Origin of the sequence: Pseudoroseomonas sp. WGS1072 (assembly GCF_049340465.1) — a bacterium.
Lineage (GTDB): Bacteria > Pseudomonadota > Alphaproteobacteria > Acetobacterales > Acetobacteraceae > Pseudoroseomonas.
In genome coordinates this window covers 282,664-394,752 of the sequence record NZ_JBMPSU010000002.1, presented here as the reverse complement: position 1 = coordinate 394,752, position 112,089 = coordinate 282,664, and the positions used below count along the sequence as shown (strand labels likewise).

Genomic DNA, 112,089 nt, shown 5'->3' with positions numbered 1-112,089 from the left:
CGAAGGCCTGGCCACGATAGCGCAGATCGGCGGCGACGGCGAGGCGCCGGTCCGCCGGTGCCACGCCATCGGCGTCGAGCAGCGCCGCGCCCTGCTGCCGCAGGGCATCGAGAAAATCGCCGATGCGGGGCAGGCTTTCGGGCGCCGCCGGCATCACGCGGCTGCGCGCCACATCGTGCACGATGTCGGAATGCAGGATGCCGAAGGCCGAGAAGGTCGAGGCATCGGCGGGGAAGATCACCTCCGGAATGCCCAGCTCCTCGGCCACGGGGATGGCGTGCAGGCCGCCGGCGCCGCCGAAGGAGAGCAGGCTGAAGTCGCGCGGGTCGAGCCCCTTCTCGAACAGGCTGAGCCGGGCGGCGGCGGCGAGGTTGGTGTCGGTCACGGCCAGGATGCCGGCGGCGGCGGCCGGCGTCTCCAGCCCGAGCGGCGCGCCGACATGCTCGGCCACGGCGCGCGCGGAGGCCGCGGCGTCGAGCGGCATGGCCCCGCCCAGGAAGAAGCGTGGATCGAGCCGGCCGAGGGCGAGATTGGCATCGGTCACGGCGGGCTCGGTGCCGCCGCGCCCGTAGCAGGCGGGGCCGGGGCGCGAGCCGGCGCTGCGCGGGCCGACCTTCAGCCGCCCGGCCTCGTCCACCGAGGCGAGCGAGCCGCCGCCGGAGCCGATGGTGCGGATCTCGATCATCGGCAGGCGGACGGGCAGGTGGTCGATCTCGCCCTGGGTCATGCGCGTCACCGCGCCGTCGCGCACCACGCAGACATCGTAGCTGGTGCCGCCCATGTCGACGCCGAGCAGGTTCGGCCGCGCCAGCGCCTCGGCCATGCGCAGCGTCGCCAGGGCGCCGCCCGACGGGCCCGAGAGCAGCAGGCGGGCCGGCTGCAGCGCCGCCGTCTCGGCGCTGCAGACGCCGCTGTTGGACTGCACCAGCAGCAGCCGCGCGCCGATCCCGGCCTCGGCCAGGCGGCCGGTGAGCCTTTGCAGGTAGGCGCCGACCACCGGCATCAGCAGCGTGTTCAGCACCGTGGTGGAGCTGCGCTCGTACTCACGGATCTCCGGGCTGATCTCGCTCGACAGACAGACCGGAAGGTCCGGCCGCGCCTGCCGCAGCGCCCGGGCCAGAAGCTGCTCATGCGCCGGGTTGACATGCGCGTTGAGCAGGCAGACCGCCACGGCCTCCGCCTCCAGCGCCGCCAGGCGGTCGATCAGCGCGGCGATGGCGGCGGGCTCCGGGGCGCGCTCCACACCGCCATCGGCGCGGATGCGTTCCGGCACGCCGAGGCGCCGGTCGCGCGGGATCAGCGGCGCCTCATGCGCCGGCTTCAGGCCGTAGATGTCGCGCCGGCTGTGGCGGCCGATCTCCAGGACATCCTCGAAGCCGGCCGTCGTCAGCAGCACGCCACGCGCCAGCCGGCGTTCCAGCACGGCATTGGTGGCGATGGTGGTGCCGTGCAGCAGCAGGCGGATATCGGAGAGGGCGAAGCCATGGCGCTCAGCCGCCTCGCGCAGCCCGGCCAGCAGGCCGATCGAGGGATCTTCCGGGGTGGTCGGCGTCTTTAGGCTGCGCAGGGCGCCGTCGCGCTCGTCCAGGATCTGCAGGTCGGTGAAGGTGCCACCGATGTCGATGCCGATCCGGATGAAGGGAGTGATGCTCACGGAGGCTCCGTGTGAAGGGGAGGACATGGCGGCTCAGCCCATCACGGCCGGCAGCCAGGTGGCGAGGCCGGGCCAGACCATCATGGCGGCCACGGCGATGAGGTAGGCGATCAGGAACGGCATCACGCCGACGAAGACATCGGTGATCGGCCCGCCCTTCGGGCGCATGCCCTGCAGCACGTACATCACCGTGCCGTCCGGCGGGCTGATCTGCGCGATCTCCACCAGCATGGTGACGACGACGCCGAACCAGATCGGGTCGTAGCCGAGGCCGACGACGATCGGGAAGACCACGGGCACCGTCGTGATGATCATGGAGAAGCCCTCCATGAAGGTGCCGAGCGCGAAGTACATGCCGATGATCGCCAGCATGATGGCCCAGGGCGGCACCGGCAGGTGGCTGATCGTGTCGGCCACGGTCTGCGGCACGTCGATCGCCGTCAGGATGTAGTTCAGCAGGTAGGCGCCGAGGATGATCAGCCCCAGCAGCGCGGTGTTGCGCGCCGTGGCTTCCGCCGCCGCGTTCAGCATCCTGAGCGAGAGCCGCCCTTCGATGACGGCGAAGACCGCGGCGCCGACGACGCCGAGCGCCGCCGCCTCGGTCGGCGTGGCGTAGCCGCCATAGATCGAGCCGAGCACCAGGATGATCAGCAGCAATGTCGGCACCAGGCCGCCAAGGGCGCGCAGCTTGATCGACCATGGCAGCGGCGGCGGCCGGTCGAGCGGGTTGCGCAGCCCGTGCACGGTGATGACGCCGATGAAGAGCAGCGTCACCAGGATGCTCGGCAGGATGGCGGCGATGTACAGCGCGCCGACCGAGGTCTCGGTGATCAGCCCGTAGACGATGAAGGTGATGCCGGGCGGGATCAGGTTGCCCATCGCGCCGCCGGCGGCGAGCGAGCCCAGCACCATGCGCGGATTGTACCGGGTGTCGTTGAAGTAGGGCAGGGCGACCGAGCCCATGGTCGCCGCCGTGGCGACCGAGGAGCCCGAGATCGCCGAGAACAGCGCGCAGGAGGCGATGTTGGTGTGCAGCAGCCCTCCCGGCAGGCGGTTCAGCCAGATGTTGAGCGCGCGGTAGAGCCGGTCCGACAGGCCGGCGCGCAGCAGGATCTCGCCCATCAGCAGGAAGAGGGGCACGGCGATCAGCACGAAATTGCTGGACGGGCCCCAGAAGGTCTGGCCGGCGAAGAGCCAGAAGGGGCGGTCCGAGAAGAGCACGCCGGTGATCAGCGCCAGGATACCGAGCACCGCCGCGATATGCACGCCGGCGCCGAAGAAGACCACGAAGACGGCGATCAGGCCGAGGATCTCGGGTAGCGGCAGCGCCGTCCCTCCCGAGGCGGCGGCGAAGACCAGCACGCCGAGCAGGCCGAGGAGGAAGACGATGGCGATCATGCCGGATGCCCCTCGCGTGCCATGGCGACGGCCTCCAGCGCCTCCTCCGCCTCGTCGTCGATGCTGCGGCTGCCGAGCATCTGGTCCACCTCCTGGAAGCGGCCGAGGAGCAGGCCCAGGATGGCCTCCACCAGCAGCGCCACGATCATCACGACGAAGCTCGCCATCCCGAAGGCCCAGATTCCCTGCGGGATCGCCATGGGCAGATGCAGGGCGCTGTTGTCATGCGCGTCGAACATCAGCGATTCGTCGAGCAGCGACCAGGCGGCCCAGGCGACGAAGACGGCGAAGCCGCCGAGCAGGACCAGCGCGAAGACATGCAGGATGGTGCGCAGCCGCAGCGGCATGCGGTTCACCAGCACGTCCACGCGGATATGCGCCCGCGAGGCCAGGGTATGCGCCAGGGACCAGGAGATGCCGCAGGCGAGCATGTAGCTGGTGATTTCCACCGTCGCCGCGCTCGAGACCTGCAGGAAGGTGCGGCCGAGCACGTCGCCGGTGATGAAAAGGGCGCACAGGATGTAGTTCCAGCCGGCCAGGTAGGCCATGAACGCGACGGCCCGGGAGATGCCGTGGCGGACCGCCCGCGCGGCGCGGAGCGGCGCCGGGGTCCTTTCCCCGGCCCGGGTCATCACGGCCGGTACTCCACCCCGGCGATCGGCGCGACCACCTGGTTGAAGATCTCGCCGCAGCGCGCGCCGCAGCGCTTGACGAAGCCCGGCAGGACCGTGCTCTGCACCGCCTCCCGCACCAGGGCGCGGTCTGCCTCGGTGGCCTTCACCTCGGTCATCGGCTTGGCGGCGAGGGGATGGATCTTGCACGCCTCGGCCTTGCCGATGCTGCAATCGATGCCGTCCCGCGTCGCCGCGTCGCCGAGCGCCCAGAGCTTGTCGTTCATCTCGGCGAAGGTGCCCTCGAGGAAGCCGCGCACCTGCGGGTCGAGCCGGTTCCACCAGGAGAGGTTGACCATGTAGCCGGCGACGGCCCAGGAGAGCGGCAGGTCGGAGATATGCGTCGTCACCTCCGGCCACTTGGCCGAGGCGCCGCTGCCGGTGCCGGTCACGGCGCAGTCGGCGACGCCGCGCTCCAGCGCGCTGTAGACCTCGGGGAAGCCGATGCTGATCGGCTGGCCGCCGATGGTGTTCACCAGATCGACCAGCGAATTGCCGAAGGTGCGGATCTTGCGGCCCTTCATGTCGGCCAGCGACTGGAAGGGCTGGCGGCAGAACAGCACCTGCGCCGGGAAGGGGTAGAGCAGCACCAGCTTGGTGTTGAAGCGCTCCAGCTCCTTGTTGGCCACCGGCAGCAGCGCCTCGGCGATCCGCCGCGCCTTGCCGATATCGGGCGTCAGGCCCGAGAGATCGATGCCGTCCAGGATCGGGACATCGCCCGAGAGGGTGGAGAGGGTGCCGGCGCCGATATCGACCTGGCCCGAACGCACCAGCCGGACGATCTCATTGCCCGAGAGATTGCGTTCGGCATGGGTGCCGAGCTGCACGGTCAGCCGGCCGTTCGAGCGCTGGGTCAGCGCCTCGCGGAGATAGGGCACGTCGACGCGGGTGTACTGCGGCTGTGTCGGAAGCGGCTGGGTCACCGCGACGATGCGCAGCTTCGGCCCGTCCGGCAGGCTCGCCGGCATCTGCGCCTGGGCGCCGGGAGGGGCGCCGAGAGGGGCGGCGAGGCCCAACAGGGCCACGAGGCCGAGAGACCTGCCCCTGGCCATCCAGCGTGAAAATTCCATGGTTCCGTAGCCCCCATAGCCGCAGTGGTTCCATCCGCTGCTGGCGGTCTCTCCCTGGCCGCGTCTTTTCGGCGGTCCTGTCGCGCTTATCGAAACCAGAGCCCGATGGGCTGTCGAATCGTTAGTTTTGATCGGGGTGATAGATTTCCTTTATCGACCCCGCGCCGTCTCGCAAGCGCTGCCAGGCGATGCTAGCAGGGAGCATGGAGAAGGACAGCGGTATCCGCCCCGGGAAGGAGGCGGTGCCCGCCGGCTATGCGGCGTGGCTGGCGGCGTTGAAGGCGCAGATCCGCGCGGCGCGGCTGCGCGCGTCCCTCTCCGTCAATGCCGAGCTGATCGGCCTCTACTGGCGCATCGGCCGCGAGATCCTGGAACGGCAGGAGCGCCTGGGCTGGGGCGCCGGGGTGGTCGGGCGCCTGGCCGCCGACCTGCGCGCCGCCTTCCCCGGCACCGGCGGCTTCTCCCGTGCCAACCTGCTCTACATGCGCGCCTTCGCGGAGGCGTGGCCGGAGGCGGAGGTCGTCCAACGCGTCGTTGGACGATTGCCCTGGGGGCAGAACATCGAGCTGCTGAGCAAGCTGAAGGACCCCGCCGAGCGGCTCTGGTACGCCGAGGCGGCGCTGGAGCAGGGCTGGAGCCGCCCCGTGCTGGTCCATCAGATCGAGAGCCGGCTGCATGCCCGCCAGGGCCAGGCGGTGACCAATTTCGACCGGGCCCTGCCGCCCGCGCAGTCCGACCTGGCGCGGCAGATCCTGAAGGACCCCTATCATTTCAAGTTCCTCGGCCTCGGCCCGGCGGCGCAGGAGCGGGCGCTGGAGCAGGGGCTGATCGCGCGGGTGCGGGACGTGCTGCTGGAGCTGGGCAAGGGCTTCGCCTTCTGCGGCAGCCAGCATCACCTCGAGGTCGGCGGCCAGGACTGGTACGTGGACCTGCTCTTCTACCACCGCCGCCTGCGCTGCCTGATCGCGGTGGACCTCAAGACCGGTCCCTTCCAGCCGGAGCATGCCGGCAAGATGAACTTCTACCTCGCCGCTCTGGACGAGATGGAGCGGCAGCCGGGCGACAATCCCAGCATCGGCCTGATCCTCTGCCGCGAGCGCAACCGCGTGGTGGTGGAATACGCCCTGCGCGGCCTGGGCAGCCCGATCGGCGTCTCGCAGTACCGGGTGATGCTGCCCGAGGCCCTGCCCGGCGCGCTGGCCGAGGCGCTGCCCTCCGGCGAGGACATCGCCAGCCGCATGGATCTGCCGGATGGGGATCTGCCGGAGCCGGGCGGGGAGGGCTGAGCCGGCGCCGCCGCTGACGTCCGGGGGCCTCAGCCCGGCGCGCCGGCCTCCGCCAGGAGCCAGTCCCGGAAGCGGGCGAGGCCCGGTTCCGCCGCCCGCTCCGCCTCCTGCTGCAGCACGAAGCAGCGCCGGCTGCGGCGGATGAAGGGCGCGGGGACGACCAGACGCCCGCTTTCCAGGTCCGGCGCGACCAGGGCGCGGATCGCCAGCGCCACGCCCAGCCCGCCCGCGGCCGCATCGAGCGCCAGCGCGACGCTCTCGAAATGGCTGCCGCCCTCGGGATCCACTCCGGCGATGCCAGCCGCCGCCAGCCACCGGGCCCAGTCGCGCGGCCGCTGGCGGGAATGCAGCAGATGCTGCCGGGACCAGTCGAAGGGTGGGCCGGCAAGGGCCGGCGCGCAGACCGGCACGGTCTCGATCGGCACCAGCGGCCAGCAGAGCAGGCCCGGACGCGGACGGGGATCGGCCACGGCGATGACGGCGTCGAAGCGGGAGGGCCGCAGCGCCTGCGGGTCGGCGCTGGTGGTCAGCGCGATGTCGAGATCCGGATGCGCCGCGCGCAGCCGCCCCCAGCGGGGGATCAGCCAGCGGCTGGCGAAATGGGCGTAGGCGCCGATGGTCAGCGGCCGCCGCGCCGGCGGCAGGGCCAGGGCGTCGTCTAGTCCCGTGGCGATGCGGCCCAGCGCCTCGTGCAGGGCGGCGGCCAGGACCGCGCCGGCGGGCGTGGCCTCGAGCCCGCGGGCGCCGCGGATGAAGAGCGGCCGGCCCAGCTCCTCCTCCAGCAGCCGGACCTGGCGGCTGACCGCGCCGGGCGTCACATGCAGTTCCGCGGCGGCCCGGCGCATGCCGCCATGACGGGCGGTGGCCTCGAAGGCACGCAGGGCGGTGAGCGAGGGCAGCCGGCGGGAGACCATGGGGGTGTTGAGCCTAGCGCAACGGCTCCCGTCCTGAAAATCGGTTGCGGCGCCGGCCCGCCGCGCGCAGCGTCCGCCCAGCAGGGACGACACCTGTCGGGAACACCGGGAACGAGGCCGCTCACATGCACATCCGCCCCCTCCACACGCCTGCCCCTCAGCCCACCGGTGCCGAGGCGGTGCCGGACAGCCGCGGCCTCAACCTCTGGCGGGCCGATCCGGAGCTGGCGCGGCTGGCCGCGCTCTACCTGCCGGCGCCGCTGCTGGCGCATCTGGCGCCGCATCTCGAGCGGCTGGGCGGCCTGGCGGGCGGCCGGCTGGACGAGCTGGCCGGCATCGCCGACCGCAACCCGCCGGTGCTGCATCCGCGCAACCGGCGCGGCCAGGACGACCAGCATATCGACTACCACCCCGCCTATCGCGAGATGGAACGCCTGGCCTTCGGCGAGTTCGGCCTCGCCGCGCTCTCGCACCGTGGCGGCGTGCTGGGCTGGCCGGAGCCGATGCCGCCGGCGGCCAAGTATCTCATCACCTATCTCTTCGTGCAGGCCGAGTTCGGCCTCTGCTGCCCGGTCAGCATGACGGACAGCCTGACGCGCACGCTGCGCAAGTTCGGCGCGCCGGAGCTGGTCGCGCGCTATCTGCCGGCCCTGACCAGCCAGGACCTCGACGCGCTGCACCAGGGCGCCATGTTCATGACCGAGCAGGGCGCCGGTTCCGACATCGCCGCCACCAGCGTCCTGGCGGCCGAGCGGCCGGACGGAAGCTGGTCGCTCACCGGTGACAAGTGGTTCTGCTCCAACGCCGATGCCGGGCTGGCCATGGTGCTGGCGCGGCGCGAGGGCGGCCCGGAGGGTCTGAAGGGCGTCTCGCTCTTCCTGCTGCCCCGGATGCTGCCGGACGGCACGCCGAACCGCTACCGCATCGTCCGGCTGAAGGACAAGCTCGGCACCCGTTCCATGGCCAGCGGCGAGGTGCGGCTGGAGGGCGCGACGGCCTGGCTGGTGGGCGATCCCGGCGCCGGCTTCAAGCAGATGGCCGACATGGTCAACAATTCCCGCCTCTCGAACGGCGTGCGCGCCGCCGGGCTGATGCGCCGCGCCATGACCGAGGCGCTGTTCGTCGCGCACCGGCGGCGGGCCTTCGGCAAGCGCCTCGTCGAAATGCCGCTGATGCAGAGGCAGCTCGCCAAGATGCTGCTGCCGATGGAGCAGGCACGCAGCATGGTCTTCCAGACCGCCGAGGCGCTGCGCCGCGCCGATGCGGGGGAGGAGGGCGCCTATGCCCTGCTGCGCATCCTGACGCCACTGATCAAGTTCCGCGCCTGCCGCGATGCCCGCAAGGTCACGGGCGACGCGATGGAGGTGCGCGGCGGCTGCGGCTATATCGAGGAATGGCCCGATGCCCGGCTGCTGCGCGATGCGCATCTTGGCAGCATCTGGGAAGGCACCAGCAACATCGTCGCGCTCGACGTGCTGCGCGCCGCCGCGCGGGAGGGCTCGTTGCCGGTGCTGGAGCGGCATCTCCGCGGCCTTCTCGGCAATGGCGCCGCCCTGCCGGAGGCGCTGCCGCTGCTCGGCCGCACCCTGGCCCTGGCGGAGCGGGCGCAGGAGGAGCCGGCGCTGGCGCGGCAGGCCGCCTCGGCGCTCTACCACCTGACATCGGCCGTGGCCCTGGCCTGGGAGGGCGGCCATGCCGGGCTGGAACGGCGGGGCGAGCTGGCGCGGCTGGTGCTGCGGCACCGGCTGCTGCCGCGCGACCCCCTGGAGGCAGGGATGGGGGAGGCCGGGACGGGGGAGGCCGGGACGGGGGAGGAGCTATTGGTGCTGCTGCCCGATCCGGGCGCGGGCTGATCAACCGCCGGCTTCGGCCAGCAGGGCCCCGGCATGGCGCAGGAAGGCCTGCGCCGCCAGGGAGAGCGGGCGCTCGGCGGAATGGATCGCTTCCAGCGCCAGCTCGGCCGGCGCCAGCAGCGGGATCTCGCGCAGGCCGGGGAAGAGCGGGCCGATGCCGGAGAAGGGATCGACGATGGCGAGCCCGGCGCCGGCCTGCACCATGGTCCAGGCCTGGATGATGTGCTCGACCTCGGCCACCGGGCGATAGGCCAGTTCCGCCTCCGCGAAGATCCGGCGCAGCAGGGTGTGCAGGGTCTGCAACCGCGAGAAGCCGATCAGCGGGGCGGCCGCCAGCTCCCGCAGCGTCAGGCCCGCGCGGCCGGCCAGCGCGTGCCCCTCGGGCACCAGGCAGCGCAGCGGGCGGCGCGCCAGCTCCTGTCGCCGCAGCCGGGGATCCTGGCCGCTCAGGAAGACCAGCCCGAGGTCGAACTCGCCGCTCAGCAGGGCCTCGCTCAGCTCGTGCCGGCGCAGGATGGCGAGCCGGCCCTCGATCCCGGGGGCGGCGGCGGCGAAGCGCCCGAGCAGGCGTGGGGCCAGGGCCAGGCCCAGCGCATTGATGCTGGCGATGCGCAACAGGCCGGTCTCGGCGTCGCGCAGCATGGCGGCGGCGCGATGCACCCGCCGGACCGCCTCGAAGACCTTCTCGACCTCCGCGAAGAGGCTGCGCGCCTCGGCCGTCGGATGCAGCCGCCCGTGCCGGCGCTCGAACAGGGTGAGGCCGATGCGGGCCTCGGCCAGCCGCAGCATCTCGCTCACCGAGGGCTGCGACACGCCCAGCGCCTGCGCCGCGCCGGTGACGCTACCCTCGTGCATGATGGCGTGGAAGACCTCCATCTGGCGCAGGTTCATGCGCGGCCCTCTCCGAACGGCATAGGATTTTCCTATGACCTTCACAAAGCTGCCGATTTGTCGAGCCGTGGCGGGCGGGACTAGCCTCCTTCCGGCCGCGCCGGAGAAGCGCGCCGGGATGGGGATGCCGGGGGCGGCCCAGGAAGGGAGAGTTCTGTCTTGATCGGACGTCGTGACGTATTCCGGGCCGCGATGGCGGCCGGGCTGCCGCTGGCCGCGCCCCGCCTGGGCCGGGCGGCCAGCGGGCGCGTGCTGCGCTTCGTGCCCCAGGCCAACCTCTCCACGCTCGATCCGGTCTTCACCACCGCCGCCGTCACCATCACGCATGGCTACTGCGTCTTCGACACGCTCTACGGCGTCGATGGGCAGATGCGGCCGCAACCGCAGATGGCGGAAGGCGCCGAGGCGGCGCCGGACGGGCTGAGCTGGCGCATCCGCCTGCGCGAGGGGCTGCGCTTCCACGACGGCGAGCCGGTGCTGGCGCGGGACTGCGCCGCCAGCCTGGCGCGCTGGAGCCAGCGCGACACCTTCGGCCAGACCCTCGGCGACGCCGTGGAGGCCTTCGAGGCCGCGGATGACCGGACCCTCGTGGTGCGGCTGAAGCGGCCCTTCCCCCGCCTGCTGGAGGCGATCGGCAAGCCGCATTCCTCGCCCGCCTTCATCATGCCCGAGCGGCTGGCCCGGACCGACCCGACGAAGCCGGTGACCGAGATGGTGGGCTCGGGGCCCTTCCGCTTCCTGGCCGACGAATATGTCTCCGGCAGCCGCAGCGTCTACGCGCGCTTCGAGGGCTATGTCCCGCGCGAGGGCGCGCCGGACTGGACCGCGGGCGGCAAGCGCGCGGAACTCGACCGGCTGGAATGGATGGTCATGCCCGACCCGGCGACCGCCGCCGCGGCGCTGCAGTCGGGCGAGGTGGACTGGTGGGAGCAGGTGCTGCCCGACCTGGTGCCCCTGCTGGCGCGCAACCGCGCCATCACGCTGCAGCGGCAGGACCCCTACGGCTTCATCTCGGTGGCCCGCTTCAACCACCTGCAACCGCCCTTCGACAAACCGGCGATGCGCCGCGCCGTGCTCTCCGCCATCCGGCAGGAGGACTACATGCGCGCCATCATGGGCGATGACCGCGAGAGCTGGCGCGAATGCCGCGCCATGTTCCCCTGCGGCCTGCCCGAGGTGAAGCAGCCCTGGACCGAGGCCATGCCGGGCCGCCTCGACGCCGCCCGCGCCGCGGTGAAGGCCGCCGGCTACCAGGGCGAGACCGTCGTCATCATCAACCCGACCGACTACCCCTCGATCGGCCCGCATGGCCAGGTCACCGCGGCGCTGCTGCGCGAGCTGGGGATGAAGGTGGACCTGCAGGAGATGGACTGGGGCAGCGTGCTGCAGCGCCGCTTCTCCCGCGCGCCGGCCGGGCAGGGCGGCTGGAGCCTCTACCACACCAACTGGCCCAGCGTGTCGATCGCCAATCCGGCGATGAACGCCACCATCCGCGGCCAGGGCGAGAAGGGCTGGGCCGGCTGGTACGCCAGCCCGGAGATGGAGCGGCTGACCGCCGAGTGGCTCGCCGCGCCCGACGCCGCCGCCAGCCAGGGGCTGATGGACCGCATCCAGGCGCTCGCGTTTGAGGACGTGCCGAGCCTGCCGCTTGGGCAGTACTTCTCCAGCATGGCCTATCGCAAGGGCATCCAGGGCGTGCGGCCCGGCTCCGCCGCCTTCTTCTGGAATGTCCGCAAGGACGCGGCATGAGCCAGGCTCCCGACCTCGCCGGCCGCTTCGACGTCGTGATCCTCGGCGGCGGCTCGGCGGGCTGCGTCCTGGCCGCGCGGCTCAGCGAGGACGCGCAGCGCCGCGTCCTGCTGGTGGAGGCCGGGCGCGACCTGCGCCCCGGCGCCATGCCGCGCGACATCGCCTCGCCCTATCCTGGCCGCGCCTATTTCAACGCCGCCAACACCTGGCCCGGGCTGCGCGTCGGCATGGGGCGGGACCCCGGCAACCAGGGCGGCGTCACCGAGCGGCCCTACGAGCAGGCGCGCATCCTGGGCGGCGGCTCCTCGATCAATGGCATCGGCGCCAATCGCGGCTCGCCGCACGACTATGCCGAGTGGGAGGCCGCGGGCGCCGCCGGCTGGGGCTGGTCCTCGGTGCTGCCATACTTCCGCAAGCTGGAGACCGATCTCGACCTGGCCGGGGACACGGCGCTGCATGGCGCCGAGGGGCCGCTGCCCATCCAGCGCATCCCGCGCGCCCTGCACACCGGCTTCGCCCGTCAGGTCGAAGCCGAGCTGAACCGCCAGGGCCACGCCTCGCGGGAGGACCAGAACGGTGCCTGGGAGGACGGGGTCTATCCGATCACCGTCAACCTCGACCGTGACGGCCTCCGCACCTCGACGGCGACGGTCTACCTGACCGAGGCGGTGCGGCGGCGCCCCAACCTGACGATCTGGACCGGGACCCGCGCCGAGGCCGTCCTCTTCGAGGGCCGCCGCGCCAGGGGTGCCCGGCTGCGGCGCGGCGCCGAGCTGCTGGAGGTGGCGGCCAGGCTGGTCATCGTCAGCAGCGGCGCGCTGCATGCCCCGGCGCTGCTGATGCGCAGCGGCATCGGCCCCGGCCGCGCCCTGGCCGGCCTCGGCATCGCCGTGGTCGCGGCCCGGGAGGGGGTGGGGCGCAACCTGCTGGAACACCCCTCGATCGGCATGTCGGCCTTCATCCGCCCCGAGGCGCGGCTGCCCGGCGGCGAGCGCTACCACATCCAGTCGATCCTGCGCTGGTCCTCCCGGATGGAGGGAACGCCGCCGGGCGACATGCACACGGCGGTCAACACCCGCTCCGGCTGGCATGCCGTCGGCCACCGCATCGCCACCCTCTTCTCCTGGGTCAACAAGTCCTATTCCCAGGGCCAGGTCACGCTCGCCACGCCAGACCCCGACCGGCCGCCGCTGGTGGATTTCCGCATGCTCTCCGATGCGCGCGACCTGGAGCGGCTGGCCGACGCCTTCCGCCTGGCCGCCGGGGTGCTGCGGGCGCCGGGCCTGGCTGGCACGGTGCTGGAGACCTTTCCCTCGACCTATTCCGAGGAGGTGAAGAGGCTGCTCCGCCCCTCGCGCCGCAACGGCCTGCTGACCGCCCTGGCCGGGCCGGCGATGGACCGCAGCCCGGCGATCCGCCGCCGTATCCTCGCCATGGCGCAGGAGGGGGTGGCGCCCCTCGACCTGCTGCTGGCCGAGGAGGACGCGCTGCGGCTGCATCTGCGCCGGCATGTCGGCGGCGTCTGGCATCCCTGCGGCACCTGCCGCCTCGGCGACGAGGCCGACCCGCGGGCGGTGTGCGACCCGGCCGGGCGGGTGATCGGCGTGGAGGGGCTGATGGTCTGCGATGCCTCGCTCATGCCGACCATTCCCTGCGCCAATCTGAACGTGCCGGTGATCATGATGGCGGAGAAGGTCGCCGACATGCTGCGCGGCCAGGAAAAGGCCATCCCCCTCATGGCCCTGGCCGGCCGCGGCTGAGGCCAGGGACAGCCGCCGGGGAGGGGAGAGGGAGCGAAACGCGCCGGAAGCACGGCGAGGATGACGTACCACGCCTCAAGGAGGTTGCGATGTCTCTGCCTGTCCGTTGCAAGCCCGGGCTCCGGCTCCGCCGGCTCGCCCCCATCCTGCTTGCCCCCCTCCTGCTCGCCGGTCTCGCGGCGCCGCTGGTCCCGGCGCGCGCCGAGACGGTGCTGCGCTACGCCGCCTCGGCCGAGCCGCGCACGCTCGACTCCATCGTCAACGTGCTCTCCATCACCCATCAGCACAGCTATCTCGTCTACGACACGCTCTTCGCGCTGGACGAGACGCTGACGCCGCGGCCGCAGATGGTGGAGAGCGTCGAGGCGAGCGAGGACGGCCGGCGCCGCACCCTGACGCTGCGCCCCGGCCTGCTGTTCCACGACGGCCGGCCGGTCACCGCCGCCGATGCCGTGGCCTCGATCCGCCGCTGGGCGCGGCGCGACACCAGCGGCCGCAAGCTGGCCGAGATGGGCATGGCGCTGGAGGTGATCGACGAGCGCCGCTTCGCCGTCATCCTCGACAGCGACACGCCCCTGCTGCTGGAGGCCTTCGCCAAGCCGACCTCCACCGCGCTTTTCGTGATGCGCGCCGAGGAGGCGGAGAGCGACATCACCACGCCGGTGAAGCGGATCATCGGCTCCGGCCCGTTCCGCTTCGACAGCGCCGCGCACCGCCCGGGCGACCGGCTGGTCTATCGCCGCAACCCCGACTACCGGCCGCGCCCGGAGCCGGCCAGCGGCTTCGCCGGCGGCAAGGTGGCGCGGGTCGACCGGGTGGACTGGCTGATCCTGCCGGATTCCGCCTCCGCGGTGGCCGCGTTGCAGACCGGCGAGATCGACATCTACGAGACCCCGCCGCTGGATCTGCTGCCGGTGCTGGAGCGCAACCGGGAGATCGTCGTCGCCGTGCATGGCCGGCAGGGGCAGTACGGCTTCCTCCGCCCCAACCATCGCCAGCCCCCCTTCGACAAGGCGGAGGCGCGGCGGGCGCTGGCCATGCTGATGCGGCAGCCGGACTTCATGGCCGTCACCGCGGGCAGCGACGGGAAGTACTGGCGGGAATGCTACAGCTTCCTGTCCTGCGGCGGGCTGAACGAGAACCAGAAGCACGCCGAGTGGCTGCGCCAGGGCGATGCGGCGGCGGCGGGCCGGCTGTTCCGCGAGGCCGGCTATGACGGCCGGCCGGTGGTGCTGATCGCGCCGGGCGACAACGAGATCATCCGCGGCTTCGGCATGCTGGCGGCCGAGCGGATGCGCGCCGCCGGGCTGACGGTCGATCTGCAGACCATGGACTTCGCCACCATGATGTCCCGCCGCAACCGCCAGGACGCACCGGCGCAGGGTGGCTGGAACATCTTTCCCATGTGGTCCTACGGCTTCGAGCTGGACAATCCGGTGGCCAATGTGGCGCTCAGCACCAACTGCACCGATGCCTCCTACGCCGGCTGGGCCTGCTCGAAGCGCATCGAGGCGCTGAAGGATGCCTGGGCGCGGGAGAGCGCGCCGGAGAGGCGCGCGGCGCTCCTGGACCAGATCCAGCAGGAGGCCTCGGCCCTGGTGCCGATCGTCCCGCTCGGTCAGTTCTTCGCGCCCATCGCCTATCGCCGCACGGTCACCGGATTGTTGCAGACGCCGGTGCCGGTGTTCTGGAATCTGGAGAAGACGGCGCCCTGAGGCGGTTGACGGCACCGCCGCCGCGCCCTTCCCTGGCCGGGGAGAAGGGCCGGGGGAAGGAGGGTCGCGATGACGGAACGGCGCGCCGCGGTGCTGGAGGCCTTCAGGAAGCAGATCGCCTGGTGCGAGCGCCTGGGCTCGCCCTTCACCGCCCGCCTGCTCGGCCTGCTGGCGGAGGATCTCGCGGCGGGCGGACCCGCGGCGGACCTGGCCGGGCACTGGCCCGGCGATCCGGTCGCCGATGCCCTGGCGCTGCGCCTGGCCGGCGCCCTGCATGCCCTGGTCCTGTCCGGCGAGGCGCCGGCGCTGGCCGCCTGCTATCCGCCCCGGGCCAATGCGCGGGCCGATGCGCCGGATGCCGCGGCCCTGCGCGCCGTGCTCCTGGCGCGGCGGGCGGAGATCGCCGCCTTCCTGGCCTCGCCGCCGCAGACCAACGAGGTCGGCCGCTCCGGCGTGCTGCTGGGCGGCTTCCTGGAGATCGCCCATCGGGCCGGCCTGCCCCTGCGCCTGCTGGAGATCGGCGCGAGCGCGGGGCTGAACCTGCTCTGGGACCGCTTTCACTACACCCTGGGCGATGCCGTCTGGGGCGATCCGGCGAGCCCGGTCCGTCTCGCGCCGCGATGGACCGGGCCCCTGCCGCCCCTGGCGGCGCCGGTCCGCGTCGCCAGCCGTGGCGCCTGCGACCGCAGCCCGGTCGATCTCCGCGACCCGGCCCAGAGGCTGCGCCTGCGCGCCTATGTCTGGCCGGACCAGCAGGACCGGCTGGCGCGGCTCGACGGCGCGATCGCCCTGGCGCTCGGCGCCGGGTCGCGGGTCGAGCCCGCCGATGCGGGCGACTGGGTGGCGGCGCGCCTGGCCGAGCCGGCGGAGGGCCAGGCCACCGTGCTCTACCACTCGATCATGTGGCAATACATGCCAGCCGCCACCCGGGCGCGCATCGCCGGCGCCCTGTCCGAGGCCGGTGCCCGCGCCACGGCCGCCGCCCCGCTGGCCTGGCTGCGCTTCGAGCCGCCACAGGCCGAGGCCCGCCCCGAATTGCGGCTGACCCTGTGGCCCGGCGGCGGCGAGAGCCTGCTGGCCACGGCGCAGGCGCACGGCCAGACCGTCGACTGGACGGGCGGCTAGCGGGCGGAAGGTCCCTCTTTGTTCTCGCGGGCAGGCGGTGCTAGGCTGGCTGTCCGATGTCCGCCCCCGCAGCCCTGGCGGCGTATCGCCGCATCCTCCATATCGACATGGATGCCTTCTACGCATCCGTGGAACAGCGCGACAATCCGGCCCTGCGTGGCATTCCCCTCGCCGTCGGCGGGGCGCGGGAGCGGGGCGTGGTGGCGGCGGCCAGCTACGAGGCGCGCCGGTTCGGCGTCCGCTCGGCCATGCCCTCGGTCACGGCGCGGCGGAAATGCCCGGAGCTGGTTTTCGTCAAGCCGCGCTTCGACGTCTACCGGGCGGTCTCCCGGCAGATCCACGACATCTTCGCCCGCTACACGCCGCTGATCCAGCCGCTCTCGCTGGACGAGGCCTATCTCGACGTCACCCACCCGCTGCGCGACCTCGGCTCGGCCACCGCCATCGCCGAGGAGATCCGCGCCGCGATCCGCGCCGAGACCGGGCTGACCGCCTCGGCCGGCGTCTCCTACAACAAGTTCCTGGCCAAGCTGGCCTCGGACCACCGCAAGCCGGACGGCCTCTTCGTCATCACCCCGCGCCTGGGTCCCGGCTTCGTTGAAGATCTGGCGGTGGAGCGGTTCCACGGTATCGGCCCGGCCACGGCGGCGCGCATGCACCGCCTCGGTATCCATACGGGCCGGGATCTGCGCGACCGCGACCTGGCCTTCCTGACGCAGCATTTCGGCAAGGCCGGCCGCTTCTACTACGGCGTGGCGCGGGGCGAGGACGAGCGGCCGGTGAACCCCGACCGCCTGCGCAAGTCGATCGGCGCCGAGACGACCTTCGAGCGCGATCTGACGCAGTGGGAGCCGGCGTGGCAGGCTCTGCAACCCCTGCTGGACAAGGTCTGGCAGGCGGCCGGCGGGAAGGGGCATGCCGGCCGGACCGTCACGGTGAAGGTCAAGTTCGCCGATTTCCGCCAGATCACCCGCAGCCGCTCCGGTGCGGTGCCGATCGCCTCGCGCGAGGCCATGGCCCGCATCGGCGAGGAATTGCTGCGCCCGGTCTTCCCCGCGCCGGGCGGCGTGCGGCTGCTCGGCATCACCCTCTCCAATCTCGGCGCCGAGGCCGTGGAAGGACAGCCGCGGCAACTGGCGCTGGGGTTGTGAGGAGGCGGGTCCCGGAGGGTGCCTCAGCGGACCTGCCGCTTCTCCAGCTTGCGCGCCAGGGTGCGCCGGTGCATGCCAAGCCGCCGGGCCGTCTCGGAGATGTTGAAGCCGGTCTCCGCCAGGGTCTGGTGGATGCGCTCCCATTCCAGCGTCTTGATCGAGGTCGGCGTGCCATCCAGCTCGGCCTCGGCATCGCCCTCCGCCTTGCCGAAGGCGGCCTCGATGTCATCCGTGTTGGAGGGCTTGGCGAGATAGTGGCAGGCGCCGAGCTTGATCGCCTCCACCGCCGTGGCGATGCTGGCGAAGCCGGTGAGCACGACGATCAGCATCTCCGGATCATGCGCGTGCAGCGCCTGGACGCAGGCGAGGCCGGAGGCGCCCTCCAGCTTCAGGTCGACCACCGCGTAATGCGGCGAGCGGTGCTGCAGCAGGGCAAGGGTCTCGTCCAGGCCGCTCGCCAGCAGCACCTCGTAGCCGCGGCGCTCGAAGGAGCGCCGCAGGGTGCGGGAGAAGCTGGCATCGTCCTCGACGATCAGCAGCAGCCGCTCATCCGCCATGCTGGGCCCCGGCCGGCAGGGCCAGCGCCGCCAGCGGCAGCGTCAGGGTCACGGTCGCGCCGCCGCCCGGCCGGTTGACCGCGGCGACGCTGCCGCCGAGCTTGCGCATCACGTTCACCACCAGGAAGAGGCCGAGGCCGCGCCCCTCGCGCCCCTTGCTGCTGTGGTAGGGACGGCCGAGCCGCGCCAGCATTTCCGGCAGAAAGCCCGGTCCGTCGTCGCTGACGGTGAGGACGAGATCGCCATCCCGGCGCCGGGCGGCCATGCGGATGCCGGCGGGAGAGGCTTCATGGGCATTGTCGAGCACATTGGCGATGACCTGCTTCAGCACCGGATCGGCGATGATCGGGACGTCTTCGCCGATCCTGTCGGCATAGGCGAGGGCGGTTCCCGGCCGGCTTCCCTGCCACTCCGCCACGGTGGCCGCCAGGAAGCTCCTGAGGCGGATAAGGGCCGGCGCCTCGCCCCGCGCCTCCCCGGCGGAGCGCAGGATGCCGCCGACGATGGACTTGCAGCGCTGCACCGCCGCCTGCATCTCCTCCATCTCCTGTACCAGATCGGGCATCGCCCGCAAGGCCGGCATCCGGCGCCAGTCGCCCAGGATGACGGAGACCGTGGCCAGCGGCGTGCCCAGCTCATGCGCCGCGCCCGAGGCCAGCAGGCCCATGCGGACGATATGGTCCTCCTCGAAGGCCTGCTGCCGCATGCGGGCGAGATTGGCGTCGCGCTCCCGCAGGTTGCCGCTGATGCGGGTGACGAAGATGACCAGCAGGACGGCGTCCAGCAGGAAGCAGACCAGCGCGCCGCGGAGGTACAGGGCCAGGAAGTCCTCCCGCATCCCGGGCGGCAGCGCCAGCGGATGGTGCACCAGGGCGAGGCTCAGCCCGCAGAGGCTGGCCAGGGCCAGCAGGGCCCAGGTCCAGCGCATCTCCAGCAGCACCGCGGCCAGGGTGATCTGCAGCAGGTAGAGCGAGAGGAAGGGATTGGTGGCGCCGCCGCTCAGATAGAGCTGCACGGTCAGGGCGATCACATCCGCGGCGAGGGTCAGGAAGAGTTCCGGCGAGCCCGGCGGGGGCCGCAACAGGAGGCGGAGCTGGCTGGCCAGGTTGAGCAGCACCAGCCCGCCCAGCACCATGGACATGGCTGGAAGCGGCAGGGCGATGCCGAGGCCCCAATGCACCACGCCGATGGTCAGCACCTGGCCGATGACGGCGAGCCAGCGGAGCTGGATCAGCAGCGACAGGTTCTTGCCGCCCGTGGTGTCCCGCGAGCCCGAGGCCGGCGCGCCATCCGGCGGTGCCGTGTTCCCGCCTTCCCTCATGCCGCCGATGCCCTCCCTACCTTCAGGCGGCGCTCCGCCGCACCCGCCACTCCTCGCGGATCGCATAGGCGGTGCCGCCGGCCACCATCAGTGCCAGGGCATACCACGTCAGGGCATAGACCAGATGGGTGTTGCGGAAGCTGGTCACGGTCAGGCCGCCAACCGGCAACGTCCCCGGCGGCCCGGCCTCGGCATCGACGAAATAGGGCGCGACGCCCGCCAGGCCGCGGGCGGCGGCGATGGCCGCCACGTCGCGCGAATGCCAGCGGTCCGCCGCCGGGTCGTTGCTGCGCAGGAAGCCGCCGCCCGGCTCGCTCAGCCGCAGCAGGCCGAGGATCTCCTGCGGCCCTACCGGCGTGACGATCTCCGACCGCTGCCCGGAGGCGACGAAGCCACGATTGACCAGCACGGTGAAGCCGGCCTCGTCCCGCAGCGGGCTGAGCACCCAGAAGCCGGCGCCGAGGGCGGTGGTCGCCTGGGTCAGGGCCGGGGGCACGGGCAGGAAGTGGCCGCGCAGCGAGACCCGGCGATACTCGTCCCGCGCGGCGGAGAGGGCGGGCCATTCGGCCGGGCCGGGCGCGGGGGCCGGGGCGGCGTGGAGACGCGCCTCCACCCGGGCGATCAGGTCCAGCTTCCAGGCCCGGCGCTGCAACTGCCAGCTGCCCAGCCCGATCAGGCCGAGGAAGACGAGAAGCGCCGCCAGGCCAAGCAGCAGGCGGGTGGCGAGGCCGCGCCGCGGGGTCTCCTCCCCGGCGGGCCCCGCCTCCGCTCGTCTCAGGGAACGCTCCGCATGTCGTGGAGCATCTGCGGCATCATGTTGGCATTCAGGTGATACATGACCCAGAGCGAGCCGGCGATGGTGATCCCCACGACAACCAGCGTGAAGATCAGCGCCAGCATGTTCCAGCCCTCCTCCGACTGGCTGTTCATGTGGAGGAAGAAGAACATGTGCACCACGATCTGCACCACGGCGAAGCCCATGATCAGCAGGGCGGTGGCCACGCTGCTCTCCAGCACCTCGCCCATCACCAGCCAGAAGGGGATGGCGGTGAGGACGACGGAGAGGCCGAAGCCGATCAGGTAGCCCTTGAGGGAGCCATGGGCACCCTCGTCGTGATGGTCGTCATGGTGGGCGGCATGGGCATGCTGGCCGGCCGCCTCAGGATGAGCGCTCATGGCAGGACCCCGATCAGGTAGACGTAGGAGAAGACGCCGATCCAGATGACGTCGAGGAAGTGCCAGAACAGGCTGAGGCACATCAGCCGCCGGCGGTTCTCGGCGATCAACCCGTGCTTCGCCACCTGGAGCATCAGCGTGACCAGCCAGACGCAGCCGAAGAAGACGTGCAGCCCGTGGGTGCCGACGAGGGTGAAGAAGGCGGACAGGAAGGCGCTGCGCTGCGGCGTGGCGCCGACATGGATCAGGTGGTGGAACTCATAGAGCTCCAGCCCGAGGAAGGCGGCGCCGAACAGGCCGGTGATGCCGAGCCAGGTCAGGGTGGCGCCCTTCCGCCCCTTCACCATGGCCAGCATGGCGAAGCCGTAGGTGATCGAGGAGAAGAGCAGCATCGAGGTGTTGATCGCCACCAGGCCCAGGTCGAAGAGATCGGCCGGCGAGGGTCCGGCGGCGTAGTTGCGGCCGAGCACCCCGTAGGTGGCGAAGAGCACCGCGAAGATGAGGCAATCGCTCATCAGGTAGATCCAGAAGCCCAGCATGGTGCCGGACCCGGGATGCGCGTGCTCCTCCTCCAGGACGTAGAAGGAGGCCGGACCTTCCGCCGGCTGCGGCGTGTGCATCGACATCAGGCTTACTCCCCGGCCAGCGCGCGGGTGCGGCTGTCCTCGCTCCGCGCCACCTCCTCGGCCGGGATGTGGTAGTCCCGGTCGTAGTTGAAGGTGTGCTCGATGGAAACGTACAGCACGGCGGCGAAGGCCAGCACCGCGAGCCACCAGATATGCCAGATCAGCGCGAAGCCCAGCACCAGCGAGAGGGCCGAGAGGATGACGCCCGTGCCGGTGTTCTTCGGCATGTGGATCGGGCGGAAGCCGGCCAGCGGCCGCGCGTGGCCGCGCTGCTTCATGTCCCACCAGGCGTCATGGTCCTGGATCACCGGCGTGAAGGCGAAGTTGTAGGCCGGCGGCGGCGAGGCGGTGGCCCATTCCAGGGTGCGGCCGTCCCAGGGGTCGCCGGTCACGTCGCGCAGCTGGTCGCGCCGCAGGAAGCTGACCACGAGCTGGACCAGGAAGCAGCCGATGCCGCAGGCGATCAGCACCGCGCCGAAGGCGGCGACGACGAACCAGATCTGCAGCGACGGGTCCTCGAAGTGGTTGACGCGGCGGGTGACGCCCATCAGCCCGAGGACATAGAGCGGCATGAAGGCGAAGTAGAAGCCGACCAGCCAGAACCAGAAGGAAAGCTTGCCCCAGAAGGGATCGAGGCGATAGCCGAAGGCCTTCGGGAACCAGTAGGTGATGCCGGCCAGCATGCCGAAGACCACGCCGCCGATGATGACGTTGTGGAAGTGCGCGATCAGGAACAGCGTGTTGTGGAACTGGAAGTCGGCGGGCGGAATGGCGAGCATGACGCCGGTCATGCCGCCGATGACGAAGGTGACCATGAAGCCCACGGTCCACATCATCGGCACCTCGAAGCGGATGCGTCCGCGGTACATGGTGAACAGCCAGTTGAACAGCTTGGCGCCCGTCGGGATCGAGATGATCATCGTCGTGATGCCGAAGAAGGAGTTCACGCTGGCGCCGGAGCCCATGGTGAAGAAGTGGTGCAGCCAGACGATGTAGGACAGGATGGTGATGACCACGGTCGCGTAGACCATGGAGGTGTAGCCGAAGAGGCGCTTGCGGCAGAAGGTCGAGACCACCTCCGAATAGACGCCGAAGGCCGGCAGGATCAGGATGTAGACCTCCGGATGGCCCCAGATCCAGATGAGGTTCACGTACATCATCGGATTGCCGCCGAGATCGTTGGTGAAGAAGTTGGTCCCCACGTAGCGGTCCAGCGTCAGCAGCACGAGCGTCGCCGTCAGCACCGGGAAGGTGGCGACGATCAGCACGTTGGTGCAGAGCGAGGTCCAGGTGAAGACCGGCATCTTCATCAGGCTCATGCCCGGCGCGCGCATCTTCACGATGGTCACGATCAGGTTGATACCGGAGAGCGTCGTCCCCACGCCCGCGATCTGCAGGGCCCAGATGTAGTAGTCGACGCCCACCCATGGGCTGTGCACCGGCCCCGAGAGCGGCGGGTAGGCCAGCCAGCCCGTGGCCGCGAACTCGCCGACGAAGAGCGACATCATGACCAGGATGGCGCCGGCCGTGGTCATCCAGAAGCTGAAATTGTTCAGGAAGGGGAAGGAGACGTCGCGGGCACCGATCTGCAGCGGCACCACGAAGTTCATCAGGCCCGTGACCAGCGGCATGGCCACGAAGAAGATCATGATCACGCCATGGGCGGTGAAGATCTGGTCGTAGTGGTGCGGCGGCAGGTAGCCTTCCGAGGCGCCGAAGGCGATGGCCTGCTGGGCGCGCATCATCAGCGCGTCCGCGAAGCCACGCAGCAGCATGATCAGCGCCAGGATGATGTACATGATGCCGATGCGCTTGTGGTCGACCGTGGTCAGCCACTCGCGCCAGAGATAGCCCCAGAGCCCGAAGCGCGTGATCGCCGCCAGGAGGGCCACCCCGCCCAGCGCCACGGCCGCGAAGGTCGCGACCAGGATGGGCTCGTGCAGCGGCAGGGCGGCTAAGGTCAGGCGGCCGAAGAGGAAGGAGGTGGAGTCCGGAGCTGGGGACATGTCTCTACTCTGTCATGCCATCCCTTGTCCGCCACGGCGGCCAAGGGGGGAGGGGAAGGCCCGCGCCATGGCGGCACGGGCGAGGGTCCGGGCGGTCAGTTCACCGCGGGCTTCGGCGGCTCCGCCCGGATCGAGGCCAGCTGCAGCGTCCCGAAGGGGTCGTCCGGATTGCACAGCGCCGGCACGTAGGGACGGCTCTGCCCCCGGCCCGGCGCCGCCGGCGCCTTGCCACGGGCGATGTTCAACGCCCCTCCGGCGATGCCGAGGCCGCCACGCGCGTCGATGGCCATCATGTCGCTCATGCACATCTTGTCCGGGTCGACGCAGCGGTTGACGACCAGCGAGAAGATCTCGGGATCGACCTCGCCGTAGCGGCGGACGGGCTCGCGCTCGCTCGGCTTCTCAAGCTCGAGGTAGGCCGAGCGGTCAAGTCGGGTGCCCTGTTCCGCCCGCGCCTGCTCGACCCAGCGGTCGAAGCCGTCCTGGCTCAGGCCGTGGAACTTGAAGCGCATCTGCGAGAAGCCGCCGCCGCTGTAGTTGGCGGAGAAGCCGTCATAGACGCCCTCGCGGTTGATCACGGCGTGCAGCTTGGTTTCCATGCCCGGCATCGAATAGATCATGCCGGCCATGGCGGGGATGGCGAAGGCGTTCATCACCGAGGCGGAAGTGATGCGGAAGGCGATCGGCGTATCGACCGGCGCGGCCAGCTCATTGACCGTGGCGATGCCCTGCTGCGGGTAGATGAACAGCCACTTCCAGTCCAGCGACACCACCTCGACCTCGAGGGTCCGGGTACCCTGCGGAATGGGCCGCTCGGCATCGAGGCGGTCCAGCGGCCGGTAGGGGTCGAGCAGATGGGTGCCGACCCAGGTCAGCGCGCCGAGGGCGACGATGATGACGAGCGGCGCCGCCCAGATCACCACTTCCAGCGTCGTGGAATGCGACCAGTTGGGCGCGTAGGTGGCCTTGGTGTTCGACTCCCGGTACCGCCAGGCGAAGAACAGCGTCAGCAGGATGACCGGGACGATGATCAGCAGCATCAGCACCGTCGAGGCGACGATCAGGTCGCGCTGCTGAACGGCGATGTCGCCCGATGGATTCATGACGACCAGGTTGCAGCCGGCGAGCAGAGCCGCCAGCGGCACCAGGACAAGGAGGCGCGAGATCTTGTGGCGCATGCACACCGCTCAGGAAACCATATTGATGTGCGCCCTCTTAGTGGCGAAGGATGGGGATGGGGATAGGACGTTTTGTCCTATCGGCAGGGCGGGAGGGGCTATGCTCTTTCTCATGGCAGCCTGTAACCGTTGCGCCTCAGTTGGCCGGGACACCGTCCGGACCGGCCGGCTGGGCAGGACCGGAAAACTGCGTCATCCTCGCCGCCGGCCGATGAAGGGCCAGGACGAGCCGGGCCGTATTGGGAGACTACATTGATTACCGACGTCAAATCGCATGACGCGCCCAACTCACGCGGCCTTGAACGGGACGCGCGGCGGATGCATGACGACGGCCACGCCGTCTCATCCGGGGAGATCGCCCTCGGTGTCGTCATCGGGCGCATGTCCGAGTTCTTCGACTTCTTCGTCTATGCGATCGGCTCGGCGCTGGTCTTCCCCTCGCTCTTCTTCCCGGACACCGACCCCTATACCGGCACGCTCTATTCCTTCGCCATCTTCTCCCTGGCCTTCATCGCGCGCCCGGTCGGCTCCTTCGTCTTCGCCATCGTGGACCAACGCTATGGCCGTGGCGTCAAGCTGACGATCGCCCTCTTCCTGCTCGGCGGCTCCACCGCCTCGATCGCCTTCCTGCCCTCCTATGCCTCGATCGGCGGCTGGTCGATCGCCCTGCTGGCGCTGTTCCGGCTCGGCCAGGGCTTCGCGCTGGGGGGGGCCTGGGACGGGCTGGCCTCGCTGCTGGCGCTGAACGCGCCGCCGCACCGGCGCGGCTGGTACGCCATGGTGCCGCAGCTCGGCGCGCCGCTCGGCTTCCTTCTGGCCGCCGCCCTCTTCGCCTTCCTCTTCTCCACCCTCTCCATGCATGACCTGCTGGAATGGGGCTGGCGCTATCCCTTCTTCGTCGCCTTCGCGGTGAACGTCGTCGCCCTCTTCGCCCGGCTGCGCCTGGTGGCCACCCGCGAGTTCTCGAACCTGATCGAGGAGCGCGAGCTGGAACCGATGCCGGTGCCGGAGCTGCTGCGGGAGCAGGGCCGCAACGTGCTGATCGGCGCCTTCGTGCCGCTGGTCTGCTTCGCCCTCTTCCATCTGGTCACGGTCTTCCCGATCGCCTGGATCAACCTGAACTCCGATCATTCCCCGGCCGAGTTCCTCTCGGTCCAGATGATCGGCGCGGCCTGCTCCCTGCTGACCATCCCCCTCTCGGGCCTGATCGCCGACCGGATCGGCCGCCGCCGCCTGCTCGGCATCGGCGCGGTGCTGATCGCGCTGTTCAGCTTCAGCGTGCCCTTCCTGCTCGGCGCCGGGCTCAGCGGCAGCACCGCCTTCGTCATCATCGGCTTCTCGCTGCTCGGCCTGTCCTTCGGGCAGACCAGCGGCGCGCTGGCCTCGAACTTCTTCGCCCGCACCCGCTATACCGGCGCCGCCGTCACCTCCGACATCGCTTGGCTGATCGGCGCGGGCTTCGCGCCGCTGGTGGCGCTGGCCCTCTCCAACACCTTCGGCCTGGGCGCGGTGACGGTCTACCTGCTCTCCGGCGCGGCCTGCACCCTGCTGGCGCTGACCGCCAACCGCCAGCTCGACTACAGCCGCCAGCGGGACGGCCAACGGAACTGAAGGCGGCCGGGCGGCAGCCGGGTTCAGCCGGCGCCGCCAAGGGCTTCCGGTGCCAGCAGGGCGCGGAGGGCGTGGCTGATCCCGATCGGCAGCATGGAGGCGTGGTTCTCTCCCGGCAGGACCTCGAAGCCGGTCCGGGAGGCCGGAAGCGCCCGGCGGATGGCCGCGGCCATCTCCCGCGCGCCCTCCACCATGCCACGTCTCGTCCGGCGGGCGGCGATGCCGGCGCTGTCGGGACCGTGCTCCTCCCAGGGGGCCAGGCGCTGTTCCCATTCGCCGACGCCGATATAGACCGGCGGCGACTGCGCCGGGGCGGCCGCCGCCAGGCCGCGCAGCAGCCGCTCCCGGTCCCACCAGACCGAGGGGCTGATGGCGCCATAGCCCTGGAAGAGGGCGCTGTCCCAGGCCAGCAGATCGAGCGCCAGATAGCCCGCCAGGGAGTGGCCGATCACGGCCTGGCGCCCTGGATCGGCGGGCGCGTGGGCGGCGAGAAGAGGTTTCGCCACGTCCCGCAGGAAGTCCCGGAAGGCGTCCCGGCCGCCATGCGGCCCGGGATGCGGCTCGCCGGCCGGCGCGGCGGCGGTATAGTCCAGGCTGCGCCGCCGGCGGTCGAACAGCCCCTCGCCGGGATAGGCGATGCCGACCAGGATGGCGGGGGCGATCCGCGTGGTCTTCTGGCGCAGCATGCCATGGCGCAGGATTTCCAGCGCCATGCCGAAGCAGGCATTGGCATCCAGCAGCCAGACCACGGGAAAGCCGCCCGGCGGAGGCGGGCCCTCGGGGATGGCGGTCAGCAGGCGATACGCGCCGGAGGCGCCCTGCGCCGGCAGAATGGCGGTGCCGGGCAGGGTGACCAGGCCGTCAGCCACGGAGCGTCGCGCCGCCATCGACATACAGGTCGGCCATGGTGATATGGCCGGCGCGGTCGGACAGCAGGAAGACGGCGGCCTCCGCCACATCCTCGGGCGTGGCCAGCTTGCCCAGCGGAATGCCGGTCTTGTGGATCTCGGGCGCCCCGGCGATCACCCGGCTGGCCCCCTCGCCATCGGCCCACATCCCGGTCTGCATCGGCGTCAGGGTGGAGCCGGGGGCCAGGATGTTGCAGCGGATGCCATGCGGAGCCAGTTCCAGCCCGAGGCAGCGGGTGAACATGGTCGCCGCCGCCTTGGAGGCGGCATAGGCCGCCATGCCGTGGCGCGGCACCCCCGCCGCGTTCGAGCTGACCGTGACGATACTGCCATGCCGACGCGGCGTCATGCGCCGCGCCAGCGCCCGGCCGACATGGAACACGCCCTGGGCGTTGACGGCGAAGACACGGGCCCATTCGGCATCGCTGGTCTCCGCCACCAGGCCGGTGGCCAGCACGCCGGCGACATTGGCGCCGAGGCTGATCGGCCCGAGCCCGGCCTCGATCCGCGCCACCAGCGCCTCGACATCCGCGGCCCGGGTGACATCGAGCGCCTCGCGGTGGACGCCGTCCAGCACCGGGATGCCGTCGGTGCCGAGATCGGTCGCGACGACCGTGACCCCCTCGGACCGCAGCATCCGCACCAGGGCGGCGCCGATACCGCCCGCCGCGCCGGTCACAAGGGCGATCCGCCCGGAAAGTCCGCTGGGCCGCATCGCCTCAATCCCTCCTGTCCCTCGCCCCGCTTTCCGCCGGTGCTTCGCGCCGGGTCATGGCGGCGGCGAGCAGGGGGGCGATGCGCGAGGTTGCCGCCGCGCCGGGCAACTCGGCATGCAGGGCGGGAATGTCGATCACCTCCAAGTGCCCGACATAGGGCGCCCAGAACTCGGGCCGGATGTCGCGTCCGGCATGGTCGAGCGCGGCGCGGACATGCAGGACCGGCCCGTCGTAGCGGGCGTGGTGATGCGCCCGCACCAGCCGGTTGTTGCCTTCCACCACGCGCACCACGCCGTCGAGGACCGAGCCGGGAAGCTGGCCGAGCGGGCTGCCGCCCCGGCGAAGGAAGGCCACCACGGCGGCGCGGTCGCGCAGCTCGGGATGCGCCTCCGGGTCGTGCCCGGCGATGGCCAGCAGGGCCCGCAGCGCGGCGGCCTCGTCCGGCTCCGGCTCGGCGCGCCAGCAGTCGCTCGGATAGGCGTCGAGCAGGGCCAGCAGGCCGACCCTGTGCCCCAGGGCCTGCAGCCGCGCCGCCATGGCCTGGGCGATGATGCCGCCGACCGACCAGCCCAGCAGGTGGACCGGCCCCTCTCCGGCCGCCGGCAGGATGGTCTCGACATAGCGGGCGGCCAGGGCCTCCAGGCTGTCGGGCGGCGCGGCGCCTTCCAGCTGGGGCGCCTGCAGCCCGTAGACGTCGCGTCCGGGGCTGAGCGCGCGGGCCAGGGTGGCGTAGCACCAGGCGATGCCGCCGGCCGGATGGATGGTGAAGAGCGGCGGCCGGGTCTCGTCCTGGCCGTGCTGCCGCCGCAGCCGGATCAGGGCGCCGAGGCCGTGATCGGCCTCGCCGGTGCCCTCCATCAGCGGCGCCAGCCGGGCGACGGTCGGGTTCTCGAAGATGGCGCCGAGGCCCGGGTCGCGGCCGAAGCTCTCGCGCAGGCGCCGTGCCAGCGTCACCGCCAGCAGCGAATGCCCGCCCAGCTCGAAGAAATCCTCCTCCGCGCCGACCCGCGGCAGTCCCAGCACCTCGGCGAAGAGGCCGGCGAGCCGCATTTCCGTCGCGGTCTGCGGCGCGCGGCCGGCGGTGCCGCCGAACTCCGGCTGCGGCAGGGCCGCGCGGTCCAGCTTGCCGCTGGAATTCACCGGCAGGGCGTCGAGCGCCACGAAGGCGGCCGGCACCATGTAGTCCGGCACGCGGGCCGCGACATGGGCGCGCAGTGCCGCCGGGTCGTAGGCCGGCCCCGGTACCAGATAGGCCACGAGCCGCTTCTCGCCGCTGCCGTCCTGGCGCGCGATGACGCGGACCTGCGCGACCATGGGGGAGGCGGACAGGGCGGCCTCGATCTCCCCCGGCTCGATCCGCAGGCCGCGCAGCTTCAGCTGCTGGTCGGAGCGGCCGAGGAAGACGATGGCGCCATCCCGCCGCAGCCGCGCCAGATCCCCGGTGCGGTACATGCGCTGGCCGGGATGGAAGGGGTCGGGGATGAAGGCCTGCGCGGTCAGCGCCGGCTGGCCGAGATACCCCTCCGCCAGTTGCACGCCGGCGATGAAGAGATGACCCGTGACGCCCGGCGGCACCGGCCGCAGCCGCTCGTCCAGCACGTAGAGGCGGGTGTTCCAGACGGGAAAGCCGATCGGCACCGGACTGGAGCGGTCCTCCGGCCCCGCGTTCCAGTGGCTGACATCGACGGCCGCCTCGGTCGGGCCATAGAGGTTGTGGAGGTCGGCGCGCAGGGTGGCGTGGAAGCGGTCGCGCAGGGCCGCCGTCAGCTCCTCGCCGCTGCAGAAGACGCGCGCCAGGGACAGCCCGCGCGAGGCGGGCTCGGCCAGGAAGGCCGCCAGCATGGACGGCACGAAATGCGCCGTGGTGATGCCCTCGGACCGGATCAGCGCCGCCATCGCCGCCGGGTCGCGATGCGCCCCGGGGGGCGCCATCACCAGGGTGGCGCCGCTGAGCAGCGGCAGGAAGAACTCCCAGACCGAGACGTCGAAGGTGGCCGGCGTCTTCTGCAGGATGCGGTCGGCGGCGCCGATGCCGTACTGCGCCCGCATCCATTCCAGGCGGTTGACGATGGCGCGGTGGCCGATCACCGCGCCCTTCGGCTCGCCGGTGGAGCCGGAGGTGAAGATGGCATAGGCCGCGTCCTGCGGCGCCGGGCCGGGCGGCAGGGGGCGGGTGGGGAAACGCGGCCAGTCCTCCGGCGGCACCAGCGGCATGTGGCCGGCGAGATGCGGCGCGGCGGCCGGCGCCAGCGCCAGGGCCGGCCGGGCCGAGGCCAGCACCCGCGCCACCCGCTCCGGCGGGTGCCCGGCGTCGAGCGGCAGATAGGCGGCACCGGCGCGCAGGACCGCCACCAGCGCGATCATCAGCTCCAGGGAGCGGTCCAGCATCACCGCCACCAGGTCGCCTCGCCCGATGCCCCGGCGGCGCAGCGCCTCGGCGAGGCCGGCCGAGCGTTCCTGGAGCGCGGCATAGCTCAGCCGCCGGCCGCCCGGCTCGAGGACCGCCACGGCTTCCGGACTGTCCGCCATGCGGCGCTCGATGAGGGCCGCGAGCGTGGTTTCCGGCAGCGGGTGCGCCGTGGCGTTCAGGCCGTGCACCAGCCATTCCGCCTCCCCGGGCGTGACGGTCGGCACCTCGGCCAGGAAGGGGGCGGCCAGGGAGGGGGCGGCCAGGGCGGCGCCGAGGAAGTGCCGCAGCCGCGCGGCATGACCGGCGAGATCGGCCGCCTCGTAGAGCGTCGGGTTGGCCTCGATCTCCAGCCGCAGCCCCGCCGCCCCGCCGCGGATGTTGAAGGTGATGTCCTCCACCGGCCCGGTGCCGAGGATGTGCAACTCGGCGGCGAGGCCGGGCAGCACCAGTCTTTCCTCGAAGGGAAGCAGGTTGATGATGGGGCCGTGCAGCCGCCGGCCGCCGCCCAGCCGGCCGAGATCGCGCCGGATCTGCTCGCCGCGGTAGCGGCCGTGGCGCCGCAGCCGCGTGAGCTGGCGCGCCACTTCCGCCAGGACGGTGCCGAACGGCGCCGTCTCGTCCAGCCGCAGGCGCAGGGGCAGGACGTTCATCAGCATGGCCGGGACGCGCGCCGCGCGGCTGCCCAGCCGGGCCATGAAGGCGATGCCGACGACGCTCTCCTCCGCCCCGGCATGGCGCTGGCAATAGGCGCCGATCAGCGCCGCCAGCACGTCCGGCCAGGGGACATCGGCCTCCGCCGCCACCTGCTGCAGGCGGGCTTCGACCTCCTGCCCGATCGGCATCGCATGGCGATGGACGAAGTGGGCCGAGGCGCCGGCCTGCGCGGCGGGCGGCAGGGGCGAGAGGCTGACCACCTCGCCGAGCCCCCGCAGGGCGTCACGCCAATAGGCCGCGTCCTGCGCCCGACGGGGCGAGGCGCGATAGGCGGCGTCCTCCTCCAGCGCCAGGGCGAAGCCGGGCAGCGGAGGATCGGCGCCCGCCTCCACGCCCGCCGGTCCCTGACGCGACGCCTCGGCGTAGAGCCGGGCCACGCGGCGGGCCAGCAGCGCCGCGCCGAAGGCGTCCACCGCCAGGTGATGCACGCGCTGGTACCAGAAGAAGCGCTGCGGTCCCAGGCGGTAGAGCCGCATCGCCGCCAGGCGCTCGCCGCCGGCGGCCGCCATGTCACGCGCCATGGCGGCACGGGCGGCCGCCTCGGGGTCGGGCAGGGTGGTGAGGTCGATGACCTCGAGCCAGGGCCGCAGGCTCTCGTCCAGGCTCTGCACCGGGCCCTCGGCCTCCTCGCCGATGCGCAGCGCCAGGGCGTCGGCCTCGGCCACGGTGGTATCCACCGCCCGCCGGAAGGCGGCGACATCCAGCGGCCCGCGGATGTCATGGTAGTGGCCGGTGTTGAAGATCGGGTTGGCGGGGTCCAGCCGCTGCGCGTACCAGAGGCCGGCCTGGGCCTCGGTCAGCGGCGCCGCGACGGGTCCGGCGGCCGGTGCGATCCCGCGCTGGTCAGCCGCATCCATGCTGCACGTTCCGCTGAACGTCCCGCTGGGCGACGCGGCGCTGCACGATGGCCCACCAGGCGTCGAGCGTCAGCGTCTCGGCGAACTCGCTGAAGTCGAGGTCGAGGCCGCCCTCGTTCCAGCGCGTCAGCAGGTTCATCGCCCGCATGGAATCCAGGCCGAGGTCGAGCAGGTTGTCGTCGCCGGCGATGGCCTCCGGCTCCTCGTGCAGCAGACGGGCGATATCGGCGCGCATCGCCTCGCGCGTCAGGGGCGGCGCGCTCACAGCGCGGCCACCAGCTGGTCGGTGCTGCGCGGCACGCCGCAGACTCCGGCGATGTAGGACAGGGCCATGTCGTGCTTGTCTCGCGAGAAATCAGCCACCGCGTCGGCGGCGAAGAAAGGTTCGATGTCGCGCATGAAGGCCTCGGCAGCGGTCAGCAGGCAGCCGATATGGGCGTAGATCCCGCAGATGACCAGCTGGTCGCGGCCCCGCGCGCGCATCAGCGTCTCGAGGTTGCTGCGCTGGAAGGCGCTGTAGCGGTGCTTCACCAGAACGAAGTCGCCCGGCTGCGGCGCCAGGGCGGGCAGGATCGGCTGATGCTCCGGCGCGCCGCTCATGCCCGGCCCCCAGAGATCGGCCTGCAGGCCGCGGTCGCGCCGGTCCTGGTCGCCCTGCTGCGCGGTGTAGAAGATCGGGATGCCCGCGGCGCGGCAGGCCCCGGCGAGGCGCGCGATGTTGCGGATCACCGTCGCGATCGGATCGGCCTCCCGGGCGTAGGGGCGCAGGAAGTAGTGCTGCATGTCGTGCACCAGCAGCGCCGCGCGGTCGCGTTGCAGCGACCAGGAGGCGCGGGCGGCGGGAATCTCCGCGGCATCAGGCAGGGGATAGGGCGCGATCTGCGGCAGCCCGGGCTGGCTCATGCCGCGCCGCCCGCCTGCAGGAACTCGGCGCGCAGCCGGGCGCGCAGCTCCTTGCGGCTGATCTTCAGCGCCGCCGTGGTGGCGAAGCGCTCGACGAAGACGATCTGGTCCGGCACCTTGAAGTCGGCGATGCCGCGCTGCCGCATCCAGGCCTTCAGCGCCGCCGGCCGCGGCGGCGCCGCGCCCTGCGCGATCACGAAGGCGCAGCTCCGTTCGCCCAGGAAGTCGTCCGGGATGGAGACGATGGCGACATCGAAGACATCCGGATGCGCCAGCAGGTGATCCTCGATCTCCTCGGCGGAGATCTTCTCGCCGGCGCGGTTGATGTGATCGCCCGCGCGGCCCTGCACGACGAGATAGCCGCCCGGCAGCCGCTTCACGATGTCACCCGTGCGGTAGTAGCCATCCGCCGTGAAGGAGCGGGCATTGGCCGCGTCGTCATTGTGGTAGGCGCGAATGGTATAGGGTCCGCGCGCCAGCAGATGCCCGGCCTCGCCCTCCGCGACGGGGTTGCCGAGGTCATCGACGACCAGCACCTCGTCATCCGGGCTGATCGGCCGGCCCTGGGTGTTGACGATGATCTCCTCGGGGTCGTCCAGCCGGGTGTAGTTCACCAGCCCCTCCGCCATGCCGAAGACCTGCTGCAGGGTGCAGCCCAGCACCGGGCGAACGCGCTTCGCGCCCTCGGGCGTGAACTTGGCGCCGCCGACCAGCAATACCTGCAGGCTGGAGAGGTCGTGCCGCCGCGCCGGCGCCGCCTGCAGCCAGAGCAGGGCGAGCGGCGGCACCAGCCCGGTGATGGTGACGCGCTCGCGCTCGATCAGCGGGAAGGCGGTGCCAGGGTCGGGGGAGGGGCTGAGCACCACGCGCGCGCCCGCATGGAGCGCGCCCATGTGGCCGGGCGAGCTCATCGGGAAGTTGTGCGCCGCCGGCAGGGCCACGAGGAAGACGCTGTCGGCCGTGACGCCGCAGATCTCGTTGCTGGCGCGGAAGCTGTAGATATAGTCGTCATGCGTGCGCGGGATCAGTTTCGACAGGCCGGTGCTGCCGCCGGAGATCTGCAGGAAGGCGACGGATTGCGGGTCGGGGTCGGGCGGCAGGCCCTCGGGCGCGGCGACGCAATCCTCCAGCGCGGTGAATTCCCCCGGCTCGCCGACCACGACGACGTGCCGGACCGCCGGCACATCCGCCTGGAGGGCGCGGGCGAGGTCGCGGTAGTCGAAGCCGTCCTGACGGTCGGCGACGACATAGGCGCTGGCCTCGGCGCGGCGGGCGAAATGAGCGATCTCGGTGATGCGGTGCGCCGGCAGGGCATAGACCGGCACGAGGCCGGCGCGGAACAGGCCGAAGACCACCGAGAAGAACTCGGCGATATTGCCCAGCTGCACCACCACCCGCTCTCCGGGCCGCAGGCCGCGGGCCAGAAAGCCCGCCGCATGCGCCTCGGCGCGCCGCCACAGCTCGGCATAGCTCCAGCGCCGCTCGCGGTCGACGATGGCGATGGCCTCCGGCCGCTCCGCGGCGCGCTGCCGCAGGAAGCCCGGGAAGGTCTCGCCGCGCCAGTAGCCGGCGGCGCGGTAGCGTTCGGCGAATTCAGCGGGCCAGTCCTGGCGCAGAGGGCGCAGTCCGGTGGGGGGCGGGCCGGGCGGATTCACGGTGGGCACTCCCTGGCGGCATCGCCAGCGCCCAGCGCATCGAGCAGGGCGCCGAACTTGGCGGCGGTCTCGTCAGCCTCGCCCTCCGGGCTGGAGCCGGGGACGATGCCGGCCCCGGCATAGAGCCGCGCGGTGTCGCCGGCAATCTCGGCGCAGCGGATGGTGACGAACCAGTCGCCATCGCCCGAGGCGTCGCACCAGCCGACCGCGCCGGCATAGAAGCCGCGATCCTCCGGCTCGATCTCGCGGATCAGCGCCGCGGCGCGGGCGCGCGGCTGGCCGCAGACGGCGGGTGTCGGGTGCAGCGCCGCCGCCAGGGTGGCCGAGAGCACGGCCTGGTCCCTGAGCTCCCCCTCGATCCGGGTCCCGAGGTGCCACAGGGTGCGGGTGCGGCTCAGCGTGATGCCGTCCGGCGCGGCGAGGCGGCGGCACCAGGGGGACAGGGTGTCCAGGATGTAGTCGGACACGATGCGATGCTCGCGGCGGTCCTTCTCGGAGCGCAGCAGGGCTTCCCCGGCGGCGCGGTCGGCCGCCGCATCCGCGTGGCGCCGCGCGGAGCCGGCCAGGGGATGCGAGAGGATGGCGCCGCCCCGCTTGCGCAGCAGCAGTTCCGGGGTGGCGCCCATCAGCCAGCGCGGCGCGCCGCCGGGCCCCGCGGGCAGGGGCAGGCGGAAGCCGGTCACGGCGGGGTCGGCGGCCAGCCGGTCCAGCAGCGCCACGGTATCGATCGGGCCCTCGGAGCGGGCCAGCAGCCCGCGGGAGAGCACGATCTTGGTCAGCGCCCCCTCGGCCAGCATCCCGGGCCGCTCCATCTCGGCCGCCATCCGGGCCAGCGCCTGGCGCACCGCATCCGCATAGGCGGCGGCCGAGGGCCGCGGCACCAGGCGCCAGGCTCCGCCGGATGCGGCGGGAGCGGGGGTGGCGAGACCGGCCACGCGCCCGCCACGCTCCAGCCGGTCGGGTTGCAGCAGGTGGTCCGGTGCCGCGCGGTCGAAGGGCAGGGCGCCGGCCACCACCGCCGGGCCGTCCGGCGCGGCGGCGAAGAACCGCGCCACCCGCTCGCCCAGGCTGTCGGCGCCCCCGGGCGGCAGACGGCGCCGGCAACCCCAGCCGAGCAGGCTGCTCTCGCCCGAGAGGAAGGCCAGGGGAGGCGGCTCGGGCGCCGGGACAGGGCCGGCGGTCCGCCCGTCCGCCTCCGGCATGGAGAAGCCTCCCATCATCATCACCTCAGAGGCGGATCAGGCTGACGGTGTCGCCCTGCGGGTCCTCGACCGGCGGCTGGCCGCGCGGCGCCGAGCGCGCCTTGTTGGTCACCCAGGCCCGGCCGCCCGCCGGATCGACGGCGATGGTCTGCGGATGCGTCCCCGTCACCAGGCTGTCGCGCACCGTCAGCGAGGCGGCATCGACCAGGCTCACCGTGCCGGCCTGGCGGTTGGCGACCAGGACCAGGCCCCGGGGCGGGTTCAGCGCCAGGCTGAGGGCGCCCGCGCCGGTCTCGATGCTCTTCACCAGCGCGCCGCTGCCGGCGTCCAGCACCGTCAGCGTGCCGCTCTTCTGATTGGTGACGAAGAGACGCCGGCCGGCGGGGTCGTAGGCGACGTTGACCGCGCCCTCGCCGCCGGAGGCGAAGCGGCGCTTCACCGCGCGGCTGCCCAGATCGATCTCGACGATCTCGTTGCTCTGCAGCGCCGTCGCGAAGAGGCGGTTGCCGGCGCGGTCCAGCGCCAGGCCGGTGATGCCGCCGTCCAGGCCATCCTGCAGCACATGCGCGATCTTCTGCGTGGCGCCGTCGATCACCCAGACCTGGCTCGGCGCCCCGCGCGCCCCGAAGACCGAGACATAGACGACATCCTTCTCGTCATCCACGACCACCTGGCGGACATGCGCCTTCTCGCCCTCGGCCAGCTTGCCGAGCAGCTTGCTGCTTTGCGTGTCGATCACCGAGACGCTGCCGCTGCGCGTGTTGGTGGTGTAGAGCCGGTGCCGGCGGTCGTTCAGCCCGAGGCCGAAAGCCGGCTCGTCGCCCAGCTCGAGGAAGCTCTTCGCCTCCAGCGTGCCCGGATCGACGGCGAAGAGACGCGCGTCATCGGCGCCGCGCACGCCGGCGGCGGCGACATAGAGGCGGTTCTGTGACGCGCTGAAGACGATCTCGTAGAGGCCGGCGGCGAACCTGGCGTTCTGCTCGACAGCCGCCTGGCCCTGTGCCTGGGCCCGCGCGGCCGTCAGGCGCGTGGCGCAGAAGGCACCGGCGAAGAGGGCGAGGGCGTGTCGGCGCGAGAGGCGCGGCGAATGGGTCACGAAAGCGAAGCTCCTGGTTGTGGGGCCTGAGGCACAGGCCCGCTTCACGCGGGAAGGAGTGCTCAAGCGTGTCCGCGAAGGCCGCACCGCTTCCCCGAGAGATCGGATGAGGGGCAGCGCGCCGCGGGAACGCGCTTCAGAGCATGCAAATGACAATCGTTCTTAATAATGCCCAGGCTAGTCCTTTCGCCCCGCAAGTCAAGGCGCCGGCCGGCGCGGAACGCCTGTGGCGGGAAAGCAGAAATCGATGGCGCGGTTGGCCGCGGCCGCGCGCACGCTGCCATGCCCCTCACCCGGGAAAGCCTGAACCGACAACGTCTCCAGATGCGCGGGATGATCCCGCAACAGGGCAGCGAGCCCTTCCACGCCCTCGCCCATGCCGAGCCGCGTGGTGTCGCCGCGCCGCCGCTCCTCGCTGCCATAGGTCAGCAGCAGGCGGGGCGGCACGGGCGGCGGAGGTGCGCGCAGATAGGCCTCCGCCTCGTGCTCGATGGCGCGGTCCTTCCACCAGACCGAAGGGCTGGCGGCCAGGACGGTGCGGAACAGCGCGGGCCGCGTGAACAGCGCGTGCAGGGCGAAGAGGCCGCCATAGGAATGGCCGAACAGGCCGCGCCGCGCGGCATCGAGCGGCAGCCGCACGGCGAGGGCGGCCTCCAGCTCCGTGGCGATGAAGTCCAGCAGGGCCGCCGCGTTCTGCGGGCCTCCGGGCAGGAACTCCCGGTCCCGACGGCGCCGGTCGGCCTCGTCCTCGGGAAAATCGATGGCGGCGACGATGCCCTGGGCCGCCGCCGGCCGCCAGCGCATGCTCGCTGTCAGCACGTCGAAGAAGGCCGCGCCGTCCAGGGCGTAGAGGACGGGGAAGCCGGCGGCGGGCGGCGGCCCCTCGGGCCAGGAGAGCAGGATGCGGTAGTCGCGCCCGGCCCGGCTGGACACGGCCCATTCCTCGGCGCGCGGAGGCGCATAGGGGCGCGGCGGCGAGGCCGGCCCGGCGAGCGCCGCGCGCTGTGCCAGGGCAAGCCCTGCCGCACCGGACAGCAGGGCGCGGCGGGACGGCAGGAGAGGGGAGCGGCGGATCGGGATCATGCGCGCGCCTATCGCCCGATCCGGCCTAGGTGGCATCTCACCTTCACGGGAGGCCGGTTCATTCGCCCGCCGCCGGTTGCGGCGCCATCACCGGGCGGCGGCGCCAGCGGTCGAGCGCCAGGAAGATCACCGGGGTGGTGTAGAGCGTCAGCAGCTGCGAGACGATCAGGCCGCCGATGATGGTCACGCCGAGCGGCTGGCGCATCTCGGCGCCGGTGCCGATGCCGATGGCCAGCGGCACGGCGCCCAGCAGCGCCGCCAGGGTGGTCATCAGGATCGGCCGGAAGCGATCCTGGCAGGCGGCGAGGATCGCGGCCTCGCTGCCGCGGCCTTCCTCCCGTTCGTGCTCCAGGGCGAAATCGACCAGCATGATGGCGTTCTTCTTGACGATGCCCATCAGCAGGATGACGCCGATCAGCGCCATGACCGAGAAGGGCAGGCCGGTCAGCAACAGGGCCAGCAGCGCGCCAAGCCCGGCCGTGGGCAGGGTGGAGATGATGGTCAGCGGATGGATGTAGCTCTCGTAGAGCACGCCGAGCACGATGTAGATGGCCAGGATGGCGCCCAGGATCAGCAGCGGCTGGGAGCGCGTGAAGTCCTGGAAGGCCGCGGCATTGCCGCCGTACTGCGAGCGGATCGAGCCGGGCAGCAGCGCCTCCCGTTCGGCCTGCTGCACCAGCGCCGTCGCGTCGCTGAGCGCCAGGCCGGGGCCGAGGTTGAAGCTGATCGTGGTCGCCGGGAACTGGCCGCGATGCGTGACCCGGAGCGGCGCCACATCGCGCTCCACGCGGGCCACGGCGCCGAGCGGCACCTGCGCGCCGTCCGTGCCGGGGAGGAAGATGCGCTGCAGCTGGGTGGCGTCCCGCTGCAGCCCCGGATCGATCTCCAGCACGACCTTGTACTGGTTGCGCGCACCGTAGATGGTGGAGACCTGCCGCTGCGAGAAGGCGTTGTTGAGCGCCGCGCTGATATCGGTGATGGAGACGCCGAGCCGCGCCGCCGCATCGCGGTCGATCACCAGGCGGTTCACCAGGCCGGACCGCTCCTGATCGCTGGAGACATCGTTGATCCCGGGGACGGTGCGCAGCTTCTCGACCATGACATTGGTCCAGCGCCGCAGCTCCTCGAGGTCAGCCCCGAGCAGGACATAGGAATAGGCGGCATTGCCCGGCCGGCCGCCGACGAAGAGATCCTGCTGCGAGCGCAGGAAGACGTTCACCCCCGGGATCCGGGAGAGCGGCGCGCGCAGCCGGTCGATGACCTGGGTGGCCGAGGCGTCGCGGTCCTCGCGCGGCTTCAGGGAGATGTAGAGCTGGCCGGAGTTGGTGCCGGCGTTGAAGCTGCTGCCGCCGACGGAGGCGCCGACCGTCGCCACGGCCGGATCGCGCAGGATGATCCGCGTCACCTCCTGCTGCAGCGCCGTCATGGCGGCATAGGAGGTGTCCGGCGCCGCCTGGGCGGTGCCCGCCAGCAATCCCGTGTCCTGCTCGGGGAAGAAGCCCTTGGGTACCACCACGTAGAGCCAGACCGTCAGGACCACCAGGCCCAGGCTCAGGAGCAACATGCTGCGCCGCCAGCGCAGTGCCACGGCGAGCGAGCGCAGGTAGCCGCGCACCACGCCCGCCAGCAGCCGCTCGAAGCCGCGTGAGAGCCGGCCGGGCGGCCGCTGGTGACCGGGCCGCTCCAGGAAGGCCGCGATCACCGGCGTCAGGGTCAGGGCGAGGACGGCGGAGATGCCGACGGCGATCGCCAGCGTGGCCGAGAACTCGCGGAACAGCCGCCCGACGATGCCGTCCATGGCCAGCAGGGGGATGAAGACGGCGACCAGCGAGAGGGTGATCGAGACGATGGTGAAGCCGATCTGCCGCGCCCCCTCGAGCGCCGCCTGCATCGGCGGCAGGCCGCGCTCGCGCAGCCGGGCCATGTTCTCGATCATGACGATGGCGTCGTCCACCACGAAGCCCACCGACACGATCAGCGCCATCAGCGAGAAGTTGTTGAGCGAGTAGCCCATCAGCCAGATGATGAAGAGCGTGCCGAGCAAGGAGAGCGGCACCGTGGCGCTGGCCGCCAGAACGGGTCCCGTCCGGCGCAGGAAAAGGGCGACGACGGCGATCACCAGCGCCACGGTGAGCAGCAGCGTCAGCTCGACCTCCTCCACGCTGGCACGGATGGTGCCGGAACGGTCGCTCATGATCTCGACGTCGATGCCGCCGGGCACCCAGCTCCGCAGCCGCGGCAGCTGGTCGAGGATGCCGTCCACCACCTCCAGCACATTGGCATCCGCCTGCTTGAAGACCATCATCAGGATGGCCGGCCGCTCGTTGAACCAGGCGGCCTGGCGGCGCGAGCGCGTGGCGTCCGTCACCGAGGCGATCTGCGACAGGCGCAGGATGCCGCCGTCCGCGGTCTTGACCACCACCGTCGCGTATTCCGCGGCACGGCTCATGCGGTCGTTGGCGGCGAGGCTCATCGACTGCGCCGGCCCCTCGATATGGCCGAGCGGCTGGGTGACATTGGCCTCGTTGATGGCGGTGCGGATCTCCTCGAAGGAGACGCCGGCGGCGGCGGCGGCGGCTGGATCGACCGCGACGCGCACCGCCGGCTGGTCGGCGCCCCCCACCTGCACCTGCGCCACGCCCTTCACCTGCGACAGCCGCGTGGCGACGATGCTGTCGGCCACGTCGTAGAGCGCGGTGGGCCGCAGCGTGTCGGAGGTCATGGCCAGGATCAGCACCGGCGCGTCGGCCGGGTTCACCTTGCGCACCTGCGGCGGATTGGGCAGGCCGGAGGGCAGGTCCTGGCGCGCGGCGTTGACCGCCGCCTGCACGTCCCGCGCCGCATCGGCCTGCCGGCGCGAGAGATCGAACTGGATGATGATGTTGCCGCTGCCGCTGCTGGCGTTGGAGGTCATCTCGGTGATGCCGGCGATCTCGCCGATGCGCCGCTCCAGCGGCGCGATCACCGTGGCCGCCAGCGTCTCCGGATTGGCGCCGGGCTGGCTGACGCTGACGAAGATGGTCGGGATATCGACGCGCGGCATGGCCGAGACCGGCAGCTCCCGCAGCGCCACCAGCCCGGCCAGCGCCAGGCCGAGCGCCAGCAGCAGGGTGGCGATCGGCCGGCGCAGGAAGGGCCCCGAGATGGAGAACACCGCCCCGTCCTATTCCGCCGCCGCCGGCGCGCCGCGCCAGCGCCGCATCACCGAAGCATGCACCGCCTCCATGGCGAGATAGACCGCCGGAGTGGTGAAAAGCGTGACCAGCTGCGACAGCAGCAGCCCGCCGACGATGGAGACGCCGAGCGGCAGGCGCAGCTCGGAGCCCGTGCCGGATTGCAGCACCAGCGGCAGGGCGCCGAGCAGCGCGGCGGCGGTGGTCATCATGATCGGGCGGAAGCGCAGCAGCGCCGCCTCGCGGATCGCCTCGCGCGGCGCCATGCCATGATCCCGCTGCACCTCGAGCGCGAAGTCGATCATCATGATGGCGTTCTTCTTGACGATGCCCATCAGCAGGATGATGCCGATCAGCCCGACCACCGAGAGATCCAGCCCCGCGAACTCCAGCGCCAGCAGCGCGCCGATTCCGGCCGAGGGAAGGGTCGAGAGGATGGTGACCGGATGGATCAGGCTCTCGTAGAGCACGCCGAGCACGATGTAGATCACCACCACCGCGGCCAGGATCAGCCAGGGCTGGCCGGCCAGGCTGGTGTTGAACTCGGCGGCATCCCCGGCGAAGCGTCCGGTGACGCTGTCGGGCAGGCCGATCTCGCGCTCGGCGGCGGCGATGGCGCTCACCGCCTGCCCGAGCGACACGCCCTCAGCCAGGTTGAAGCTGATGGTCACGGCGGGGAACTGGTTCTCCCGCGTGACCACCAGCGGCCCGCTGGCGCGGTCGAAGCGGGCGATCTCGGCCAGCGGCACCTGGGCGTTGTCGGTGCCCGGCACGCGCAGCTGGCCGATCGCGGTCGGATCCCCGCGCAGCCGGTCGGCAATCTCCAGCACCACGCGGTACTGGTTGCTCTGACCATAAATGGTCGAGATCTGCCGCTGGCCATAGGCGTTGTAGAGGACGTTGTCGACGTCCTGCATGCTGATGCCGAGCCGCGCCGCGCGGTCGCGATCGACCTCGACGACGAGGCGCAGCCCGTTCTGGCGCTGGTCGGTCGCGACGTCGCGCAGGCCCGGAATGTCGCGCAGCCGCTCCAGGACCCGCGGCGCCCAGAGCGAGAGGGTGGCGGCATCGGAATCCGTCAGGGTGTACTGGTACTGGGTGGTGCTGACGCGCGGGCTGATCTGGATGTCCTGCGCGGCCTGCGGCCAGGCGGTGCCGCCGGGGATGGCGTCGAGCTGCGGCTGCAGGCGGGCGATGATGCCCTGGGCATCGAGGTCGCGCTCGGCGCGCGGCCTGAGCACGGCGGTGATGCGCCCGCTGTTCTGCGCCGGGTTGACGGTGCTGGCCCCGGCCACGGCGGTGACGGCGGCGACCGCGGGGTCGGCCCGCACCACCTCCGCCATGCGCGACTGGATCTCGGCGGCGCGGGCGAAGGAGGCATCCTGCGGCGCTTCCGTCGTGATGGTGATCAGCCCGGTGTCCTGCAGCGGCAGGAAGCCCTTGGGCATGACGACGTAGAGCCAGGCGGTCAGCGCGACCGTCAGCGCCGCCACCAGCAGGGTCAGCCCCTGGTGCCGCAGGGTCAGGTCCAGCGCCTTCCCGTAGGCCAGACGCAGCCGCTCGAAGCCGGCCTCGAAGCGGCGCGACAGCCAGCCCGGATGGTGGCCGGGACGCAGCAGCAGGGCGCACATCATCGGCGTCAGCGTCAGCGAGACCACCATGGAGACCAGCACGGCGGCGGTCAGCGTCTCGGCGAACTCGCGGAACAGCCGGCCGACGACGCCTTCCATGAACAGCAGCGGGATGAAGACGGCGATCAGCGACAGCGTCAGCGAGACGATGGTGAAGGCGATCTGCTTCGAGCCGGCATAGGCGGCGGCCAGCGGATGCTCGCCCTTCTCGATCAGCCGGACGATGTTCTCGATCATGACGATGGCGTCATCGACGACGAAGCCGGTCGCGATGGTCAGCGCCATCAGCGACAGGTTGTCGAGCGAGTAGCCCATCATGGCCATGACGCCGAAGGTGCCGATGATGGAGAGCGGCAGCGAGACCGCCGGCACCAGCGTGGCGCGCCCGCTGCCGAGGAACAGCCAGACCACGCCGACGACGAGCGCGACCGAGAGCACCAGGGTGAACTGCACCTCGTGCACCGAGGCGCGGATGGTCTCGGTCCGGTCCGAGACGACGGCCAGCCGCGCGCCGGCCGGCATGGCGGCGGTGAGCTCCGGCAGCACCGCCTGGATGCGCTCCACGGTCTGCACGATATTGGCGCCGGGCTGGCGCTGCACGTCGATCAGCACGGCGGGGCGGCCGTTGAACCAGGCGCCGTTGCGCTCGTTCTCCAGCGATTCCACCGCCTCGCCCACGTCGCGCAGCCGCACGGGGGCGCCGTTCTGCCAGGCGATGATGACCTCGGCGAACTCGGCCGCGCTGGCGATCTGGTCGTTGGCCAGGATCTGCGAGGCCTGGCGCGGCCCGTCCAGCGAGCCTTTCGGCGAATTTTGGTTGGCGGCCGCGATGGCGGCGCGGACCGTCTCCAGGCTGATGCCATAGGCGGCGAGCCGCAGCGGATCGACCTGCAATCGCACCGCCGGGCGCATATTGCCCTGCACCGTCACCCGGCCGACGCCGCTCGCCTGGGAGAGCTTCTGCGCCAGCAGCGTGTCCGCGAGGTCCGACAGGCGCATGATCGGCAGGCTCTCGGAGGTCAGGGCCAGGGTGATGACCGGCGGGTCCGCCGGGTTCACCTTGGAGTAGACCGGCGGGTAGGGCAGGGTGGAGGGCAGCGTGCCACGCGCCGCGTCCAGCGCCGCCTGCACGTCCTGCGCGGCCTCGTCCAGATCCTTGTCGAGGCGGAACTGGAGGGTGATGCGGCTGACCCCCGGCCCGCTGACGGAGGACATCACCTGCAGCCCGGCGATCTGCGCGAACTGCCGTTCGAGCGGCGCGGTGATCAGCACGGCGGCGGTGTCCGGCGAGGCGCCGGGCAGCTGGGTGGTCACCTCGATGGTCGGGAAATCCACCTCCGGCAGCGAGGACACGGGCAGCCGGAGATAGCCGAACAGGCCGGCCAGCAGCACCGCGACGGCCAGCAGCGTGGTGGCCACGGGGCGGGCGATGAAGGGGGCGGAGATGTTCACGGCGCGGCTTCGGCGCGGCGTTGGCGGCGGGGCTGGCCGCCGCCGGCGGTGGGCGCGGCCGGCGCGGCCGGGTCAGCCAGGACGACGCTGCTGCCATCGTTCAGCCGGAGCCCGCCCGAGATCACCACCCGCTCGCCGGACTGCAACCCGTCGCGGATCGCCGCCTCCGTCTGCGTCACGGCGCCGAGCACCAGCGGGCGTTGCCCCACCCTGTCGCCCTCGGGCGAGACGACGAAGGCATAGGGGCCGCTCGGCCCTTGCTGCACGGCCACCAGCGGCACCACCACGGCGTCCGGCACGGTCTCGACGGCGAGGCGGAGGCTGACGAAGGCGCCGGGCCAGAGGCTCGTCTCCTCGTTGGGGAAGACCGCCTTGACCTTCACCGTGCCGGTCGCCGCGTCGACCTGGTTGTCCACAGTCTGCACCGTGCCGCGCAGCGGCGCGGCGCTCCGGCCTGGCCCCGCCTCCGGGATGGTCTCCACCGTCACCGGCCCCGCCGCCATGGCGCGGCGCAGGCGCGGCAGCTCGCCCTGCGGGATGGTGAAGTTCACGCCGATCGGACGCATCTGCGTCACCGAGACGATGCCGGTGCTGTCGCCGGCGCCGACAAGGTTGCCCGGATCGACCTGCCGCAGCCCGACGCGCCCGGCGATGGGGGCGCGGATGACCGTGTAGTCGAGCTGGGTGCGGGCGGTGTCGATGGCGGCCTGGTCCTGCGCCACCTGCGCCTCGTACATCGCCACCTGGGCGCGCTGCGTGTCCACCTGCTGGCGGGTCACGCCATTGGCGGCGAGCAGTCCCTGGTAGCGCCGCAGGTCGGTGCGCGCATTCTCGAGCTGCGCCTGGTCGTAGGCCTTCTTGGCGACGGCCTGGGCCAGGGCAGCGGCGTAGGTGCGGTCGTCGATGCGGGCCAGCACCGCCCCGGCCTCGACCTCCTGCCCCTCGTGGAACGGCACCTCCGTCAGGATGCCGCTGACCTGGGAGCGCACGGTGATGGCGTTCAGCGCCTGGACCGTGCCCAGCACATCGAGGGTCAGCCGCAGGTCGCGCCGTTCGGCGGCCGCGACGGCGACGGGGATCGGGATGCCCCCCATGGCGGCGCCGCGGCCGCTGCCGGCCTGGCCGGGCCGTCCCGGCGCCGTCTCCGCCGCCGTGCGGCTCGCCGGCGAGGCCGCCTGCCGCTGCTGCCAGAAGTACCAGCCGCCCGCCGCAAGGCCGAGCACCAGCAGGAGGAGGATGAGGATACGGGAGCGTGTCATCGGGACATCCGCGGCGCTGTCCTCACCGCCAGCCGCCGCCGAGCGCGCGGAACAGCGCGACGGCGGCCTGCAGCCGGGCGAGCCGCGCCTGCACCAGGCTGACGCGGGTGGAGAACAGGGTCTGCTGGGTGTTGAGCAGGGTGATCAGGTCGATGGTGCCGGCGCGCAGCTGCGCCTCGGCGATGTCGTAGGCGCGCTGCGCCCGCGCATTGGCCTCGCCGCGCAGCCGTTCCTGCTCGGCGGTGTCGCGCAGCGCCACCAGCGCGTCCTCCGTGTCCGACAGGGCGGTGACGATGGCGCGCCGGTACTCCACCAGCAGCGCCTCGGCCTGGGCGCGGCTGAGCGCGACCTGGCCGCGCAGCGCCCCGCCGTCGAAGACGGTCTGCGCCAGCCCGGCCACCAGGGAGAAGAACTGCGCCTCGGGCCGCAGCAGCGTTCCGAGAGCGGCCGACTGCACGCCGCCGGAGGCGCTGAGCGTCAGGTTCGGCAGCAGCGCGGCGCGGGCGGCGGCGACATTGGCATTGGCGGCGGCCAGGGCGGCCTCGGCGGCGAGCACATCCGGCCGCCGCGCCAGCAGCTCCGCCGGCTGTCCGGGCGCCGCCGCCGGCACCGCGAGGCGGTCGAAGGCATCCGGCGTCACCCGCAGCGCGGCGGGCGGCTGCCCGGTCAGCAGCGCCAGGGCATTGATCCCCTGGTCGGCGGTCTGCCGCAGTCCCGGTATGCTGGCCTCCAGCTGCGCCACCACGGTCTCCTGCTGCGCCAGGTCGAGGCCGGTCGCGGTGCCGAAGTTCACCTGCTGGCGGATGATGCCCAGGATGCGCCGGGCCGCCGCCAGGTTCTCCTGCTGCGTGCGCAATTCCTCGCGCGCCGCCAGGACCTGGAAGTAGGTGTTGGCGACGGAAGCCTCCGTGGTCAGCAGCACGGTGCCGACGTCGAAGCGGCTGGCCCGCGCATCCGCCGCCGCCGCCTCGGCGAGGGAGCGGTTGCGGCCCCAGAAATCGACCTCGTAGCTGGCCGAGAGCGTGGCGTCGTAGCGCGTCGAGTTGCGGTCGCGCGCGGCGCCGCTGGCCACAGAGCGGGCCTGCGTCACGCCGGCATCGACGCCCACGGTGGGCAGCAGGGCGGCGCCGGTGATGCGGAGCTGGGCATCGGCCTGCCGCACCCGCGCCGCGGCGGCGGCGAGATCGAAATTGCCCTGCATGGCGAGCGCCATCAGCCGGTCCAGCTCCGGCGCGCGGAAACCGCGCCACCATTCGGGATCGGGCCAATGCACCGGCGCGGCGGGATCGGCCGCCCGGAAGGCCGGCGCGGGGCCGAGGCCGGAGAGCACCGGCTCGGGGCGTGGGCCGCAGGCGGCGAGCAGGCCGAGCAGCAGCGGGATGGCCGGAAAACGGCCCGGTACCGGCAACAGGGGCATGCCTTACTTCTGCCCACTCCGCTGGCCGCCGCGCCCGCGCATATCCTTCGCGACCCGCCTGCGTCCCTCGGGCGACATGGCGGCAAAGCCTTGTATCATGCTGTTCTCGAACGATGTGCTGAAGGATTGCCAGCGTGCCCGGGATTGCGCCATGGCAGCGCGCATCGCCTCGGGGTCGAAAGGTTCCGCCGCCAGCGCCTCGGCCACGGCGGGCCGGCCCTGGCGGTGCTCGCGCAGCGCGGCCTGGAATTCCGGCCGGCCGGCCTCCATGGCGCGGTGGAAGACGAGACGGTCGGGCTCGGACAGGACGCGCTCGATGCGGGCCTGCGCCCGATCGACATCCGGCCCGCGCTGCGGCCCGGCCTGCAGCAGGTAGCCGAGCACCAGGTTCAGCGCCAGGGAGGCGCCCAGGGAAGCACCCAGGGCGCCCCGCAGCAGCCAGGAACGGGACGGCCTCATTCCCCGCTCTCCATCATCATCGCCAGCAGGCGCGGCGCGCCCAGCACCTCCTCCGGCGCCGGGCCGCGCGGCCAGGAGGAGAGGCCCATGAGCAGCAGGCAGGTGGCCAGCGCCGCCAGCGCGCCGCAGCCCGCCGGCACCAGCGGTCGCAGCCAGCGCAGCACCGGCGGGCCGCGGCGCGGCGCCTCCGGCAGCGGCGCACGCGCGATCGCCCGGGCCAGCCGGTCCCGCATGCGCGCCAGCGTCTCGGCATCCGGCTCGGGCAGGCTCTCGCGCAGCAGGGCATCGACCGCCGCCGCCGCCGCGCGCCGCCGCCGTGCCTCGGCGGAGGTCTCCAGCAGGGCCAGGGCGGCGGCGCGCCGCGCGGGCGGCCAGCGCGCCGGATCGGCGCCATGGGTCTCGAGCAGGCGGGACAGATCCTCGATCCGCATGCAGGTCTACTCCGGCGTCCCGCGCAGCCGGGCGGCGAGCAGCCCGCGGGCGCGGCGCAGCAGCCCTTCCAGGCCGCGCAGGGAAACGGAAAGGGCGGCGGCAGCCTCCGCGCCGCTCAGGCCCTGGTCGTAGGCCAGCGCCAGGGCGGCGCGCTGCCGCGGCGGCAGGTCGGCCATGGCCGCCTGGAGCTGTTCCTGCCGCTGCCGCTCGGCGAGGCGGGTCTCGGGGTCGGCGGCAGGGTCGGCGGGGTCACCGGCCGCCTCCAGCGGCATCGGCGCCGGCCGCCGCGCGCGGTCGATTGCCGCATGGGCGGTGATGCTGTAGAGCCAGGTGCCGGCCCGGGCGCGCGCCGGATCGAAGCGGGTCGCGTTGCGCCAGGCTGACAGCATGGCGTCCTGCACCGCCTCCTCCGCCTCGGCCGGCCGGCCGGTGATGCGCAGCGCCACCTGGTGAAGCCGCCCCAGGTGCCGCAGCGCCAGTTGGTCGAAGGCCGTCCGGTCGCCTTCACCGGCCCAGGCCAGCAGCGCCTCGTCGGACGCCGCGGCGAGATCGCGCGAGAGGCGGGGCTGAAGGGCCGGGCCGGGGAGGACGCGATCGGAGATGGCGGCCTCCCAGCCGGCGAAAGAAAGCATGGCGTTCAGCATGGTATCCGTCGGGGTGCCATGCTGATACGGCAAGGCAAGCCACAACCCACGCGCGGGGCCAAGCATTTTTTCGGGCACCGGGTTTCAACACCGGCGGCCCATTGTTCCCGGCATCCCGCGCCGCTCCGGGCTTCCCGCCGAGTCGCCCCTTGTGATAAAAGGATTTCATGCCGATCCGGCACGATCTTCGCTGGCTCTATCCGATCGACTGGCCACAGCTCAGCCGCATGATCCGCTTCGTCCGGGCGGGTGGGCGGTGCGAGGCCTGCGGCCGGCCGCATGGCGACCGCATCGCCTGCCTGCCGGACGGCCGCTGGTACGATGCGGGGAAGGGGCAGTGGCGCGACGGGCGGGGCCGACGCTGCGCGGCCCCCGATGACAGCGCCCTCAACGCCCTGCGCGTCACCCATGTTGTGCTGGCCGCCGCGCATCTGGACCACGACCCGACCCACAACAGCCCGCGCAACCTGCGCAGCCTTTGCCAGCGCTGTCACATGCGGCACGACCGCCCCTATCACCGCCAACAGCGATGGCTGACCTATCGGCGCCGCTGGGCGCTGGGCGATCTCTTCACCGGACCCTATCCGCGCGCCTGACCGCGCGCCCCTGAATTTTGCGACGAAGCGATACGATTGCGGCGCGATGAGGTCTGGATAAAGGCCGGCAAAGCCCATAGTATCCCGTGGAAACTATCCATCGCCGCGCCAGCCCGACCTTCGCGCAATCTGGCGCCGCGGAGTTCCACAACCGGCGGGGACAGGTCGGTCGTCCAGCCGCCATCCGTCCTGCTTTTCCCGGCCTGCCGAATGCGGGGAAGGCATCCGACCCGCCGGCAGTCCTGCCTGTGCCGATCCGGCCCGGGCGCAGCCTTCATCGTCCGGCGACCCGCCGGACCACCGTCTCTTTCGACTAGACTGGACTCTCTCTGAGATGAATCTCGTCGTCCCGCCTGCCACGGAAGCTCCCTTGCACGATCCTGTCACGAGCACCGGCGGCCTGTCCCTGCACCGGGCGTTCTGCAAGCTCGCCCTGCCGCTGGCGGCCGTGCCGGGCCACTGGCGGCGCGAGGCGGAGGGCCTGGCCCTGGCGCTGGAGACCGCCGAGCCCGAACAGGTGCCGCCCCATGGCTGGTGCCTGCGGCTCCTGCTGATCCATATCTGCGATCAGGCGGTTCGGCAGGCCAGCCCGCTGGTGGAGCTTGGCGCGGATGTCGCGGCCCTGGCCGAGGCCATGCGCGTGCCGGCGACGGCGCCGGTCGCGGAGGAGATCACCCGCCAGCTGGACCTGCTCCTGGCGTGCAAGCTCACCCTGGGCTTCGACGGGCAGGCGCCGCTCAGCGTCTTCGACGCGCGGGGCCGCAGCCGGAAGACGAAGCCGGAGTGGCCGCCGCAACTGCGCCTCAATGCGCGCTTCCACGCCAGCCTGATGGAACAGCAGATCCGCCTCGACAGCCGCATCCTGCATGTCCTGGCGACCGAGCCGCTGGCGATCGACGCGCATGCCTGGACGCGGCAGGCGCTGGCGGATGCGCCGGCCGGGCAGGTGGTGCAGGTGCCCTGGCCCGAGTTGCAGGCGCGCTACGGCACGCCGGGACAGTCGGCTGACGCCTTCCGCGCCGCCTTCGAGGAGGCGTTGCAGATGGTCTTCGCCGCCGACACCTCGATCGTCCTCGGCTCCGACGATGCGGGCATGCGGCTGCGCGCCGCCACGGCCGAGGATCTGGCGCCCCCGCCCGAACCGCCTCCGCCGCCTCCGCGCGCCGTTGCGTCGCCCCGCCCCGCCGAGCCCGCGGCGCCCCCGCCCGCGCGGCCCGCGGATCGGACCCCCGCGGAGGAGCCCGCGTCTTCCGGCGCCGGTGATATGGTCAGCCTGCGCTCGCACCTGACCGGCCTCTCGGTGGTGGTCTGGCTGCGGCGCGGCCATGGCGCCGAGCAGGTGGTGATCGGCCTGACCCCCGGCACGCGCTACGATCCGGCCCGCCTGACCCTGGTGATCCTGGAGCCTCTCGCCATGCAGGTCACCGGCGGCGTTCCGCAGGCCGAGTTCGAGCGCGTGGCCGCCTGGGCCATGGCCAATCGCGACCTGATCGACCAGTTCTGGGAGGGCGAGATCGACAGCTTCCAGGAGCTGACCGCGCGCGTGAAGAAGGTTCCCGCCGCCAACTGGCGCTGAGCCGTCCCTATTCTCCCGCCCGCCGGCCCGGCGTGCGGGAGAAGCGGGGCGCCGGGGCGGGGCAGGGATGGCCGAGCCTGTCCTGGAACAGGCCGCGCGCGCGGTTGTGCGGGTGGTGCGGCGCCTCGTCCATGTCCAGCACGCCGGTGACGCAGGCATCGCTGCCCTCCAGCAGCGCCACCCATTCGGCGCGGCTGCGGCGGAGGAAGATCCGCGTCATCTCGGCGCGCATCTCCGGCCAGACCGCCCGGTCGCGCTGTCGCTCGACGAAGCGCGCGTCGAGCCCGATGCGCCGCGCCATCTCGGCAAAGAAGGGCGCTTCCAGACAGGCGACGGCGAGATGGCGGCCATCGGCGGTCTCGTAGGTGTCGTAGAAGGGCGCGCCGCCGTCGAGCAGGTTGTCGCCGCGCGCGAGCGACCAGCGCCCGGCGGCCCGCAGGCCGTAGAAGGCGGTGGCCAGGGCGGCGGCGCCGTCGGTCATCGCCGCGTCCACCACCTGCCCCTGCCCGGATCGCTCCCGCTCCAGCAGGGCGGCGAGCAGCCCCATGACCAGGAACATCGCCCCGCCGCCATAATCCGCGACCAGGTTCAGCGGTGGCACCGGCCGCTCGCCGGGCCGGCCGATGGCGGCGAGCAGGCCGGTGAGCGAGAGATAGTTGAGATCGTGCCCGGCGGCCCGGGCCAGCGGTCCATCCTGGCCCCAGCCGGTCATGCGGCCATAGACGAGGCGCGGATTGCGGGCGAGGCAGGGTTCCGGGCCGAGGCCGAGGCGCTCCATGACGCCGGGCCGGAAGCCCTCGATCAGCGCATCCGCGCCGCCGATGAGATCGAGCGCCGCCGCCACGCCCGTGGGGCTCTTCAGGTCGAGCGCCACCTCCCGCCGACCCCGGCCGACCATGTCCTCCGCCGGGCCCAGCGGCATCAGCCGGCCGGGCGGGGCCGGGCGGTCGATCCGCGTCACCTCGGCGCCCAGATCGGCCAGCAGCATGGCGGCCAGCGGCCCGGGCCCGATGCCGGCCATCTCGACCACCCGCAGCCCGGCCAGCGGGCCGGCGGCTTCCTTCCGCGTCATGCCTCAGCCCTGGATCAGGTTCAGGCGGAGCAGCAGGTCGCGTTCCCGCGCCACGCTCCGGCGCAGGAAGGCGGCATAGTCGTCCGGCCCCCTGTAGTCCGCCACCATGTCGGCGCGTTCGAGGGCGGCGACATGGGCGGGGTCCTGCATGGCGTCGCGAAAGGCCAGATGCAGCCGCTCCACCACCGCCGGCTCCAGGCCCGCCGGGCCGCAGAGCCCATAGGGCGAGGTGATGACCAGCCCCTCATAGCCCAGCTCCTGCAGGGTCGGCGCCTCCGGCCAGCGGCGCGAGCGCTGGGCCGTCCAGATGTTCAGCCAGCGCGCGCGGCCATCATCCACGAGCTGGCCCAGCACGGCGCTGTTGGCCACCGCATCGACATGACCGCCCAGCAGGGCCGAGATGGTCTCGGCCTCGCCCCGGAAGGGGACATGGTTGAACTGGACGCTCTCGCGCAGGCCGAGCTCCAGCATGCCGAGATGCAGCGAGCCGATGGCGCCGCTGTTGGCGACGCTGACCTGACCCGGCCGGCGCCGCGCATCGGCGACGAAGTCCTGCCAGGTCTTCCAGGGGCTGTCGGCCCGCACGGCGAGGCCGAAGAAGTATCCGGTGAGATGAATGACCGGCGTGAAGTCGCGCAGCACGTCGTAGGACATGGGCTGCAGGAAGGGCAGCCGCATGGCGGGGGTGATCATCTGGGTCAGGGTGTAGCCATCGGGCTTCGCCTTGGCGACCGCCGCCGCGCCCAGCGTGCCGCCGCCGCCCGGCCGGTTCTCGACCAGCACCGTCTGGCCCAGCCGGCGCGTGGCGGCCTCGGCCAGGGCACGCATCTGCTGGTCCGTGCTGCCGCCCGGCGTGAAGGGAACGATGATCGAGACGGGGCGGCGCGGGAAGCCCGCCTCGGCGCGGCCGATGCGCGGCATGGCCAGCGCCGCCAGGCCGCCGGCGAGGCCGCCGCCCAGCAGGCGGCGCCGGCCTGGTCCTGACCGGAAGTCCCGGCACGGTTGATCCGCCATGGGCACGTCTCCTCCCCCTCCGGCACGTTGGCCTGCTGTCCCGGCGCGTTGCCCGCGCCGACTGAGGGGTAGCCTAGGGACGGGGATTTGTCTTGCCAAGCGGAACATCGGCATCACACTGCGGAGAACAGGATGGCATGGCGTGAGGCCGGGCCCATGCTAGACAGGGCCGCCTGATCCCTTGGCCAGCGCAGAGCCAATGCAGAGAGAGGTGGAGCACGCGATGTCGAGCAAGTCCCAGGCAGGTTCGGCCGCCTCCCGTTCCGCGGTCCGCCTGGTCTATGACGAGGAGGATGTCGGCTCCGACTATGCCAGCGACCGGCGCTTCGTCTGGGCCCTGGCGCGGGGGCTCGAGGTGCTGCGCGCCTTCGCCCCCGGACGGGGCCCGCTCGGCGTGGGCGAGATCGCCGCGCTGACCGGCCTGCCCAAGCCCACCGTCTCCCGCCTGACCTACACCCTGGCCGAACTGGGCTACCTGCGCGTGCTGCACAAGCAGGGGCGCTACGAGCCGGCGCCGGCGCTGCTGGCGCTCGGCTATCCGGTGCTGGCCAATCTGCGCGTGCGGCAGGCGGCGCACGACCATATGCGCCAGCTGGCGCAGGAGACGGGCACGGCGGTCGGCCTGGCCAGCCGCGACCGGCTGTCGATGATCTATGTCGAGAACACGCCCTCCAGCGCCCTCGCCACGCTGCGGCTCGGCATCGGCAGCCGTGTCGAGATGGCGCGCAGCGCGCTGGGACGGGCCTTTCTCGCCGCCCTCGGCGAGACCGAGCGCGATTTCCTGCTGGACCGGATGGCCAGACGCTACGGCGAGGCGTGGGTGGAGCTGCGGCCGCGCGTGCTGGACGGCATCGCCGAGGTGAAGGCCCGCGGCTTCTGCATCGTCGATGGCGAGTGGCAGCCGGATGTCCGCTCCGCCGGGGCGCCGCTGGTCTCGCTGGACGGAACCACCGTCATGGCGATGAACATCGGCGCCCCCGGCTACCTGCTGGATCGCCGGCGGCTGGAGGAGGAGCTCGGCCCGCGCATCGCCCATCTGTCGCGCATGGTGGCGCCGCTGCTGAGCTTCTGACCCATCACGCGACGGGGTCGAGACAGCGGCGCACGAAGCCGAGGCTGTCGCCGGTCTCGCGCAGGGCCGCCCGGCCCAGGCGCTCGCTCCAGAACGCCTCGCCGCCGAAGGCCGCCCGCCCCCGCTGCAGGCGCAGGGTGAAGAGGTGCAGGTCGTGCTCCTCGGTGATGCCCATGGCGCCGTGCACGGCATGGGCGATCGCCATGGCCCGGGCCGCCGCCTGGCCGAGGCGGATCTTGGCCGCCGCGGTCCGCAGGGGGTCCGGCCAGGGACCGGTTGCCGCCAGCTGGGCGGCGATCAGGCCGGCGGCGGATTCCTCGGCCAGGACCGAGAGCTGCTGCTGGATGGCCTGGAAGGCCCCGATCGCCCGGCCGAACTGGCGGCGCTCACCCGCATAGCGCAGCGTGTCCTCGAGCACCCGGCGCAGCGCCCCGGCCATCTCCACCGCTTCGAGGAAGGCACCCGCCACCCGCCAGTCGGCGCCATCCTCGAGCCGCCGCCCGGCGACGGCGCCGTCCCAGTCCAGCCGGGACAGCCCGCCGCCCAGGGGCGTGACCCGCGCCGCCGCGGCGGGCAGCAGCAGCGCGCCCCCTTCCGTGCCGCACAGCAGGACCTGCGCCGCCAGGTGCGGGGCGGGAAGCAGCGCCGCCGGTGACGGCGCCGCTAGGGGCTGGGCCAGGGGAGAGACCAGGGGAGAGGCCAGGGGAGAGGCCAGGGGAGAGGCCAGAGCGATGGCGCCCTCGGGCGGCGTCAGCCCCTGGCGGGCGAAGGCGGCGCGGGCCAGGATGGTCGCCCCGACCGGCAGCGGCATGGCATGGCCCCCGCAGGCCAGCAGCAAGGGCAGGATGCCGGCCAGATCCAGCCCCGCGCCGCCCTCGGCCTCCGGCAGCAGGGCATCGAGGAAGCCGGAATCGACGATCCGCTGCCAGGGTTCCGGCGGCGCCGCGGCGGGGTCGAGCAGCGCGCGCAGCAGGGCGGGGGGGCAGGCGTGGTCGAGCAGGTCGGCGGCGGCGTCGGTGAGCAGGCTGTCCATGATCCTCGTCCTTTCTCGGCGCGGGCCTCAGCGCAGGCCCAGGCCGCGCGCCACCATGCCGCGCAGGATCTCGCGCGTGCCGCCGCGCAACGAGAAGGACGGCGCCATGCCGGCGACATAGGCCAGGGCGCGGAGCAGCTCGTCGGGCGGGGCGGCGGCCGGATCGGCGGCGATGGCCTCGGTCAGCAGGGTCGGGATGGATTGCTCGAAGCCGGTGCCGAGATCCTTCACCAGCGCCGCCTCCGTCACCGGGCTCGCCCCCGCCGCCAGCCGCGCCGTGACGGCGATCGACATGGCGCGCAGCACGGCGAGCTCGGCCATCAGCCGGCCCAGCAGCGCCGCGTGGCGGCTCTCGCCGGTCTCGCGCAGCCAGGCGATCCAGCGGTCCAGCAGCACGATGGAGGAGAGGATGCGCTCCGGCCCGCTGCGCTCGAAGGCCAGCTCGGCATTGACCTGCGCCCACCCCTCGCCCTCGGTGCCGATCAGCGCCTCGGGGCCGAGGGCGACGTCGTCGAACACCACCTCGCTGAAATGCGCGTCGCCGGCCAGGTCACGGATCGGGCTGATGCGGACGCCCGGCAGGGAGAGATCGACGATGAACTGCGACAGGCCCTTGTGCCGGTCGGCCGGCGTGCCGGCGGTGCGCACCAGGGCGATCATGAAGTGCGCGTGGTGGGCATAGGTCGTCCAGACCTTGCTGCCGTTCAGGCGCCAGCCCTCTCCCTCCCGCTCGGCGCGGCTGCGCACGCTGGCGAGGTCGGAGCCGGTGTCGGGCTCGCTCATGCCGATGCAGAAGAAGGATTCCGCCCGGCAGATGCGCGGCAGGTGGAAGTCCTTCTGCGCCGCGCTGCCGTAGCGCAGGATCAGCGGGCCGCTCTGGCGGTCGGCGATCCAGTGCGCGGCGACGGGGGCGCCGGCGGCCAGCATCTCCTCGACCAGGACGAAACGCGCGAAGGCGCCGCGCTCGGCCCCGCCGTAATGGCGCGGCAGGGTCAGCCCGACCCAGCCCTGGCGAGCGAGGGCGCGGCTGAACCCGGCGTCGAAGCCCATCCAGGAGCGGGCACGGCGATCCGCCGGCAGGGGCGGGAGATGAGTGGCCAGGAAGTCGCGCACCTCCCGGCGGAAGGCCTCGGCCTCCGGCGGCAGGGTGGCGAGGTCGGGGAAGTTCAGCATCGGTTCAATCCAGCTTCACGCCGCTCTCGGCGATGACCTGCCCCCAGCGCGCGGATTCCTCGCGGATCCAGGCGCCGTAGGCCTCGGGCGTGCCGCCGAGGATCTCGGCGCCCTGGATGGCCAGGCGCTCGCGCACCGTGGCATCGGCGAGGGCGAGGTTGGCGGCCTCGTTCAGCCGCGCGACCACCGGGGCGGGCGTGCGCGCCGGCACCAGCAGGCCCTGCCAGGCGCCCGATTCCAGGCCGGGCATGCCGGCCTCGGCCAGCGTCGGCACCTCGGGCAGCAGCGGCACGCGGCGCGGGCTGGTCACCGCCAGGGCGCGCAGCCTGCCGTCGCGGATCAGCGGCAGGGCGGAGTTCAGCGTGTCGGTGACGAACTGCACCTGGCCGCCCGCCGCGTCGGTCAGGGCCGGGGCGCTGCCGCGATAGGGCACATGCGTCGCCTGCAGGCCGGCGGCGCGCAGGATGCGGAAGTTCGCCAGATGCGTGACATTGCCGTTGCCCGAGGAGCCATAGGCGAAGCGCCCCGGACTGGCGCGCAGCAGGGCGACAAAGCCGGCCAGATCCTCCGCCGGCAGGGCCGGATTGACCGCCAGCACCAGGGGCACCGAGGCGGTCAGCACCACCGGCGCGAAGTCCGACAGGGCGAAGCCGGGCTTGTCGTAAAGCGCCGTGCTGAGCACGATGGAGGAGGTGTTGTAGAGCACCGAGTGGCCGTCCGGCTCGGCCCGCGCCACCTGCTCGGCGCCGATATTGCCGTTGGCCCCCGGACGGTTCTCCACCACCAGCGGCTGGCCGAGCGTGCGCGCCATGTGCTCGCCGAGCACGCGGGCGACGAGATCGGTCGGCCCGCCGGGCGGAAAGGCGATGGTCACGCGGATCGGCCGCTGGGGCCAGGGGGCGTGCCCGGAGGATTGCGCCCGGGCGGGGCGAGCGGCCGGCGGCCCCACCAGGGCGAGGGCCACGGGGGCCAGGAGGGACCGGCGCCGCATCATGCTCATCGCCCCGCCGGCTCGGGCCGGCCGGCCAGCAGACGCTTGACCGTGTAGGTCATCACCGCCTGGTCGCGCTGGTTCAGCACGGTGATGGCCGAGCCCAGCACGGCGCGGTTGCCCTTGGAGGTCGGGCGCAGCTCCGTCACCTCGACCACCGCGTGGATGGTGTCGCCGACGATGACGGGCGCCAGGGCGCGTTGCTGCACCTCCAGCATGGCGAGGCCGGTGCCCTGCACCATGGTCTGGAACAGCATGCCCTCGACCAGCGAATAGGTCAGCGCCCCCGGCACGGGCCGGCCGGCCATGGCGCCATCGAAATGCGCGTCGATGAAGATCGCCTCCAGCATTCCGGTGACGCCGATGAAGGAGACCAGGTCGGCCTCGGTGACGGTGCGGCGGAAGGTGCGGAAGCGCTGCCCGACGGAGAGATCCTGCCAGTAGAATCCCTGGCCGAGGACCGGCAGGCTGGAATCGGCGGCGTGCGGCTCGGGGCTCGGCGGGGCGGGGCTCGGCATGGGGCGGTTTCCTTCTCCGGTCCTGGATGCGCGGCGGGGTGACGCCCTCGGGATGGCGCCCCGGCACGCGATGTTTCCTTCCCTGCCGAGCAGGCTGGCCCAGCCCGCCGCGCAGGTCCAATATCCTTTTCGTCCGGGGCGATACGAATTGGATATCGGATGGAATTGCGGCAGCTGCGCCAGTTCGTCACCCTGGCCGAGACCCTGAACTTCCACCGCGCCGCCGAGCGGCTGAACATGTCGCAGCCGCCCCTGTCCGTCTCCATCCGCCGCCTGGAGGAGGAGCTGGGCGCCGCTCTGTTCACCCGCGGTGCCGGCGGCGTGCGGCTGACCGGAGCCGGCCTGGCGGCGCTGGAGGAGGCGCGGCTGGCGCTGCGCCATGCCGAGCAGGTCGCCCTGGTGGCGCAGGGCGTTCAGGCGGGGGAGCGCGGCCTGCTGCGGATCGGCTTCATCGGCTCGGCCACGCCGCGCCTGCTGCCCCGCCTCGTGCCGCCCTTCCGCGGTCTCCTGCCGGCGGTCGAACTCACCCTGCGCGAATCCACCACGGCCGCCATCCTGGACGGCGTGGCGGCAGGGGAGATGGACCTTGGCCTGCTGCGCTACCCGCTGCTGCGCCCGGTGCCGGAGCTCGCGGTGGAGCTGCTGGAGCCCGACGCGCTGGTCGCGGCGCTGCCGCCGGGCCACGCCCTGGGAGCGGCGCGGGGCCCCCTGCCGCTCGCCGCCCTGCGCGACGAGCCCTTCGTCACCTTCGACGCCGTGGCGGTGCCGGGCCTCTCCGCCGTGGTCGCCCTGGCCTGCCAGCAGGCCGGCTTCCAGCCCCGGCTGCGGCAGGAGGCGGTGCAGGCGCAGACGGTGATCAGCCTGGTCGAGAGCGGGCTGGGCGTGGCGCTGGTCCCCGGCGTCAGCGCGCGCACCCATGCCGGGCGCGCGCGCTTCCGGCCGCTGGCGGAGGCGGCGGCGCCGGTCATCGGCATCGCCATGGCGGTTCGCCGCTCGGGGATGCCGCCGCTGGCGCAGCGCTTCCAGGTGCTGGCGCGGCAGACGATGCGGCAGCACCGGCAGGTGGGCAGTAAGTCAACCAGCGGACCATTATTCCGCTAGGCAAGACATCTTCCCGTGCCTAGTCTCCCCTGAACATTCAGGGAGGCCCGAGATGGACATGCCAGCAGGGGCCGCCGCGGGCGGCCGCACGGTGCTGAGCGCCGAGCACGAGCTGTTCCGCGACCAGGTGCGCCGTTTCTTCGAGAAGGAGATCGTACCCCACCACCGGCAATGGGAGCGCGACGGCCAGGTGCCGCGCGAGGTCTGGCGCCAGGCCGGCGCCCAGGGCCTGCTCTGTCCGGGCATGCCGGAGGAGTTCGGCGGGGCGGGCGCCGATTTCGGCTACTCCGCCGTGCTGATCGAGGAGATCGCCCGCACCAATGCCAGCGGCGTCGGCTTCCCGCTGCATTCCGATATCGTCGCGCCCTATCTGCTGGCCTACGCGACCGAGGCGCGCAGGCGCGACTGGCTGCCGCGCATGGCGCGCGGCGAGCTGATCGGCGCCATCGCCATGACCGAGCCGGGCATGGGCAGCGACCTCAAGGCCGTGCGCACCACGGCGCGGCGCGAGGGCGAGCATTACGTCATCAGCGGCCAGAAGACCTTCATCACCAACGGGCAGAATGGCGGCCTCGTCATCGTCGTCGCCAAGACCGATCCCGCCGCGGGCCGCAAGGGCATCAGCCTGATCTGCGTCGAGGAGGGCACGCCGGGCTTCTCCAAGGGCCGCAATCTCGAGAAGATCGGCCTGCACGCGCAGGACACCTCGGAGCTGTTCTTCGACGAGGTGCGCGTGCCGGTGGAGAACCGGCTCGGCGAGGAAGGGCAGGGCTTCCGCTACCTGATCCACAACCTGCCGCAGGAACGGCTGATCATCGCCGTCCGCTCCGCCGCCTCGATCGAGGCGATGCTGGCCGAGACGGTGGATTACGCGAAGCAGCGCGAGGCCTTCGGCGGCACCGTGTTCGATTTCCAGAACACCCGCTTCCGCCTGGCCGACGCCAAGGCCCAGGCCACCATGCTGCGCGTCTTCGTCGATCACTGCCTGGGGCTGCATCTCCAGGGCGGGCTCTCGGTCGAGCTGGCGGCGAACGCCAAGCTGATGGCCTCCGAGATGCAGAACCGCCTGCTCGACGAATTCCTGCAGGTGCATGGCGGCTACGGCTTCACCAGCGACTACGCCATCGGCCGCGCCTGGGCCGATGCCCGCGTGGCGCGGATCTACGGCGGCAGTTCCGAGATCATGAAGGAAATCATCGCGCGCACGCTGTGAGGCGCGCGACAAAGGGAAAGGGAGACGGCATGGCCGCACAGGGTAAGCTCGACGGCAAGGTGGCGCTGGTGACCGGATCGGGCCGGGGCATCGGACGGGAGATCGCGCTGAAGCTCGCTTCCGAAGGCGCGCGGCTGGTGATCAACGACCTCGATGCCGAGCCGGCGGAGGAGACACTGGCCGCGATCCGCGCGCTGGGCGGCGAGGCGGTGGCCTGCAACGGCAGCGTGACGGAGGCCGATTTCGGAGAGCGCATCGTCCGCACCGCGCTGGACAGCTTCGGCGGCATCGACATCATCGTCAACAATGCCGGCTACACCTGGGACAACGTCATCCAGAAGATGACGGACGAGCAGTGGTACGCCATCATCGACGTGCACATGACGGCGCCCTTCCGCATCCTGCGCGCCGCCTCCGGCTTCATCCGCGAGGCGGCGAAGGCCGAGGCGGCCGAGGGGCGCGAGGTGTTCCGCAAGGTAGTGAACATCTCCTCCACCTCCGGCGTCTTCGGCAATGCGGGGCAGGCCAACTACTCCGCCGCCAAGGCCGGCATCGCCGGCATGACGCGGGCGATGGCCAAGGAATGGGGGCGCTACAAGGTCAACGTCAACGCCGTCGCCTTCGGCCTGATCATGACACGGCTGACCGAGGCGGTGGCCAATTCCGGCGCGACGATCGACATCGAGGGGCGCGAGATCAAGGTGGGCGTGCGGCCCGAGGCGCTGAAGAGCGCCGAGGCCACCATCCCGCTCGGCCGCGGCGGCCGGCCGGAGGAGGCGGCCGGCTCGGTCTATCTCTTCTGCATTCCGGAATCGAACTACGTCACGGGGCAGACCCTGGTCGTAGCGGGCGGGCGGCCATGACCTTGCTGCCGCCGCCAGGGCGGCGCGCCGCGCTGGCCCTGGCGGCCGGCGGCCTGCTGGCGCGCCCGGCCACCCTCCGCGCCGCCCTGCCGGAGCGGCCCATCCGCTTCATCGTGCCCTGGCTGGCCGGCGGCACGTCCGACACGCATTTCCGGCTGATGGCCGAGATGGTCTCGCGGCGCCTCGGCCGCACCGTGCTGATCGAGAACAAGCCGGGCGCCAGCGGCACGCTGGGCGCGCAGATGATGGCGCAGGAGGCGCCGGGCGACGGGACGATGGTGGGCCAGATGCCCATCACCCTGTTCCGCTACCCCGCCATGACGAAGCGCCCGACCTTCGATCCGCTGAAGGACTTTACCTATGTCATCCACCTGACCGGCTACCTGTTCGGCGTGGTGACGAAGCCGGACGCGCCCTGGCGGGACTGGGCCGGGCTGCTCGACTACGCGCGGCAGAACCCCGGCAGGGTCACCTACGGCACGCCGGGCGTCGGCAGCTCGCCGCACATCACCATGGAGCGCATCGCCGAGCTGGCGGGGGTGCAATGGGTGCATGTGCCCTTCCGCGGCGGGCCGGATAACATCCAGGCGGCGATGTCCGGGCAGACGCATCTGGCGGCGGATTCCAGCAGCTGGGCGCCGCTGGTGCTGGAGGGGCGGATGCGCCTGCTCTGCACCTGGGGCGCCGAGCGGGCGAAGCGCTTCCCCGAGACGCCGACGCTGCGCGACCTCGGCATCGACATCGTCTCGGACTCGCCCTACGGCATCGGCGGTCCGCGCGGCATTCCGGCCGACCGGGTGGCGCTGCTGCACGACGCCTTCCGCGAGGCGCTGCACGATCCGCGCTCCATCGCCATGCTGGAGCGCTTCGACATGTCGCTGCGCTACATGGACAGCGACACCTATACGGGCTTCGTGCGGCAGCTCTACGCCGAGGAAAGCGCCATGGTGCGGCGGCTGGGGCTGCAGATGGACTGAAGCCCCGCCGGCTGCGGGCGGCGCGTCAGTGTACCTGGCGCGTCCCTTCCCCCCAGAAGCCCGCACGCAACGCCTTCTTGTCGATCTTGCCGATCGGCGTGGTGGGCAGGGTATCGACCAGCACCACGGACTTGGGCGCCTGCACCGGGCCCTTCAGGGCGCGCACATGCTCGGCCAGCGCCGCCTCATCCGGCCGCCGGCCCTCGCGCGGCACCACGAAGGCCTGCACCCGTTCGCCCCAGCGCGCATCCGGCACGCCGATCACCGCCGCCGCCGCCACGTCCGGGTGCGCGGCCAGCGCATCCTCCACCTCGCGCGGATAGACGTTGAAGCCGCCCGAGATGATCATGTCCTTGCGCCGGTCGACGATGTGCAGATACCCGCCCTCGTCCTCGCGCGCGATGTCGCCGGTGTGCAGCCAGCCGCCGCGCAGCGTTTCCTCCGTCTCCGCCGGCCGCTTCCAGTAGCCGCGCATGACCAGCCGGCCGCGCACGCAGATCTCGCCCGGCTCGCCGCGCGGCACAGGCGTGCCGTCCTCGCCCAGCAGCCGCACATCGACGCCGGCCATCGGCTGGCCGCAGGAGGAGAGCAGCGCCGGCCGCGCCGGATCGTGCTCCGCCCGGCGCAGCAGGCAGACCGTGTTGGGCGCCTCGGTCTGGCCGTAGAGCTGCATGAAGACCGGGCCGATCCGCTCCATCGCCTCCAGCAGCGTCGCGGGAGCGATGGGCGCGGCGCCGTAGATGAAGGTCTCCAGCCCGTGCGTCCGGGCGCGGGAGAGGCCGGGCTCGGCGAGCAGGGCGCGGATCATGGTAGGCACGCCGAAGCCGCAATTGATGCCCTGCTCTCCGATGCAGCGGAGATAGGGCTCCGGCTCGAAGCCGCCCAGCACGTGCACGGTGCCGCCGCGCAGCAGCACCGGGATCACCAGCGAGCCGGCCGCGTGGCTCAGCGGCGTGGCCAGCAACATGCGCGGCACGGCGGGCCAGTCGTACTCGGCCAGCATCATCGTGGCGCATTGCACCAGGGCGCGGTGCGGCAGCATCACGCCCTTGGGCTGACCCGTGGTGCCGCCGGTATAGCTGAGCTGGCCGAGATCCTCGTCGTCGCCGACGGGGTCGAGATCATCGCCCGACTCTTCCGCCGCCGCCGCCTGCAGGTCGCGCTGCCGCCCCTCCCCGCCGCCGAGCGACAGCACCAGCGGGCACCCCGCCTCCGCCGCCGCCGCATGGGCGCGCTCCGCCTCCGCCGGGTCGTGCACCAGCAGGCGGATCTCGGCGTCACGCAGGATATGGGCGAGGTCGGCCGGGCCAGCGAGCCGGTTCAGCGCCGTGTAGCGGCAGCCGATGAGCTGCGCGGCGGTGCGGACCATGAACACCTCCGGCCGGTTGGCCATCAGCGCCGAGACGCCGTCGCCCCGCCGCAGGCCGAGGCGCAGCAGGGCGCGCGCCATGGCGCGGATGCCTTCCGCCACATGCCGGCGCGACCAGACCTGCCCATCCTGCACGAAGGCCGGCCGTTCCGGATGGCGCCGCAGGCCGAGAAGGGCGAGATGGGCGATGGTGATGCCGGCCTGGGCGGTCGTGCCACTCATTCGGGCTGGATCCCTGCGGCCTTGATCAGCCGCTGGTTCAGCGCGGCCTCGCGGGTCAGGCGCTTCATCAGCGCCTCCGGCCCCGGGGCGGCGGGCACCAGACCGAGGCTGTCCAGCCGTGCGCGAGCCTGAGGCGCGGCGAAGGCCTCCACCGCCGCCTTCTCCAGGCTGGAGCAGATGGCGGGCGGCGTGCCCGCCGGCGCCGAGAGGGTGAACCAGCCGCTGCTGACGAAGTCCTTCTGCCCCAGCTCCTCCAGGGTCGGCACATCCGGCAGGACGGAGCTGCGCTGCGGCGAGGGGATGGCCAGCGCCCGCAGCCGGCCCGCCTCGACATGCGGCCGCGCCGGGGCGAAGGTGGAGAACATTATGTCGGCCCGGCCGGCGATGGTGTCGGTCAGCGCGGGCGGCGAGCCGCTGTAGGGCACGTGCAGCAGCTCCGTGCCGGTACGCGCCATCAGGTCCACCATCATCAGATGCGCCGTGGTGCCCACGCCCCAGGTGGCGAAGGACAGCTGCCCCGGCCGCTGCCGCGCCGCCGCCAGCAGTTCCTCCAGGCTGGACCAGCGGGGATTGGCCACCAGCAGGAAAAGCGTGTCCGAGATCATCGTGATGTGGGCGAAGTCCTTCACCGCATCGAAGCCCGGATCGCGCAGGGCGTAGGGCGCGGTCGTGAAGGTGACCACCGTGCCCATCAGCAGCGTATGGCCGTCCGGCTTGGCCCGTGCCGCCAGGCGCGCGGCCAGGGTGGTCGAGGCGCCGGGCCTGTGGTCGAGCACGAAATTGCCGCCGAGCCGCTGGTGCAGGCCCTGTGTGAGCACCTGCCCCAGCACATCCGGCGCGCCGCCCGGCGCATAGGGCACCAGGATGCTGACCGGCTGGGTGCCGGGATAGTCGGCCGCCTTCGCCAGACGCGGCAGGGCGGGCGCCGCCAGCCCACCGGCGAAGCCGGCCAGCAGGTGCCGCCGTCCAAGATTTGAAAGTGTCATCGTCCTTGTTCGCTCCCGCCAGTCCCTGTCGAAGCCCTCTTCGGGGCCGCCGGGAAGGAAGTCTGCATAGGCTTGTGTCCGGTGTCAATTTCGCTGTGCGAACCGGAAAGATTGCTGGGCGGACGTTGACGGCTTCCCCCCGGATGCTTCAGGCTGGCCGCAAGCGGCAGGACAGCCGCGCGACGTCCATGAGGCAGGGGAGTGGTCCGAGGATGGCGCATCTGGCGCGATGGGCCGGGCAGCAGCCCGAGAAGGTGGCAGCATACTTTCCGGATGACGGCATCGCCCTGAGCTTCGCCGGGTTGGACCAGCGGGCCAATCGCATGGCGCAATGGCTGATCGGCCTCGGCCTGCAGCCGGGCGACGGCATCGCCCTGCTGCTGGAGAACGGCCCTGCCTTCCTGGAACTGGCCTACGCCGCGCGCCGCGCCGGCCTCTACTACACCCCGCTCAGCACCCATCTCCGTGTGCCGGAAGTGGCCTATATGCTGGCGGACAGCGACGCGAAGCTGTTCATCACCAGCCCGGCCATGGCGGATCTGGCGCAGGCGCTGCAATCGGAAGGCGCCCTGGGCGAGCGGCCGCGCTACGCGACCGGCACGGGGCTGGCGGGCTATGAGAGCCTGGAGGCGGCGCTCCTCGCCTATCCCGAGCCGGCGGTGCTGCCGGAGCGCCCCGTGGGGCGGGAGTTCCTCTATTCCTCGGGCACCACCGGCCTGCCCAAGGGCATCCGCCGCGACCTGCTGCCGCCGGAACGGCGCGACGCGCCCGACTGGACGCCCGGCTGGCTCGCCAGCTACGGCTTCGACCAGGACACCGTCTATCTCTCGCCCGCGCCGCTCTATCACGCGGCGCCGCATCGCTACACCACGCGCGCCATCGACCTGGGCGGCACCGCCGTGGTGATGCGGAAGTTCGATGCCGAGAAGGCCCTGGCGCTGATCGAGCGGCACCGCGTCACCCATAGCCAGTGGGTGCCGACCATGTTCATCCGCCTCCTGGCCCTACCGGAGGAGACGCGGAAACGCTACGATCTCTCGAGCCATCGCGTCGCCATCCACGCCGCCGCGCCCTGCCCGCGCGACGTGAAGCAGGCGATGATCGCGTGGTGGGGCCCGATCCTGGTCGAGTACTACGCGGGCTCGGAGGGCATCGGCGGCACCGTCATCAACAGCCGGGACTGGCTGGCGCATCCGGGCTCGGTCGGCCGGCCACTGGAATGCCGGGTGCACATCCTGGACGAGGAGGGGCGGGAGCTGCCGCCCGGCGAGGTGGGCGGCATCTGGTTCTCGCTGCTCAGCCCCGACGCCCCGCGCTTCCGCTACCACAACGCGCCGGAGAAGACCGCCTCGGCCTATGACGCGCAGGGGCGCGGCACCTATGGCGATGTGGGCTCCGTCGACGAGGAGGGCTTCCTCTATCTGAGCGACCGGCGGGCCGATCTCGTCCTTTCCGGCGGCGTGAACATCTATCCCTGGGAGATCGAGCAGGTGCTGGTGCAGCATCCGGCGGTGGCCGAGGCGGCGGTGATCGGCGTGCCGCACGCGGAGTTCGGCGAGACGGTGCGCGCCATCATCCGCGTGGCCAACGGCGTGGAGGCCGGGCCGGCGCTGGAGGAACAGATCATCGCCTTCTGCCGCGACCGGCTGGCCGGCCCGAAATGCCCGCGCCAGGTGGACTTCGTTGAGGAGCTGCCCCGCAGCGAGACCGGCAAGCTGCTGCGCCGCATCCTGAAGGAGCGCTACCGCGCCGCGCCCTGAACCCACACCGAGGAGACGACACAGCATGAGCCTACCAGCGGGCCGCCCGCGCCCAGAACCCACGCCCGAGACGCAGCACTTCTGGGAGGGCACGCGCGCCGGCGAGCTGCGCCTGCAGCGTTGCGCCGCCTGCGAGAAGGTCTATTTCCCGCCGCGCCCCTTCTGCCCCGGCTGCGCCTCGCGCGAGGTCGCGGTCTTCGCCGCCAGCGGCCGCGCCACCCTGCACAGCTACGTCATCCACCACCGCAAGGTGCCGGGCTTCGAGCCGCCCTATGCCATCGCCGTGGTGGAGCTGGAGGAAGGGCCGCGCATGATGACCAATATCGTCGACTGCCCGCAGACGCCCGAGGCGCTGCAGCTCGACATGAAACTGGAGGTGGCCTTCACCCCGATGGACGACGAGATCAGCCTGCCGCTGTTCCGGCCCGCGGCGGGAGAGCGGGCATGAGCATCGCCCCGGGCTCCATCGCCATCGTCGGCGCGGCGGAAAGCACCCGCATCGGCGCTGTGCCCGAGATGTCGCAGATCATGCTGCACGCCGATGCGGCGCTGAACGCCCTGGCCGATGCCGGGCTGAAGCCCGCCGACATCGACGGCGTGGCCTGCACCGGCGCGATGATGACGCAACAGATCGCGCACTACCTCGGCATCACGCCGAAATGGGTGGACGGCACCAGCGTCGGCGGCTGCTCCTTCATGCTGCATGTCCGCCACGCCGCCGCCGCCATCGCCGCCGGCTATTGCCGGACGGTGCTGATCACCCATGGCGAGAGCGGCAAGTCGCGCATCAACGCCACGCCGCGCCCGCCGGAGCCGCAGAGCCTGAACGGCCAGTTCGAGGCGCCCTATGGCCCCTTCGGCCCGCCGACGCTCTTCCCCATTCCCGTTCTCCGCTACATGAAGACCTATGGCGTGACGCATGAGCAGCTCGCCATGGTCGCGGTCGTGCAGCGGGAATGGGCGGGGCGGAATCCGCGCGCGGCGCAGCGCGAGCCGATCACCGTGGATGACGTGCTGAACAGCCGCATGATCGCCTATCCCTTCCGGCTGCTGCAATGCTGCCTGGTGACGGATGGCGGCGGCGCGCTGATCCTGACCTCGGCCGACCGCGCGCGCGATTTCCCCCAGCCGCCGGCCTATCTCCTCGGCACGGGCGAGAGCGTCGAGACCAACATGATCAGCCAGATGGAGGACTTCACCTCCTCCCGCGCCTTCCGCGTCGCCGGGCCGACCGCCTTCCAGGCCGCCGGCATCCGCCACGCCGATGTCGACCACCTGATGATCTACGACGCCTTCGCCCATCTGCCGCTCTACGGGCTGGAGGATCTGGGCTTCGTCGGGCGAGGGGAGGCGGGGGCCTTCATCGAGGCCCGCCACACCGCGCCCGGCGGCAGGCTGCCCATGAACACCAATGGCGGCGGCCTCTCCTACACCCATACCGGCATGTACGGCATGTTCGCCCTGCAGGAGAGCGTGCGGCAGGTGCGCGGGCAGGCGCCGGCCCAGGTGCCGGACGTGAAGGTCTCCGTCTGTCACGGGGTGGGGGGCATGTTCTCGGCCAGCGGCACCGTGATCCTGGGGCGGGAGCGGCCCTGAGGATGGCGGGCGGCCAGGCGGCGATCGAGGCGGCCATCACGGGCCGCCGCAGCATCCGCGGCTTCCTGCCGCGCCCGGTGCCGACGGAGGTCCTGCGGCGCATCCTGGCGGTGGCCAGCCGGGCGCCGAGCGGCAGCAACATCCAGCCCTGGAAACTGCACGCCGTGACCGGCGCCGCCCTGGCACGGCTGACCGCGGCCATGGGCGCCGCCCATGCGGCGGGCGAGGCGAGCCGCCGGGAATATGAATACTACCCGGTCACCTGGCGCTCGCCCTACCTCGAGCGGCGCCGCAAGCTCGGCTGGCAACTCTATGAACTGACAGGGGTGAAGCGCGGCGATCACGAAGCCGGCGCGCGGCAGGTCGGGCGCAACTTCAGCTTCTTCGGCGCGCCGGTGGGGCTGGTCTTCACCATCGATGCCGATATGGAGCAGGGCAGCTGGCTCGACTACGGCATGTTCCTGCAGAACCTCATGATCGCCGCCCGGGCGCACGGGCTGGAGACCTGCCCGCAGGCCGCCATCGCCAACTACCCGGACATCCTGCGGCGGGAGCTCGGCATCCCGGAGAGCGAGATCGTCGTCTGCGGCATGGCGCTGGGCTTCGAGGACCCGGCGGAACCGGCCAACCGGCTACGCTCGGAGCGCGAGCCGGTGGACGGCTTCGTGACCTTCCACGATCGCTGAAAGGCGGGAGGGGAAGGCTTCCTCCCCTCCCGCCCGCCGGCGCGCGGGCTCAGAAGGCGACCTTGTCGCCGCCCTTCAGCGCCAGGATCTCGCGCGCCTCGTCCGGCGAGGCCACTTCCAGTCCCAGCCCCTCGATGATCTGCCGGGCCAGCCGCACCTGTTCGGCATTGCTCTCGGCGAGGCGCCCCGGTCCGCCCCAGAGGCTGTCCTCCAGCCCGACGCGGACATTGCCCCCCATGGCCGCCGCCATGGCCGCGATCGGGAGCTGGTTCCGCCCGGCGCCGAGCACCGACCACTTGTAGTTGTCGCCGAACAGGCGGTCGGCCGTGCGCTTCATGTGCAGCACGTCCTCCTCATGCGCGCCGATGCCGCCCTGCAGGCCGAAGACGGTCTGGATGAACAGCGGACCGGTGATGATGCCCTGGTCGAAGAAGTACTTCAGGTTATAGAGATGCGCCGTGTCGTAGCATTCGAACTCGAAGCGCGTGCCGTTCTCGCGGCAGGTCGTCAGGATGTACTCGATGTCGGCGAAGCTGTTGCGGAAGATGATGCCCTTGTCAGAGAGGTAGTCCTTCTCCCACTGGTGCTTGAACTCCTTGAACCGGTTCAGCATCCCGAAGAGGCCGAAGTTCATGCTGCCCATGTTGAGGCTGGCGACCTCCGGCTTGTGCGTGGCGGCCGGGCGCACGCGCTCCTCGATGGTCATGGTCGGCGCGCCGCCGGTGGTGATGTTCACCACCGCGTCGGTGCGTTGCTTGATCACCTTGAGGAAGGGGGTGAAGCCTTCCGGTGTCTGGTCCGGCCGGCCATCCTCGGGGTTGCGCGCATGCAGGTGCACGATGGCCGCGCCCGCCTCGGCGGCCCCGATGGCGGCATCGGCGATCTGCTCGGCGGTGACCGGCAGGTGCGGTGACATGCTCGGGGTGTGGATGGCGCCCGTCACGGCGCAGGTGATGATGACTTTCCGCTTCGTCGCCATGGATCAGTTCTCCTCCTGGGTCCTCTTGTGCGCGCGCAGCGCGGCCAGCCGCTGGTCGCGCCAGCGCATCTTCGCCGGCAGGTCGCCCTCGGCCGGCCAGTGCGACAGGATGCGCGCCGTCGCCTCCTCGCCATAGACCTCGGGGCCCGCCGGCTCGGCCGCCAGCCGTTTGTAGAAGCCGGTGTAGCGGGCGCAATAGTCCGGGATGCCGCCCGGCGCGTTCAGCTCGATGGTCTCGAAGGGCCCCATGAAGGACCACCGCAGGCCGAGGCCGTCCTTCACCGTGTGGTCCAGATCCTCCGGCGTGACATAGCCCCCGGAGACCAGGCGGAAGGCCTCGGCCAGCAGCGCGCCCTGCAGGCGGTTGAGGATGAAGCCCTCCACCTCCTTCAGCACCGTGATGGGCACCTGGCCGATCCCGGCATAGATGGCGCGGGCCCGCAGGAGGGTCTCGGGGGCGGTCCATTCGGCGCCGGACAGTTCCACCAGCGGGATCAGGTGCGGCGGATTGACCGGATGGCCGATCAGGCAGCGCGACCGCCCCGCCAGCCCGGCGGCGAAGAGCGAGACGCGGATCGCCGAGGAGGAGGAGGCCAGGATGGCCTCGGGCGGCGCCAGCCGGTCCATCTCGGCGAAGAGCCGCTGCTTGACGGCGAGGTCCTCCGGCCCGTTCTCCTGCGCGAAGCTGGCCCCCTCCAGCGCCGCCGCGAGATCCGGGCTGGCCGTGATGCGGGCGGCGGCGCTGGCCGGATCGTCACAGAGGCCCTGCGCGGCGAGGTCCCGGAGGCCTTCCGCGCAAAGGCCGAGGGCGCTCCCGGCCACGCCCGGCGCCGGATCGTGCAGGGCGACGCGCCAGCCGGCGCGGGCGAAGATCATCGCCCAGGCGCGGCCGATCAGGCCGGCGCCGATGATGGCGACCTTGCGGGTCTCGGATGTCATGCGGTGATCCTTGAGGGGCGCATCAGAGCCAGAGGACCTTGCGCCGCAGGTCCAGATCGTCCCGCAGCAGGCGGGATTCGCCGCGCCAGGTCACCGCGCCGCGCTCCAGCGCCACGGTGCTGTCCGACAGCGCCAGGGCGAGGTCGAGGTTGTGGTCGACGATGATGATGGAGATGTCCTTGCGCAGCCTGTCGAAGGCTTCGAACAGCTCCTCCGTGACGGCGGGGGAGAGCCCCTCGAAGGGCTCGTCGAGCAGCAGCAGGCGCGTGTCGCCGGACAGAGCGCGCGCGACCGCGACCATCTGCTGCTCGCCGCCGGACAGGGCGTCGGCCGGGGTGCGCCAGCGTTGCCTGAGGCGCGGGAAGGCTTCCAGCACCCGCTCCTCCGACCAGTGCTCGCCGGCGCCGGTCAGCCGCTTCAGCCGGCCGAGCGCCAGGTTCTCGGCCACCGACATGCCGGCGAAGAGGCCACGCCCCTGGGGCACGAAGCCGATGCCGCGCCGGGCGATGCGGTCGGCTGGCAGGCCCGCGATCTCCTCGCCGGCCAGGGTCATGCTGCCGCTGGCGGGCCGGGCGATGCCCATGATGCTCTTCAGCAGGGTGGACTTGCCGGCGCCGTTGCGGCCGAGGAGCGCCAGGATCTCGCCCTGCTTCACGGCGAGGTCCACGCCCTGCAGGATGTGGCTCTTGCCATAGAAGGTGTTGATGCCCTCGAGCCGCAGCAGATCCTCGGGCCGCGCCGAGGAGGTGCGCGGCCGCGCCGCGATGGCGCTGGTGCCGGAGCCGAGATAGACCGCCTGCACCCGCTGATCGGTGCGGGCATCCTCGACCGTGCCGTCCACCAGCACCTCGCCGTCGTTCATCACCGTCACGCGGTCGGCCAGGGCGAAGACGCGGTCGATGTCGTGCTCGACCAGCAGCACCGGGATATCGGCCGAGATGCGCTTGATCAGCTCGCCGACGCGGGCGCGCTCGGCGGTGGCCAGGCCGGCCAGCGGCTCGTCGAGCAGCAGCAGGCGCGGGCGGGGGGCGACGGCCACCGCCATGTCCACCAGCCGCTGCCCGCCATAGGAGAGGGCACCGGCCTCGGCCTTCTCGATGCCGGCCAGGCCCATCCAGCGCAGCAGCGTCGCCGTGTCGTCGTTCATGTCGTCGTATTCGCGGGCATCGTGCCAGAGGCCGAAGCGGGCCGCGTGCCGCGCCTGGATGGCGAGGCGGAGATTCTCCTCGATGCTGAGGCCGGGGAAGAGGTTGGTGATCTGGAAGGAGCGGCCGATGCCGGCGCGGGTAATGCGCTGCGGCTCGAAGCCGGTGATGTCGCGCTGGTCCAGCATCACCCGGCCCTTGTCGGGCGGGAACATGCCGGAGATCAGGTTGAAGGCGGTGGTCTTGCCGGCGCCGTTCGGGCCGATCAGGGCATGCAGCGTGCGGTCGGCCATCTCGAAGCCGACGCCGCGCACGGCGTGGATGCGGCCGAAGCTCTTCTCCAGCCCCTCGACGCGCAGCACCGGCCCCTGCGCCGCGCCGGGTCGGACGAACCGGTTCGGCACCGGGGAGGGATCGACGGTGCGCCGCGCCGACATGGCCGCGTCCTCGACCTCCTTGTGGCGGAAGGGCGCGAGGAGGCGCCGGCCGACACCGACCAGCCCGTCCGGCGAGAAGACGATGAAGCCGACGAAGAGCAGGCCGAAGACCAGCAGCCAGTTCGCCGTGTAGATCGAGAGGAACTCGCGGAACAGGATGTAGAAGAGGGCGCCCAGGGCGGGCCCGAGAAAGCTGCGCATGCCGCCGATGACGACCATGGCCAGCATCTCGCCCGAGAAGGCGATGGCGATGGGCTCGGCGGAGGCGAAGCGGTGGTTGAAGGCGGCGAGCACGCCGGCCAGGCCGGTGACGCTGGCCGAGAGGGTGAAGGCCAGCAGCTTGTAGCGGTCGGTGTCATAGCCCAGGAAGCGGGCCCGCTGCTCGTTCTCGCGGATGGCGACGAGCACGGTGCCGACCGGCGCGCTGTGGAAGCGCCAGAGGAGATAGACCACGCCGAGGCCGATGGCGGCGACGGCGGTGTAGTAGAGGGCCGCGCTGTCGAGCGCGGCGTAGCGGGTGATGCCGCCGAAGCCGTTCTCGCCGCCGGTGAGCGAGGTCCAGCGGAAGGCGATGGTGAAGAGCATCGCCGTCAGCGCGAGGGTCAGCAGGGAGAAGTAGACGCCGCGGCGGCGCAGGATCAGCAGGCCGGCGAGGCAGGCCAGGGCGGCCACCACCAGCACGGCGCCGAGGCCGGGGAGCAGCATGTCGCCCGGGAAGAGGCTGCGCTGCAGGATGCCGGCCGCGTAGGCGCCGATGCCGAACCAGGCGCCATGGCCGAAGGAGACCAGGCCGGTATGGCCGACCAGGATGTTCAGCCCCATGGCCGCGATGGCGAAGATCGCCACATCGGTGGCCGAGACCAGGGTCAGGCCGAGCGCCGGCAGCAGGAAGGGCAGGATGATCAGCGCCGCGAGGGCGATCAGCAGCGGGCGGATGTCGCGGGTCATGATGCTCACTCGAACTTCGCGATGCGTTCGCCGAACAGGCCGCGCGGGCGCAGCAGCAGGACGAGCAGCATGAGGAGGTAGATCGAGGCCTCGGTGGCCGGCGGGAAGGCATAGGCAGCGATGCCGCGCACCACGCCGACGATGATGGCGGCGACCACCACGCCCCAGAAGGAACCGAGGCCGCCGATGACCACGACGACGAAGGCGAAGGTCAGCACCTCGGCGCCCATCGCCGGATGCACGCCGAGCACCGGCGCCAGCATGACGCCGGCCAGCGCCGCGAGCCCGACCGCGATCATCACCACGGCCGACATGTAGGGACGGAGCGAGATGCCGAGCGCGCCCACCATGTCGGGGTTCTGCACGCCGGCCCGCACCACGCGGCCGAAATGGGTCTTGCGCAGCAGCAGCCAGAGGCCGAGCACGCAGAGCGCCGCCACGCCCAGGATCATCAGCCGGTAGCGCGAATAGATGAAGTCGCCCACCTCCACCTGGCCGCGCAGCGCGGCCGGGATGGAGAAGGGGATCGGCGCCGCGCCGAAGACCATGCGCAGCGTCTGCTCCGCCACCATCGCCAGGCCGAAGGTGAGCAGCAGGGAGAGCACCGGGTCCGCCCGGTAGAAGCGCCGCAGGAGGAAGCGCTCGATCACCAGGCCCAGCAGCGCCACCAGCACCGGCACGGCGATGAAGGCGCCGCCGAAGCCGAGGCTCGGCGCCAGCGCCACGGTCAGATAGGCGCCGATGGCGTAGAAGGCGCCATGCGCCAGGTTGACGATGCCGCCCAGGCTGAAGATCAGCGAGAGGCCGAGGGCGATCAGCAGGTAGTAGGCGCCGATCAGCAGGCCGTTGAGGACCTGCTCCAGCAGATCGAAGAATTCCAAGGGAAGGGCTCCTGCGACGCGACGGGGAACGGCGCCGGGAGGGCCCGGCGCCTCGGCATCAGCTGGGGAAGGTGCAGCTCGCCTCGTCCGGCGTGGAGGCGATCGCCTCCAGGCTCTCGCCCGGCCCCGGGATCGGCGGCGAGGAGGTGAAGATGTCGAAGCGGTCCTTCTGCTCGGCGGGGGGCAGGGCGGAGATCGCGTACATCTCCGTCATGATCTGGTTGTCGCGCGCGCGGAAGTAGCTCTCGCGGTCCTTCAGCACGTTGAACCTGGCGCCCTTCTGCAGATGCTCGACGACCTTGGCGACGTCGTTGCTCTTCAGCTCGTTCATCGACTGCGCCAGGATCTTCACGGCGTTGTAGTCGCCCCAGGCCTGGTTCTCCGGCGGCCGGCCGAAGCGGCCGCGGAAGTCGGCGGTGAACTTCTTCGCCGCCGCGTTCTCCAGCCGGTGGTGCCACATGGTCGGCCAGGTGCCGAGGAAGTTGCCCGATCCCGCGCCCCAGGCCAGCGCCGTGTCGAAGCCGAAGCCGGCCACCGGCATGGCGAGGCCGAACTCGGAATACTGCTTCAGGAAGTTGGTGATCTGCGCGCCGGCGAGGTTCGCCACCACCACATCCGGCCGCGCCCGGCGCAGCTTCAGCAGGAAGGGCGAGAAGTCCGTCAGGTCGGTCGGGATCAGGTCCTCATTGGCGATGGTGCCGCCATTCTCGCCGAGGAAGCGCTTGGCGACCTTCAGCAGGTCGTGGCCGAAGGCGTAGTCGGCGGTCAGGGCATAGGCCTTCTTGTCGCGGATCAGCCCCTTCTCCATCAGGGCGCGGCCGACCGCCTTCACGTACATCGAGTTCTGGCCCTCGATGTGGAACATGTTGCGGCGGCAGTCGGTGCTGCGGAGCGCGTCGGAATTGGCGCCGGTGTTGATGAACATGGCGCCTTCGCGCTGCACGACCTGGCCGATGGCGAGCGCCGAGGCGGAGTTGATCTCGCCCAGGATGTAGCGGATCCCGTCACGCTGGATGTAGCGCTCCGCCTTGGAATTGGCGGTCTGCGGATTGACGCTGTCCTCGAAGCTGATCTCCAGCTTGCGGCCGTTGATGCCGCCGCCGGCATTGACCTCGTCCATCGCCAGCGTCGCCGCCTGCACGGCGAACTCGCCGAGCGGCCCGAGGAAGCCGGTGCGCGGTGTCAGGTGGCCGAAGCGCAGCGTGTCGGACTGCGCCCGGGAGATGGCGGGGGCGCCCAGCAGGGCGGCGGCGCCGAGCAGGGCACCGCGCCGCGTCACGCGGGGGAGTTCGGTCATTCTCTCGGTTCCTCTCCGTGGCGGAATTCTGTGATCCCGCTTCTTGACCGATCACGGATCGTGATCTGTGATCACAGCAAGGCTTGCCCATCGCCGCCGGCTTGTCCAGAGAGAATCCGTGAACCACGCCATCGCCAGCCTGCCCGTGCTCGAGCGCCGTACCCTGGCGGAGGCCGCCTATGCGCATCTGCGCGAGCTGCTGATCTCAGGCCGGGTCGCGCCCGGCGAGCGGCTGTCGCTGCGCGACCTGTCGGAGGCGCTGGGCGTCTCGGTCATGCCGGTGCGGGAGGCGGTCAGCCGGTTGATCGCCGACCGGGCGCTGGAGGTGGCGCCGAACCGCGCCGTTCAGGTGCCGCGCCTGACGCGTGGTCAGTTCCAGGAGCTGGCCCAGGTGCGGGCCGGCATCGAGGGCTGGGCGGCGGGGTTGGCGGCGGAGCGGTGCGATGCGCGCGCCCTGGAGGCGATCACGGCGGCGGAGGCGGCGGCGCGGCTGGACCGCTCGGCGCCGGAGACCGGGCGGGTGGTGGCGCTGAACCGCGACTTCCACTTCGCCGTCTATGCCGCGGCAGGCCTGCCGACCCTTCTGGAGGTGATCGGCGGTCTGTGGCTCAAGGCGGGGCCGGTGATCAACCTCGACCTGCGCCACTCGCGCGACCGGCTGACCGCCGGCCATGCGGCGCGATGCCATGCCGAGGCGCTGGCGGCCATCCGGCGCGGCGATGCCGGGGCGGCGCGTGCCGCCATCGCCGAGGACATCGTCCGCGCCGCGGAGTTCATCATCGACAAGGGCGGCCTACCGCCCGGCTGAAGGAGGAACGGCATCATGGATCTGGGCATCGAGGGGCTGCGCGTGCTGGTCACGGCGGGGGCGGCGGGGATCGGCCGCGCCGTCGCCGAGGCCTTCGCGGAAGAGGGCGCGAAGGTCTTCACCTGCGACCTGGACGAGGCGGGGCTGGCGACGCTGCCGGCCGGCATCGGCCATCGCCGCGCCGATGTGGCCGACCGGCACGAGGTGGCGGCGCTGTTCGAGGCGGCGCTGGCGCAGCTCGGCGGGCTCGACGTGCTGGTGAACAACGCCGGCATCGCCGGGCCGACTGGGCGGCTGGAGGAGATCAACCCGGAGGACTGGGACCGCTGCCTGGAGGTCTGCCTGACCAGCCAGTTCAATTGCGCCCGGCTGGCCATCCCGCATCTGCGCCGCTCGGGCAATGCCAGCATCGTCAACCTCTCCTCGGCCGCCGGCCGGCATGGCTTCGCGCTGCGCGCGCCCTACGCGGCCGCCAAATGGGGCGTGATCGGGCTGACCAAGTCGCTCGCCATCGAGCTGGGCGATGACGGCATCCGGGTGAACGCCATCCTGCCGGGGCTGGTCGCCGGGGACCGGCAACGGCGCGTGCTGGAGGCCAAGGCGCAGCAGAAGGGCATCAGCTTCACGGAGATGGAGCGGCTTGCCTTCTCCTTCACCTCCATCAAGGACTATGTCACGCCGCGACAGCTGGCGGACCAGATCCTCTTCCTGGCCAGCCCGCGCGGGCGGACCATCTCCGGCCAGGCGATCAGCATCGACGGCGATACGCGCATGCTGTCCTGAGAAGGAATTTTACATAACATATCTTATGCAGCTTGTGGCCCGCTGCCTTGGCCTGGCGCCGGCGCGTCCCCTCAGGCCGCGCCCCCTCAGGCCATGTCGGTCCAGTAGGTCCCCTCCATCGGGACCGTGGCGAAGCGCTCGTTCAGCACGGCCTGGCTGGCCGCCGGATCAAGCGCCGCCGCGGCCTGCGGATGGAACCAGCGGGCCATGGCTTCCACGGCGATGACATGGGTCGGCGAATCATTGAAGCCGTGCCACAGCGCATGCGCCCGCCCACCCTGCACCGCCGGCAGGCTGCCCAGGTTCTGGCGGCGGATGACCTCCTCCAGGCTGGCACGCGCCGCCGCCGCCTCGACGCCCACGCCGAGGCTGACCCCGCCGCGCCCTCCGAAGGGCCCGCCCGTGGCCACATAGACATCCGGATTGCGCGCCAGCACGGCTTCGAGGTTGAGTTGCCCGGTCTCCGCCGGCAGGGTCTCGGCGCCGATGTTCCGCCCGCCGGCCGCCTGGATCAGGTCGTCGAAGACCCCGCGCCCGGGCGAGTAGCAGCAATCCGTGCCGCCCGCATGGACGTGCATGAAAACCGAGGGCCGCGACGCGGCTCCGGCGAGCACGGTCCGGACCGCCTGCATGCGGCCGCGATGGAAGGCCAGCAGCGCCTGGGCCTGGGCCTCGCGGCCGATCAGCGTGCCGAGTGTCTCGAGGCTCGGCTCCGTGTCGCGCAGCGGCGCGATGAAGAAGTCGATGACGGCGGCCGGAATGCCGGCGGTTTCCAGACTCCGCAGCAGACCCTGCGCCCCGGCCTCGCCCAGTGCCATCAGGTTGCGGCGGCTCAGCAGCACGAGGTCCGGCCGCGCCGCCAGGATCATCTCCAGCGAGGCGCCGCCCAGGTTCTGGCCGAGGTTGGGCAACTGGTCGAGCGCGGGGAAGCGCTGCCGGTACTTGGCGTATTCCCGCGCCTCGCCACGCCGCATGTCCTCGCTCCAGGCGACGACCAGGCTGGCGGGATCGGGATGCAGGAGATTGAGCACCGCCAGGTGCCGCCCCTGCCCCAGCACCACCCGGCGCGCCGGGCGCGGCAGCGCCACTTCCCGCCCCAGCAGGTCGCGGGCCCGCACCGGCGCCTCGGCCCGCGCCAGCCGGGGCGTGGCCAGAAGCGGCGATGCCAGGAGGGGGATGGCCATGCCCGCCGCGCCGCTCAGCAGCCGGCGCCGCGACAATCCCGTCCCGCCCGCGCATCCAGCCGCCATGCCCTGCCCTTCCATCATGTTCCTGCCCCGCGACCATAGCCGCGCGCCCGCGGCGCACAAGCCACGCCGCCGGTTTGACAGCCCCGCGTGGCGAGGGCGACGATGCCGGCCATTCAGATCGCCAGCGAAGACCGACGGACCCCCATGGACAATGCCCTGCTCGACGCGCTGAGGCGTCACGAAGCCGAATTCATCGCGCTGCGCCAGGATCTGCACCGCCATCCCGAACTCGGCTTCCAGGAGCATCGCACCGCCGGCATCGTCGCCGGCAGGCTGCGCGACTGGGGGTTCGAGGTGACGACCGGCCTGGCCGGCACCGGCATCGTCGGCACGCTGCGCGGCCGCCGGCCTGGGCAAGGCGCCATCGCGCTGCGGGCCGACATGGACGCCCTGCCGATCCGCGAGGCCACCGGCCTGCCCTATGCCTCGGAGCGGGACGGGGTGATGCATGCCTGCGGCCATGACGGGCACACCGCCATGCTGCTGGCGGCCGCCCGCCACCTGGCGGAGAATCCGGATTTCGGCGGCACGCTGCACGTCATCTTCCAGCCGGCCGAGGAGAATCTCGGCGGCGGCCGCGCCATGGTCGAGCAGGGTCTGTTCGACCGCTTTCCCTGCGACGCCGTCTTCGGCCTGCACAACGAGCCGGGCCTGCCGGTCGGGCATTTCGCCACGCGCGCGGGGCCGATGCTCGCCGCGATGGACAGCTGGGCGGTGGAGTTCCGGGGCACCGGCGGGCACGGCGCCATGCCGCACCGCGCGACCGACCCCACCCTGGCCCAGGCGCAGTTCCTGCTGACGCTGCAGGCCGCCATCGGGCGCAACATCCCGGCGCTGGAGGCGGCGGTGATCAGCGCCGGCTACATCTCGGCCGGCACGCCGGCGGCGCCGAACGTGATCCCCGCCAGCGTGGCGCTGGGGGGCACGGCGCGGACCTTCCGGTCAGAGGTGCGCGACATCCTGGAGCGCCGGCTGCGCGAGCTGGCTGAGGCCGCCGCCCTGGCACAGGGCTGCACCGCGACCATCCGCTTCGAGGCCGAGTATCCGGTGCTGGTCAATTCCGCGGCGGAAGCGGCGCGCGCCGCCGATGCCGCCGCCGCCCTGGCCGGGGAGGCCGCGGTGCGGCGCGAGGCGGCGCCGATCACCGCCGCCGAGGACTTCGCCTACATGCTGCAGCGCAGGCCCGGCGCCTTCATGATGACCGGCAACGGCACCGGCCCGGATGGCGTCCTGCGCCCCGTGCACACGCCGCTCTACGACTTCAACGACGCCGCCCTGATCCATGGCGCCGCCTATTGGGTGACGCTGGCGCGGCGGGAGCTGGCCTGAGCCCTCGCCGGCCCGCTCAGGCCGCGTTGCCGGCGCGGATCGCCTCGGTGAAGGAGGCGTCCAGCAGATCGGCCGCCGCGATGCGCCGCCGCACCAGCCGGGCGCGGGTGTAGAGGTCGATGTTGCGCTGCTCGTCCGCCGCCACGCTGTCGTCGATCGGCACGACGCGGGTGCGCGCGCGGGCGAACCAGTGCTCGGCCACCGGCTGCGGAATGTTCATCAGCGCCGACCAGGACCGGGCATAGGCCGGGATATTGGCATTGGCCCAGGCCCGGGCCTGCGCCAGGCGGCGGACGAACTCGGCCAGATCGTCGCGCCGCGCCGCGATGGCGTCGTCCCGCGCCGCCTGGAAGGACAGGCCCGGCGTCAGCTGGCCGCCATGCACCACGCGCCGGCCGCCGGCCAGCACCTCCTCCTGGCTGACATAGGGCTCCCAGGTGGACCAGGCATCGACGGCGCCGCGCGCATAGGCCGCCTTGGCATCGGCCGGCAGCAGGAAGACCAGCTCCACCGCGTCGGTGCCAAGTCCGGCCTCCTCCAGCGCCGCCAGCACCAGCTGATGGCCGATGGAGCCGCGCCCCGTGGCGATCTTCCTGCCCTTCAGATCATCGAGGGAGCGGACCGGGCTGTCCTTCGGCACCACGATGGCCAGCCCCTCGCGGTTCTCCCGCGTGGCGGCGATGGCCTTGGCCGGCACCCCGGCGGCGGCGCCGAAGGTGAAGGGGGCATCGCCCACCAGCCCGGTGTCGATGGCGCCGGCATTCAGCGCCTCGACCAGCGGCGCGGCGGCGGGGAACTCGCTCCAGGCGAAGCGTTCCTCGACGCCCTTCAGCACCCCCGCCGCTTCCATCACGGCGCGGGCATTGCCGCGCTGGTCGCCGACCCGCAGGGGCGTCTGCGCCCGCAGGAGGCGCGGCGCGCCCAGGCCCGTGGAAAGCCCCGCGCCAAGCGCGGCACCGGAAAGGATCAGGCTGCGGCGGCGGATCATTCGGCGGCCACGCCCTGCTGCTGGCGGGCCAGCCGCTCCGCGACCAGCCGGCGCGTGGCCGGCAGCAGGGAGCGGCCATACTCCACCGCGTCCTCCAGCGGGTCGAAGCCGCGGATCAGGAAGGTGGTCACGCCCAGCGCGTGGTATTCGAGGAAGGCCTCGGCCACCTGCTCGGGCGTGCCGACCAGGGCGGTGGTGTTGCCGCGCGCGCCGGTCTCCCGCGCGATGGCGGTGTAGAGCCGCCCCTCCGGCCGGTCGCCCAGGGCGGCCGCGGCCAGCAGGCGCTGCGAGCCGGCGTTCTGCGGCTGGCCGTTCGCCGGACCCAGCGCCGCCGCGCCGCGCACCCGCCGCACCTCGGCCAGGATACGCTCCGCCTTGGCCCAGGCGGCCTCCTCCGTCTCGGCCAGGATCGGGCGGAAGGACAGGCTGAAGCGCACCTGCCGCCCATGCTTCGCCGCCTCGGCGCGCACCCGCGTCACGATCTCGCGCACCTGGGCCTGCGTCTCGCCCCAGAGCGCATAGACATCGGCATGCCGGCCGGCGACGCGCAGCGCCGCTTCCGAGGCACCGCCGAAATAGACCGGGATGTGCGGGCGGCGGACCGTCCGGACCTCGGGCGAGGCCCCCTTGATGCGGTAATACGCGCCCTCGTGATCGACCGGCTGCCGTGCCGTCCAGATCGACTTCAGGATCGAGACGTACTCATCCGTGCGGGCGTAGCGGGAATCCTTGTCCAGCCAGTCGCCGTCGCGCGCCTGGTCGGCATCGTCGCCGCCGGAGATGACATGGATGGCGGCGCGGCCGCCGCTGAGCTGGTCCAGGGTGGCGAAGGCGCGGGCGGCGGTGCTGGGCGCCTGGAAGCCGGGCCGGTGCGCCACCAGGAAGCCCACCTTCCGGGTCTGCGCCGCCAGCCAGGAGGCCAGTTCCAGCCCGTCCGGGCCGTTGCTGTACCAGCCGATCAGCATGCGGTCGAAGCCCGCCTCGTCATGCGCGCGCGCCGAGGCCAGGAGATAGGCGGGATCGATCGCCTCGCCCTGCGCCGGATGGATCTCCGACTGCTCGCGCGGCTGGATCATGCCGATGAATTCAAGGGCGCCCGTCGGGTTCGGGTCGGTCTGGGTCATGGCGGATCTCCTCTGTCAGGCCAGCCCGAGGGCGGCCCGCCCGGCGGCGAGCCAGGCACTGTCGGGTTGCGGCGTATGGATGCGGGCGCACAGCACATCACGCAGATGCCGCTCCAACGGGTTGGCACGGGCCAGCGCGTGATTGCCGCAGAGCGCCACGGCCTGCTGCACCACGGCGATGGCGTTCTCCGCCGCCAGGGTCTTGATCAGGCCGTAATCGGACACGGCCATGCTCTCGCGCCGGGCGGCATCGGCCACCAGCCGGTCATTGGCCAGCAGCAGCGCCTCGATCCGGCCGACCGCCTCCTGCATGCGGGGCAGCGTGGCGAGCGGCGCGCCCAGGCTGGCCGGCGCGCGCTGGCGCAGGAAGTCGAGCAGCCAGTCGCGCGCGGCCTGCGCCACGCCGGTATAGAGCGCCGCGATCAGCAGGGTGTTCCAGGCGACCTGCTCGGCATCCGGGCGGCCCCAGGCGGCGGGCGGACGGAAGTCGATGGCATGGTCGAGGGGCAGCAGCACCTCCTCGAAGACCACATCGTGGCTGCCCGAGGCCCGCAACCCCGCCTGATCCCAGCTCTCCTCGATGCGCAGCCCGGCGGCGCCGGCCGGAACCAGCGCGATGCCGGTGCGCGGCTCGGCCTCCTCGGTGCGGCACCAGACCAGCATCCAGGACAGCGCCGGCGCGCCGGTCGAGTAGATCTTGCGGCCGTTGAGCCGCCAGCCCTCGGGGGTGCGGCGCAGGGTGGTGGCGGGCAGGCCGCCGCGTGCCGGCGTGCCAAGCTCGGGCTCGACCCGCAGCGCATTGACCAGTTCGCCGCGCTCGACCGCGCCGCGCCCGAGCAGGACGCGCAGATGCTCCGGCCAGCCGGCACTGCGGGCGATCGCCTGATGCTGGATGAACTGCATGGCCAGCACCAGCGCCGTGGCCGGGCAGCCGCGACCGATGGCGCGCACCACCGCGACGGCGCGCGGCAGCCCGGCGCCCTCGCCACCCTCCTGCGGACGGACGGTCAGTCCCAGCAGGCCGGCCTTGTGGAGCGCGGCGAAGTTCTCGTGCGGAAAGCTGCCCTCCCGGTCATGCGCCGCCGCCCCCCTGGCGAAGGCCTGCGCCAGGGTCTCGAGGCTGTCGGGACGATAGGACAGGCCATCCATGCGAGCGGAACCTTCCGATAGGGCGGGGCGAGACGCGAGATCGGAAGGTAGGCGCGCTGTATTTACCGATAAATAGGCGCTATTTTCGAATTCTGCGGCGCAGGGAGATGATTATTCCCCGAAGCCGGCCCGCCGAGGAAATCTATCCCTCATCGCCGCCGCGCCGGCGGAAGGCACCGGCCTCCAGCGGCAGGGCGGTGGTGTGCTTGATCCGCTCCATGGCGAAGCGCGAGGTGACGTTGCGCAGCGGGACGCTGGCGATCAGGCGCTTGTAGAGCCTGTCGAAGGCGGCCATGTCGGGCACGGTCACCCGCAGCATGTAGTCGACCTCGCCGGCCATGCGGTAGACCTCCATGATCTCGGGGATCTGCCGCACCAGCGTGGCGAAGCGCTCCAGCCATTCCGGGGAGTGATCGCCCGCCTCGATGGCCACGAAGACTGAGAGGCCGAGGCCCACCTTGTCCGGCGCCACCAGGCCCACCCGCCCGGTCAGCACGCCCGCCGCCTCGAGCTTCTGGATGCGCTTCCAGCAGGGCGTCGGCGACAGGCCCACCCGGTCGGCCAGTTGCGCGATCGGCAGGGTGGCGTCCTGCTGCAGCAGCGCCAGAAGTTTCTGGTCGATCTCGTCCATCAACATCGGAGGATGGTCCTCAGCCCTGGGCCTGATGCCGTTGCAGCGCCGCCGGGGAGAGATCCGGGCGCACCACGGCATTGGCCAGCAGGAGCAGGATGCAGGCCAGCGGCACGCAGGAGACGAAGCCGAGATGGCCGAAGCTGAGCGCCCCCGCCACCCCGCCGCCGAAGAAGCTGGCCAGCAGCCCCAGGAGCAGGCGCAGCTTGGCCCGGTCGGCGCGGATGAAGGGGCGGTCCGGCGTCCGGCGGTCGCGGTTCCAGTAGACCAGCTTGCCGAGCTCGATGCCGATATCGGTGACGATGCCGGTCACATGGGTGGTGCGGATGCGCGCGCCAGAGATCTTGGTGATGGTGGCGTTCTGCAGCCCCATCAGGAAGCAGAGCAGGGGCACGGCGGGGATCGCCACGCGCTCGCTCTGCGCCCAGGCGCCCAGCAGGCCGAAGGCGGCGAGCAGCGCGACCTCCAGCAGCAGCGGCGCGGCGAAGGGATTGCGCCGGAAGCGGCGGCGGCCCCAGTTCACCAGCAGGGCCGCGGTGGCCGCGCCGCCGAGGAAGGCGAGCAGCGCCACGAGCCCGCCCAGCATCAGCGCCACGCCGCCCACCGCCAGATGGTCCGCCATGGCGGAGACATTGCCCGACATGTGCGAGGTGTACTGCCCGACCAGCATGAAGCCGCCGGCATTGATGGCGCCGGCGATGAAGGTGAGCGTCAGGCCGAACTGCGCCTCGCTCGCCTCGGCGATCAGCAGCCGCGGCCCGGGGCGCGCGGCGTGGCGCTCCTCCCCCCGCCCCGCCGCCATCACCCTGGGCCTGCCCCTTCGGCCCCGGCCTCGGCCATCCGCAGGGCCGCCAGGATACGGTCCCGCGTCCCGGCATCGGCCGCGTCCAGCGCCGCGCGCAGGCGGCGCATCTGGCGGCGGGCGCTGTAGAGCTGGTCCAGCAGGGAGAGCACGACCGGCATCGCCTCCTCATCCAGGGCCAGGCCCTGGCGCAGCTCGTGGATCAGCCGGGCGCGCGCCACGTCGATCTCGCGCAGGCGGTAGTGGCCGGGGCCGCCCTCGGCGCGCAGCCAGGCGCGGCCGATCCAGAGTTCCACCTCCTCGCCGCGCAGCCCCTGGATGCTGTGGCAGAGAGTCTCGATGGTGATCATCGCCTAATCCACCATGCCCTGTCGCGGATTGAAGGGGTGTTCCGCACTCCACTCCCGCAGGAAGTCCTCCAGCCGCTGATCCACCTCGCCCCGGACGATGCGCAGGGAGACATAGGCATCGCCCGCCGGCCGCCCGCCGTGCGCCGGCACGCCGCGCCCGCGCAGCCGCAGCCGGGTGCCGCTGTCGGAGTGGCGGGGCACCGTGACGCTGACCGGCCCGCCCGGCGTCGGCACCGTGATCCTGCCGCCGAGCACGGCCTCGGAATAGGTCACCGGCACCTCCAGCTGGATGTCGTTGCCCTCGCGGCGGAAGATGGCGTGCGGACGGATGCCGATCTCGATCAGCGCGTCCCCCGCCTTGCCATCCGGCCCGGCGGCGCCGCCCTGGCCGCGCAGGCGCAGGATCTGCCCTTCCTCGATGCCGGCCGGCACCCGCACCTCCAGCGTCTTGCCGGTGGGCAGCGTCAGGCGCTGCGTGCCGCCGTTCACCGCGTCGAGGAAGTCCAGCTCCAGCCGGTAGTGCTCGTCGCGGCCCTGGCGGGGACCGGCGCCGCCCCGGCCCGGGCCTTGTCCCGGCCCCTGGCCTCTGCCGAACAGGTCGGCGAAGATGTCGCCCAGATCCTCAGGGTCGAAGCCGGCATAGGCGCCGGAGGCACCCGCGCCCGCCGCGCCGGGCCGGTAGCGCGGCCCCTGCCCGCCCTCGGCATAGCTGCGGTAGGAGGCGTGTTCCGGCTGCCGCTCCTGACCCGCCGCGTCGATCTCGCCGCGATCGTAGCGGGCCCGCTGCTCCGCGTCGGACAGCAGCGCATGCGCGGCCGAGGCCTCCTTGAAGCGCTCCTCGGCCGCCTTGTCCCCGGGATTGAGATCGGGGTGGTGGCGCTTGGCCAGCTTGCGGTAGGCGGAGCGGATCTCGTCCTCACCCGCCGTCCGGGCCACGCCCAGCACCTGATAGGGATCCTTGGCCGCCATTCCTGTCTCAACTCCGTCGGCGGCCGCCGCGATGCCGCCCTGCCTCTCCTTCCAAGATAGGCGCGGTCACGCTGGAATGAACAGCGGTCGCGGCGCTGCAACATTCTGTGGCTGGACGGAAGCCCTGTTGGACTTGCTACCCTGGCGTGCATGTCCTCCGCCGCTTCGCCTCTGCAAGCCGAGATCCGCTTCGGCCTGGGCCTCCGGCCGGATCGCCCTCCGCCGGCCGATCCCCTGGCCTGGCTCGACGCCCAGCTCGAGGCGCCGGACCGCGCGCCGCCGGCCCCGCCGGGACGATCCACGCCCGGCGATCTCGCCGAGGGCTACCGCATCTGGGCGGAGCAGGATGCCATGCGGCCCTTCGAGCCGGGCCAGAAGCGGCCGCTCGAGCTCTACTTCGTCGATGAGGCGAGCACCGCGCTCGGCTGGCGCATCGACAGCGAGGCACCCTATCGCGAGCGCCTGGTGGCGTTCTGGACCAATCATTTCACCGTCAGCAAGCGCGGCGGCACGGGGGTCACGGCGGCGCTGCCCGACTTCGTGCGGCACGCCATCCGCCCGCATGTCACCGGCCGCTTCACGGAGATGCTGCTGGCGGTGGAGCGGCACCCGGCCATGCTGAGCTACCTCAACCAGAACTCCTCGGTCGGCCCGAACAGCCGCTTCGGCCGGCGCAGCGGGCGCGGGCTGAACGAGAACCTGGCGCGCGAGATCCTGGAACTGCACACCGTCAGCCCGGCGGCCGGCTATACCCAGGCGGATGTCACCGCCTTCGCCCGGCTGCTCACCGGCTGGGGCGTGCAGCGGAACCGCGAGCCCTTCGGCGCCGTGTTCCGCGTCGCCAACCACGAGCCGGGCGCCAAGACGCTGATGGGCCGGCGCTTCGAGGAGGGCGAGGCCGCCAGCGAGGCCGCGCTGCGCTTCCTGGCCGAGCATCCGGCGACGCACCGGCACCTCGCCGTCAAGCTCGCACGGCACTTCGTGGCCGACGACCCGCCGCCCGCCGCCGTGGCCCGCATCGAGGCGGTGCTGCGCGACACGGGGGGCGACCTGCTGGCCGTGTCCCGTGCCCTGCCCCGCCTGCCGGAGGCCTGGGCGCCGCCCCTGGGCAAGCTGCGGGCGCCGCAGGACTACATCGTCGCCGCCCTGCGCGCGTGCGGCGCCGAGGGCGAACGCCTGGCCCGCTTCGCCTTCGGCGCCTGCCACGCGCTGAACCAGCCGCTCTGGGTGGCGCCGCAACCCAATGGCTGGCCGGACCTGGCCTCGGCCTGGCTGGGACCCGAGCCGCTGCTGCGCCGGCTGGACTGGTCCTACGACCTGGCGGGCCGCTTCACCCGCGCCGAGCCCATGGCGCTGCTGGAGGCGGCACTCGGCCCCCTGGCCTCGGCCGAGACGCGCGCCGCGGTCCGGCGGGCCGGCGCCCCGCGCGATGCCATCGCCCTGCTTCTCGCCAGCCCGGAGTTCCAGCGCCGATGAGCCAGACGAATCCTCATCTGCCGCGCCTCGGCCGGCGTGGCCTGCTGCTCGGCCTCTCCGCCCTGGCCGTGGCGGGCAATGCCCGCCTGGCCCTGGCCTCCGGCGCCCCGCCGGCCAGCCATGCCGAGCGCCGCCTCGTCGTGGTGCTGTTGCGCGGGGCGATGGACGGCATGGCCCTGCTCGCCCCCTATGGCGATCCCGACTACCGCGCGCTGCGCGGCGCCGTCGCCCTGCCCGAGCCGGGGCAGGAGAATGGCCTGCTGGAGTGCGGCGGCTTCTTCGGCCTGCATCCCCGGCTGGGCGGGATGCACCGCTGCTTCCGGGAAGGGTCTCTGCTGCCGATCCACGCCGTGGCCGGCCCCTACCGCAACCGCAGTCATTTCGAGGCGCAGGACATGATGGAGAGCGGCACCGACCACCGGCTCTCCTCCGGCTGGCTCAACCGCGCCCTGGCCGGCCTGCCCGCGCGGCCGGCCGGACGGCCCGAGGCGGCACTCGCCCTCGGCCTCGACCTGCCGCTGCTGATGCGCGGACCGCAGCCGGTGGGCATGTGGGCGCCCCCGCGCCGGCTGCGGCCGGATCCCGACCTCTACGCCCGGATGGCGGACCTGCTGCATGCCGATCCGCTGCTGGGTCCCTCCCTTCGGGAGGGGCTGCGCGGGCGCGGCTATGCCGAGGGCGTGCTGGGCGGGGCGCCGCCGGCCAAGGGCGGCTTCGCGGCGCTGGCCGGCACCGCCGGACGGCTGCTGGCGGCACCGGGCGGGCCGCGCGTCGCCGCGCTGGAGATGGGCGGCTGGGACACCCACGTCGACCAGACGCGGCGCATGGATCCCGTGCTGGGCCAGCTCGACGAGGGGCTGATGGCCTTGCGCGAAACGCTCGGCGAGGCGGCGTGGAACCAGACCGCCATCCTGGTGATGACCGAGTTCGGCCGCACCGCCCGCGCCAATGGCGACAACGGCACCGATCATGGCACCGGCGGCGCGGCGCTGCTCGCCGGCGGCGCGATACGCGGTGGCCGGGTGCTGGCGGACTGGCCGGGCCTGGCGGAGTCCCAACTCTACGAGAAGCGCGACCTGCAGCCGACGCGGGATCTGCGGGCCATCGCCAAGGGCCTGTTGCGGGATCATCTCGGCCTCGATGCCAGGGCCATTGCCGCCGCCTTTCCGGACAGCGGCGAAGTGGCACCGGAGGCGGGCCTGCTGCGGGGCTGATCGCCTTTGGCTTCCAGCCTTAAAGGACCGTCATAAGAACTTGATTCTGAAGTATTTTCCGTGGATCAGGCGGCGGCGGCCTCCCGCCGCTCCGCCCGGGCCAGATCGGCCAGGGACCGGAGAGCCTGGCCGGACACCGCCCGGCTGAACTGCCGCCGTCCCAGCCGGTAGGCCGCCTCCGAACACTGCTGCCGGACCGTGGTGTCGGTCAGCAGCAGATGGAGCTCCGCCACGAAGTCGCGCCGCGAGTGGGCCAGGCGATAGGCGCCGGGCTCGCCCCCCTCGATGCCGTGCACCGCCTCCTGCGTCACCACCGCGGGCAGTCCGCGGCAGAGGTATTCCACGGTCTTGATCTTCAGGCCTCCGCCATAGAAGACCGGATTGATGCCGATGTCGGCGGCATCGAGGAAGCCGTCGAGATCCGCCACGGCGCCATGCAGCACGACGCGGCCGGCCGTCGCGGCCGCCGCCCCGAGGGAGGCGCAGACCCCGCCGGCGACGTGCAGCTCGGCCTCATGGCCGTGGAAGCAGGGCCAGACCTGTTCCAGGAACCAGCGCAGCCCGTCGCGGTTCATCGGGCTGTCGCCGCCGACGAAGGCGACACGCCGCGCCGGCCGGCCGGCATCGTGCCGGCAGCGGTGCGGCAGGCTGTGCGGCAGGTAGAGGGCACGCCCCGGCAGGGCGTCGGCAAGGAAGCGATGCTCGGCGGCCTGGATGGCCAGGACCAGGGCGAAGCTGTCCATGATGGCCAGCTCCTCCTGCACCGAGATCTGCAGGTGATGGTCCAGCCCGAAATGGGCGAAGTTCTCCGCCCGCAGCGACATCACGTCATGCGTGTCGAGCACCGTGAGGCGGGGCAGGCCCCGCGCATGGCGCAGGTAGCTCAGCCGGATGTATTCCAGGATCACCGCCTCGCAGGGATGCGCCGCCAGATGCGCCTCCAGCGCGGCGAAGAAGACGCGGGCGAAGTGGCGCCTCTCGAAGCCCTTGAGCAGCGGAGACGACTCAATCCACGCGACACCCGGAAGGGCGTAGTCGCGGAAGGAGAAGACCCGGCCCCGGCCACCCACCACGCGCCGGGCCGCCGCCCGCTCCGCCGGGCTGAGGCTGCGCAGGACCAGCAGGTCGAAGTCGAGCCATTCCCGGCCGACACGCAGCATCTCGCAGATGCGCGCGTGGTTGCCGAGCTTCTCCTCCCAGAACGGCAGATCCGTGACCAGCAGGACGCGCGGCCGGTCCAGGGCCAGGCGCAGCGCGGCGGGGGAGCGTAGGATGCCCATCTGCCGCTCGACGGTCGCGGCGTAGCGGTGGAACAGGCGCCGGCTGCCCTCGGCCACGCGCTCCCGGAAGGCGGGTTCGGCCAGGAAGCGATGCAGCGCCGGGGCCAGGGCGGCGGCATCGGCGGCGGCGTGGAACGGCTCCTCCGGCTCTAGCCCGAGCAGGGCGTCGGCGGTGCCGATCAGCGGGCAGCCATGCGCCAGCGCCTCGACCGACTTGATCTTGAGCCCGGTGCCGCCCTGGTGCGGATTGAGCGCCAGGTCGAGCCCGGCATAGAAGGGCGCCGCCTCGGCGACGGGCCCCGCCACCTCGAGCGGCCCCTCCAGCCCCGCCGTCGCCTGCCCCGCACCGCCGCCGATCCGGATCCTGCCGCCCTCCCGCGCCACGGCGTCCAGGTCGAGCGCCTGCAGGAAGGCCTTCAGCGCCGCCTGGTTGATCGGGTTGGCGCTGCCGAGATAGCCGGCCACCCCGCTCCCGCCGCCCTCCCGGCGCGGCGCCGCATCGGGAAGCGGATCGGGCACGAAGCCGAGCGTCACCACCGCGGCGCGGGTGATCTCCTCGAGCTGCGCCCTCTCCTCATCCTGGATGGCCAGGACCAGATCGGCGCGGTCCAGGCCATGTCCTTCCTCCGCCGGGGTGGTGTAGAAGAAGGCGGGCGGGAGGCCGAGGGCGCGCAGCCGCTCCTGCCGGCCCGAGAAGACGTCATGGCTGTCGATGATCTTCAGCGTCGTCTCGGGAAAATACTCCAAGGCCTTGCTGAGGAACACATATTCGACCAGGACCGCGTCGTAATGCCGCTCGGCCGCCAGCTGCGCCAGGGCCGCGGCGGCCGGCGGCTGGAACCAGTCGTCGATGCCATACACCTCGCCCAGGCTGCGCCGCTCGGCGGCCCGGTCGTGCGGCAGCAGGATCACCTCATCCCAGGCGCCCCGCATCGCCGCCAGATCCTCCTCGGCGACGGCCTCGCGTGCGATGAAGCAGAAGTCGATGCCATGGCCGAAACGGCGCAGGCCGCGCAGCAGCGCCTGGATCCGTTGCCGGTTGCCGGCATTGGCGGGATGGCTCGGTGTCGGGGAGATGACCAGGAAACGCATGGAACGGTCAGCCATTTCCTCAACGAAGAGACGCGGAACCACGCAAAGTCGCGGCGTGGGGTTGTGACACTTCCTTAAGCTTCTAGTCCGTTCTAGGGTGCGGCGTCCATCTCCGCCAGCCAGGGACCGCCGCCCGACCCATGCGCCTCGCCCTGATCATGAGCCATGCCGACCGGTCGATGACCGGCGCCCTTCGGGAGCTGCATTTCCTGTCCCGCCTGCGTGGCATGGGTGTGGAAGCGGCCGCCTTCCGCATCCATGGCGGCCGCGCGATCGAACGGGAGAGCTTCCTGGACGGCGCGGTGGACACCATCTTCTGCCCGGAGGACCTGCCGGCCCCACCGATCCCGCATCGCAAGACCTCGGCGGCGATGCTGGAGACCCTGCGCGGCTTCGCACCCGACCTGCTGATCTTCAAGGGCCTGAGCTACGACATCAACGCCTTCCTCCTGCACGGGCTGGGGGCGGGGCAGCGGTACGGCTTCATCGTCGGCGGCAGCATCCGTGACCGCGTGCTGGACGGCGCGGAGTTCGTCTTCGGCGAATACGAGGAGCAGCTGGAGCGGCACTTCCCGGCCTTCGCCGCGCGGGGCCGGGGCTACGTCATGCCGAAGTACATCGACCTCGAGGCGACCCGCCCGGAGCCCGCCGCGCCGCTGCACGACATCGTCAATGTCGGCAACTTCCGCGAGGCGCGGAAGAACCAGGCGATGCTGCTGCCGCTCACGCGCGATTGGCGTGTCGCCCTGGTCGGCGGCGGCAGCCCGTCCGAGGCGCTGCGCCAGGGCGCCCTCTCTCCCGGCCATCTCAGCCTTCCCGGCCAACTGTCCCATGCGCAGCTGTTCCCCCTGCTGAAGCGCTGCCGCCTGATGGTGCACTGCTCCACCATGGATGGCCTGCCACGCGCCATGGTCGAGGGCATGGCCTGCGGCCTGCCCGTGATCGCCTGCCGCGACACGGTCTATGGCGGGCTGACCGACGGGACGGAGGGCCTGCTGGTCGAGCGGGAGGCCCTGCTGCCCGCGGTGGAGGCGCTGCTGCGCGACGAGCCGCGGCGCCGCCGCATGGGCGAGAGCGCGCGGGCCCTGGTCGAGCGCCGGCATGGCCCGCCCGCCATCGGCGCCGCCGCCGAGCGCTTCATGGCGGCCCTGGCGGCCAGGGCCTGAGGCGCGCATGGCCTCCCCCCTCCGGCGCATCCCCCTCCGGCGCATCATCGTCACCGGGGACTTCCTGCGGCCCGTGGAGAAGGGCTTCAGGCCCTCGCAGACGGAGAACATCCGCTGGCTCTACCGGCTGCTGCGCCGGCATCTCGGCGAGGCCAGCCGACTGCCGGTCGACTGCCTGAGCTGGGATGACGGCCTCGATGCCGCCGCCTTCTACGCCTGGTTCGGGGCCGAGCCCAGCGCGGCGGGCTGGGCCGGCTTCTTCGATGCCGGAACCGTGCCGGCCGCCGTGCTGGAGACCTGTGAGGCCACCTTCGGCGATGCCATCGTGGTCGGCTTCGAACTGGCGGAATGGTTCAAGCGGACCCTGTCGCATCTCGACATCCCCTATGTCGACCTCAACATCCATCCGGTCCGCTTCCTGCCGGACGTCTTCTTCGCCGTGCAGACCAATGACGCGGAGGTCTTCGCCGCGCTGTTGTCGCACCACACCGACCCCGAGGCCTTCCATGGCTGGGCCGACCTGGTCTCGGCCACGGCGCTGAAGCTGCGGCCCGACCTCGCGCTGGAGGCGCCCGCCCTGCTGGTGGGGCAGACCAGCCTGGACCGCTCGCTGGTCGATGGCGGCCGGGTCGTCAATCTCGAGGACCATGCCGGGGCGGTGCGCGCCCTGCTGCGGCGGGACGGCTGCGTCGCCTTCAAGCCGCACCCCTACAACAGCGGCGATTTCGGCCTCTTCCGCACCGGCATCCCCTTCCGGCAGGTGCGGATGGTGCGGGCCAATGCCTATGCTCTGCTGGCGCATCCGGGCCTGCGGGAGGTGGTGGGGGTGAGTTCGAGCCTGCTGGTCGAGGCGCCCTATTTCGATACCGCCGCGCGCATCCTTCACCGCTCGCCCTTCGACCTGGCGGGCGGCCGCGGCGCCGCGCGGCCCGGCCAGCATCTGAGCCTGGTGGACGGCCTGCTGGAGACCGATGTCTGGCGGAGCATCCTGGCCCCCCTCCTGCCCGTCACCCGGCCGGATGGCTGGCGCTTCCGCCTGCCGGCCAACAGCCTGCGTCTCTCCCTGCGTAATTTCTGGGGATTCAATGAGTTGAGCACCGATTTTCTGGTGCAGCTTTACCAGGGCGGCCAGGCCAGGGCCGGCTGAGGGAGCGCCGCGCCCTCTTAGCCGGCGCGCCGCTCCAGGGTCAGGCCCACGAAACCCGGACCCAGGGCGCGGGAGTCGGATGGCGTCTCGCCCTCCGCGGCGGCCATGTGGTGCCGGGGTGCCATCAGCACCAGGGAAAGGCTGCCGGTGCCGCCATCCTCGGGCAGGTCGAACTCCGCGGCCAACCGCGGCGCGCGGTCCGTGGACCCCTCCTGCAGCCGGAGGTCCAGCGGTTGGCCATTGGCCAGCAGCGTCGCCGCCTCCAGGTCGAAGGTGGCTTGGAAAGGCATGGAGAGGTGCAGACCCAGGCGCAGGGCGCCCCCGCCGAGCGTCGGGACCAGAAGCGTGCTGTAGGGACCGTGCCGGCCGCCCCACCGCCAGGCGCCGCGGCTCGAGCGCTCCGCTTCATACCAGCCGGCGCCGTTGAAGGCGGCATCGTCGGCGGCGAGGTCGAAGCGGTCCGGCGGCAGCCCGGCCGGCCGGCCGCGCGAGCCGGGAATATAGCGCAGGGGATCCAGCCGGATGGCCGCCTCCCGCCCGCGTTGCGCGGCCTCCACCGCCTGGCGCGCCGCTTCCACCTCGGCGCCAAGCCGCGCCATTTCCTGCACGAGGAGATCCAGCGCCCCGCGCATGGCCGGATCGAGCCGCGCCAGCGCCGGCGCCAACCGGCCATCCAGGGCCTCGGCCCTGAGCCGCTGGGCCGCGCCCGCCACCAGGCGGTCCGCCTCGCCCAACCGTGTCAGATCCAGGCCGGACAGCAAAGCATCCTCGGTCATCGTGCCGGTCAAGCGAGCCTCTCCGTTCAGGCGATGATGCCGAGGCTAACACACGCCAGACGCAGGAGACAGCCTTCGGCAACCCGCGCGGGTGGACATGCGCTGTTATGCCACCATCCAAGGCCAGCGTCGTCCCGCCATGGGAGAGATGCCGCAAATCCAATGGATTGAAGAGGGAGGCCGATCGGGCTTTCAGAAGCAGGCCAGACCGCGTGCCGAGGGTTGCTGCCACTCCACGAGCGTCTCCGGCGCCATGCTCCGCAGCTCGGCCAGCGTCAGGTCCCGCAGGATGACCACCAGCGCCTCCTCGCGCCCGATGGCGCCCGGCAAGGGGGCCAGGGGGCTGTAGACGGTCCCCACCCCCTGCACCAGCAGCGGCGGGCCGGAGGGGGGATGCAGCAGCCCCTTCACCCGGAGAAGGCGGTCGCCGCAGAAGGCCGCCAGATCCTCCAGCCAGTCGAGTCGCTCCTCCCAGCTCGCCGCCGGGGTGAAGCGCGCCAGGGCCAGGGTGATGCGGGGATGCGGCGCCGCCTCGGGCAGGCCGGCCACGGGGGCTGCGCCCGGCGTGGACAGGAAGGTGGTGCGCGCCCGGGCGGCACCGTCCGCCTCCGCCACCACCGGCGCCAGGGGATTGACCGCCCGCAGCGCCGCGATGGCGGGTTCGGGCGCCGCGCGGTCCAGCTTGCTGAGCACCAGCGTGCCGGCGGCGGCCACCTGTGCCGACCATTCCTCGAAATGCTCCGCCTGGCGCGGCGCCAGCACCGCGTCGCACAGCGTCACGACACGCACCTGCAGCCCCAGCGCCGCCAGCGGCATCAGCGATCGCAGGATCGGACCCGGCTTCGACAGGCCGCTGCATTCCAGCACGATGCGGCGGAACGGCGGCCCACCGTCCCGCTCGCGCGCCGCGACCAGCTCGCGGATGGTGAAGACCAGGTCGCTGGTCAACGTGCAGCAGACGCAGCCATTGGCCAGCATGGCCATGGGCAGCGTGCCGGACTCCGCGATGATGGCGCCGTCGATGTCGATCTCGCCCGCCTCGTTGACGATGACGGCGGTGTCCTCCGCCTCCGGCAGGGCCAGCCAGTCCAGCAGCAGCGAGGTCTTGCCGCTGCCGAGGAAGCCCGACAGCAGCACGAACTCGGTCGTGCCCCTGGTCACAGGGGAGCGCCCGCCGCTTCCTTCTCCTTCTCGGCCGCCACCATGCCGCGCAGGTCGGCCAGCAGCTCGGCCACGTCGAAGACCAGCCCGGCGCGGATGGTGTGGCGCAGGGCGCGGCGCCATTCCGGCCGGCCGGTCGCATCGTTCAGCCGCAGCGCGCCGGTGCCGTAGAGCAGCTTCCAGTCGTCCAGCGGGTTCTCGTCCAGCACCAGGAGATCGGCCGCCTTGCCGACCTCGATGCTGCCGGTCTCCTGGTCGATGCCGAGCAGCTCGGCGCCCTGGATGGTGGCGGAGCGCAAAACCTCCAGCGCATTGAAGCCGGCCTCCTGCAGCAGCTCCAGCTCGCGGATGTAGCCGAAACCGAAGGTCTGGAAGATGAAGCCGGAATCGCTGCCGGTGCAGACCCGGCCGCCGCGGTTCTTGTAGGCGTTGAGGAAGGCCATCCAGAGGCGGTAGTGGTGCTTCCACTCCACCTCGTTGGTGACCGACCAGCGGTACCAGTAGGCGCCATGCCCGCCCCGCGCCGGCTGGAAGTAGCGCCACATGCTGGGCCAGGTGTAGTCGTCATGCCAGTCGGCGCGCCGGAACCGCATCAGGTCGCGGTTGGCGTCGTAGATCGTCATGGTGGGGACGAAGGTGAAGCCGATCTCCAGGAAGCGGTCGAGCACCGCGTTCCACTTCGCGCTGCCCGGCTCGGCCGCCTGCAGGAAGGTCTGGCCGGCGGCGGAGAAGCGGAAGTACTCGTCATTGTAGTTGTAGCCGGTGGGGTAGCTCTGCACCACGCGGTCGTCATAGAGCGCCTCGGGCAGGCCGTAATAGTGCTCGGCGCTGGTCAGGCCCCATTCGGCGGTCGTCAGCGCGTTCATCCGCGTCACCGCCTGCTGCGCGTGGTGGCAGCCGGAGCGCAGGCCGAGCCTGGCGCATTCGTCGAGCGCCGCCTTCATGATGGCGGGCGGCGCGCCGAAGAACTTCACGCCATCCGCGCCGCGCTCCTTCGCCCGGCGCAGCCAGGCCCTGCCCTCCTCCGGCGTGTGGATGGTCTTGAGCATGTCGTTGACGGCGGGGAAATAGGGGTGCGCCAGGATGCGCGGCGCGGCGATGGCGTTCTCCGCCGAGGCCTGCCGCTGCTGCGCCACCCAGCCGAGGCCGCTGAAGCAACCCATCTCGCGCACCGTGGTCACGCCATGCGCCAGCCAGAGCTTATAGACATAGTCGGCCGAGGCGACCGAGCCGTGCAGCGCGTGATAGGGCACGCCGATATGGGTGTGGCAGTCGATCAGCCCGGGCGTCACGAACTTGCCGTGGCAGTCGATCTCATGCTCGCCGGGGGCCGGGCGGCGCGCCGGGTCGATCGGCTTGCCCGGCGTGCCCACGGCCTGGATGGCGGCGATGCGCCCCTGCTCGATGACGAGGTCGACCGGTCCCCAGGGCGGCGCCCCGGTGCCGTCGATCACCGTGGCGCCGCGCAGCACCAGCCGGCGGAACGGCCCCACGCCCCGGTCGCGCCCCTCCGCCGCCGGCACCGGCGGCATGCCCCGCGCGGCGTTGCGGGCGGTCATCTCCTCGCCGACCTCGGGCTTGTCCTGGTCTGTGGCCATGGCGGGTCCTCCGTTCCTCTCCGTCAGCGACGGTACTTGCGACCGATCAGGGCACTGCCGAGCACGGTCAGCACCAGGGTCACGGTGAGCAGGATGAAAGCGAGCGCGGCGCCGAAGGGCCAGTTGTTGCCGCGCACGAACTGATCGTACACGGCGGGCGCCATCATCTTGAACTGCGGGCCGCCCAGCAGCACCGCGCTGGCATAGGTGTTCATGCAGAGGATGAAGACCAGGACGCAACCCGCCATCACCCCCGGCAGCGCCAGCGGCAGCAGCACGCGGCGGAACACCGTCATCGGCCGCCCGCCCAGGTTGGCGGCCGCCTCCTCCGTCTGGCGCGGGATGCCCTCGATCACGGCGGCGAGCGTCAGGATCATGTAGGGCAGCACCACGGCGACGATGCCGACCACGACGGAGCCGGTGTTGTAGAGCAGCGGCAGCGGCGCCGAGATCAGGCCGAGCCCGATCAGCGCCGCGTTGATCGCGCCCTCATTGCCGAGCAGCGCCATCCAGCCCGCCGCGCGCACCACATTGCCCACCAGCAGCGGAAAGAGCGTGACGATGGTGGCCAGGCTCTTCCAGCGGCTCTCCATGCGCGCCAGCCAGTAGGCCGCCGGGAAGCCCATGACCAGCGTCACCAGGGTACAGCCGAGGGCGATGCCGAGCGTGGTCAGCAGCACCTGCTGGTAATACGGGTCCTGGACGGCCTGGAGATAGTTCTGCGCCGTCGTCGCCTCCACCATCAGCTCGGTCGGGCTGAAGCGGTTGAGCGAGATGCGGAACAGCAGCAGCATCGGCGCCACCAGCAACAGCACCACCAGCAGCCCGGCGGGGAGGACGAGCGCGGCCATGGCTCAGCCCTTGAACTGCTTGTTCCAGAAGTCGAGGATCCCGGCGTGGTTCTTCAGCAGATAGTCGTAGTCCGGCGCGCGCAGCCGCTGCTGCTCCGCCTCGCTCAGGCCGATCTGCTGCATGATCTCGGGCGGCAGCGCAGCGTCGGTCACGGTCGGCAGGTAGCCCATGCGGTCGGCGAAGGCGGTCTGGGCCCTGGCGTCGAGCGAGGCGTCGAGCCAGGTGTAGGCATTCTCCTTGTTGCGGGCGTTCTTCGGCACGCCGCACTCGAAGACGATGGCATAGGCACCCTCCTGCGGCACCACATGCTTCACCGGGATGCCGGCCTTCTGCCACATGAAGCCGCGGGCCAGCCACATCGGCGTCATCCAGATCTCCTCCGACTTGAGCGCGGCGGCCACCGCCTCGTTGGAGGGATAGACCTTGGCATCGAGCCCGCGCAGGTCCATCAGCGACTTCTTCGCCGGTTCGTAGTTGTCGAAGGCGCCGCCGGCCGCCATGGCGGCGGCGAAGGTGTTGGTGCTGTAGAGGATGTCGGAGAAGCCGACACGGCCGCGGTACTTCGGGTCCAGCATGGCGGCGAAGCCCTCGGGCTTCGGCATCTTGTCCGGATTGTAGAGCAACACAAGGGCCGAATAGATATGCGGCACGGCATAGGGCTTGCGCAGCGCCGGGATGATGGCGCCGTTGCGGCTGAGCTTCGCGGTGTCGATCGTGTCGAAGACGTTCTGCTGGCCGATCATGTGCATGTCGGTATCGGACAGGCAGGCCACGTCATAGGTGCCGCGCCGTGCCTGCCGCTCGGCCAGCAGCTTGGTCTTGCGCGGATCGGCGTTGGCGATGTCCTGCAGCACCTCGATGTCCTTGGGCCGCATCAGCGGCGCATCGATGTTCTGACGCAGCAGCTCGCCATAATCGCCGCCCCAGGTGCCGACGACGACCTGCCCGCCTTGCGCGCGGGCCCGGCCGGGCAGGCCGGCGGTGATCGAGGCGAGGGCGGCGGCGCTGCCGGCGAGCGCCGCGCGGCGGGTGATGGTCATGGGCGCGTCTCCTGTCTCTCGGAATGCGATGGGCGGCGGTTCAGGCGAAGGTTGCAGACGGTGGCTTCAGGCGGCGGCGGGCAGCAGCCGGGCGGCCGAGGCCTCCCAGACGAGGGTCACGGCGTCGCCCGGGGCCAGCCGCCGCAGCGGATCGGCGGCGGCGGGGGTGGCGCCGATCACCACCAGCCGCGTGGCGCCGAAGTCCACATGGTACTCCGTCTGCGCGCCAAGGTAAGTGAGAGCCGCGAGCCGCGCCGGACCCTCGCCGCCGGCCCGCAGCGCGATGCGCTCGGGCCGCAGCGCCAGGATGGCCTCGCCCGCCTCGCCGCCGGCCTGGCAGAGCAGAAGGTCGCCCGCACGGGTGCGGAAGCGGCCCGGCGCCTCGACCCGCCCCTCCAGCAGGTTGCAGCGCCCGACGAAGCCGGCGACGAAGGGATCGGCCGGGTCCTCGTAGAGCTGCTCGGCGGTGCCGACCTGCCGCACCCGCCCCTTCTCCATCACCACCAGCCGGTCCGCCATGGTCAGCGCCTCCTCCTGGTCATGGGTGACGATCAGCGTGGTCAGGCCGAGGCGCTGCTGCAGGGCGCGGATCTCCATCCGCACCTCGCCGCGCAGCTTGGCGTCGAGATTGGAGAGTGGCTCGTCGAGCAGGAAGACGGCCGGGTTGACCACCAGCGCGCGGGCCAGCGCCACGCGCTGCTGCTGCCCGCCGGAGAGCTGGCGCGGCAGGCGGTCGGCCAGGTGGTCGAGCTGCACGAGGCGCAGCGCCTCCATCACCCGCGCATCCCGCTCGGCGCGGCCGACCTTGCGCATCTCCAGCCCGAAGGCGACGTTCTGCGCCACGCTCATATGCGGGAAGAGGGCGTAGGACTGGAAGACCATGCCGGTGTCGCGCGCATAGGGCGGCATGCGCGTGACATCCCTGCCGCCGATCAGCACCCTGCCCTCGCTCGGGGTGATGAAGCCGGCGACCATGCGCAGCGTCGTCGTCTTGCCGCAGCCCGAGGGGCCGAGCAGCGCCACCATCTCGCCTTGCCGCACGTCGAGATCGACGCGCTCCACCGCGGTGGAGGCGCCATACCGCTTGACCAGCGCCTCCAGCACCAGACTTCCCATTCAGACTCCTCCAGCGGCTCGGCGGCGCATCAGACCACGCGCGACAGCTTGACGAAACGATCGGTGACCAGCATCAGCACCGCCACCAGCAGGATCTGCACCGTGGCCACGGCGGCCAGCGTCGGATCGACGCGGAATTCCAGGTAGCTCAGCATGGCGACCGGCAGGGTGGTGCGCCCAGGCCCCACCAGCAGCAGCGTCAGCTCCAGGTTCTCGAAGCTCTGGATGAAGGAGAACAGCGCCGCGGCGACGATGCCGGGCCGCATCATCGGCAGCGTGACGCGGCGGAAGACGGTGAGCGGCCGCGCGCCGAGATTGGCCGCCGCCTCCTCGGCCGAGACGTCGAGCCCGGCGAGGCTCGCCGAGACCAGGCGCACCGTCCAGGGGATGGTCAGCAGCACATGCGCCGCGACCAGCCCCTGCAGCGTCGCGGTGATGTCGCGATCGATCCAGAACTCCGCGCGCAGGTAGAACATGTAGAGGGCGGTACCCGCGACCACGCCCGGCACGGCGAGCGGGCCGAGCAGCAGGGTGTTCAGCGCCGCCTTGCCACGGATGCGGCTGCGCTGCAGGGCGAGGGCGGCGGCGGTGCCGAGCGGCACGCCGATCAGCGTGGCCAGGAGCGCGACCTGGAAGCTGGTGGCGAAGCCGCGGGCGAACTCCTGCCGCGCCCAGGCATTGACGTACCATTCCAGCGTGAAGCCGGCGGGCGGGAAGCTCACGATCTCCTGCCGGAAGACACTGATCACCATGACCATGACAACCGGCGCCAGGATCACCGCATAGGTGACGGCGATGCTGCCGTGCAGCAGCCAACGGCGGGTGTCGGCAGGTCTCATCGGCGATCCTTCCTTCGTCGCGGCCTCATCCCACGGCGTCCCTATGGGCGATGGCGCCGTTCGGCAACCCCTGTCGCCGCGCCCTCCACAGGCCCCGAGGCCATGACGATGCCGCCCGGAATCGGCGGCGGGGCCGGACGCCCCCGCCCGGCCCCGCCCCATCCCGGACCCGTGCCGGACTTACCGGAAGGGGATGGCGTACATCAAGCCGCCCTTGCTCCACAAGCCGTTCAGCCCGCGCTCCAGCTTGAGCTGGCCGCTTTTCCCGACATTGCGCTCGAAGATCTCGCCGTAGTTGCCGACCGCCTTGACGGCGTTCAGCATCCAGCGGTTGTCCAGACCGAGCCGGCTGCCGAACTCGCCGGATGTGCCGAGCAGGCGCTGCGCCACGGGATTGGCGCCCTTGACCTGCTCCTCCGCATTGGCCTGGGTGATGCCGGCCTCCTCCGCCTCGACCAGCCCGTGATGCAGCCAGGCGACGATCTTCGACCACTGCGCGTCACCGTTGCGGGTGAAGGGGCCGAGCGGTTCCTTCGAGATGGTCTCGGCGAGCACCACGTAGTCCTGCGGATTGGGCGCCACGCTGACCGCGCCGGCGAGCGCCGAGGCGTCCTGCGTCATGGCGTCGCAGCGGCCGGCGAAGAAGGCCTGGTACATGGTGTCCGGCCGCTCGAAGACGACGGGCTGGAACTTCAGGCCATGGGCGCGGGCATGGTCGCCCAGCGTCACCTCATGCGTGGTGCCCTGCGCCACGCAGATGGTGGCGCCGTCCAGCTCCGCCACCTTGCTGACACCCAGCTCGCGCTTCACCGCGAAGCCCTGGCCGTCATGGAAGTTCACCGGCCCCATCTGCAGCCCGATCGAGGCATCGCGCAGGAAGGTCTGGGTGGAGTTGCGCATCAGCACATCCACCTCGCCCGATTGCAGGGCGGTGAAGCGGTTCTGCGCCGTCAGCCCGACGAAGCGGACCTTCGTGGCGTCGCCCAGCACGGCGGCGGCCAGCGCGCGGCAGTAATCGGTGTCGAGGCCGCGATAGACGCCCTGGCTGTCCGGCATGGAGAAGCCAGGAAAGCCGGTGCTGACACCGCAGATCAGCTGGCCGCGCTGCTTCACCGTGTCCAGCGTCTGCGCCATGGCGGGCGCGGTGGTGGCGGCGAGGGCGAGGCCGGCCGCGAGGAGAAGGGGCTTCATCATGCCGTGTGTGTCTCTCTTTCGGGAAGGTGCGGGATCAGGCGGGCAGGCCGCGCAGCGCGGCGTCCACGGCCTCGCCCAGCCGCTCGACGATCAACTCGATCTCGGCCGGGGTGACAATGTAGGGCGGCGCCAGCATCACATGGTCGCCGCCGCGGCCATCCACCGTGCCGCCGCCGGGGTAGCAGGCGAGGCCGCGGGCGAAGGCCTCCCGCTTGATCCGGGCATGGAGCTGCAGGGACGGGTCGAAGGGCGCGCGGCGGGCACGGTCGGCCACCAGCTCGACGGCGCGGAACAGGCCACGCCCGCGGATCTCGCCGAGATGCGCGTGGTTGCCGAGGCGCTCGGTCAGCCGCTGCTCCAGCAGCGCGCCCATGGCGCGGACCCTCTCCAGAAGCCCCTCCTCCCGGATCACCGTCTGCACCTCCAGGGCGGCGGCGCAGGCAATGGCATGGGCCAGGTAGGTGTGCCCGTGCTGGAAGGCGCCGGAACCCCGCTCGACGGCCTCCGCGATGCGACCCTGCAACAGCACCGCGCCGATCGGCTGATAGCCGCCGCCCAGTCCCTTGGCGATGGCCTGGATGTCCGGCGCCACGCCCTCCTGCTCCCAGGCGTGCAGCGTGCCGGTGCGGCCCATGCCGCACATCACCTCGTCCAGGATCAGCAGCGCGCCGTGCCGGTCGCAGATCTCGCGCACGGCGCGGAAATAGCCTTCCGGCGCGGGGACGCAGCCGGCCGTGGCGCCCACCACCGGCTCGGCGATGAAGGCCGCGACATTCTGCGGGCCGAGGCGCTGGAACTCCGCCTCCAGCTCGGCGGCGAGGCGCGCGGTGAAGCCCGTCTCGTCCTCCTCCGGCCGCTGCTCGTGATAGGCGAAGGCGGGCGCGACATGGCTGAAGGCCGGCGAGAGCAGCGGGGCATAGGGCGCCCGGCGCCAGGCGTTGCCGCCGGCCGAGAGCGCGCCCAGCGTGTTGCCGTGATAGCTCTGCCGCCGGGCGATGTAGCGCGTCCGCTCCGGCTGGCCGATCTCGAGGAAGTACTGCCGCGCCAGCTTGATGGCGGCCTCCACCGCCTCCGAGCCGCCGGCGACGAAATAGGCCTGTGCCAGGCCGCCCGGCTCGTGGCCGACCAGCTCCTCCGCCAGCGCCTCGGCCGGCGCGTTGGTGAAGAAGCCGGTATGGGCGTAGCAGAGCCGGTCCGCCTGCCGCTTGATCGCCTCGACGATGCGCGGGTGCTGATGCCCCAGGCAGGAGACGGCGGCGCCGCCCGAGGCGTCGAGGATCTCGCGCCCGCCGGCCTCGACCAGCCAGGCGCCATGGCCGCCCACCGCCATCGGCGGCGTGGCGCGGGAGGAGCGGTGCAGCACACGGCTGCGGCGGGCGGCGGGTTCGGCGTTCATGACGAGAGGTCCTGCTCGGGGGTATAGGCGGCGATGGCGGCCAGCCGCGCCTCGGTCTCGCGCAGGCGGACCAGGGACGCCTCGCCACCCAGGGCGAAGCAGGCGGCGGCGAGCGCCTGGGCCAGCGCCAGCGCGCCGGTCAGGCTGGGAAAGAAGCCGGGCGAGGTGGCGGCATCGAAGCGCAGCAGATGGGCGGCGCCCTCGGCCATCGCCGCATGCGGCCGGTCGGCCAGGGCGATGGTGGTGCAGCCGCCCTCCCGCGCCGCGCGGGCGGCCAGGACGATGGCCCGCGAATAGGGCGCGAAGCTGATCAGCACCGCCGCGTCGCCGGGGCGCAGCGCGCCGAGGTCGAGATCCTCCGGACCGGCACCGCCGATCAGCCGCACGCTGTCGGGGCGGAACAGCCGGAGCTGGTAGTGCAGCAGCTGCGCCACGCCGCGACAGGAGCGGAAGCCCGCGATCCAGATCCGCGGCGCCTCGTGCAGGGCCCGCGCCGCCGCGGCCACCGGCGCCGGATCGAGGCGCGCCAGGGCCTCGGCATCGGCCGCCAGCATGGCGGCGGGGAGATCCCCGCCCGGGTTCCGCCGCGCCCGCGCCGAATAAGGCGCGCCGCCTGCGCCACGGCGGGCCTCGATCAGCGCCTCACGCAGGGCCTCCCATCCGGTATAGCCCAGGGCCTGGGCCAGACGAGTGAAGGTGGCGGGAGGGGCGCCGGCGGCGGCGGCGAGATCGCGCATGGAGCGCGTGGCGGCGTCGAAGTCGTGCTGCGCGACGTAGCGCCCGGCCGCCCGCAGGCGGGGCGGCAGCCCCGGCAGGGCCTGGCGCAGCAGGTCGATCGGCGAGGTCTCGCGCATGAAACATCTGTTGCATTACTCCATGGTGAATGCAACATCCGTTTCCGAACGCCGACGCCGAGGAGACCCCCCGATGCGCATCGCCCTGATCCACGCCCTGCGCCATTCGCCGCCGCCGATCGAGGCCGCCTTCGCGCGGCTCTGGCCGGAGGCGAGGCTGATGAACCTCCTCGACGACAGCCTCTCCGCCGATCTGGCCCGCGACGGCACCCTGACGCCCGCCATGACCGGCCGCTTTCTCGCCCTCGCCCGCTATGCGCTCGGCACCGGCGCCGACGGCATCCTCTTCACCTGCTCGGCCTTCGGCCCCTGCATCGAGGCGGTGCAGCGGGAGTTTCCCCGAATTCCCGTGCTGAAGCCGAACGAGGCGATGATCGAGGAGGCCGCCGCCGCCGGCGGACGCATCGGGCTCCTGGCCAGCTTCGCCCCGACCCTCGCCTCCATGCCGCCGGAGTTCCCCGCCGGCCTCGCCCTGCGGCCACGCCTGGCGGAGGGCGCCCTGGCGGCGCTGGACCGGGGCGACGCGGCGGAGCACGACCGGCTGGCCGGCGAGGCGGCCCGCGATCTCGCCGGCTGCGATGTCATCGCCCTGGCCCAGTTCAGCCTGGCCTCGGCCGCGCCCCGGGTGGCCGAGATCACCGGCCGGCCGGTGCTGACCACCCCGGAGAGCGCGGTGCGCAAGTTGCGCCGGCTGCTCGGCGCCGGCTGAAGGGGGCGAGCCCGCTCCTCGCCATGGTTGCCCCCACCCTCCCCGGCGCGCATCATTCCCGCGCCGCGCCGGCGCATCGCGCACCGGGGGCTCACCGGATATCCGACAGCATGCCCGCCCGTCGCCCCGGCCTCCGCGTCGTCATCCTCGGTGGCAGCGGCTTCGTCGGCCTCAATATCGCCGAGGCCCTGCTGCGGCGGGGCCATGACGTCCTCTGCATCGACCGCGCACCCCTCCCCGCCGCCGCCAGCCTGGCCTTCCGCGCCCTGCCGGGCCGCCTCGAGACGGCGATCGCCGATGTGACCGAGCCGGCGCTCCTGCGGGCCATGCTCCCGCCCGGGGCCGATGCGCTGGTGGCGGGGGCGGCGATCACCCCCGGCCCGGCCCGCGAGGCCCGCGACCCGGAATCCCTCCTGGCGGTCAATCTTGGCGCCATGCCGGGCATCCTGCGCGCCGCCCGGGCGGCCGGCTTGCGCCGCGTCATCCATCTCAGCTCCGCCGCCGCCTATGGCGCCGCGCCGGAACGGGCGGTCCTGAGCGAGACGGACCCGGCGCGCCCGCAACGCATCTACGGCATTACCAAACTGGCCAGCGAATGGGCGGGCGAGCGGCTGGCGGAGCTCTGGGACCTCGATTTCCTCAGCCTGCGCCTGAGCACCGTCTTCGGTCCCTGGGAATATGCCACGGGCCTGCGCGACACGATGAGCCCCCCCTACCAGATCCTGCGGGCCGCGGCGCGCGGCGAGGCGGCGCTGCTGCCGCGCGTGGGCCTGCGCGACTGGCTCTACGCGCCGGATGCGGCGAGGGCCGTCTGCCACCTGCTGGAAGCGGGCACGGCGCGGCACAGCCTCTACAACCTCACCTTCCCCGGCCGCTGGTCGCTGCTCGAATGGGGCGAGGCCGTGGCGCGATTGCGTGGCCAGGGCTTCGCCTGCCGCCTGGCGGCCCCCGGCGAGGCGCCGAATATCGACCTCTACGCCGTCTCCGACCGTGCGCCGCTCGACCCCGCCCGCCTGCGCGAGGAGTTCGGCTGGCAGGCCCGGCACGGCCTGCGGGAGTCCGCCCGGCACCTGGAAGCCTGGTGGCGGCGCCATGGCGGGGCGATGCTGGACGCGGCCTGAGCGCCTCAGTCCACCCGCCGCAGGCCCTCGGCGCCACTCAACCGCGCGCCCAGCGTCAGGCTGCGCGCGCCGCGCCGCAGCTCGACCTCCTCCCCGGTGATGCGGACGACCTCCCAGCCATCCGGTGCTTCGCCCACCGCGACGCGCAGGCTGCGGCCATCGGCGAGGCGCAGCAGGGCCAGGGCCCGCCCCTCGCGCAGCACCACGCCGAGCGCGGCGGCGGGCGCCTCCGGCTCCGGCTCGCTGGCCTCGGCGACCGGTGCCGCCACCTCCGGCGGGCGGCGGCCCGGGACGAAGAGCGGCCGCTCCACCTGCTCCGCCCAGGGGCCCGTCGGCGGCGGCGGCAGGGCGGGGATGACGAGAACCGCGCCCGCGGGAAGGACGGGCGCCGGCGGCGGGCCATCCTCCCCCCTCTCGGCGAGGCCCAGCCAGGCGAGGCCGCCCAGCGCCAGCAGCGGCAGGAGCAGGCGGATGCTCATCGCCGCGCCTCCCCGGCCCAGGGGCCGCGCAGCTCGAACTGGATCTCCAGCAGGCGGCGGCCGGCCGTGCCCATCGCCAGGGTCAGGCCCCGCACCTGCAGCGGCGCGCGGCCGCCCTCCAGCTCCGCGAGCAGGTCGCGCAGACCCTCCGCATCCGCCTGCAGGCGGCCCCGCAGCCCGATCATCCCATCGCCCGTCCGCTCCTCCGGCAACGTCTCCAGGCTGTGCACCGCGGCGCGGTGCCGTCGCGCCGCCTCGCGCAGCCGCCGCTGCCATTCGGCGCCGGCCAGGGCATGGCTGCCCGCCGCCGGAAGGTCGGCCACGCCCGACAGCGCCTGGCGCAGCGCCACGTTCTCGGCGCGCAGCGCCGGCTCGCGCGCCAGCAGGGCCAGGCCGCGGGCCCGGATCGTCTCGGCCGCCTCCAGCCGGGCCGCCTGCCCCGCCCGCGCCTCCAGCCAGGGCGCCAGCAGGAGACTCCAGAGCAGCAGCGGCGGCACGGCCAGCAGGGCGAGCGCGACCATCCGGCGCACGGCCGGGGAGAGCCCGGTCATGGCCGGCTCTCCGCCAGCCGCGCCGGCCCGGTGAGCGGGGCCTCGGCGGCCACGGCCCGCTCCGGCGCGACGAGCGTCAGCGCCACCTGGAAACGGTCCGCCGGGTCGCGCGGCCCGCGCGTCACCGGCGCGGCGAAGCGCGGGTTGCGGAAGCCGGGCGCCGCGTCGAGCTGCCCGAGCAGGGCATCGGAGCGGGCGGCGAAGCCGGTCAGCAGCAGCTGGTCGCCGGCCAGCCGGAACTCGGTCAGCCAGGCATCGTCCGGCAGCAGGGCCGCCACCTGCTCCAGCACGGCGACCGCCGCCGGCCGCCCGCCGCGCAGGGCCGCCGCCGCCGACAGGCGCTCGCGCAGGGCCTGGTTCCCGGCCTCCAGGGCCAGGATGCGCTCGGCGCCGCGCCGGGCCGCCACCGCCTCCGCCTCCGCCGCCAGGACGCGCTCCTCGCCCGCCCACAGGGCGGCGAGACCCAGATACAGCGCCAGCAACGGCACGGCGGCGGCGAGTCCCGCCTCGAGCGGCCCGCGCCAGCGCCGGGCGGGCGGCGCGAGCCCGTCCAGCGGGATGGCCGGCCAGGGCGCGGCCGGATCGCCGCGGGCCTCCAGCACGGCATGGGCGGCCCGCCCCCGCGCGGCCCGCGCGGCCTCCGCGATGGCGGCCCGCGGCAACACCGCCACCTCCACCTCGATCCGCTGCGCCTCGGCCAGGCGGCGCAGCACCCGCGCATCCCAAAGCACCTCCGCGGCGGCGAAGGGGACGTGCTGCTCGATCTCGAAGTCCAGCACCTCGCCCAGGCGGGCCTCGGCGGCCGCCGGCAAGGTCAGCACCCGGCGCAGGACCCAGGCCGGCGGCACCAGCAGGATCAGCCGGCGTGCCCGCCCCAGCGCGGCGGGGGCGCGGCCGGCCAGGGGCCCCAGCGGCTGCACGCGCCCGCCCTGCAGGCGGGCCAGCCCGGGCGCGGCGCCCCGCAGGTCCACCACCAGGCGCCGCCGGCGGCCGCGCCATCGCGGGGGCAGCATGTCCCGCAGCTCGGCGCCCCACCAGCGCAGGAAGGCCTCCGCCCCCCGCCGCGCCCGCCCCACCGTCTCGCGCAGGCTCATCCCCCGGCCTCCCGTCTGTGCGCCAGCCGCGGCGCCACCACCAGCGGCGTCCAGCGGCGCGCATCCTCCGCGGCGAAGTCGAGGTTCAGCTCGATCGCCATCGGCAGCACGGCCGCCTCCGACCACGTATCCCGCCAGAGCGCCGCCTCGCCCGGACGGGGCGCGCCGAAGTAGCGCAGGCGGAGCGCTTCGACGCCTTCGAGCAGGCGCCGCCCGGAACGGCCTTCCGGCCCCCCCTCCCCCGCCTCGCCACCCGGCAGGGCGCGCCAGGAGAGCAGCAGGGCGCCCTGCTCGTGCCGCAGGCCGAGCAGCGCCGGGCCGCCCAGGCCGAAACGCGGCGGCAGTTCGGCGACGAAGGCCAGGGCTTCCGGACGCCCCTCGAAGATCAGCGCCGCGGCGCCGCCGCTCCGGCCCTCTTCCGGGATGGGCAGGGCGGCCAGCAGCCGCAGCCGCAGCAGATCCTGCACCAGCCCAAGCTCGGTCCGGTCCGCCGCCGCCACCCGCCCGGCCCGCCCGACCAGCCCGAGGGCGCTCAGCGCCAGGCTCATCACCAGCCCGAGCAGCACCAGCCCGACCAGCGTCTCGACCAGCGTCAGGCCGGGAGCGGAGCACCGGATCATGGCGCCCCCCCGGCCGGGCCCGGGCGCAGCGTCTCCAGCACCACCGCCCCCACCGTGACGCGCACCGGATGGAGCGCCAGCCCGGGCGCGCCGGCCTCGCCCGGCCCTGTCTCGACGCGCCAGGGCCCCTCCGGCGCGCGCCCCTCCAGATGGCCGGGCCGGGCGGCGCCGGGCGGGGCATGGGCCTCCAGCAGCGACTGCGCCAGGGCCAGCGCGGCGAGATCCGCCTCGCGCCCCGCCTTGGCGCGCAGCGTGGCCGCCAGGGCCGGCAGAAGGGCGGCGAGCACGCCGCCGATCACCGCCAGCGCCACCAGGGCCTCCACCAGCGTGAAGCCGGGCGCCGTCCACCGCCGGCGCGGCGCGTCACTCGAAGAGGCGGACATGGCCGGTCATCCAGTCGACCTCCACCGCGGCCGTCATGCCACCGCGCGACAGCCGGACGCGGCCGCCGGTCGAGCCGCCCTCGGCATCGAACCGGATGGCGAGGCGCCCCGCCTCCCCAGCCTCCGCCAGCGGGGCCTCGACCGCCAGGGCCAGGCCGGGCGTGACGCCGAGGGCGGCGGCGCCCGGACGCTGGAGGCTGCCGCGCGCCGTGTCGAAGACCACCAGGGTCTCGCGCCCGCTCCGCCGCGCCTCGGCCCGTGCCTCGCGCAGCAGCGCCGCCGCCTGCCGGGCGGTGTCGCGCAGCAGCGCGCCCTGCCCGGCACCCCACAAGCGCGGCACGGCGCTGGCCGCCAGGCCCAGGATCAGCAGCACCACCATCGTCTCCACCAGGGTGAAGCCAGGCGCGGCGGGGGCGAGGCGGGGCATGGCGCGCCCTACCAGCTCGTCACGTCGCGATCCTCGCCCTGGCCGCCGGCGCGGTCGTCGGCGCCCAGGGTGAAGAGATCGTAGGCCCCGTGTTCGCCAGGGGCGCGATAGCGGTAGGGGCGGCCCCAGGGGTCCATCAGGTGCTCCGCCTTGCGGACATAGGGTCCGTTCCATCGCTCCGAGCCGGAGGGCGCCTGCACCAGCGCTGCCAGCCCCTCCTCCCGGCTGGGGTAGCGGCCGGTGTCGAGGCGGAACAGGTCCACCGCCGTGGACAGGCCCTGGAGTTGCAGCCGCGCCGCGTCGTGCCGGGCGCCGCCCAGGTAGCGCATCGCCTGCGGGGCGGCGATCGAGGCCAGCAGGCCCAGGATGACCAGCACCACCAGCAGCTCGACCAGGGTGAAGCCGGGCCGGGCGGCCCGCCGGAGGCGCGCGGGAACGACCCGCCGGCGGCGCGCGGGGATCGGGAGGGGGGACGGGATCATGGCAGGGCGTCCTTCATTCGCCGGTTCCGGGCGGGCGCCGGGCGCCGCCCTCGCCGTCGATCAGCAGCAGCAGCGGCTGCCGCGCCAGGCTTCCGGGCTGCCCGGGGCCGGCCAGGCGCAGCCGCGGCAGGGCGCCCGGCTCGAAGCCCTCCGGCGCCTCCAGCACCGCCGCCAGCCCCTCGCGGGTCAGGCGCTGGCCGCTGCGCCGCAGGGCCTCGACCATCACCTCGGCGGCGGCGTGGCCCAGGCGGCCGGCCAGCCCCGCCCGCGCCGCCGGGCTGGTGGCGTAGCGTTCCGCCGGGGCGCCGGCGCCCCCCTCGAGCGGAACGGCGAAGGCGGCCAGGACGGGGCGGCCGGCGGCCGCGGCGGCGGTCCGCAATGCCGTGATGCCGAGGGAGCCGGGCGCCAGCAGGGGCTGGTCCAGGGATTGGCCAATGCCGCCAAGGGCGGCCAGGAAGGCCGCGCCGGACCGCGCCGGCGGCAGGAGCAGGATGGCTTCCGCCTCGTCCAGCCCGGCCGGGCTCGTTCTCGCGTCGGCCAGGCGGGGCGGCGCCTCGCCCGCCCCCTCCAGCCGCCCGGTGATGGCCTCGGCGAGGCGTTGCCCGGCCGCGTCCCCGCCATGCAGGATGACGGCGCGCTCCGGCCGCGGCAGGCGGCGCAGCAGGGCGAGGGCCTCCTCGGCGGCGCCCGGCACCAGGGCATGGCGCTGCGGCGCCTCGGCCAGGGTGGCGCGGGCCGAGAGCACCGGCAGCCGCCCCGCCGCCGCCAGCAGGGGCGCGTTCACCGGCTCGGGCAGGGCCGAGACCAGGGCGAGCATCCCCTCCGGCCCCAGGGCGGCGAGCCGCGCCGCCGGATCGGTCGCGTCGGCGGCCAGCAGGGGGTGCCAAACGATGCGGCGGCCGAAGACCCCGTCCGGGGCGGCGGCGGCGAGCGCATCGGCGAAGGCGGCGCGGAAGGCCTCCCCGCCCGGGCCGGGCGGCAGCAGCAGGCCGAGATGCACCGCCGCCGCCTCGACGCCCGGCACCGTCCGCGCGTCCAGCGCGCGCAGATGCGCCAGCAGGGCGCGGCCGTCCTCCAGGCTCAGCGCATAGCGCGGCATGGCCGGATCCAGCGCCCGGCCGCCGGAATCGAAACCGAGGGCGATGGCGCGGAGCAGCAGCGCCTCGTCATAGGCGGGGCGCCCCGGCGCCGGGCGGGACAGAACGGACCAGGCGAGCGCGGGCGGCCGGAGCCCGGCCTCCAGCCGGCCGCCCCCGCCATCCGCGCCGTGGCAGCCGGCACAGGGCATGGCGGTGGCCGGAAGGCTCATCCCCGCCCCGGCTGTCGCGCGGGGGGCCGGGGCGCCGGGGCGCGCGCCGCGGGTGAAGATCGCCTCCCCCTCCTCCGGCGCGCCCTCCTTCGGCGCCCCGGCGCTCGCCAGGGCCGCAGGCAGGACCAGGACGGCCGCCAGCGCCAGCCGGGCGGGGCGAGAGCTCAGCCGGAACATGCCCTGGCATCCACCAGCGGCGCGGCGGCGGCCAGCTCGGCCAATTGCAGGCCGGCGGCGGCGGGCGGCAGATCGGGCCGCAGCTTCGCCCAGCGCCGCGCCGCGACATGGCCGGCGAGCATCAGGGTGGTGTGGCGGTCGGGCCGGTCCTCGTCCACCGCCTGCCCCAGCCGCTGCGCCACGTGGCGGAGATCGGCCGGCGCGCCGGTCAGCAGCACCCAGTCGGGGTAGTCGCCGAAGCGGGCCGCCCAGGCCTTGAGCCGCGCCGGCTGGTCGCGCCGCGGATCGGTGGTCAGGTGCAGGATGCGCGGCCGCGCGCCGGCCTCCTGGGCGGCCTCGGCGATGGCGAGGCTGCGCGCCGCCAGCAGCGGGCAGGCATCGGGGCAGCTGGTGAAGATCCAGCCGATCAGCACCGAATGGCCGCGCAGGACGTCGTCGTAGAAGCGGCGGTCCCGCCCATCCTGGTCGACCAGCACGCGGTTGCCGAAATAGTCGCGCTCGCGCCCGTCGCATTCCGGCGTGGTGGCCATGGGCGTGGCGGGGCGGAGCAGCAGGGCCGGGGCGGCCAGCAGCAGGCCGCGTCGCGGCAGGGCCGGCGGGGTATGGCTCATGCCGTCCTCCGCGCCGCCAACGCCGCTTCCACCGCGCCGAGGATGGCCTCGGGCGTGGGCAGGCCCAGCACCCGGCGCAGCGTGCCGCGGCGGGCATCCAGGACCACCACCATGGGAGCATGCTCGCTGCCCGCTTCCGGCCCGCCGAGCGCGCGCAGCGCCTGCTCCAGCGGCTGGAAGCCAAGGGCGACGAAATCCCAGCCCGGCCCGGCCTCGAAGCGCTCGGCGTAATGCGCCAGCTCCTCGGGGGTGGCGCGCAGCGGGTCGAGGGCCAGGCTGAGCAGCCCGACCTCCCCGCCCAGCCGGTGGCCCAGCAGGTCCTGCGCCCCGGCCATGGCGGCGGAGATCGCGGTGCAGAAGCCGCTGCAATCGGTCAGCACGAAGTCGATGGCGACGACGCGGCCGGCCAGCACCTGCGAGACCAGACGGCGGCGGCGGCCCTGCGCGTCCAGCGCCGGGGCGTCGGGCAGGCTGCCGCGCAGCCGGGGCACCCGCCCCGCCTCCGCCGCGCCGGCCTCCAGGCCCGTGGCGCCGGAGCCGGCGGGCAGGCCGGCGCAGAGGCCGAGGAGGCCGAGCAGGGCACGCCGCCCGGGCGGGCGGGGGAGAGAGTCCGTCATGGCGACACCGCCCTGAGCATGAGGGGAGGAAGCGTGCCGGCCTCCAGGCCGAGGGAGGGCGCCACGAGATGCAGCCGCAGCAGGCCGGGGCGCGGCGGCGTCACGCCCTCCGCCTCGTAGCGGCCATCGCCGACCGGCCGCAGCGGCAGGCGCTCCTGCCAGTGGCCGGAGAGCTGGGTCAGCAGCACGGAGGCGTCGGGGGCGCTGCGCCAAGCCGGGCTGTCCTCCGGCCCGCTGAGGCGCAGGCGCAGCGCCGAGGGGGTCCCGGCCGGCAGCGTGTCACCGGATTCGGGGGGCGCCACGGTGAGGCGGCGGGCGAGCGGCAGCGCCCTGTCCTCGCCCAGATCGGCCTCGAAGCAGTGCAGGAAGTCGCCGCCCTGCAGCATCACCGGCAGGATGTAGCGGCCGGAGCCGGGAAACACGGCGCGCGTCTCGTAGCGGCCAGGCGCCGTCTCGCGCAGCGCGTGGTCGATGGCGGCCAGGGCCAGCGGGCGGCCGCGCGGCGCGCGGAGCAGGCCCGAGGGCGCGGCCATGCCCTCCATGTAGACATGCACCACCCGCTGGTCCGGCTCGGCGATCAGCATGCCCTCCTGGCCCGGCGCCGCCACCACCAGCGGCCCCAGCGCCGCGCCGCCCTCGAGGGCGCCGGAGCCGGCGGCGATGCCGGTGAGCGCCGGGGTGCCGCCCTCCTCCAGGCTGCCGAGCGCGATCAGCGTCACGCTCGACCCCTCGCGGCTCTGGACATAGGCCTGGGTGCCGCTGAAGCCGAGGCGCAGCGGCCCGCCGGGCACCGGCACGCGGTGCGCCACGGCGCGGCGCGCCAGGTCGATCACCGTGACGCGGTCCTCCCCCGGTTCGGGGATGAAGAGCAGCCGGCCGGTGGGGTCGGGGAAGAGGCCGGCGGCGCCCGGCGCGACGGTCCACAGCCCGACGGGCTGCCCCGCCGCGTCGAGCGCCA

100 protein-coding genes (2 of these 100 cut by a window edge) are annotated in these 112,089 nt (G+C 72.6%); 28 read left to right on the top strand and 72 right to left on the bottom strand.

Annotated features, from left to right (window positions below):
- The 4 genes in view from ACF3NH_RS19860 to ACF3NH_RS19845 are tightly spaced (at most 33 nt apart) and all read right to left on the bottom strand, a layout consistent with a single transcriptional unit that may run on beyond the window.
- Positions 1-1,654, bottom strand: partial view of a hydantoinase/oxoprolinase family protein gene (locus tag ACF3NH_RS19860; RefSeq protein WP_422925343.1) — the 5' portion only. 410 nt of this gene lie to the left of the window's left edge; only the first 1,654 of its 2,064 coding nucleotides appear in the window; the start codon lies at positions 1,652-1,654; its stop codon lies beyond the left edge, outside the window.
- 33 nt (positions 1,655-1,687) lie between these two features.
- Entirely contained in the window at positions 1,688-3,052 is a 1,365-nt protein-coding gene (locus ACF3NH_RS19855) for a TRAP transporter large permease (protein WP_198366712.1), read from the bottom strand.
- Positions 3,049-3,684: a TRAP transporter small permease subunit gene (locus ACF3NH_RS19850; protein ID WP_198366711.1), complete on the bottom strand. Its 636-nt coding sequence runs from the start codon at positions 3,682-3,684 to the stop codon at positions 3,049-3,051. The genes ACF3NH_RS19855 and ACF3NH_RS19850 overlap by 4 nt, the downstream gene beginning before the upstream one ends.
- Positions 3,684-4,775: a TRAP transporter substrate-binding protein gene (locus ACF3NH_RS19845; protein ID WP_422925341.1), complete on the bottom strand. Its 1,092-nt coding sequence runs from the start codon at positions 4,773-4,775 to the stop codon at positions 3,684-3,686. The genes ACF3NH_RS19850 and ACF3NH_RS19845 overlap by 1 nt, the downstream gene beginning before the upstream one ends.
- Before the next feature lie 221 nt (positions 4,776-4,996).
- Here ACF3NH_RS19845 and ACF3NH_RS19840 point away from each other — a divergent pair, with 221 nt between their 5' ends.
- Positions 4,997-6,079 (top strand): PDDEXK nuclease domain-containing protein, encoded by a 1,083-nt coding sequence (locus tag ACF3NH_RS19840; protein ID WP_422925339.1) that lies wholly within the window; start codon positions 4,997-4,999, stop codon positions 6,077-6,079.
- A 29-nt stretch (positions 6,080-6,108) separates the two neighbouring features.
- On the opposite strand, the gene ACF3NH_RS19835 is transcribed toward ACF3NH_RS19840, so the two are convergent.
- Positions 6,109-6,993: a LysR substrate-binding domain-containing protein gene (locus ACF3NH_RS19835; RefSeq protein WP_422925337.1), complete on the bottom strand. Its 885-nt coding sequence runs from the start codon at positions 6,991-6,993 to the stop codon at positions 6,109-6,111.
- A gap of 125 nt (positions 6,994-7,118) precedes the next feature.
- Here ACF3NH_RS19835 and ACF3NH_RS19830 point away from each other — a divergent pair, with 125 nt between their 5' ends.
- The gene (locus tag ACF3NH_RS19830) at positions 7,119-8,846 is read left to right on the top strand and encodes an acyl-CoA dehydrogenase family protein (protein WP_422925335.1); all 1,728 of its coding nucleotides are present in this window, start codon (positions 7,119-7,121) and stop codon (positions 8,844-8,846) included.
- On the opposite strand, the gene ACF3NH_RS19825 is transcribed toward ACF3NH_RS19830, so the two are convergent.
- Positions 8,847-9,737, bottom strand: coding sequence for a LysR substrate-binding domain-containing protein (locus tag ACF3NH_RS19825; RefSeq protein WP_198366706.1), 891 nt, complete (start codon positions 9,735-9,737; stop codon positions 8,847-8,849).
- 192 nt (positions 9,738-9,929) lie between these two features.
- Between ACF3NH_RS19825 and ACF3NH_RS19820 the strand changes: the two genes are divergently transcribed.
- The 5 genes from ACF3NH_RS19820 (at position 9,930) to dinB (ending at position 17,237) form a co-directional block, all read left to right on the top strand.
- Positions 9,930-11,486, top strand: a complete 1,557-nt coding sequence (locus ACF3NH_RS19820; RefSeq protein ID WP_422925362.1) for an ABC transporter substrate-binding protein — start codon at positions 9,930-9,932, stop codon at positions 11,484-11,486.
- The gene (locus ACF3NH_RS19815; protein ID WP_422925332.1) at positions 11,483-13,246 is read left to right on the top strand and encodes a GMC family oxidoreductase; all 1,764 of its coding nucleotides are present in this window, start codon (positions 11,483-11,485) and stop codon (positions 13,244-13,246) included. The genes ACF3NH_RS19820 and ACF3NH_RS19815 overlap by 4 nt, the downstream gene beginning before the upstream one ends.
- An 89-nt stretch (positions 13,247-13,335) precedes the next feature.
- Positions 13,336-14,961, top strand: a complete 1,626-nt coding sequence (locus ACF3NH_RS19810; RefSeq protein WP_422925330.1) for an ABC transporter substrate-binding protein — start codon at positions 13,336-13,338, stop codon at positions 14,959-14,961.
- A gap of 69 nt (positions 14,962-15,030) precedes the next feature.
- Positions 15,031-16,086 carry a DUF2332 domain-containing protein gene (locus tag ACF3NH_RS19805; RefSeq protein WP_422925328.1) on the top strand — a complete coding sequence of 352 codons (1,056 nt, stop codon included), beginning with the start codon at positions 15,031-15,033 and terminating at the stop codon, positions 16,084-16,086.
- A gap of 56 nt (positions 16,087-16,142) precedes the next feature.
- Entirely contained in the window at positions 16,143-17,237 is a 1,095-nt protein-coding gene (gene dinB / locus ACF3NH_RS19800; RefSeq protein ID WP_422925326.1) for a DNA polymerase IV, read from the top strand.
- 23 nt (positions 17,238-17,260) lie between these two features.
- Here the strand turns inward: dinB and ACF3NH_RS19795 are convergent, their stop codons facing one another.
- The 7 genes from ACF3NH_RS19795 to cyoA form a co-directional block, all read right to left on the bottom strand.
- Positions 17,261-17,794 carry a response regulator transcription factor gene (locus ACF3NH_RS19795; RefSeq protein WP_198366701.1) on the bottom strand — a complete coding sequence of 178 codons (534 nt, stop codon included), beginning with the start codon at positions 17,792-17,794 and terminating at the stop codon, positions 17,261-17,263.
- Positions 17,784-19,115, bottom strand: coding sequence for an ATP-binding protein (locus ACF3NH_RS19790; RefSeq protein WP_198366700.1), 1,332 nt, complete (start codon positions 19,113-19,115; stop codon positions 17,784-17,786). Before ACF3NH_RS19790 ends, ACF3NH_RS19795 begins: the two co-directional genes overlap by 11 nt.
- Before the next feature lie 22 nt (positions 19,116-19,137).
- Complete coding sequence (locus ACF3NH_RS19785) at positions 19,138-19,893, bottom strand: SURF1 family protein (protein WP_422925360.1); 756 nt, start codon at positions 19,891-19,893, stop codon at positions 19,138-19,140.
- Positions 19,890-20,291 carry a cytochrome o ubiquinol oxidase subunit IV gene (gene cyoD, locus ACF3NH_RS19780; protein ID WP_198366699.1) on the bottom strand — a complete coding sequence of 134 codons (402 nt, stop codon included), beginning with the start codon at positions 20,289-20,291 and terminating at the stop codon, positions 19,890-19,892. The genes ACF3NH_RS19785 and cyoD overlap by 4 nt, the downstream gene beginning before the upstream one ends.
- The gene (gene cyoC, locus ACF3NH_RS19775) at positions 20,288-20,917 is read right to left on the bottom strand and encodes a cytochrome o ubiquinol oxidase subunit III (RefSeq protein ID WP_198366698.1); all 630 of its coding nucleotides are present in this window, start codon (positions 20,915-20,917) and stop codon (positions 20,288-20,290) included. The genes cyoD and cyoC overlap by 4 nt, the downstream gene beginning before the upstream one ends.
- 5 nt (positions 20,918-20,922) lie before the next feature.
- A complete protein-coding gene (cyoB, locus tag ACF3NH_RS19770; protein WP_198366697.1) occupies positions 20,923-22,923 on the bottom strand; it encodes a cytochrome o ubiquinol oxidase subunit I in 2,001 nt (666 codons plus the stop codon).
- 95 nt (positions 22,924-23,018) lie between these two features.
- Positions 23,019-24,101 carry a ubiquinol oxidase subunit II gene (cyoA, locus tag ACF3NH_RS19765; RefSeq protein WP_198366696.1) on the bottom strand — a complete coding sequence of 361 codons (1,083 nt, stop codon included), beginning with the start codon at positions 24,099-24,101 and terminating at the stop codon, positions 23,019-23,021.
- A gap of 318 nt (positions 24,102-24,419) precedes the next feature.
- On the opposite strand from cyoA, the gene ACF3NH_RS19760 reads away from it, so the two are divergent.
- Positions 24,420-25,712: an MFS transporter gene (locus tag ACF3NH_RS19760; protein WP_198366695.1), complete on the top strand. Its 1,293-nt coding sequence runs from the start codon at positions 24,420-24,422 to the stop codon at positions 25,710-25,712.
- 23 nt (positions 25,713-25,735) lie between these two features.
- Here ACF3NH_RS19760 and ACF3NH_RS19755 read toward each other — a convergent pair whose 3' ends face one another.
- The 16 genes from ACF3NH_RS19755 to ACF3NH_RS19680 form a co-directional block, all read right to left on the bottom strand.
- Positions 25,736-26,581: an alpha/beta hydrolase gene (locus ACF3NH_RS19755; RefSeq protein ID WP_422925322.1), complete on the bottom strand. Its 846-nt coding sequence runs from the start codon at positions 26,579-26,581 to the stop codon at positions 25,736-25,738.
- Entirely contained in the window at positions 26,574-27,335 is a 762-nt protein-coding gene (locus ACF3NH_RS19750; protein ID WP_198366693.1) for a 2,3-dihydro-2,3-dihydroxybenzoate dehydrogenase, read from the bottom strand. The genes ACF3NH_RS19755 and ACF3NH_RS19750 overlap by 8 nt, the downstream gene beginning before the upstream one ends.
- Before the next feature lie 4 nt (positions 27,336-27,339).
- Positions 27,340-31,317, bottom strand: coding sequence for an amino acid adenylation domain-containing protein (locus tag ACF3NH_RS19745; protein ID WP_422925320.1), 3,978 nt, complete (start codon positions 31,315-31,317; stop codon positions 27,340-27,342).
- Complete coding sequence (locus ACF3NH_RS19740) at positions 31,304-31,582, bottom strand: phosphopantetheine-binding protein (protein ID WP_370591999.1); 279 nt, start codon at positions 31,580-31,582, stop codon at positions 31,304-31,306. The genes ACF3NH_RS19745 and ACF3NH_RS19740 overlap by 14 nt, the downstream gene beginning before the upstream one ends.
- Positions 31,579-32,220 (bottom strand): isochorismatase family protein, encoded by a 642-nt coding sequence (locus ACF3NH_RS19735; RefSeq protein ID WP_422925318.1) that lies wholly within the window; start codon positions 32,218-32,220, stop codon positions 31,579-31,581. Before ACF3NH_RS19735 ends, ACF3NH_RS19740 begins: the two co-directional genes overlap by 4 nt.
- Entirely contained in the window at positions 32,217-33,875 is a 1,659-nt protein-coding gene (locus ACF3NH_RS19730; RefSeq protein WP_422925316.1) for a (2,3-dihydroxybenzoyl)adenylate synthase, read from the bottom strand. The genes ACF3NH_RS19735 and ACF3NH_RS19730 overlap by 4 nt, the downstream gene beginning before the upstream one ends.
- On the bottom strand, positions 33,872-35,077 hold the full coding sequence (locus ACF3NH_RS19725; RefSeq protein WP_422925314.1) for an isochorismate synthase: 1,206 nt from the start codon (positions 35,075-35,077) through the stop codon (positions 33,872-33,874). The genes ACF3NH_RS19730 and ACF3NH_RS19725 overlap by 4 nt, the downstream gene beginning before the upstream one ends.
- A 25-nt stretch (positions 35,078-35,102) precedes the next feature.
- Positions 35,103-36,173 (bottom strand): YncE family protein, encoded by a 1,071-nt coding sequence (locus ACF3NH_RS19720; protein ID WP_422925312.1) that lies wholly within the window; start codon positions 36,171-36,173, stop codon positions 35,103-35,105.
- Between the two features lie 198 nt (positions 36,174-36,371).
- On the bottom strand, positions 36,372-37,256 hold the full coding sequence (locus ACF3NH_RS19715) for an alpha/beta hydrolase (RefSeq protein ID WP_422925310.1): 885 nt from the start codon (positions 37,254-37,256) through the stop codon (positions 36,372-36,374).
- A 58-nt stretch (positions 37,257-37,314) separates the two neighbouring features.
- Positions 37,315-40,410, bottom strand: a complete 3,096-nt coding sequence (locus ACF3NH_RS19710) for an efflux RND transporter permease subunit (protein ID WP_422925308.1) — start codon at positions 40,408-40,410, stop codon at positions 37,315-37,317.
- Between the two features lie 9 nt (positions 40,411-40,419).
- On the bottom strand, positions 40,420-43,512 hold the full coding sequence (locus tag ACF3NH_RS19705; RefSeq protein ID WP_198366687.1) for an efflux RND transporter permease subunit: 3,093 nt from the start codon (positions 43,510-43,512) through the stop codon (positions 40,420-40,422).
- On the bottom strand, positions 43,509-44,771 hold the full coding sequence (locus tag ACF3NH_RS19700) for an efflux RND transporter periplasmic adaptor subunit (RefSeq protein ID WP_422925306.1): 1,263 nt from the start codon (positions 44,769-44,771) through the stop codon (positions 43,509-43,511). Before ACF3NH_RS19700 ends, ACF3NH_RS19705 begins: the two co-directional genes overlap by 4 nt.
- A 22-nt stretch (positions 44,772-44,793) precedes the next feature.
- Positions 44,794-46,188 (bottom strand): efflux transporter outer membrane subunit, encoded by a 1,395-nt coding sequence (locus ACF3NH_RS19695; protein WP_422925304.1) that lies wholly within the window; start codon positions 46,186-46,188, stop codon positions 44,794-44,796.
- Positions 46,189-46,191: 3 nt separating this feature from the next.
- Positions 46,192-46,647: a periplasmic heavy metal sensor gene (locus tag ACF3NH_RS19690; protein ID WP_422925302.1), complete on the bottom strand. Its 456-nt coding sequence runs from the start codon at positions 46,645-46,647 to the stop codon at positions 46,192-46,194.
- Positions 46,644-47,078, bottom strand: a complete 435-nt coding sequence (locus tag ACF3NH_RS19685; protein ID WP_198366683.1) for a hypothetical protein — start codon at positions 47,076-47,078, stop codon at positions 46,644-46,646. The genes ACF3NH_RS19690 and ACF3NH_RS19685 overlap by 4 nt, the downstream gene beginning before the upstream one ends.
- A gap of 6 nt (positions 47,079-47,084) precedes the next feature.
- Entirely contained in the window at positions 47,085-47,711 is a 627-nt protein-coding gene (locus ACF3NH_RS19680; RefSeq protein WP_422925299.1) for a sigma-70 family RNA polymerase sigma factor, read from the bottom strand.
- A gap of 179 nt (positions 47,712-47,890) precedes the next feature.
- Between ACF3NH_RS19680 and ACF3NH_RS19675 the strand changes: the two genes are divergently transcribed.
- Together ACF3NH_RS19675 and ACF3NH_RS19670 are read left to right on the top strand one after the other, a co-directional pair.
- Positions 47,891-48,319, top strand: coding sequence for a hypothetical protein (locus ACF3NH_RS19675; RefSeq protein WP_198366682.1), 429 nt, complete (start codon positions 47,891-47,893; stop codon positions 48,317-48,319).
- Between the two features lie 370 nt (positions 48,320-48,689).
- Positions 48,690-49,895 (top strand): replication initiation protein, encoded by a 1,206-nt coding sequence (locus tag ACF3NH_RS19670; RefSeq protein ID WP_422925297.1) that lies wholly within the window; start codon positions 48,690-48,692, stop codon positions 49,893-49,895.
- Between the two features lie 7 nt (positions 49,896-49,902).
- Here ACF3NH_RS19670 and ACF3NH_RS19665 read toward each other — a convergent pair whose 3' ends face one another.
- Complete coding sequence (locus ACF3NH_RS19665) at positions 49,903-50,967, bottom strand: CaiB/BaiF CoA transferase family protein (RefSeq protein WP_422925295.1); 1,065 nt, start codon at positions 50,965-50,967, stop codon at positions 49,903-49,905.
- 3 nt (positions 50,968-50,970) lie between these two features.
- Positions 50,971-51,981 (bottom strand): tripartite tricarboxylate transporter substrate binding protein, encoded by a 1,011-nt coding sequence (locus ACF3NH_RS19660; RefSeq protein ID WP_422925293.1) that lies wholly within the window; start codon positions 51,979-51,981, stop codon positions 50,971-50,973.
- A gap of 223 nt (positions 51,982-52,204) precedes the next feature.
- On the opposite strand from ACF3NH_RS19660, the gene ACF3NH_RS19655 reads away from it, so the two are divergent.
- Positions 52,205-53,053: an IclR family transcriptional regulator gene (locus ACF3NH_RS19655; protein ID WP_198366678.1), complete on the top strand. Its 849-nt coding sequence runs from the start codon at positions 52,205-52,207 to the stop codon at positions 53,051-53,053.
- Between the two features lie 4 nt (positions 53,054-53,057).
- Here ACF3NH_RS19655 and ACF3NH_RS19650 read toward each other — a convergent pair whose 3' ends face one another.
- Genes ACF3NH_RS19650 through ACF3NH_RS19635 form a run of 4 tightly spaced genes read right to left on the bottom strand, consistent with a single transcriptional unit; the run spans position 53,058 to position 56,768 of the window.
- Positions 53,058-54,086, bottom strand: a complete 1,029-nt coding sequence (locus ACF3NH_RS19650; RefSeq protein WP_422925291.1) for an acyl-CoA dehydrogenase family protein — start codon at positions 54,084-54,086, stop codon at positions 53,058-53,060.
- A 27-nt stretch (positions 54,087-54,113) separates the two neighbouring features.
- Complete coding sequence (locus ACF3NH_RS19645) at positions 54,114-55,259, bottom strand: acyl-CoA dehydrogenase family protein (protein WP_422925289.1); 1,146 nt, start codon at positions 55,257-55,259, stop codon at positions 54,114-54,116.
- A gap of 4 nt (positions 55,260-55,263) precedes the next feature.
- A complete protein-coding gene (locus tag ACF3NH_RS19640; RefSeq protein WP_422925287.1) occupies positions 55,264-56,253 on the bottom strand; it encodes a Bug family tripartite tricarboxylate transporter substrate binding protein in 990 nt (329 codons plus the stop codon).
- A 2-nt stretch (positions 56,254-56,255) separates the two neighbouring features.
- Positions 56,256-56,768 carry a MaoC family dehydratase gene (locus ACF3NH_RS19635; RefSeq protein WP_422925285.1) on the bottom strand — a complete coding sequence of 171 codons (513 nt, stop codon included), beginning with the start codon at positions 56,766-56,768 and terminating at the stop codon, positions 56,256-56,258.
- A gap of 159 nt (positions 56,769-56,927) precedes the next feature.
- Here ACF3NH_RS19635 and ACF3NH_RS19630 point away from each other — a divergent pair, with 159 nt between their 5' ends.
- The 4 genes from ACF3NH_RS19630 to ACF3NH_RS19615 are packed head-to-tail and all read left to right on the top strand — an operon-like array spanning position 56,928 to position 60,922.
- Positions 56,928-57,869 (top strand): LysR family transcriptional regulator, encoded by a 942-nt coding sequence (locus ACF3NH_RS19630; protein ID WP_198366673.1) that lies wholly within the window; start codon positions 56,928-56,930, stop codon positions 57,867-57,869.
- A gap of 52 nt (positions 57,870-57,921) precedes the next feature.
- The gene (locus ACF3NH_RS19625; RefSeq protein WP_422925283.1) at positions 57,922-59,082 is read left to right on the top strand and encodes an acyl-CoA dehydrogenase family protein; all 1,161 of its coding nucleotides are present in this window, start codon (positions 57,922-57,924) and stop codon (positions 59,080-59,082) included.
- 29 nt (positions 59,083-59,111) lie between these two features.
- Positions 59,112-59,945 (top strand): SDR family NAD(P)-dependent oxidoreductase, encoded by an 834-nt coding sequence (locus ACF3NH_RS19620; RefSeq protein WP_422925281.1) that lies wholly within the window; start codon positions 59,112-59,114, stop codon positions 59,943-59,945.
- Positions 59,942-60,922, top strand: coding sequence for a tripartite tricarboxylate transporter substrate binding protein (locus ACF3NH_RS19615; protein WP_422925279.1), 981 nt, complete (start codon positions 59,942-59,944; stop codon positions 60,920-60,922). The genes ACF3NH_RS19620 and ACF3NH_RS19615 overlap by 4 nt, the downstream gene beginning before the upstream one ends.
- Before the next feature lie 25 nt (positions 60,923-60,947).
- Here the strand turns inward: ACF3NH_RS19615 and ACF3NH_RS19610 are convergent, their stop codons facing one another.
- Both ACF3NH_RS19610 and ACF3NH_RS19605 read right to left on the bottom strand, forming a co-directional pair.
- The gene (locus ACF3NH_RS19610; protein ID WP_422925277.1) at positions 60,948-62,513 is read right to left on the bottom strand and encodes an AMP-binding protein; all 1,566 of its coding nucleotides are present in this window, start codon (positions 62,511-62,513) and stop codon (positions 60,948-60,950) included.
- Positions 62,510-63,499: a Bug family tripartite tricarboxylate transporter substrate binding protein gene (locus ACF3NH_RS19605; RefSeq protein ID WP_422925275.1), complete on the bottom strand. Its 990-nt coding sequence runs from the start codon at positions 63,497-63,499 to the stop codon at positions 62,510-62,512. Before ACF3NH_RS19605 ends, ACF3NH_RS19610 begins: the two co-directional genes overlap by 4 nt.
- A 212-nt stretch (positions 63,500-63,711) precedes the next feature.
- Between ACF3NH_RS19605 and ACF3NH_RS19600 the strand changes: the two genes are divergently transcribed.
- The 4 genes from ACF3NH_RS19600 to ACF3NH_RS19585 are packed head-to-tail and all read left to right on the top strand — an operon-like array spanning position 63,712 to position 67,541.
- Complete coding sequence (locus ACF3NH_RS19600; RefSeq protein WP_422925273.1) at positions 63,712-65,259, top strand: acyl-CoA synthetase; 1,548 nt, start codon at positions 63,712-63,714, stop codon at positions 65,257-65,259.
- Positions 65,260-65,284: 25 nt separating this feature from the next.
- Positions 65,285-65,707, top strand: coding sequence for a Zn-ribbon domain-containing OB-fold protein (locus ACF3NH_RS19595; RefSeq protein WP_422925271.1), 423 nt, complete (start codon positions 65,285-65,287; stop codon positions 65,705-65,707).
- Positions 65,704-66,855: an acetyl-CoA acetyltransferase gene (locus ACF3NH_RS19590; protein ID WP_198366667.1), complete on the top strand. Its 1,152-nt coding sequence runs from the start codon at positions 65,704-65,706 to the stop codon at positions 66,853-66,855. The genes ACF3NH_RS19595 and ACF3NH_RS19590 overlap by 4 nt, the downstream gene beginning before the upstream one ends.
- A gap of 2 nt (positions 66,856-66,857) precedes the next feature.
- Positions 66,858-67,541 carry a nitroreductase gene (locus tag ACF3NH_RS19585; RefSeq protein WP_422925268.1) on the top strand — a complete coding sequence of 228 codons (684 nt, stop codon included), beginning with the start codon at positions 66,858-66,860 and terminating at the stop codon, positions 67,539-67,541.
- A gap of 49 nt (positions 67,542-67,590) precedes the next feature.
- Here ACF3NH_RS19585 and ACF3NH_RS19580 read toward each other — a convergent pair whose 3' ends face one another.
- The 5 genes from ACF3NH_RS19580 to ACF3NH_RS19560 are packed head-to-tail and all read right to left on the bottom strand — an operon-like array spanning position 67,591 to position 74,167.
- Complete coding sequence (locus tag ACF3NH_RS19580) at positions 67,591-68,520, bottom strand: beta-keto acid cleavage family enzyme (protein ID WP_422925266.1); 930 nt, start codon at positions 68,518-68,520, stop codon at positions 67,591-67,593.
- 3 nt (positions 68,521-68,523) lie between these two features.
- The gene (locus ACF3NH_RS19575) at positions 68,524-69,459 is read right to left on the bottom strand and encodes a 3-hydroxyacyl-CoA dehydrogenase (protein WP_422925264.1); all 936 of its coding nucleotides are present in this window, start codon (positions 69,457-69,459) and stop codon (positions 68,524-68,526) included.
- Between the two features lie 22 nt (positions 69,460-69,481).
- Positions 69,482-71,989 carry a branched-chain amino acid ABC transporter ATP-binding protein/permease gene (locus ACF3NH_RS19570; RefSeq protein WP_422925262.1) on the bottom strand — a complete coding sequence of 836 codons (2,508 nt, stop codon included), beginning with the start codon at positions 71,987-71,989 and terminating at the stop codon, positions 69,482-69,484.
- A gap of 5 nt (positions 71,990-71,994) precedes the next feature.
- Entirely contained in the window at positions 71,995-72,870 is an 876-nt protein-coding gene (locus tag ACF3NH_RS19565; protein WP_198366663.1) for a branched-chain amino acid ABC transporter permease, read from the bottom strand.
- Positions 72,871-72,928: 58 nt separating this feature from the next.
- The gene (locus tag ACF3NH_RS19560) at positions 72,929-74,167 is read right to left on the bottom strand and encodes an ABC transporter substrate-binding protein (RefSeq protein ID WP_198366662.1); all 1,239 of its coding nucleotides are present in this window, start codon (positions 74,165-74,167) and stop codon (positions 72,929-72,931) included.
- Between the two features lie 118 nt (positions 74,168-74,285).
- On the opposite strand from ACF3NH_RS19560, the gene ACF3NH_RS19555 reads away from it, so the two are divergent.
- Positions 74,286-74,975 (top strand): GntR family transcriptional regulator, encoded by a 690-nt coding sequence (locus ACF3NH_RS19555; protein ID WP_198366661.1) that lies wholly within the window; start codon positions 74,286-74,288, stop codon positions 74,973-74,975.
- A gap of 15 nt (positions 74,976-74,990) precedes the next feature.
- Complete coding sequence (locus tag ACF3NH_RS19550; RefSeq protein WP_422925259.1) at positions 74,991-75,758, top strand: SDR family oxidoreductase; 768 nt, start codon at positions 74,991-74,993, stop codon at positions 75,756-75,758.
- Between the two features lie 86 nt (positions 75,759-75,844).
- On the opposite strand, the gene ACF3NH_RS19545 is transcribed toward ACF3NH_RS19550, so the two are convergent.
- A complete protein-coding gene (locus tag ACF3NH_RS19545) occupies positions 75,845-77,008 on the bottom strand; it encodes an ABC transporter substrate-binding protein (protein ID WP_422925257.1) in 1,164 nt (387 codons plus the stop codon).
- Between the two features lie 144 nt (positions 77,009-77,152).
- Between ACF3NH_RS19545 and ACF3NH_RS19540 the strand changes: the two genes are divergently transcribed.
- The gene (locus ACF3NH_RS19540) at positions 77,153-78,337 is read left to right on the top strand and encodes a M20 aminoacylase family protein (protein WP_422925255.1); all 1,185 of its coding nucleotides are present in this window, start codon (positions 77,153-77,155) and stop codon (positions 78,335-78,337) included.
- Positions 78,338-78,353: 16 nt separating this feature from the next.
- Here ACF3NH_RS19540 and ACF3NH_RS19535 read toward each other — a convergent pair whose 3' ends face one another.
- The 7 genes from ACF3NH_RS19535 to ACF3NH_RS19505 form a co-directional block, all read right to left on the bottom strand.
- Complete coding sequence (locus ACF3NH_RS19535; RefSeq protein WP_198366657.1) at positions 78,354-79,325, bottom strand: ABC transporter substrate-binding protein; 972 nt, start codon at positions 79,323-79,325, stop codon at positions 78,354-78,356.
- The gene (locus ACF3NH_RS19530; RefSeq protein ID WP_198366656.1) at positions 79,322-80,449 is read right to left on the bottom strand and encodes an LLM class flavin-dependent oxidoreductase; all 1,128 of its coding nucleotides are present in this window, start codon (positions 80,447-80,449) and stop codon (positions 79,322-79,324) included. The genes ACF3NH_RS19535 and ACF3NH_RS19530 overlap by 4 nt, the downstream gene beginning before the upstream one ends.
- 15 nt (positions 80,450-80,464) lie before the next feature.
- Positions 80,465-81,598: an acyl-CoA dehydrogenase family protein gene (locus ACF3NH_RS19525; protein ID WP_422925252.1), complete on the bottom strand. Its 1,134-nt coding sequence runs from the start codon at positions 81,596-81,598 to the stop codon at positions 80,465-80,467.
- 142 nt (positions 81,599-81,740) lie between these two features.
- Positions 81,741-82,235, bottom strand: coding sequence for an Lrp/AsnC family transcriptional regulator (locus ACF3NH_RS19520; RefSeq protein WP_304621603.1), 495 nt, complete (start codon positions 82,233-82,235; stop codon positions 81,741-81,743).
- A 13-nt stretch (positions 82,236-82,248) separates the two neighbouring features.
- A complete protein-coding gene (locus ACF3NH_RS19515) occupies positions 82,249-83,031 on the bottom strand; it encodes a YoaK family protein (protein ID WP_422925250.1) in 783 nt (260 codons plus the stop codon).
- Entirely contained in the window at positions 83,031-83,381 is a 351-nt protein-coding gene (locus ACF3NH_RS19510) for a chaperone modulator CbpM (RefSeq protein ID WP_198366653.1), read from the bottom strand. The genes ACF3NH_RS19515 and ACF3NH_RS19510 overlap by 1 nt, the downstream gene beginning before the upstream one ends.
- A 3-nt stretch (positions 83,382-83,384) precedes the next feature.
- A complete protein-coding gene (locus ACF3NH_RS19505; RefSeq protein ID WP_198366652.1) occupies positions 83,385-84,350 on the bottom strand; it encodes a DnaJ C-terminal domain-containing protein in 966 nt (321 codons plus the stop codon).
- A 150-nt stretch (positions 84,351-84,500) separates the two neighbouring features.
- Here ACF3NH_RS19505 and ACF3NH_RS19500 point away from each other — a divergent pair, with 150 nt between their 5' ends.
- Both ACF3NH_RS19500 and ACF3NH_RS19495 read left to right on the top strand, forming a co-directional pair.
- Positions 84,501-85,826, top strand: a complete 1,326-nt coding sequence (locus ACF3NH_RS19500) for a DUF1800 domain-containing protein (protein WP_422925247.1) — start codon at positions 84,501-84,503, stop codon at positions 85,824-85,826.
- Positions 85,823-87,040, top strand: coding sequence for a DUF1501 domain-containing protein (locus ACF3NH_RS19495; RefSeq protein WP_422925245.1), 1,218 nt, complete (start codon positions 85,823-85,825; stop codon positions 87,038-87,040). Before ACF3NH_RS19500 ends, ACF3NH_RS19495 begins: the two co-directional genes overlap by 4 nt.
- Positions 87,041-87,105: 65 nt before the next feature.
- On the opposite strand, the gene ACF3NH_RS19490 is transcribed toward ACF3NH_RS19495, so the two are convergent.
- Entirely contained in the window at positions 87,106-89,412 is a 2,307-nt protein-coding gene (locus ACF3NH_RS19490; protein WP_422925243.1) for a glycosyltransferase, read from the bottom strand.
- 140 nt (positions 89,413-89,552) lie between these two features.
- On the opposite strand from ACF3NH_RS19490, the gene ACF3NH_RS19485 reads away from it, so the two are divergent.
- Both ACF3NH_RS19485 and ACF3NH_RS19480 read left to right on the top strand, forming a co-directional pair.
- Positions 89,553-90,578 carry a glycosyltransferase family 4 protein gene (locus ACF3NH_RS19485; RefSeq protein ID WP_422925241.1) on the top strand — a complete coding sequence of 342 codons (1,026 nt, stop codon included), beginning with the start codon at positions 89,553-89,555 and terminating at the stop codon, positions 90,576-90,578.
- Between the two features lie 7 nt (positions 90,579-90,585).
- Positions 90,586-91,725: a polysialyltransferase family glycosyltransferase gene (locus ACF3NH_RS19480; protein WP_422925239.1), complete on the top strand. Its 1,140-nt coding sequence runs from the start codon at positions 90,586-90,588 to the stop codon at positions 91,723-91,725.
- A gap of 17 nt (positions 91,726-91,742) precedes the next feature.
- Here the strand turns inward: ACF3NH_RS19480 and ACF3NH_RS19475 are convergent, their stop codons facing one another.
- From ACF3NH_RS19475 to ACF3NH_RS19430, 10 genes are all read right to left on the bottom strand, one after another.
- Positions 91,743-92,513, bottom strand: coding sequence for a hypothetical protein (locus ACF3NH_RS19475; protein ID WP_198366646.1), 771 nt, complete (start codon positions 92,511-92,513; stop codon positions 91,743-91,745).
- Positions 92,514-92,693: 180 nt separating this feature from the next.
- Positions 92,694-93,662, bottom strand: a complete 969-nt coding sequence (locus ACF3NH_RS19470; RefSeq protein ID WP_422925237.1) for a CobW family GTP-binding protein — start codon at positions 93,660-93,662, stop codon at positions 92,694-92,696.
- Positions 93,659-95,260 carry an amidohydrolase family protein gene (locus ACF3NH_RS19465; protein ID WP_198366644.1) on the bottom strand — a complete coding sequence of 534 codons (1,602 nt, stop codon included), beginning with the start codon at positions 95,258-95,260 and terminating at the stop codon, positions 93,659-93,661. Before ACF3NH_RS19465 ends, ACF3NH_RS19470 begins: the two co-directional genes overlap by 4 nt.
- Positions 95,261-95,283: 23 nt before the next feature.
- Entirely contained in the window at positions 95,284-96,111 is an 828-nt protein-coding gene (locus tag ACF3NH_RS19460) for an ABC transporter permease (protein WP_198366643.1), read from the bottom strand.
- A gap of 3 nt (positions 96,112-96,114) precedes the next feature.
- Positions 96,115-97,152 (bottom strand): extracellular solute-binding protein, encoded by a 1,038-nt coding sequence (locus tag ACF3NH_RS19455; protein WP_422925234.1) that lies wholly within the window; start codon positions 97,150-97,152, stop codon positions 96,115-96,117.
- A 66-nt stretch (positions 97,153-97,218) separates the two neighbouring features.
- Positions 97,219-98,268, bottom strand: a complete 1,050-nt coding sequence (locus ACF3NH_RS19450) for an ABC transporter ATP-binding protein (RefSeq protein WP_422925232.1) — start codon at positions 98,266-98,268, stop codon at positions 97,219-97,221.
- A 29-nt stretch (positions 98,269-98,297) separates the two neighbouring features.
- On the bottom strand, positions 98,298-99,107 hold the full coding sequence (locus ACF3NH_RS19445) for an ABC transporter permease (protein ID WP_198366640.1): 810 nt from the start codon (positions 99,105-99,107) through the stop codon (positions 98,298-98,300).
- 180 nt (positions 99,108-99,287) lie between these two features.
- Positions 99,288-100,301 (bottom strand): amino acid ABC transporter substrate-binding protein, encoded by a 1,014-nt coding sequence (locus tag ACF3NH_RS19440; protein ID WP_422925229.1) that lies wholly within the window; start codon positions 100,299-100,301, stop codon positions 99,288-99,290.
- Between the two features lie 34 nt (positions 100,302-100,335).
- Positions 100,336-101,697 (bottom strand): aspartate aminotransferase family protein, encoded by a 1,362-nt coding sequence (locus ACF3NH_RS19435; protein WP_198366639.1) that lies wholly within the window; start codon positions 101,695-101,697, stop codon positions 100,336-100,338.
- On the bottom strand, positions 101,694-102,551 hold the full coding sequence (locus ACF3NH_RS19430; protein WP_422925227.1) for a MurR/RpiR family transcriptional regulator: 858 nt from the start codon (positions 102,549-102,551) through the stop codon (positions 101,694-101,696). Before ACF3NH_RS19430 ends, ACF3NH_RS19435 begins: the two co-directional genes overlap by 4 nt.
- Positions 102,552-102,624: 73 nt before the next feature.
- On the opposite strand from ACF3NH_RS19430, the gene ACF3NH_RS19425 reads away from it, so the two are divergent.
- Entirely contained in the window at positions 102,625-103,260 is a 636-nt protein-coding gene (locus tag ACF3NH_RS19425; RefSeq protein ID WP_422925225.1) for an aspartate/glutamate racemase family protein, read from the top strand.
- 110 nt (positions 103,261-103,370) lie between these two features.
- The gene (locus ACF3NH_RS19420; protein ID WP_422925223.1) at positions 103,371-104,381 is read left to right on the top strand and encodes an NAD-dependent epimerase/dehydratase family protein; all 1,011 of its coding nucleotides are present in this window, start codon (positions 103,371-103,373) and stop codon (positions 104,379-104,381) included.
- 5 nt (positions 104,382-104,386) lie between these two features.
- Here ACF3NH_RS19420 and ACF3NH_RS19415 read toward each other — a convergent pair whose 3' ends face one another.
- The 11 genes in view from ACF3NH_RS19415 to ACF3NH_RS19365 are tightly spaced (at most 13 nt apart) and all read right to left on the bottom strand, a layout consistent with a single transcriptional unit that may run on beyond the window.
- Positions 104,387-104,860: a hypothetical protein gene (locus ACF3NH_RS19415; protein ID WP_422925221.1), complete on the bottom strand. Its 474-nt coding sequence runs from the start codon at positions 104,858-104,860 to the stop codon at positions 104,387-104,389.
- Positions 104,857-105,411: a type II secretion system protein GspM gene (gene gspM, locus ACF3NH_RS19410; RefSeq protein ID WP_422925219.1), complete on the bottom strand. Its 555-nt coding sequence runs from the start codon at positions 105,409-105,411 to the stop codon at positions 104,857-104,859. The genes ACF3NH_RS19415 and gspM overlap by 4 nt, the downstream gene beginning before the upstream one ends.
- Entirely contained in the window at positions 105,408-106,505 is a 1,098-nt protein-coding gene (locus tag ACF3NH_RS19405; RefSeq protein WP_422925217.1) for a PilN domain-containing protein, read from the bottom strand. The genes gspM and ACF3NH_RS19405 overlap by 4 nt, the downstream gene beginning before the upstream one ends.
- On the bottom strand, positions 106,502-107,125 hold the full coding sequence (locus ACF3NH_RS19400) for a hypothetical protein (protein WP_422925215.1): 624 nt from the start codon (positions 107,123-107,125) through the stop codon (positions 106,502-106,504). Before ACF3NH_RS19400 ends, ACF3NH_RS19405 begins: the two co-directional genes overlap by 4 nt.
- Positions 107,122-107,508: a type II secretion system protein gene (locus ACF3NH_RS19395; protein ID WP_422925213.1), complete on the bottom strand. Its 387-nt coding sequence runs from the start codon at positions 107,506-107,508 to the stop codon at positions 107,122-107,124. Before ACF3NH_RS19395 ends, ACF3NH_RS19400 begins: the two co-directional genes overlap by 4 nt.
- Positions 107,489-107,935, bottom strand: coding sequence for a GspH/FimT family pseudopilin (locus ACF3NH_RS19390; RefSeq protein ID WP_422925211.1), 447 nt, complete (start codon positions 107,933-107,935; stop codon positions 107,489-107,491). The genes ACF3NH_RS19395 and ACF3NH_RS19390 overlap by 20 nt, the downstream gene beginning before the upstream one ends.
- An 8-nt stretch (positions 107,936-107,943) precedes the next feature.
- A complete protein-coding gene (gspG, locus tag ACF3NH_RS19385) occupies positions 107,944-108,417 on the bottom strand; it encodes a type II secretion system major pseudopilin GspG (protein ID WP_422925209.1) in 474 nt (157 codons plus the stop codon).
- A gap of 13 nt (positions 108,418-108,430) precedes the next feature.
- Complete coding sequence (locus ACF3NH_RS19380) at positions 108,431-109,903, bottom strand: type 1 periplasmic-binding domain-containing protein (RefSeq protein ID WP_422925207.1); 1,473 nt, start codon at positions 109,901-109,903, stop codon at positions 108,431-108,433.
- Positions 109,891-110,514 (bottom strand): SCO family protein, encoded by a 624-nt coding sequence (locus ACF3NH_RS19375; protein WP_422925205.1) that lies wholly within the window; start codon positions 110,512-110,514, stop codon positions 109,891-109,893. Before ACF3NH_RS19375 ends, ACF3NH_RS19380 begins: the two co-directional genes overlap by 13 nt.
- Positions 110,511-111,131 carry an SCO family protein gene (locus tag ACF3NH_RS19370; RefSeq protein WP_422925203.1) on the bottom strand — a complete coding sequence of 207 codons (621 nt, stop codon included), beginning with the start codon at positions 111,129-111,131 and terminating at the stop codon, positions 110,511-110,513. Before ACF3NH_RS19370 ends, ACF3NH_RS19375 begins: the two co-directional genes overlap by 4 nt.
- Positions 111,128-112,089: the end of a YncE family protein gene (locus tag ACF3NH_RS19365; RefSeq protein ID WP_422925201.1), read on the bottom strand. The gene runs 973 nt beyond the window's last position; only the last 962 of its 1,935 coding nucleotides appear in the window; the start codon falls outside the window, past its right edge; it ends in the stop codon at positions 111,128-111,130. Before ACF3NH_RS19365 ends, ACF3NH_RS19370 begins: the two co-directional genes overlap by 4 nt.

Coding starts and splice junctions, on each gene's coding strand:
- ACF3NH_RS19855 (WP_198366712.1), bottom strand. CDS start 3,052: ATGATCGCCATCGTCTTCCTCCTCGGCCTGCTCGGCGTGCTGGTCTTC.
- ACF3NH_RS19850 (WP_198366711.1), bottom strand. CDS start 3,684: ATGACCCGGGCCGGGGAAAGGACCCCGGCGCCGCTCCGCGCCGCGCGG.
- ACF3NH_RS19845 (WP_422925341.1), bottom strand. CDS start 4,775: ATGGCCAGGGGCAGGTCTCTCGGCCTCGTGGCCCTGTTGGGCCTCGCC.
- ACF3NH_RS19840 (WP_422925339.1), top strand. CDS start 4,997: ATGGAGAAGGACAGCGGTATCCGCCCCGGGAAGGAGGCGGTGCCCGCC.
- ACF3NH_RS19835 (WP_422925337.1), bottom strand. CDS start 6,993: ATGGTCTCCCGCCGGCTGCCCTCGCTCACCGCCCTGCGTGCCTTCGAG.
- ACF3NH_RS19830 (WP_422925335.1), top strand. CDS start 7,119: ATGCACATCCGCCCCCTCCACACGCCTGCCCCTCAGCCCACCGGTGCC.
- ACF3NH_RS19825 (WP_198366706.1), bottom strand. CDS start 9,737: ATGAACCTGCGCCAGATGGAGGTCTTCCACGCCATCATGCACGAGGGT.
- ACF3NH_RS19820 (WP_422925362.1), top strand. CDS start 9,930: ATGGCGGCCGGGCTGCCGCTGGCCGCGCCCCGCCTGGGCCGGGCGGCC.
- ACF3NH_RS19815 (WP_422925332.1), top strand. CDS start 11,483: ATGAGCCAGGCTCCCGACCTCGCCGGCCGCTTCGACGTCGTGATCCTC.
- ACF3NH_RS19810 (WP_422925330.1), top strand. CDS start 13,336: ATGTCTCTGCCTGTCCGTTGCAAGCCCGGGCTCCGGCTCCGCCGGCTC.
- ACF3NH_RS19805 (WP_422925328.1), top strand. CDS start 15,031: ATGACGGAACGGCGCGCCGCGGTGCTGGAGGCCTTCAGGAAGCAGATC.
- dinB (WP_422925326.1), top strand. CDS start 16,143: ATGTCCGCCCCCGCAGCCCTGGCGGCGTATCGCCGCATCCTCCATATC.
- ACF3NH_RS19795 (WP_198366701.1), bottom strand. CDS start 17,794: ATGGCGGATGAGCGGCTGCTGCTGATCGTCGAGGACGATGCCAGCTTC.
- ACF3NH_RS19790 (WP_198366700.1), bottom strand. CDS start 19,115: ATGAGGGAAGGCGGGAACACGGCACCGCCGGATGGCGCGCCGGCCTCG.
- cyoD (WP_198366699.1), bottom strand. CDS start 20,291: ATGAGCGCTCATCCTGAGGCGGCCGGCCAGCATGCCCATGCCGCCCAC.
- cyoC (WP_198366698.1), bottom strand. CDS start 20,917: ATGTCGATGCACACGCCGCAGCCGGCGGAAGGTCCGGCCTCCTTCTAC.
- cyoB (WP_198366697.1), bottom strand. CDS start 22,923: ATGTCCCCAGCTCCGGACTCCACCTCCTTCCTCTTCGGCCGCCTGACC.
- cyoA (WP_198366696.1), bottom strand. CDS start 24,101: ATGCGCCACAAGATCTCGCGCCTCCTTGTCCTGGTGCCGCTGGCGGCT.
- ACF3NH_RS19760 (WP_198366695.1), top strand. CDS start 24,420: ATGCATGACGACGGCCACGCCGTCTCATCCGGGGAGATCGCCCTCGGT.
- ACF3NH_RS19750 (WP_198366693.1), bottom strand. CDS start 27,335: ATGCGGCCCAGCGGACTTTCCGGGCGGATCGCCCTTGTGACCGGCGCG.
- ACF3NH_RS19745 (WP_422925320.1), bottom strand. CDS start 31,317: ATGGATGCGGCTGACCAGCGCGGGATCGCACCGGCCGCCGGACCCGTC.
- ACF3NH_RS19735 (WP_422925318.1), bottom strand. CDS start 32,220: ATGAGCCAGCCCGGGCTGCCGCAGATCGCGCCCTATCCCCTGCCTGAT.
- ACF3NH_RS19725 (WP_422925314.1), bottom strand. CDS start 35,077: ATGCCGGAGGCGGACGGGCGGACCGCCGGCCCTGTCCCGGCGCCCGAG.
- ACF3NH_RS19715 (WP_422925310.1), bottom strand. CDS start 37,256: ATGATCCCGATCCGCCGCTCCCCTCTCCTGCCGTCCCGCCGCGCCCTG.
- ACF3NH_RS19700 (WP_422925306.1), bottom strand. CDS start 44,771: ATGACACGCTCCCGTATCCTCATCCTCCTCCTGCTGGTGCTCGGCCTT.
- ACF3NH_RS19695 (WP_422925304.1), bottom strand. CDS start 46,188: ATGCCCCTGTTGCCGGTACCGGGCCGTTTTCCGGCCATCCCGCTGCTG.
- ACF3NH_RS19690 (WP_422925302.1), bottom strand. CDS start 46,647: ATGAGGCCGTCCCGTTCCTGGCTGCTGCGGGGCGCCCTGGGTGCTTCC.
- ACF3NH_RS19685 (WP_198366683.1), bottom strand. CDS start 47,078: ATGCGGATCGAGGATCTGTCCCGCCTGCTCGAGACCCATGGCGCCGAT.
- ACF3NH_RS19680 (WP_422925299.1), bottom strand. CDS start 47,711: ATGCTTTCTTTCGCCGGCTGGGAGGCCGCCATCTCCGATCGCGTCCTC.
- ACF3NH_RS19675 (WP_198366682.1), top strand. CDS start 47,891: ATGCCGATCCGGCACGATCTTCGCTGGCTCTATCCGATCGACTGGCCA.
- ACF3NH_RS19665 (WP_422925295.1), bottom strand. CDS start 50,967: ATGACGCGGAAGGAAGCCGCCGGCCCGCTGGCCGGGCTGCGGGTGGTC.
- ACF3NH_RS19660 (WP_422925293.1), bottom strand. CDS start 51,981: ATGGCGGATCAACCGTGCCGGGACTTCCGGTCAGGACCAGGCCGGCGC.
- ACF3NH_RS19655 (WP_198366678.1), top strand. CDS start 52,205: ATGTCGAGCAAGTCCCAGGCAGGTTCGGCCGCCTCCCGTTCCGCGGTC.
- ACF3NH_RS19650 (WP_422925291.1), bottom strand. CDS start 54,086: ATGGACAGCCTGCTCACCGACGCCGCCGCCGACCTGCTCGACCACGCC.
- ACF3NH_RS19645 (WP_422925289.1), bottom strand. CDS start 55,259: ATGCTGAACTTCCCCGACCTCGCCACCCTGCCGCCGGAGGCCGAGGCC.
- ACF3NH_RS19640 (WP_422925287.1), bottom strand. CDS start 56,253: ATGATGCGGCGCCGGTCCCTCCTGGCCCCCGTGGCCCTCGCCCTGGTG.
- ACF3NH_RS19635 (WP_422925285.1), bottom strand. CDS start 56,768: ATGCCGAGCCCCGCCCCGCCGAGCCCCGAGCCGCACGCCGCCGATTCC.
- ACF3NH_RS19630 (WP_198366673.1), top strand. CDS start 56,928: ATGGAATTGCGGCAGCTGCGCCAGTTCGTCACCCTGGCCGAGACCCTG.
- ACF3NH_RS19625 (WP_422925283.1), top strand. CDS start 57,922: ATGGACATGCCAGCAGGGGCCGCCGCGGGCGGCCGCACGGTGCTGAGC.
- ACF3NH_RS19620 (WP_422925281.1), top strand. CDS start 59,112: ATGGCCGCACAGGGTAAGCTCGACGGCAAGGTGGCGCTGGTGACCGGA.
- ACF3NH_RS19615 (WP_422925279.1), top strand. CDS start 59,942: ATGACCTTGCTGCCGCCGCCAGGGCGGCGCGCCGCGCTGGCCCTGGCG.
- ACF3NH_RS19610 (WP_422925277.1), bottom strand. CDS start 62,513: ATGAGTGGCACGACCGCCCAGGCCGGCATCACCATCGCCCATCTCGCC.
- ACF3NH_RS19605 (WP_422925275.1), bottom strand. CDS start 63,499: ATGACACTTTCAAATCTTGGACGGCGGCACCTGCTGGCCGGCTTCGCC.
- ACF3NH_RS19600 (WP_422925273.1), top strand. CDS start 63,712: ATGGCGCATCTGGCGCGATGGGCCGGGCAGCAGCCCGAGAAGGTGGCA.
- ACF3NH_RS19595 (WP_422925271.1), top strand. CDS start 65,285: ATGAGCCTACCAGCGGGCCGCCCGCGCCCAGAACCCACGCCCGAGACG.
- ACF3NH_RS19590 (WP_198366667.1), top strand. CDS start 65,704: ATGAGCATCGCCCCGGGCTCCATCGCCATCGTCGGCGCGGCGGAAAGC.
- ACF3NH_RS19585 (WP_422925268.1), top strand. CDS start 66,858: ATGGCGGGCGGCCAGGCGGCGATCGAGGCGGCCATCACGGGCCGCCGC.
- ACF3NH_RS19580 (WP_422925266.1), bottom strand. CDS start 68,520: ATGGCGACGAAGCGGAAAGTCATCATCACCTGCGCCGTGACGGGCGCC.
- ACF3NH_RS19575 (WP_422925264.1), bottom strand. CDS start 69,459: ATGACATCCGAGACCCGCAAGGTCGCCATCATCGGCGCCGGCCTGATC.
- ACF3NH_RS19570 (WP_422925262.1), bottom strand. CDS start 71,989: ATGACCCGCGACATCCGCCCGCTGCTGATCGCCCTCGCGGCGCTGATC.
- ACF3NH_RS19560 (WP_198366662.1), bottom strand. CDS start 74,167: ATGACCGAACTCCCCCGCGTGACGCGGCGCGGTGCCCTGCTCGGCGCC.
- ACF3NH_RS19550 (WP_422925259.1), top strand. CDS start 74,991: ATGGATCTGGGCATCGAGGGGCTGCGCGTGCTGGTCACGGCGGGGGCG.
- ACF3NH_RS19545 (WP_422925257.1), bottom strand. CDS start 77,008: ATGGCGGCTGGATGCGCGGGCGGGACGGGATTGTCGCGGCGCCGGCTG.
- ACF3NH_RS19540 (WP_422925255.1), top strand. CDS start 77,153: ATGGACAATGCCCTGCTCGACGCGCTGAGGCGTCACGAAGCCGAATTC.
- ACF3NH_RS19535 (WP_198366657.1), bottom strand. CDS start 79,325: ATGATCCGCCGCCGCAGCCTGATCCTTTCCGGTGCCGCGCTTGGCGCG.
- ACF3NH_RS19530 (WP_198366656.1), bottom strand. CDS start 80,449: ATGACCCAGACCGACCCGAACCCGACGGGCGCCCTTGAATTCATCGGC.
- ACF3NH_RS19525 (WP_422925252.1), bottom strand. CDS start 81,598: ATGGATGGCCTGTCCTATCGTCCCGACAGCCTCGAGACCCTGGCGCAG.
- ACF3NH_RS19520 (WP_304621603.1), bottom strand. CDS start 82,235: ATGTTGATGGACGAGATCGACCAGAAACTTCTGGCGCTGCTGCAGCAG.
- ACF3NH_RS19515 (WP_422925250.1), bottom strand. CDS start 83,031: ATGGCGGCGGGGCGGGGGGAGGAGCGCCACGCCGCGCGCCCCGGGCCG.
- ACF3NH_RS19510 (WP_198366653.1), bottom strand. CDS start 83,381: ATGATCACCATCGAGACTCTCTGCCACAGCATCCAGGGGCTGCGCGGC.
- ACF3NH_RS19505 (WP_198366652.1), bottom strand. CDS start 84,350: ATGGCGGCCAAGGATCCCTATCAGGTGCTGGGCGTGGCCCGGACGGCG.
- ACF3NH_RS19500 (WP_422925247.1), top strand. CDS start 84,501: ATGTCCTCCGCCGCTTCGCCTCTGCAAGCCGAGATCCGCTTCGGCCTG.
- ACF3NH_RS19495 (WP_422925245.1), top strand. CDS start 85,823: ATGAGCCAGACGAATCCTCATCTGCCGCGCCTCGGCCGGCGTGGCCTG.
- ACF3NH_RS19490 (WP_422925243.1), bottom strand. CDS start 89,412: ATGCGTTTCCTGGTCATCTCCCCGACACCGAGCCATCCCGCCAATGCC.
- ACF3NH_RS19485 (WP_422925241.1), top strand. CDS start 89,553: ATGCGCCTCGCCCTGATCATGAGCCATGCCGACCGGTCGATGACCGGC.
- ACF3NH_RS19480 (WP_422925239.1), top strand. CDS start 90,586: ATGGCCTCCCCCCTCCGGCGCATCCCCCTCCGGCGCATCATCGTCACC.
- ACF3NH_RS19465 (WP_198366644.1), bottom strand. CDS start 95,260: ATGGCCACAGACCAGGACAAGCCCGAGGTCGGCGAGGAGATGACCGCC.
- ACF3NH_RS19460 (WP_198366643.1), bottom strand. CDS start 96,111: ATGGCCGCGCTCGTCCTCCCCGCCGGGCTGCTGGTGGTGCTGTTGCTG.
- ACF3NH_RS19455 (WP_422925234.1), bottom strand. CDS start 97,152: ATGACCATCACCCGCCGCGCGGCGCTCGCCGGCAGCGCCGCCGCCCTC.
- ACF3NH_RS19450 (WP_422925232.1), bottom strand. CDS start 98,268: ATGGGAAGTCTGGTGCTGGAGGCGCTGGTCAAGCGGTATGGCGCCTCC.
- ACF3NH_RS19445 (WP_198366640.1), bottom strand. CDS start 99,107: ATGAGACCTGCCGACACCCGCCGTTGGCTGCTGCACGGCAGCATCGCC.
- ACF3NH_RS19440 (WP_422925229.1), bottom strand. CDS start 100,301: ATGATGAAGCCCCTTCTCCTCGCGGCCGGCCTCGCCCTCGCCGCCACC.
- ACF3NH_RS19435 (WP_198366639.1), bottom strand. CDS start 101,697: ATGAACGCCGAACCCGCCGCCCGCCGCAGCCGTGTGCTGCACCGCTCC.
- ACF3NH_RS19430 (WP_422925227.1), bottom strand. CDS start 102,551: ATGCGCGAGACCTCGCCGATCGACCTGCTGCGCCAGGCCCTGCCGGGG.
- ACF3NH_RS19425 (WP_422925225.1), top strand. CDS start 102,625: ATGCGCATCGCCCTGATCCACGCCCTGCGCCATTCGCCGCCGCCGATC.
- ACF3NH_RS19420 (WP_422925223.1), top strand. CDS start 103,371: ATGCCCGCCCGTCGCCCCGGCCTCCGCGTCGTCATCCTCGGTGGCAGC.
- ACF3NH_RS19415 (WP_422925221.1), bottom strand. CDS start 104,860: ATGAGCATCCGCCTGCTCCTGCCGCTGCTGGCGCTGGGCGGCCTCGCC.
- gspM (WP_422925219.1), bottom strand. CDS start 105,411: ATGACCGGGCTCTCCCCGGCCGTGCGCCGGATGGTCGCGCTCGCCCTG.
- ACF3NH_RS19405 (WP_422925217.1), bottom strand. CDS start 106,505: ATGAGCCTGCGCGAGACGGTGGGGCGGGCGCGGCGGGGGGCGGAGGCC.
- ACF3NH_RS19400 (WP_422925215.1), bottom strand. CDS start 107,125: ATGATCCGGTGCTCCGCTCCCGGCCTGACGCTGGTCGAGACGCTGGTC.
- ACF3NH_RS19395 (WP_422925213.1), bottom strand. CDS start 107,508: ATGTCCGCCTCTTCGAGTGACGCGCCGCGCCGGCGGTGGACGGCGCCC.
- ACF3NH_RS19390 (WP_422925211.1), bottom strand. CDS start 107,935: ATGCCCCGCCTCGCCCCCGCCGCGCCTGGCTTCACCCTGGTGGAGACG.
- gspG (WP_422925209.1), bottom strand. CDS start 108,417: ATGATCCCGTCCCCCCTCCCGATCCCCGCGCGCCGCCGGCGGGTCGTT.
- ACF3NH_RS19380 (WP_422925207.1), bottom strand. CDS start 109,903: ATGTTCCGGCTGAGCTCTCGCCCCGCCCGGCTGGCGCTGGCGGCCGTC.
- ACF3NH_RS19375 (WP_422925205.1), bottom strand. CDS start 110,514: ATGAGCCATACCCCGCCGGCCCTGCCGCGACGCGGCCTGCTGCTGGCC.
- ACF3NH_RS19370 (WP_422925203.1), bottom strand. CDS start 111,131: ATGACGGACTCTCTCCCCCGCCCGCCCGGGCGGCGTGCCCTGCTCGGC.